Raw genomic sequence first — 89,484 nt, 5'->3', positions numbered from 1 at the left:
CCGGTCCTCAGCGCGAGCGCCCGGGTCCTCAGCGCGAGCGCGTGGCCCGGCGCAGCGCCGACAGCGGATCGGCGTAGCAGACGCTGAGTGAGGTGACGGCCGCGGCATGCTCCTGAACCCGCCCGCCGAATCGGCTGATCCGCAGATCCGCCGGGGCGAGAGTGGTGGCGCGACCGAAGGCCTGCACGACTCGTTCGAGTCCCGGCCGGTAACCGGTGAAGGCCTGTCCACCCAGCACCACCCGATCGGGATTGAACATGTCGCGCACCAGAGCCGCAGTGTTGCCGAGGATTTCGGCCCGCTCGAACAGCATGTCGCGAGCCGGGGCGGAACCCTGTTCGGCGGCACGGTACAGCTCGGCGATCACCGGTTTCCGCGGCGCCTCCCGCTTCGGCACGATGCCGGCGCGGACGGCGCGAGCCAGCACGGCCGCCTCGCCGACCGTGGCCTCCAAGCAGCCCCGCCGGCCGCACGAGCAATCGATGTCGGATCCGGTCGGCAGATGCGCGATCGAACCCGGGCCGTTCGCCGGGGTATAGACGCGATCGTGCAGCGTGACCGCGACACCGACTGTCTCCCGGCCGTAGATGTAGAGGCTGCTGCCGGGCCGGTCCTGGGCGCCGGAACGATCCGGCGCACCGGTGGTGAGCAGCAGTTCGGCCGCGGCCATCGCCTCCACGTGGGCGGCGACCGAAACCGGCAGGTCCAGCACGGTGGCGAAGAGCGGGCCGACCGGCGCCGACTGCCAATCCAGGCGGGGATGATCCACGACGCCGGCGACGGGATCGACCCGTCCGGCCAGCGCCACACCGACCCACAACGGCCGCCGCCGCGGTAATCGGTCCAGGAAGGCCTTGGCGCTGCGCGCGATGATGGTGATGGCCGCCTCCTGCGCGGCCTGCGGGGTGGCGATCTCCAACCCGCCGAGGATGCGGCCGGACAGATCGGCGGCCACGATCCGGGTGAGATTCGCACCGATATGGATGCCCAGCGTGGCGAAGCGGTCGGTATCGACCTCGAACGGCACGCGCGGGCGTCCGACCGCACCGGATGCGGTGAGGTCGGCGCGCTCTCGCAGCAGTCCGGACGAAAGTAGCGCCGACACTTGACGATTCACGGTCGCGATGCTCAAACCAGTTGTCTGAGCGGCGTTGTCGCGGAAGATGGGTCCGCGGGTGGCGGCACGCAGGACAGCGGCCGCCGGGTTGTCGGTGATCCGCAATTCCGGCGGCACCACCGGCCGCGGCACACTGCGTACCGGCCGCGGACGAGAAGGGGAAGACTGTCGTTCGAGGATGGGGCTCGTCATGGGGCGAAGTCCTTGTCGAAAGTCTCGTGAAGAGACGACTACATCGGCAACAAGGCAGCGAGAAGGGCCCGAAAAGGGTCGACAGACGGACGACTGGAGCGGTCTCAGCTGCGCGGCCGGGAACAACACAGTTCCCGCTGCCGCGGCAGCCGCACACCGAGCGCCACGGTCACATAGGTGACCCGTGCGCGGTTCGAACGGCTGGTGGACATGTGTAAAACGGTAACACCCCGATTCCGCGCCGCGCCAGCGAACGGTCACGGCACATATTGCGCTCACACTGATTCGAATGCGGGCCCGCATCGCCGCAGGTGGCGCATTACCTTCGATCGCCCGGATTTCAGCAGGTCCGCCGCTCGGGCGGGCGGCGGATAACCGCACGCCCGGCAGGCGCCGCCGGCGCGGCCGGGCACTCCCGCCCGGGCCCCGCCGTTACGCTCGGAAACCGCAGGTCACAAGCGTGAGGAGGTGGAGATGACAGCCGATCCGGTACCCCTGCGTCAGCAGCACGGGTCCGCTGCCGACCACCCGGCATCCGGGGCGGAGACGACGACGGCCGCCGCCGGCGCCCGCACCATCCGCAAGGCGGATCGGGCCCGGCAGGTGGCCGATGTGCTGCGCCAGCAGATCCACACCGGCCAGTGCTCCGACCCGCTGCCCACCGAATCCGAACTCGCCGCGGAATTCGCCGTCTCCCGCAACGCGGTGCGCGAGGCACTGGCACTGCTGCGCGACGAGGGCCTCATCGGCCGGGTCCCGCGAGTGGGAACCTATGTGGCGCAACGCAAATACGATCACGGACTGGACAGCCTGCGCGGCCTGAAGGAAACGCTGCGCGGGCACGGCGAGGTGCGCAACGAGGTGCGCGCGGCGGTGCGCCTCACGCCACCGCCCGCGGTTGCCAACCGGCTCGGCCTGGAACCCGGCGAATCCGCGGTCTACCTGGAGCGGCTGCGCTACCTGGGTGATCTGCCCCTCAGCCTGGACCACACATATCTGGCCCCGGACATCGGCGAAAAGGTACTCGACTGCGATCTGCGGTCGGAGGACATCTTCGGACTCATCGAACAGATCAGCGGCCAGTCGCTCGGTTCGGCCGATCTGGCGGTGGAGGCCATCACCGCCGACATCCACAGCGCCGCCACCCTGCAGGCTCCCGAGGGCAGCGCACTGCTGCTGCTGGAACGTCTCACCTATCTCGCCGACGGGCGACCGGTGGATCTCGAGTACATACGCATGCGTGGCGATCGGATCACTCTGCGCGACAGCCTGATTCGCACCACGGAAAGCAACGATTGGAGGCTGAGCCGCCATGGCGTCGGTCAATCAGCGGGCTGATGTCCCGGTAACCATCGACGAATCGCTGTGCATCGAGGGGTGCACGCTGTGTGTGGAGATCTGCCCGCTCGATTCGCTGGCGATCAATCCGGACAACGGCAAGGCGTTCATGCACGTCGACGAGTGCTGGTACTGCGGGCCGTGCGCGGCGCGCTGTCCCACCGGCGCCGTCACCGTCAATATGCCGTATCTGCTGCGCTGAATCGCGCAGCGGAATCTTTCAGTGGCCGCCCTCGGCCCGATTTCGAGGAAAAACCATGAAGTACCGTCGTGCCCGCATACTGGCCGCCGCCGCCCTGATCGCCACCCTGGCCGCCGGATGCTCGCTCGAGCAGACCGGATCCGGGGACACCGTCCGGGTGGTCGTCGGCTATCAGTCCAAGACCATCAATACCGTCACCGCCGGAACGCTGCTGCGCGCCAGGGGTTTCCTGGAGAAGCGCCTGAACGACCTGACCGCGAAGGGCGGGCCGAAATATCAGGTCGAATGGCAGGACTACGACACCGGCGCGCCGATCACCGCGCAGATGATCGCGGAGAAGATCGATATCGGTTCGATGGGCGATTACCCCCTGCTGATCAACGGTTCCCGAACCTCCGCCAGTGAGCGTTCGGCCACCGAGTTGGTCTCGATCACCGGTTACCAGCCACGGGGTTCCCTGAATATGGTTGTCACCGCGCCGAATTCGACGGCGACGTCGCTGTCGGATCTGGCGGGCAAGAAGGTGTCCGCGAGCGTCGGCTCCGCCGGTGACGGCACTCTGCGCCAGGCCCTGAGCCGCGCGAACATCGACCCCGCGCACGGTGTGGACGTGCTCAACCAGCAGCCGCAGATCGGCGCGTCCGCATTGGAATCCGGTCAGGTGCAGGCGCTTTCGCAATTCGTGGCTTGGCCCGGCCTGCTCGTTTTCCAGGACAAGGCCAAGCTGCTCTACGATGGCGCCGAGTTGAACGTGCCGACATTCCACGGTGTGGTGGCACGTCGTGATTATTCGAAATCCCATCCCGAGGTGCTCGATGCATTCCTGCAGGCGCAACTTGACGCCACCGATTTCCTGCACGCGAAACCGCTCGAAGCCGCGCAGCTGGTCGCTGACAACTCCGGACTGCCGGCGGAGGTCGTCTACCTCTACAACGGACCCGGGGGAACCTCGTTCGACACGCCCCTGAAGCCGCAGCTCGTCCAGGCGTTCAAGGGGGATGTTCCGTATCTGAAGTCGATCGGCGACTTCGCCGATTTCGATATCGACACATTCGTCGACGATGCCCCGTTGCGGAAGGCCTTCGCCGAACGCGGTGCGAATTACGATGCGGCCGTGGCGAACTTCGCCAATCCCGCGCCGATCACGGGCACCGATCCGAGCACCGGTAAATCGGTCTCCGATGCGGCCCTCGCCGGCGAGATCTGGTTCGACGGCCAGGCTGCCGCACAGCCCGCGGGCAACCCCATCGACCTGCTGCGCGCGGTGAAAGCCGCACGGGCGCAGGGGAAGAAGATCCGCGCCGCCTACGTGCCGGATGCGGAACTCGGCACTCGCTGGTTCGCGGACAAGGCGCAGTGGGTGCGCGAGGGCGATACCTACCTGCCCTTCATCACCCCCGGCGCGGTGCAGCGGTATCAGGCCCGCCACCCCGGTGCGGTCGCGGTGAGTTACGACCAGGCCATCGGTGAGGTGCGGTCGTGAGCGCCACCACCATCCCGGTCGACGCCAGCGCTGCGGACATCACCACGGCACGGGAAACCACTGCGCCCGCGGCGGCCGCCGGACACCACGGCACCGCAGGGTTGTGGGGCTCGCGGCTGGTTCGGGTGGCCTCCATCGTCGTCGCGCTGATCGCCTGGCAAGTGCTGACCGCCAACCATATTCGGCTGTGGGTCCGCTTCGATACGCTGCCGACGGTCACCCAGATCCTGCACCGGCTGCGGGTGCAGGTGCAGACCGACACCTTCTGGCTGGACCTCGGCCAATCATTGATCCGCATTCTCAGCGGCTTCGGGCTGGCCGCGGTGATCGGTGTCGCGACCGGGGTGGCGCCGGGGCGTTCACGCTGGTTCGCCGACATCTTCGGACCGCTGACCGAGTTGGCCCGCCCGATTCCGGCGGTCGCGATCGTGCCGGTGGCCATCCTGCTGTTTCCCACCGACGAGGCCGGCATCGTGTTCATCACCTTCCTCGCCGCCTACTTCCCGATCATGGTAAGCACCCGGCACGCGGTGCGGGCACTGCCGACCATCTGGGAGGAATCGGTGCGCACGCTGGGCGGTAACCGCTGGGACGTCCTGGTGCGGGTGGTGTTGCCGGGCAGCCTGCCGGGCGTGTTCAGCGGGCTGTCGGTCGGGATCGGCGTGGCGTGGATCTGTGTGGTTTCGGCCGAAATGATCTCCGGGCGCCTCGGCGTCGGCTACCGCACCTGGCAGGCATACACGATCGTCGACTATCCCGGTGTGTTCGTCGGCATCATCACCATCGGCGTGCTGGGCTTCGCCACCTCGGCGGCCATCGAATTGCTGGGACGGCGCGCCACCCGCTGGCTGCCACGTGCCGGAGAGGTGACGAAATGAGCTCGACCGCAATGGGCTTGCGACTCGATCAGGTGGACCTTCGCTACGGTGGCGCACCTGTGCTGGACGGGCTGACACTCGATATCCGCGCGGGCGAGATCCTCGTCCTGACCGGACCGTCCGGCTGCGGGAAGTCCACGGTGCTGCGCGCCCTGGCCGGCCTGCTGCCGCCCCGCTCCGGACACGCGCTCGCGGACGGCGACAAGATCACCGGGCCCTCCCGCGATCGGGCGATGGTGTTTCAGGACAATGCGCTGCTGCCCTGGCGCACTGTGCGTTCCAATATCGAACTGGCGTTGAAGCTGCGCGGGGAGCCGCGGGCTACCCGTCGAGCGCAGGCCGAGCGCTGGATCGAGGAGGTCGGGCTCACCGGTTTCGGCGACTATCTGCCCAAGAGCCTGTCGGGCGGTATGCGCCAGCGCGTACAACTCGCGCGCGGGCTGGCCGGGGCGCCGCGCGCGGTACTGATGGACGAGCCGTTCGGTGCTCTGGACACTCCGACGCGAATCACCATGCAACGACTTCTGATTCAAACCTGGCAGACCCATCCCACCACGGTCGTCTTCGTCACCCACGACGTGGACGAGGCGCTGACTATCGGGGACCGGGTCGCGGTGCTCGGCGGCACCGACCGGGCCCTGCATTCGCTGATCGCGGTGCCGAACCCGCGCGGCAAGGACGTCGATCGCAGTGCCGAGCGTGCCGAAATCCTTGCCGCTCTCGATCGTTCGCCGCGGTCGGCCGCTGCCTGAGCCGCCCCGACTATTCACCTCCCTGGAGTGCGCTGATGAAGATTCCCGAGCTGTCCGACACCGTGCGCCTGGACTGCGATGTGCTGGTGATCGGCGGCGGAACCGCCGGCACCATGGCCGCGCTCACCGCCGCGGAGAACGGCGCGAACGTGCTGCTGCTGGAGAAGGCGCACGTGCGTCACTCCGGCGCGCTGGCCATGGGCATGGACGGCGTGAACAACGCCGTCATCCCGGGTAAGGCGGAGCCGGAGAACTACGTCGCCGAGATCACCCGCGCGAACGACGGAATCGTCGACCAGCGCACGGTGTATCAGACCGCGACCCGCGGTTTCGCCATGGTGCAGCGGCTGGAACGCTACGGCGTGAAGTTCGAGAAGGACGCCTACGGCGAGTACGCCGTGCGCCGCGTGCACCGCTCGGGCTCCTATGTGCTGCCGATGCCGGAGGGCAAGGACGTCAAGAAGGCGCTCTACCGCGTCCTGCGGCAACGCAAGATGCGGGAACGGATCCGGATCGAGAACCGGCTCATGCCGGTGCGGGTCCTCACCGACGGCGGTCGCGCGGTCGGTGCGGCCGCGCTCAACACCCGGACCGGGGAGTTCGTGGCGGTCGGCGCGAAGGCGGTGATCCTGGCGACCGGACCGTGCGGCCGGCTCGGGCTGCCGGCGTCGGGTTATCTGTACGGCACCTACGAGAATCCGACCAACGCCGGCGACGGGTACGCGATGGCGTATCACGCCGGCGCGGAGTTGTCGGGTATCGAATGCTTCCAGATCAATCCGCTGATCAAGGACTACAACGGGCCGGCCTGCGCCTATGTCGCGAACCCGTTCGGCGGATATCAGGTGAACGCCGCCGGTGAGCGTTTCGTCGACTCGGACTACTGGTCCGGGCAGATGATGGCGGAGGTGAAGCGGGAGATCGAGTCCGCGCGCGGGCCCATCTATCTGAAGGTCTCGCACCTGCCCGAGGAGACGCTCGACGCGCTCGAGGGCATCCTGCACACCACCGAGCGGCCCACCCGGGGCACCTTCCACGCCAACCGCGGCCACGACTACCGCACCCACGACATCGAGATGCACATCTCCGAAATCGGTTTGTGCAGTGGGCATTCCGCCTCCGGAGTGTGGGTGGACGAACACGCGCGCACCACGGCCCCGGGGTTGTACGCGGCGGGCGATCTCGCGTGCGTACCGCACAACTACATGATCGGCGCGTTCGTCTACGGGGATCTGGCGGGCGAGCACGCGTCGTCGACGCTTACGGAAGTGCCTGCGCCGCAGACTCTTCCGGACGATCAGCTGGCCGCGGCGCACGAGCTGATCTACCGTCCGCTGCGCCATCCCGACGGCCCGCCGCAGCAGCAGGTCGAATACAAGTTGCGTCGTTTCGTCAACGACTACGTCGCACCGCCGAAGACGCAGACCAAACTGTCGCTGGCGGTGGAGACCTTCGAGCGGATGCGGCAGGAGATCGCCGAGATGGGCGCGGACACCCCGCACCAGCTGATGCGGTGCGCCGAGGTCGATTTCATCCGCGACTGCGCCGAGATGGCGGCCCGGTCCTCGCTGACCCGCACCGAATCGCGGTGGGGTCTGTACCACGACCGCGCCGACCTGCCCGAACGCAACGACGAGGAGTGGCGCTACCACCTGAACCTGCGCAAGGGCGCCGACGGCGAGATGGAATTCCTGAAGCGCCCGGTCGCCCCGTATTTCGTGCCGGTGCCGGAATGGGAGGATCTGCCGCGCGCCGAGCTCGAGCCGGTCGCGGTGGCGCAGCCGGAACTGATCGCCGGCCCACCCCGGACCGGAGCATCGGCGACCGGCGCCGCACCCCGTCCCGGAATCACGATCCCCGTCCCCGCCGACGACTCCGCCGCACCCCGGATCGCGCTCCTGCTCGGGCTGGACGGCCCGGCCGTCGCCGAGCTGCGTGACTATCTGGACGACAGCGACCCCCGGGTGCGAGCCACCGCGCTCTCGGTGCTGACCGAGGGCACTCCGGACGGATTCGCCGATGCCCTGATCGCCGCGCTCGGCGACCACGACGCCGGCGTTCGCGCCGCGGCCGTCTCCGGCCTGCGCGAGCTGATCGAAATCCTGCCGCCAGCAGAGCAATTGACCGCACACGCCGAATCGCCCGACCCGCTGGTGCGAGCCGCGGTGGTGGATCTGCTGCGCGCCCAGCGCCGCGGCTCGGCGGACCTGTTCGGCAAGGCCGTGGTGGACAGCGACCACCGCGTGCGCATCGAAGGTGTGCGCGCCCTGGTCTCCCTCGACGACTGGTCGGCCCTCACCGCCGCCGCATTCGACGAGAACCGGGAGGTCCGGGTGGCCGTCGCCCGCGGCCTGGCCGAGGTCGGCGCCGGCGGCGCCGACACGATCCGCGCGCTGGTCGGCGACCGCGATCCCCTGGTCCGCGCCGCCGCCCTCGCCGCCCTGGCGCGACTCGGCGATTCGTCCGATGCGGCGATTCTGACCGCGGCGCTGGAGGATTCGGCATGGCAGGTCCGCGAAGGCGGCGCCCGCGGCTGGGCCGGACTGGGCCCGCACGCCGCGTCCGAGGCGCTGGAATCCGCCCTGACCGACCCTCATCCGGACGTCCGCAAAGCCGCCGTCCTGACCCTCTCGCATTGGCCCGACCACGCGGCCGTCCGAACCGCCCTCCGGGTGGTACTCGCGGATACCGACGCCGACGTCCGCGCCTACGCCCGCCGCACCCTGGAGGCGGCGTGAGGCGGAGGGCAGCGATTCGTCGCGCCGCGCGGGGACTCGGCCTGCCTTCACAGTTCCCTCAGAAAGCCGGTCTACGCTCTGCGCAATTATCGGTCGACTCAGCTGAAGGAAACTGATGGCCAGGATTGCCAGGAACCTTCGCCACACCGCCACGCTGATCGCAGCATCGGTCGGGGTAGGCGCCGCATCCATCCCGTTCACGGCGCACGCGGCTCCGCTACCGAGCTTCCCGGTAGGCGCACCCGAATACACCGTGGATGTGAACACCCCGGCCGCGGCGCCCGGCTACATCTACTACAGCAACGGTGTCAGTGCGGCGGCGCTGGTTCCGGGGGCGGGTAAGGCGCTGTCGGCCGTTCCGGCTACCGCTCCGGCGAATATCGTGGTGGACAAGGCCGGGCATGAGGTCTGGCGCTACGCGCCTCCCACCGGACAGGACGTCTCGAACTTCCGCACCCAGACGTACCAGGGCAAACGGGTGCTGACGTGGTGGCAGGGCGGCACCGTCGGCGGGCACGGCTCGGGTGCCGACTACATCGCCGACGAACACGGCAACGTCATCGAAACCCTCGATGCCGGTGGCGCTCCCAGCGATGTGCACGAATTCCGCCTGACTCCCGACGGCCGAGCGCTGATCACGTCGTACCAGGAGGTGGACGCCGATCTGTCCGCGATCGGCGGCCCGAAGAACGGCAAGATGTACGACACCGTCGCCACGGTGGTCGACGTGGCGAGCAAGCGAGTTCTGTTGCGCTGGAGCGCCGCCGAGCACGTCCCGCTCACCGACACCACCACTCCCGGCAAACTTCCCGGCAGCGACACCTACGACCCGTACCACATGAATTCGATCGCGCTGGATCCCGACGGCGATCTGGTGATCTCGATGCGCGATACCTCCACCGTCTACGACGTCGACGTCCACACCGGTGCGATCAAGTGGCAACTCGGCGGCAGGCATTCGACTTTCGATCTCGGCCCCGGCGTCGAATTCGCGTTCCAGCACGATGCGGAATTCGCCGACCCGAATACTCTGCGCCTGTTCAACAACAACTCCAGCGGCTTCGAGACACTGGGTGTGTCGAGTGTGCAGTGGATCCACCTGGACCTCGACAATCACCGAGCCACATTGGTGCGCAACCAAACCCACCCCGACGGCCTGACCGCCTTCGCGATGGGCGACGCCCAGCCGCTCCCCAACGGCAACACCCTGGTGGGCTGGGGTATGGCACCGCATATTTCGGAATTCACCCCGACCGGCGACATGGTCTACGACGCCCGGTTGCCGCTGGGCACCTACCGAGCCTTCCCCGGCGACTGGGCACCGACCCCGAACTGAGGACGACATCGCCCCTCTCTGCCTAGAATTTCGCATTCCGATCAACCAGAACTAGCTGGTGGTGCCTCCCGGCGACGTGGTGGTGGTGCCGCCCGCCTGGGCGCTCCCGGATGCCAGCGCCTGTAGTAGCGACGGCAGCAGCGCCGCGCTACCGGTACCGGTCGACGGTTCGGTAGGCGTCGTATCGGCGACGGCGACAGCGGCGGGCGTGACCGCGGGTGCGGCAGCCTGGGCTGCGCCCACTCCGGCACCGATTAGCGCGGCAGCGGCAAAGGCAGAGAAGGCAATCGGATGATGCTCACAAAAATTACCCCTCGCTCGCTGTTGTGATGATATGTTTCGATCGCCGCGAGCAAACAAGCCGTTACATCCGCGTCCGAGGAGACTTCATGAGGCAAACCGCATCGAGCTTACGCGTCTTGGGGAATGTGCGGAATGACGGCCGTTGCGACGTCGGTCAGCACCTGGCATGAGTCATTCTTGGACGTTGTGGTGGAAAGTTTCACACCACCGCTTCGAAGGCCGATCAGCATCGAGCAGTAAGTACCGCCCTGCTCCCCTGCCGTCGCCACATCTCGCCCGTCGATCCGGAACGCTCTGAATTGCCGGCCCGGCCGAAAGTTGGCCTCGTAATAACTCATCGTCATATTGGTTACCTGAATATGGACGTCGGGCCCGCGGTCCGGATCCGCATCCTCCCGCGTTCGGAATTCACAACCCTTGTACTGCTCGCCGGCACCGCCAACTCTAGCCGGTATCGGTCGCCCCTCCGGCTGCAACTTCACTGACTCGAGCACGTCACCAGGGATACTGATACACGGATCGAATGCACTGGACAACGTGGTCGGCAATGCCGTACTGGATTGAGAGTTCCCAGCTCCGGTGCCGCACCCGCCGAGCATCAGAGATGCAGCCGATCCGATAACACATACCGATATGCTTAGAGCTTTCCTGCGCGAAGAGTATAGTTTCACAATTCTCCTACTTGGCGGCGCCAGGATTGTCCGGCGCTTGCGCGCCGCCCTTCGCCAAATCGTCCAAGGAGTTGTTGTCATGCACCTGGTCAGCTGAAACGGTGTCGTTGTACTCGAGGTTGTAAGCTTTTATGTACTCATCCACAGAATGCTGGTCCAGCTTTCCGCCATCAGCATTGGTAAAGGTGTTCAGCCTGTCCCTGAATTCTTGTTGGCCATCCTTCTCCACCTGTAGAACCGACGGATACTGGACAGTTTGCGGAGTCGGCTTCGGATTCACACCCTCCATCAATGCCTTATACGCTGGGTCCTCGGCAAAATCCTTGACCGTGCCTACCACTTTTCCACCGGGCACCGGAATCATATCGACGACCTTCTTCACATTGTCGCCGATCTCCTGCTTGTCGTCATGCGATTTCTGCGCCTGGTCGTTCTCGTCGGCGACGTGGCTGTGATCTTGGTAGATCAGCGCGTTTCGCTGTGCGTCGTCGACGATTCCGTCGAGGCTGGCCATTTTCTGGATCGCGTCCTGGGCGCTCACGTCTCCGGCCGTACCACCATGGGTGATCGAGTACAACGTGGCGTTGTCATAGGTTTGGCGGGCCAAATCTATGGTCTCGCGCCCCTCTCGAGTCTGGCTGGCGAGGAATGCCATGCGCTGGGCATCGCGAACCTCCATCGGCGCCGCGGGCTTCGGCGCATGCGGGTCGGAGCCGACCTGCGAGAACGCGTCGATGTTCGAAGCGTCCACGCGCGCAAGAGCATTCGCTAGTTCCGGGTTCTTGTTGAAGTTCTCCACCGTCTGCTGGAACAGCTGTTTTCCGTCTTTGTCGGTGATGAGCTTGTCGCCGTCGTGTGGCGCGAAGACGCTGGGGAGGGCGCTCATCGTCTTGCGGGCCAGATCGCCCTCGGGGCCCTGTTCGTGGGCGTGGTCGGCGGTCCAGCCGTAGAGGTTGGACGCCATTTTTCCTTGGTCGCCCCAGTCGTGGCCGAAGACAACGCTGTTGAACTTCTGCGGGTCGTAATCGCCGTGGGCGAGGTACTTGTCGCCCTGGGCACCGAAGGACAGGTCGTCCGGGATCTTGGCGCCGGTGGTGGCATCGAGTCCGGTCATCAACTGGTAGTCGGCAACGTGGTTGCGAACTCCGGTTCCCAAGAACTGGGAGGCCGCTTTCCGGAGCGCATCCTTGTCGCTGTCCTGGAATCCGGGCGGCATGACGCCGCCCATATTCTTGTCGACATTGTCGACGTAGTTGGCCAAACTGGCGCCCTGGCGCGCGGCTTCCATGCTGAATGTGGTGCCGCCCACCATGTTCGGATCGGATTTGGAGAGCAGATTCGCGAGCCGGGCTTTGTCCATCATGGCCTGACGGTTCGCGCCCGGACTCGGCGTTCCCTCACTGTTGCGTTCTTCCGCGCGGCCGGAGAGCACCTGGCGGATGTCGGACGGCAGGTTGGTGTATGCGCCAGGTGAGGTGAGCTTGCCGTCCGGGCCCGTACCGGTACCCAGATGTTCGTTGGTGATCGCCATCATGCCGTCCGCCAGGGCGCGCTGCTGAGCCGCCGCGACCGTGCTGGCCGGGTGGTCGGGGGTGGCGGTGGCCTGTTCCTGCAGATGGTCGTTCAGCGCCAGCAGGCCGTCCTTACCGGCCGCGTTGAAGAAGTGGCGGTAATAGTCCTGCACCTCGGCGGGGAGCGTCGGCACATCTTTGCCTTCGGACAGGGCCTGGATTTGGTCGGGCGTCAGCACGTAAGTCGGCAGATGGGCGGCAACCTCGTCCAATTTGGCCTGGTCGCCATTCCTGGCCGCGTCGGCAGCTTCTCTACCGTCCTCGTCACCGAGCCGCCCGCCCTGGGTGCCGGCGTCGTTCACGTCGAGATCCGAACCGAACAGGTCACCGGCAGAACGCACCAACTCCGCGGCCTCGGCAATTTTCGTACAGGCGCCGGCGACCGCATCGGAGAACGGGTGGAACGCCGCGTTGATGGCGTCCTGATGCGTGGTGATGACGTCCGCGGCGACGCCGTCCTTCTCACAGACCACCCAGTTGTCCGCAACTCGCAGACCGGCCGCTGTCGCGTCGGCAACCTTGTTCATCAGCACCGTGCGGTGCGAATCGATGTCGGCGGCGCCCGTCTTGATCGCCGTGCAGAGGTCGTCGACATAGGCCCACACTTTGCGCGCCTGGTCGTGATCCTCGCCGATACGGTCATACGCCGCGTTGTAGGCCGCACCTTGCCATGAATTTCCGGCGTCGGTGAAGAACTTCTTCGTATTGTCGATGTTGACCTGGAAGGTGTCGTTGTTCGCGGTGCTGATCGCGGTGGCGAAGTCGGTGAGAGCGGCCGTGTTCCACTTCTCGACGTTCGGCCGCAGCAGCGATGTCGTGCCCGGCGCGACCATCACTGACCTCCCGCGTGGTGGACGTCGAACTTACGCATATCGTCGGCGAAGCTCTCATCGGTTTCCAGATACCACTGGGAGGCGGTCATGATCTTCCCGGCCACCTGCGTGAACTTGCCGGCAACCCGCTGATAGGCGCCGTCGACGAACTGTCCCGCCTGGGTGCACACACCGTCGAGCCCGCTGCCCGGCAGTGCGGCAGCGAGACCGGCTGCCGCCGTTCCGATATCGACCTTCGCGATGTTCGTGGCCGCCAGAGTCACCGTGCCCGCCAACTTCTGCAACTCATCGATATCGGCCTGCAACAGCGCCATTCGATTACCCCCCACCTGATCGAGTTCTCGAGAGCACACTAGCCGATCCGTCCGGAGTCGAGACCGGTCCCACCATCCCGTAACGCGCAAGACAACCGGCGGCTACCGCGGCCGGATGGTTCCACCGACCCGTGCACGCGGCCGAGCGCAGCCGCGGTACGTCACACCGACGTGCGCCGGCGCGACAACCACCTAGGGTGTCTAGCGCTCCGCCCGGAAAACTCTATTGTGAACAATAGTGTTCGTAAATAAGGGGAGACCACGATGAAAGATCTGACCGGCCGGAAGTGCCTGATCACCGGCGCGGCCAGCGGGATCGGCCGGGCGACCGCGGTCGCCGCCGCCGCGGCGCGGATGCGGCTGGTGCTGACCGATATCGATGCCGAGGGGCTGGCCGAGACGGCGGCGCGGATCCGCGCCGGCGGGGGTGAGGTGCTGGAGGCGCAGGTGCTCGACGTCTCCGATTACGAGGCGGTGACCTCGTGGGCGAAGCGGGTGCACGACGAGTACGGCAGCCTCGACGTGGTCATGAATATCGCCGGCATCGCCACCTGGGGCACGGTCGAGAATCTCGAGCACCGCCACTGGAAGTCGATGGTCGATGTGAACCTGATGGGCCCGATCCACATCATCGAGAACTTCGTGCCGCCGATGGTGGCGGCGGGGCGCGGCGGACATCTGGTCAACGTCTCCTCGGCCGCGGGGCTGCTCGCGCTGCCGTGGCATGCGGCCTACAGCGCCGCGAAGTTCGGGCTGCGCGGAGTGTCGGAGGTGCTGCGATTCGACTTGGAGCGCCACGACATCGGCGTGAGCCTGGTGGTGCCCGGCGCGGTGCGCACGCCGCTGGTGGGCACCGTGCAGATCGTCGGCGTGGATCGCGACGATCCGCGGGTGCGGCGGATGGTGAAACTGTTCGAGGGGCATGCGGTGACGCCGGAGAAGGTCGCCGACCGGATCATCGCCGGCGTCCGGCACAACCGCTTCCTGGTGCACACCTCGCCCGATATCCGCGTCGGCTACTGGTTCGCCCGCAAGTTCGCGTGGCCGTACGAACTGGTGACGCGAATTGCCAACCGCGAGTTCAGCAAACTGCTGCCGGCCCCGGCGCGCGGCACTCAGTAGTGCGTCACGCAGACCACGAAACGCCTTTCGTTGTAGACGAATCCGCGATCACCGTCGGAGCAGCTGTTGACGTCGGTGGTGCCGTTCTTGATTTCCACCACGCGCACCCGGCCCGGGGCGGCGGTGGCACAGTCGACGGGAGTGGGGCTGCCGTCGGCGATACTCATGCAAGCGCCGGTGACCCAGTTGAAGTCGAGGCAGAGAGTGTCGGTGGCACCGCCGGGCAGCGTCTCGGCCACCGAGCGGTCGGCATCGGCCGGGCAGTGCGCGCCCGCGACGGCCTTCGCGGTGACCTTGTAGCGCGAATCCGTACCGGCGCAGGCGGTTTTCTGCACCGGCGCGCCGGCGTCGGGCGTGGCGACCACCGCGGCCACACAATCGCCGACGGCCACCGTCTCGCCCGGATGCTTCTGATCGGCACCCTTGTTCAGCACCAGCGGCTCGTCCGACGCCGAGGAGGTGACACCGGTGGCGGTCGGCTGGGCGGGCGCCTCGGCGGCCACGGGCGCGACCGTGGTGGTGGGTGATACCGCTGCCGCGGCACGCGTTTCGTCCGAATGATGCCGGCCGGCGGTGAACGACAGCGCGGCGGCGATCAGACATGCCGCCGACAGCGCGGCGGCAATCACGAAGCCCGTCAGGGTGACACCGGCTTGAACACGTCGGCGCGACACGTACTCGTCCTCCAGAGCGGTAACGCTTCGAACCACCCCGAACGATGATCGAAGAACACTTGCGAATTTGCAGACCTCGCAAATGCATACACCATCCGGGCGTTCACGTCGAGGCGGCGGCGGGGCCCGACGCATCGAAAATAAAAAGGTTTCTTTTTCACTAAATTACTTGATCACGATCGCGCAACAATGCCGCCGTTCGGGTTCCGGAATTACCAAGTCTGGCAATTAGCGTTCGACGCGTTATTGTCAGCTTTCGTCCGGACCGTTCGGCCGGAAGTCTCGTGAGAAGGAATCCTGAATGAAGTTCGGCACGTTCGCCGCAACCTCGATCCTGGCGGTGGCCACGGTCGGGATCACCGCGGGAACCGTGAACGCCAGTCCCCCGGCCGCACCACCGGCCGCCGCCAAAGAGATCACCACCTCCGGAACCGACCGCGGAGTCACCTATCACGCTGTACTCAGCGACTTTTCGCGGGTCCTGACCGCTGTCGTCGAGCACGGGCGATTCGAGGTCGACAAGGACGCGACCGCAGTGGCCCTGAAGTCCGACAACGGCGCCGACCTCGTCACGGTGCCGCTGACGTACCGGATGGCCGGCAGCACGGTCCATGTCGCGCAACACATCAGCGACGACGGGCACAAGGTCGTGCTCGAGCCCAAGGCCACCGCCACCGAGATCGGCGAGATGCAGCCGATCAATTCGATGGCGCGGCTGACCAACGAAATCAATCAGAACGTTGTCGGCCTGGTGGCCGGTGGCGTGCTCGGCGGCCTGATCGGCGCCGTCCTCGGGATGGGCTTCTTCAGCATCATCACCGGGCCGATCGGCATGGTGGTCGGCGCCATCGCGGGCGGATACGCGATGGGCGGCCAGCCTTTCCTGGACGCCGTCAACGCGGTCGTGAGCGGACAGCCCTGATCCGGGCCGGTGTCGCGGGGCGGACCGCGCCGCGCCGCGACACCGGTTTCGGACATCACGGGCGTTCTGCTTGCACCCCCGGCGAATTCGTGGCTCAATCCGAAGGATGGCCGGGGAACCGTATAGATGGGTCGCGACAGCCGAGACCGACATGGTCGAACTGCGCGATCCGGTTTCCGGCCGCGCGGTCGAGATCGTGCGGCCCTCGGACGAGGACCTGCCCGCTCCACTGCTGCGCGAGGTCGAGACGCTGGTCTTCGACTGGGCCAATCTGCTCACCCAGTACGAGGCGTGGTCGGATCTGCACACGCTGTACCGCCGCGAGCCGGACACCGTTCTCTGGGCCCTGAGTTGGCTGCTGGCGCTCTGGGCGGTCGTCGGTGAGACCCGGACCGGCAAACCGGCCGATGCGATCATCCGCGACCTGGATTACCGCGGGGGCTGGCGGGATCTGCGCAACGCCGAGGACGAGCGGGTCTGGACCGGATTGACGCAACGGGTGCGGCTGGGCGGCATCGCCGCGCTCACCGAGGATCCGCGGGCGGTGCGGGCCTATCACGACGCCTGCGTCGAACCGGCCGACATCGGCCCGATTCTGCTGCGGCACACGCTGATTCATCTGGACGCGCTGAGCCAGGATATGGACCGTGCCGGCATGCGAGCGCGCGGGCTCGCCTCCGCGGTGCTCGATCACACCGCTCCCGATCCCGGACCGCGGCGGCGGCTCTGTTTCCGGCCCTCGCGGCCGGGACCGGACGGGTTACGCGACCTCGGCTGAGGCCGGATCGGCGCCGGGATGCAGGCGGCGGAATCGGCTGCCGTGAAAGACCAGCGGTTCGTGCTGTGAGCGCGTCGCCAGGCGGGTGATCTGCACCAGGACGACCTGATGGTCGCCGGCCGACACCTGCGTGTGCACCGTGCCCTCCAGCCAGGCCGCCGCGCCGCCGACGAAGAGGGAACCGCCCTCTCCCCGCTGCACTTCGACATCGCCGAACCGGTCGCCGTTGCGGCTGCTCATTCGCTGCGCCGCCTCGTCCTGGTGGGCGCTGAGCAGACTCAGACCCAATCGCTGGGCGCCGACCAGTTTGGGCCAGGTGGTCGAGCTGTTCTGCACGCAGAAGGACACCAGCGGCGGATCCAGGGATACGGGCACGAAGGTGCTCACCACCAAACCGGCCGGAACACCGTCGAATTCCGCGCAGACCGCGACCACACCGCTCGGAAAATGCGCGAAGGCGCGACGCAAACCCGCACTGTCGGAGGGTATTTCGCTCAGATCAGACATGATTACCCACTTCTCGACTCACTCGCGGACGTCTGTTCAGATGACGCCGTGCAACGGGGGTGCGGTGCCGTTGAGCACCGCACGCCCGATGTGCTGGTACTTCCACCGCACCGGATCGTGCAGCGTATGCGTGCGGGCGTTGCGCCAGAACCGGTCCAAACCCAGATCGGCTGCGGCACTGCGGGTTCCGCTCACCTCGAACAGTGCGGCCGATACCTCGTTCGCGGCGCGGTCGGAGGTGATCTTGGCGGTAGCGACCGCGATCGACGCCTCCGCCGCGAGCGCGGTGGCCGTATCGGTGTCGAGTTCGCCGCTGTTCGTCTGTGCGACAACATGATCCACGGCTCGCCCGGCCACCTCGAAGGTCGCCTCGGCGGCGGCCACGGTGACCGCCAACTCGCCGATGCGCTGGATCACCAGCGGATCCTCACTCGCCCGATCGACCCCGGCCTCGAACCACGGGCGGCTCTCGGTGCGCACGAACTCCGCGGCCGCGTCCAGCGCGCCACGGGCGATGCCCACGTCGATCGCGACGTGCAGCAACTGCGCGAAGGCTCCGTAGCCGGTGGGGGCACGCACCGCCGCCGCCCGTGGGATCAGTTGGTCACCCGTGACCCGCACCGCCTCGAGTGTCACGGTCCCGCTACCCGTCGTGCGCTGGCCGATGCCGTTCCAGTCGTCGACGATCGTCACACCCGTGGTATCGGCGGGCAGGAAGGCGATGTATTCGCCGGGGTCCAGGCCGCTGCGCCCGTCGGGATCGTCCAGACGGGTCAGTACGGCCAGCAGATCCGCGAAAAGCGAACCCGTACAATAGAATTTGGTTCCGTCGATTCTCAACCCGCCTTCGGCGGGACGCAGTGTGGTGCCGATTTCGGCGATGGTCGCGCTGCTGCGCTCGGATTGCGCGTTCGCTATCCGCGCGCCGGCGAGCACCCGGCCGAAATAGCGTTCCCGCTGAGCCCGAGTTCCCGCCAGTCGCAACAGATTCAGATAGACGAAATGGCTGTGCGGAATCTGCGCGATATTCGGGTCCGCCGCCGCCAGCAGCCGGAACACCTCCGCCACCTGGGCGGGCGCCAGATCCGCACCACCGAATTCGGCCGGCACGGTGACGGCCAGCAGCCCACTGGCCGAGAGCTGGTCCAGTTCCCGATGCGGCAACTCGCGGGCACTGTCGCGCCGGGCCGCATCGACCGCGAATTGCGCGGCCAGACGTACCGCCGTCTCGTGAGCCTGGGCGGCGGAGATGATCCGCGCGGCGGCGACGGCAGTCATCGACTCGCCGCCAATTCGGGTTCGCGCTGGGCCTCCAACTCCCGGACCAGCGGCAGCACCTTGGCGCCGAAGTACTCGATCTCCTCCTGGAAGTGCAGGAAGCCCGCGAGGATGAGGTCGACCCCCAGGTCGCGGTAGGCGACGATCCGCTCGGCGATCTGCTCGGGAGTGCCGATCAGCTGGGTGCGGAAGCCGTCGTTGTACTGGACCAGATCTTCGTAGGTGGAATCCGCCCACATGCCCTTGCCGTCGCGCGTGGAAGCGCCGGCCTGCTGCACCGCGTCGCGGAAACCCTCCACGGCGGGCCGGTTGGCCTTCTCGATGATCTCGCGCAGGGTGTCGCGGGCCTCGGCCTCGGTGTCGCGCGCGATGATGAACCCGTTCAGGCCGAACTTGACCTCACGGTTGTGCTCGCGCGCGACCGCACGGACGTCCTCGATCTGTTCGGTGACGCCGTCGAAATCCTTGCCGTTGGAGAAGTACCAGTCGGCATAGCGGCCGCCGTTGCGCCGCGCGGCGGTCGAGTTACCGCCCTGGAAGAGCTCGGGATTCGGCCGCTCCGCCGTGTTGAGCGGCTTGGGCTTCAGTGTCAGGTCTCGAATCCGGTAGAAGTCGCCGGCGTAGTTCACCTCGTCCTCGGTCCACAGCTTGCGGATGACCTCGAGGAATTCGGCGCTGCGCCGGTACCGCTCGTCGTGCTCGAGCCACGGCTCCCCGAGCGCGGTGAACTCCCCGCCGAACCAACCGGATACGACATTGATCGCGAAGCGTCCGCCGGACAGATGGTCGGCGGTGACCCCGAATTTCGCCAGTACCGCCGGATGCCACAGCCCCGGGTGCACGGCCGCGATCACCTTCAGCCGCTCGGTTGCGCCCAGCAGCGCGAGGCTGAACGACGTCGACTCGTGCTGGTATTCCGCGCCGTAGGAGGCTGTGTAGCGCACCTGCGAGAGGGCGTAGTCGAAGCCGTTGTTCTCGGCCGTGCGCGCCAGCTTCTTGTTGTATTCGAAATCCCAGCCGGTGCGCTGATCGATCGTGCTGGTCACCAGCCCGCCGCTGACGTTGGGCACCCAGTAGGCGAACCGGGTCTGCTCGGCGATCTTCTCGGTGGTCATCGACACTCCTGTGATGGGGACATCCGCACCCGGTCGCGCCGACGGCCGGGCTGTTCGGTGCGCGAACCGTGGTCGGTACAACCGTGGTCAGTGCGCCGAGTGCGGCAACCGTGCACCCGACGCACCTCCACTTCAACACCGCCGAACCGCCCGGACGAGGGTTTGAATCCTCAGGATCGGATCAGCCGCTGTGCTCCGATCAACGGCCCGCCGTTACGCCGGAGCGACCGCCGAGCCGTACCGCGAGCGTTCGAACCGGCCCGCCGGCTGGAGTCGCGCCACCAACTCGTCGGCGCCCTCACCGGTGATCTGCTCGAGCAGCGCGTCGGCATCGGCGAGCGAGTTGATCTGCAGCAGGGGTTGTGGCTTGTGCAGCGTGCTCACCAGCACCGAGGCGACGCGCTGGTCGACGGCCGCGGCGGCGAAGAACCGGTTGCCGATCTCGGCCAGCTCCGGATCGCCGAGGAACAGGCGGGTCACCTTGGCGGCGGCATCGGAGCGGGCCAGCAGGAACGCGGTGTACTGCTCCTCGATCCACTCGGCGTCGAAGGGGCCCTCGTGCGCGGAGGCGGCCGCGACGAGCCGCTGCGCCTGAATGAGTCCGCTCTGCGCGCCCTGGCCGGCGATCGGGTCGTAGGCGACCGCGGTGTCCCCGAGCGCTGCCACGACGTGCCCGCCCGCCGTGCGGCCGACACCGTGCCGAACCACCGGCCGCACCGCGCCCTTCAGCCAGGAGTGCGGGTCCTCGGCGATTACCTTGGTGGCCAGCACCTCCGGCAGATCCCAGTCGATGTAGTCGCGGTAGAGCTCGGTCACGATGCGGTGCGCCGACTCGGCGGAATCCGCGGCGGCGAACCGGCTCTCCCATTCACTGCCCGGCCGCGCCCAGCCGAGGAAGGCCCAGCTCGGCCCGGCGTCCTTGTGCAGATACGGACCCCACCACGCCTCGCCCTGCTCGGCGAAGATGGAGAATCCGCTGTGCTGGCCGCCGGAGGTGCTGCGGTGCGCGAAAACCTCGGGGTCGTACCCCAATCCGGTCACGGTGACGGTGAGCAGACTGCGCTGCGGCGCGTCGTAGACGGTCCGTTCGGTGTCGATCGGGAACAGCTCCGCCAAACCCGCCTTACCGGTCGCGACCAGTACCAGATCGTTCGCGGCGGCGATGGCGTCCAGGCGCTCGGGGGTCACCTTCTCGACCACGAAGCGACCACCGGCCTCGACGAACGCTGTCAGTCGCTCGTCGACCTTGAGCCGGGTGTCGACCGCGATGCCGACGAACCCGTCGAAATCACCGTCGAATCCGATCAATTCGGGCCGTTCCGGCCCGGGACCCGCGATGCGCACGCTGAGTCCGGTGTGCTGCGGGGCCCGATTCACATAGGTGTCGAGTCCGAGGGCGGTTTCGGCGGCCTGGGCCTCACCGAAGATGAGCGCGGTTCCGGTGGCGGGGATGTCGTCACGCAGCCCGCGTTGGTCGCGATCGCTGTGGATCGTGACGTCGAACCCGGCTTGCTGCAGTCCGAGAGCGGCGGTGACACCGGCGATGCCGGCGCCGACGATGGCGGCGGTGCGTTTCGAATTCTGGTTCGTCATAGACGAAATACTGCGCTTGCCAGCGGCTTTCGTTGACAGTTGCAATCACCGGGAATCGATGTACCCGCACCGCCGATCGGTCACGTCGCCGTGATGCCCGCCTGCGGTCGCACCTGTTCGTCCGGCAGCGCCGTCGAACCCGGCCCGCCGAGCCGATAGCGGGCGCCGCGATGGTCGGCCGGCAACCGGTCGCCCGCGCCGAACAGCGCGTTGCGCAGCGTGCCCGGGACATACTCCCGCGGATAGGCGCCGCGCTCAGTGAGCACCGGAATCACATGCCGCACAATATCTTCGAATGTTCCCGGGGTAATCGCGTAGGCCAGGTTGTAGCCGTCGATATCGGTCTCGTCGACCCATTCCTGGAGCCGGTCCGCCACCGACGTACCCGATCCGACGAATACGGGCCCCATTCCGCCGATGCCGGCCCAGGCCGCGATATCCCGCACGGTCCATTCCCGGCCGTCGTCGTCGAATTCCTGGAACGCGGCCACGGCGGACAGGATCGCATTGCTGTTCACCTCGCCGATCGGGTCGTCGAGGTCGTACCGGGACAGGTCGATACCCATCCAGCCGGACATGAACACCAGGCCGCCCTCGACGCTGGCATACGAGCGGTATTCGTCGTATTTGCGTTGCGCCGCTTCGTCGGTGGCGTCGGTGATGATGGTGGCGAGCGCGTAGACTCGGGCGGCGTAGCGGTCGCGACCGGCCGCCTCCAGCGCATCGCGGATCCGGGTAACCGTCTGTGCCAGAACCCGTTTCGACGGCGCGGCGACGAAAATCGCCTCGGCGTTCTCGGCGGCGAAGGCCACGCCGCGGGGTGAGGCGCCCGCCTGGTAGATCACCGGGGTCCGCTGCGGCGAGGGCTCCGACAGGTGGATACCCGGCACCGTGAAGTGCTTTCCGGCGTGCCCGATGTGATGCACCTTCGCCGGATCGACGTAGATGCCCTGCGCCCGGTCGCGCACGACCGCGTCGTCCTCCCAGGAACCTTCCCAGAGCTTGTACAGCACCTCGAGATATTCGTCGGCGTGGTTGTAGCGTTCGTCGTGGTCGAGGTGCTCGGACTCACCCATATTGGCGGCGGCCGACGGTAGATATCCGGTGACCACGTTCCAGCCCAACCGGCCGTTGGTCAGATGGTCCAGGGTCGACAGCCGCCGGGCGAACGGGAAGGGATGCTCGAACCCGGTGCCGGTCGTGATGCCGAACCCCAGATGTTCGGTCACCGCCGCCATCGCCGAGACCAGCAGCAGCGGATCGGCGACCGGTACCTGCGCGCCCTGCCGCAACGCGGCGATGTCGTTGCCGCCGTATACGTCGTAGATACCCAGCACGTCGGCGATGAAGATGCCGTCGAAACGGCCGCGTTCCAGCAGTTTCGCCAATTCGGTCCAGTAGCTCAACTCCTTGTAGCGATGCGACTGGTCCTCGGGGTGGCGCCACAGCCCCGGGGACTGGTGCGCCACACAGTTCATATCGAAGGCGTTGAAACGGATGCGCCGGGTCATCGCCGCACCTGGCCCTCGCGGCTACCCGCGCTCCACGCGTACGGGAGTTCGGATCCGTTGAGCAGGTGGTCGCCGATGGCTCGCGCCTTCTGAACCGCGGGATTGTGCACCGAGATGGTGCGGGCGTTGCGCCAATGCCGGTCCAGCCGCAGATCTTCGGAGGTGATCGAGGCGCCACCGACCTCGAACAGCTGAGTGGTGGCGGTCAGGACGGTGTCGATCACACCGAGTTGCGCCTGGGCCGAGGCCAATTCGACCGCGTCCAGCGCGGCCTCGTCCTGTGCTCCGGCGGCCAGCACGCCGTCCAGCAGGTCGGCCACGGCCAGCACACTGGCTCGCGCTCCGAACGCCGCGGCCGACAACTTCCCGATCACGTGCTGTACCAGCGGGTCGTGGCGGGGTAGATCGGCGACCGAATGGCTGTAGCTGCGGGTGCGGTCGGCGACCCAGGCCCGAACGTCGGATTCCGCCCGCTGGGCGATACCGGCCAGCACCGCCAACTGCACCAACTGCAGATACGAGGTGGCGTAGGTACGGCCGGGCGCTCCGTAACCCGGGCCGAGCACTCGCTCTTCGGGGATCCGCACATCGTTGAATTCCGTTGTGCCGCTGGCGGTCAGCCGCTGCCCGAAGCCGTCCCAGTCGTCGCTCTGCCGCACACCGTCGGCATTCGCGTCGACCAGCACCGACACCCGTTCCCCGTCACGGTCTGCCGCGACCAGAATATGGTCGGCGTACAGCGAACCGGTGCTGTAGTACTTGGTGCCGTTCAGCAGCCAGTCGTTGTCGGTGCCACGAGTCAGCCGGGTGCGGTAGCGGTCTACCGCGCCGACGCCCGGTTCGGTGATGGCGTTACCGACCAGCACACCGGAGCCGGCCGCGCGCAGCCAGTGCTCGCGCGCGGGACCGGGCTCGGCCAGCAGCTGATCCTCGACGAACGAGAAGTGCACCCGAAGTGCCTGCGGCAGATTGGATTCCGCGGCGGCGAGGTCGATCAGCAGCCGGAACAGCTGTCGCACGCTGACGCCGAAGCCGCCGTATTCGGCCGGCACCCGGAGCGCCCCGAATCCGGCTTGCCGCAGCCAGTCGACCTCCTCGTAGGCCAGGCGGCGATCGATCTCGCGCGCCACCGCCCCGGCGGCGATGCGGTCGAATACGGGGCCGAAGATGTCGTCGAGGTCGCGATCGGAGATCTGCTGCGGTGCTGTGGAGGCCATACCCGACGATGACCCGGCAGCGCGATTCGCTCACCCATTACACGCAGCGGGAACATAACTATCCGTCACATGCTCAGGAGGGTCGCATCCGCAGTTCGTCGTGGAGGATCCGCGCGGCCGTAGCCATCGCGGCCTCCGCGCCGGGCTGCACCACGGCGGGTACCCGCGATCGGGTCAGCACGGCTACGGCCAGGGTTTGCCCGTCGGCGTGTTCGGCTACGCCCGCCTCGTGCCGCAGATTCAGCAGCGTGCCGGTCTTCGACGACCAGCGGGTGGCGTCGGAGCTGAAATCGGGGGCGAGGCGTTGACGTAACAGGTTGCCCGACAGGAACTCTCGCACTCTCGCGGCGGCGTCGCGGTGGGCCCGCACCGGCCGCCACATTTCGGCGAGCAGATCGACGAACGCTCGCGCGGTGCCGGTGTTCGCATGGCTGATGTCGAGTTGCGTGACCGGATGCCCGCGGCCGGCCGTGGCGGCCTCGATGGCCAGGGCATGGGCGAGGTGGCCGTCGGCCGGGGCGAACTGCTCGGCCGGGGTCCGCACCAGATCGTCGGCCAGATGCCGCACCGCGATGCCCTCGTGGCCCAGGCGGCGCAATTCGGCGGTCACCGCGGCGGGCGGAGTCAGCTCGAACAGCGCGTCGGTGGCCCCGCCGTCGCTGATCGCGATGCTCAGATACATCAGATCCTCGACCGCGACCGTGGCCGGATGGCGAAATCTGCTCAACCCGGTCGGGCCGGCCACCGTGCTGCGGCCGGGCAGCACCCGGATCGGAGCCGCCGGATCGATCTCGCCGCGCATCACCCGTTCCATCGTCGCCAGTACGAGCGGCACCTTCACCAGCGAAGCGATCGGCAATTCCAGTTCGGCGTCGAGGCCCAGCTCGTCGCCGGTGTCGAGATCGCGCACCAGAATCGAGCCGTCCAGTCCGGCGTCGTGCAGTTCCGTGCGCGCGCGGCGCAGTGCGGTCGAAACGCCCATGTTCAGCTCTGCTCGTCGCGTGCGACGTCGTTGTCCGGCACGCCGAGACAGCGGCCGATCGGTTCGGCGCCCAGGGCGCGCACGCGTTCCGCGTCCTCGCGCGATCCGGCCGCGATGTCGTAGCCCCGGGCGAGCTCCACCTCCCCGATCGGCCGCCAGTGCAGGCCCAGTTCGGCGGCCTGGGCTGGCGAGCACAACAGCAGATCGGTGCCGTCGAGCACCTCGGCGACCGCGGTGACCAGCGACGGCGCGACCTCCACCTGGGCCGGGCGCAAGCCGAGCGAATCGCGCAGCCGGGTGATCCGATCGCGGATGTGCGGCACATCGTCCTCCGGCTGTATCCAGACGCCGCGCCGACGTTGCTGCCCCGAAAGGCGCAGTACGCGAAGGGTTTCCAGAAAGATCGGCGCGCTGTGCGGGCCGGTGATGTCGGCCAGGCCCAACGGTACGCGCCAGACGCCGCGATCGGCGGGGACAGCCAGGATCGCCGCACGCACCTCGTGGGTGCGGGTGAGTTCCGCGCGCCGCGCCGGATCGGCCGGCTCCGGTTCGAGCCGAAGTTGCGCAGCGCGGCATTCGGCGATCAGCGCGGCCAGCGGCACCGGCCCGCAGGTGGCGGGCAGCGCCAACCGGAACGGGCGTTGCCGGGCCCGCTCGGCATGTTCCGCCAGAGCCTCGGCGGCCTCGACCAGCCGCCGCGCCGACGGCAACATATCGCGGCCGAACGAGGTCAATGTGGCCGTGCGCGAGGTTCGTTCGAGCAATCGCGCGCCGAAGTGCCGTTCCAGCGCCGCGATCCGGCGACTCGCGACCGACTGCGGGATCTGCGCGGCGGCCGCACCCGCGGTGAAGCTACCGAGCCCGCTCACCGCGACGAACGCCTTGCAGGCGGCGACCATGTCCACGATCGCGCAGTCTATGCCGAAACAGCATGGATACCGCCACAGGTGTCTTGGACAGCATGCGCGAGGGCTGCCACTCTTGCTGCGAGCGCTCACAGCCATCCATCCACAAGGAACGCATATGATGCCCCCTCGCTTCACCCGCTCGGCCGTGCTGGTCGCGGCCGCTGCCACGCTCATCCCGCTGAGCGCCTGCGGTGCCGATCGAAGCGCCGCGCCCGTATCGAGCGCGCCCCTATCGACCGCGGCGCCCACATCGACGGTTCCGCTCGCCGCCGAATCGCTGGCCGAATTCCACGATCTGGAGGCTCGCCTGCACGGCCGGCTCGGCGTCTACGCGCTCGACACCGGCACCGGACGGGTCGTGGAATACCGCTCGGACGAGCGGTTTCCGTATTGCTCGACGTTCAAGGCGCTGGCCGCGGGAGCGCTGCTGAGCACCCTCCCACCCGCCGAACTCGACCGTCGCATCACCTACACCCGGGCCGATCTGGTGCCCAATTCCCCGGTCACCGAACAACATGTCGACCAGGGCCTGACCGTGCGCGAGATCATGGACGCCGCGGTGCGGTTCAGCGACAACACCGCCGGCAATCTGATGTTCGCCGAACTCGGCGGCCCACAGGGGTTGCAGCAGCGGCTGCGCACCATCGGCGATACCACCACGCGGATGGACCGCACCGAGACCACGCTGAACGAGGCCCTGCCCGGCGACGAGCGCGACACCAGTACGCCGCGCGCGCTGGCCGCCGATCTGCGGCACTACGTGCTCGACCCGGCGGTCGCCGCCGATGATCGCGACGTGCTCACCGGACTGCTGCGGGCCAACACCACCGGCGGTGCGCTGATCCGGGCCGGGGTGCCGGCGGGCTGGCAGGTCGGCGACAAGACCGGCGCGGGCGACTACGGAACGCGCAACGATATCGCCGTGGCGTGGCCGCCGGGACGTGCGCCGATCGTGCTGACGATCCTGTCCACCCGCGACCGGCCGGACGCCGAATACGACAATGCGGCGATCACCCGTGCCGCCACGATCGCGATCGCCACCTTGGACGGCACCCCTGTTCCACGCTGATTGTGCCGAATTACCCTGTACTACAAGGTTGTTCGCAAGAACCGGGTACCCCGGGTCGGTGCCGATCGACCCGGGGTACCCGGCGGGATACCGCTCTGCCCTACTTGGCCGGAGCCGGAGCAGGGTTGAACGGCGCATTGACGGTGGTGAAGTACTGGGCGACCGCCAGAATCGCCACCGGTGCGGTGACCAGCAACTGGCCCGCCAGCGTGCCCAGCGCACCGACCGCGATGATGCCGCCGAAGCAGCCGATCACGGCCGCGGGCAGGAAGGCGCCGAACAGTCCGACGATCGCGGCCGCGGCGACGGTCGCACCCGCGATACCGCCGAGCAAGCAGCCCACGGCTCCGCCGGTGATGCCACCGACCAGCGTGCCGATCGTGGCCCCCGCGGTGATGGTGCTGGTCAGGCGGGTCCACGCCGCTACTTCCCGGTCATAGGGCGTCTTCCACGGCGCCTGGTCCTCGAACGGGAGCGCGACCGGCTTGTAGACCGCGTGCTGCAGATCGAACTGCGGCGTCAGGGTGGCGGTGCGACCTGCGATATCGGCCGCGATCGGGAATTCGAAATCGTCGACCCGGAACGTCAATTCGGTTCCGGCGAGAGTGGCCCCACTGGCGGCCTTGATCTTGAAGACACCATTTTCCACGCCCAGCGAACCGGCATCGGTGGATATGATCGTCGACTTCTCGTTCGTCGATGCCCGATAATTGACGACACCCTCGTCGGGTGTGTCGGGCGCGGCATTCACGGTGCCGGCCGTCACGCCGACGGCGGCGGCCACCGTGGCCGCGACCACGGCAAAGTTCCTCATCTTCACTGCTTTTCCTCATCACTCATTGCATTCGGCCGGATCGGCTTTATCCAGTTTGTGGTGAATGCGAAAAAGCGACGAGGTTAATAACCAGGTCGATTCGAATAGCGCCAAAGGGAAAATAAATCGAATCTCACAAATTAAAAAAGAACCCCCGCACTCGAAAGTGCGGGGGTCCTTCAATTCGACCACTGAATAATTACCGGCTCAGGGGTGGGGCCGGCAACCGCTTCATTTGGCCGGGGCCTTGAACGGCTCGTTGATGGTGGAGAAGTACTGGATCACGGCGGCGATGGCGACCGGAGCGGTCACGAAGATCTGGCCGGCGAGCACGCCCAGGAAGCCGACGGCGGCGGCACCGGCGACACAGCCGCCGAGCGGGCCGAGGCCGAACAGGGTGGCCAGCGCGCCGGTGGCGACGACACCGAGGGCAGCGCCCGCGATGCAGCCGATGACCGCACCGCCGATACCACCGGCCGCGGTGCCGATGGCAGCGCCGGTAGCGATGGTGTCCTTGAGACGAGTGAAGGCGGCGACCTCGCGCTCATACGGGGTCTTCCACGGCGCGCTGTCCTCGAACGGGAGCGCGACCGGCTTGTAGACCGCATGCTGCAGATCGAACTGCGGAGTCAGCGTCGCGGTACGACCGGAGATGTCGGCGGCGATCGGGAACTCGAAATCGTCGACCCGGAACGTCAATTGCGTTCCGGCCACGGTGGTCCCATCGGCGGCCTTGATCTTGAATACGCCGTCCTCGACATCCATCGACCCGGCATCGGTCGAAATGACGGCCGCGTTCTCGGTGGACCTCGCCTGGTAGTTCACCACACCGTCGTCGGCGGCCGGAGCGGCCTGAACCGTCCCCGCCAGCGCACCCAACGTCGTCGCGACCAGCGCCGTGAGCACGGCGAATTTCCTCATCTTCACTGCTTGATTCCTCGACTTTCCGACTGCCGGCACGCGGCAGCACAGGTTGCCGTGTCCGGCACAGACACACGGCATCGGTGGAGTTTGCGGGCGTTCGATGCGGATGGGCCAGATTAAGAACCAGCCCGATTACAACCGGTGACACACATCCGGCCGTCGGCCATCATGTCCGAAATGAGCCTTTCGTTCCACTGGTTTCTTCCCACCTATGGCGATTCCCGCAATCTGGTCGCGGGCGGTCACGGCACCTCGATGTCGGGCGACCGTCCGGCGTCGCTGCGTTATCTGAATCAGATCGCGGGTGCCGCGGAGGAGAACGGCTTCGAGGCGGTGCTGACGCCGACGGGGGCATGGTGTGAGGACGCCTGGCTGACGACGGCGATGCTGGTGGAGACCACCGAAACCCTCAAATTCCTGGTCGCGTTCCGCCCCGGGGTGGTGAGTCCCACGCTCGCCGCGCAAATGGCCGGAACCTTCCAGCGGCATTCGCGGGGACGTCTGCTCCTCAACGTCGTGACCGGCGGCGAACCGCACGAACAGCAGGCCTACGGCGACTTCCTGGACAAGGAACAGCGGTACGAGCGCACCGGCGAATTCCTGCACATCGTGCGGGAGCTGTGGGCGTCCGAGGCTCCGGTGACGTTCGAGGGCAAGCACCTGCGGGTGCGCAACGCGCAACTGAACAATCGGCCCGATCCGATTCCGCCGGTGTTCTTCGGTGGCTCCTCGACCGCCGCCGGACCGGTGGCCGCCAGCTATGCCGACACCTATCTCACCTGGGGCGAGCCGCTGTTCGCGGTGAGCAAGAAGCTGGAGTGGATCCGCCGCCTCGCGGTCGATCAGGGGCGGATTCTCGACTACGGCCTGCGCATCCACGTCATCTCCCGCGACACCTCCGAACAGGCCTGGGCCGAGGCGGACCGGTTGCTGTCGGCGGTCGATCCGGCGGATATCGAACGGGTGCAGGCGAATCTGGCACAGAGCGAATCCGAGGGCCAGCGGCGCATGCTGGAACTGCACGGCGGCAACACCGATCGGCTCGAGATCGCGCCCAACCTGTGGGCGGGTGTCGGACTGGTGCGCGGCGGCGCGGGAACGGCACTGGTCGGCTCGCACGAAGAGGTGGCCGAGCGGCTGATCGAATACTCCCGCCTCGGCATCACGCAGTTCATTCTCTCCGGTTATCCGCATGTGGAGGAGGCGTACTGGTTCGGTGAGGGAGTCCTGCCGATCCTGCAGCGTCGCGGACTGTGGCAGCCGCCCGCCCATCGCGAAAACCGCGTCACCACAACGCCGTTCGCCACCGCGGCGGCGAGCAGCAGCTGACCGGCCGCGCAGTCCGGCGTACGCACCGCCGCGGTGCGGACAGCACCGGTTCGGACCGCCCGCCCATATTCGCTAACTCACAGCTACACTCGGCTTCGAGCGATCAGGACCCAGTAAATGACCTAACCGATGTCTCGGAGAGGGTGTCGATCATGGCCGTTTATGACGTAAGCAACCGTGCGGCAATAGTCAGCGGCGGCGGTTCCGGGATCGGACGTGCGGTCGCGCACGAACTCGCGCGCAGCGGCGCCGCGGTCCTGGTGTTCGATCTCGACGAGGACAACGCGAATACGGTGGTCGAGGAAATTCGCGGGGCGGGCGGACAGGCGGCCGCCTTCGCCGGCGACGCCTCCGATCCGGAGACCGTCCAGCGCAGCGTCGCGGCGGCCGCTGAACTCGGACCGCTGCGGATCGCGGTCAACAATGCCGGCATCAGCGGGGAGAGCGCGCTGATCGGCGACTATTCGCTGGAGGGCTGGCGCAAGGTCTTGTCGGTGAACCTCGACGGCGTGTTCTACGCACTGCGCGAACAGCTTCCGGCGGTCGCGGCCGCCGGCGGCGGCGCCATCGTGAATATGGCGTCGATCCTCGGCAGCGTGGGATTCGCAAATTCCTCGGCGTACGTCACGGCCAAACACGGCCTGCTCGGCCTCACCCAGAACGCGGCCCTGGAATACGCGGCCCAGGGCGTGCGGGTCACCGCCGTGGGACCCGGCTTCATCCACACTCCGCTGCTCGGCGCCAACCTCGACGAGGAAACACAGGCCTTCCTGGCCCAGAAACACGCTCTGGGCAGGCTCGGTACACCCGAGGAGGTCGCGGGGCTGGTCGCATTCCTGGCCAGCGATGCGGCCACGTTCATCACCGGGAGCTACCACCTGGTCGACGGCGGCTACACCGCGCAGTAGCCGGATCGCCGCAGGCCCGCGCTATTTCGCCTTGGCTTCCTTCGTGGCGGCCTTCATCTGCTTCTTGAAGGCCCGCACCTCGAGCAGTGATTCGTTGTCGACGATATCGGCGGCGGAGCGGCGCGAATTCGGCTCCGAGTAGGCGCCGGCCGCCTTCTCCCACCCGGCCGGGCGCACACCGAGTTGTTTGCCCAGCAACGCCAGGAAAATGCGTGCCTTCTGGTCCCCGTAGCCGGGCAGCTCCTTCAGCCGGCGCAGCACTTCCTTGCCGTCGGGATCGTCGCGGGTCCAGATCTCGGAGGTGGTGCCGTCGTAGTGTTCGACGACGTATCGGGCCAGTTCCTGGGTGCGCCGGGCCATCGACCGGCCGTAGCGGTGAATGGCGGGCGGGGTCGCGCCCAATTCCTCGAATTCCTCCGGATCGGCCTCGGCGATCCGGTGGATATCGAAACCGTTCATGCGGTCGGCGATCTTCTTCGGACCGCGGAAAGCGTGTTCGAGGGGAAACTGCTGATCCAGCAGCATCCCGGTCAAGAGGGCGAAGTCGTCCTCCGACAACAGCTTGTCCGCCTCCGGTTCCTGCGCGAGGCACACTTTGCGGCTCACCATGTATCGATCATGGCAGACGGCCGGATATCCGCCTACCGACCGACGTGACCGGACTCACATGCCTACCCACCCGTAGCTTTTCTGCGCGCGTAGGGTGAATCTTCATGCCCGACACTTTGGCAACACCCACGGTGGAAGATATGGCGCCCACACACAGCTCCTCGGCAGACAATTCCTCGGCCTCGGGGCTGAGGCCGGACCGTTTCGATCGCGCGGGCCGGGACCAACTCATCGACGTCAACGATCTGCAGGCTGCACTTCCCGGAATTCGCGGACTACGCCGCTGGGCGCACGACGCCCTGGCCGTCGCTCCGGGCGAAAGTGCGGTCGACATCGGCTCCGGCACCGGCTCGGAGGTGCTGGTCTTCGCCGACGCGGTCGGCCCGACCGGTGACGCGGTCGGCGTCGAACCCGATCCGAATCTGCTGGCCGGGGCGGAACGCCGTGCCGCCCAGCACAATTCGCCGGCTCGCTTCGTACCCGGCGATGCCTACGGACTGCCGTTCGGCGGCGACACCTTCGATGTCGCGCTGTGCGAGCGGGTCTTTCAGCATTTGACCGCCCCGGCGCGCGCCGCGCGGGAGATCGCCCGGGTATTGAAACCGGGCGGCCGCGTCGTCGTCATGGACAGCGACTGGGGCACCGCCATCGTGCACCCCGGCGACCGGCGGGTCGTGCACGAGGTGATCGAAACCCTCATCACCAACACCACCAACCCGTTCTCGGGACGGCGGCTGCCGGGCCTGCTCGCCGGGGCCGGACTGGTCGTCGACGATATCGGCTCGCATGCGCTGGTCCAGGACGCGAGCGCCGGCGCGGGTGCGCTGGTGGCCCGCATCGCCGAGATGGCGGAGGCACGAGGGGCGATCACCGAGGCGCAGCGGCGGGAGTTGCTGGCGGAACTGGAAGCCGGCGCGCGCACGGGTGACATCCACCTCTCGGTGACGATGTTCGCGGTACTGGCGCACAAGCCGCAGTAACCGGTTCCGACCGGACAACCGCGAGGCGAAGACCGGTTCGCGGTCCCCGAACAGGGGCCCGCGAACCGGTCTTTCGAATCCGTGGCGGGTCGCGCCGACCCTACTTCTCCAGCAGCTTCTCGGTCGCCGCGAGCAGGACGCAGGTCGCCAGACCGTCCATCGCCTTCTCCAGGTCAGCGAGCGACGGGAAACTGGGGGCGATGCGAATGTTCTTGTCCTCCGGGTCTTTTCCGTAGGGGAACGCCGAACCGGCGGGCGTCAGGGCGATGCCGGCCTCCTTGGCCAGGGCCACCACGCGCGCGGCCGTGCCCTCGACCACATCCAGGCTGATGAAGTAGCCGCCCTTGGGCTCGGTCCAGGAGGCGACCTTCGAGGCGCCCAGGCGATCCTCCAGAATGCGCAGCACCAGTTTGAATTTCGGCTCCAGCACCGCACGGTGGGCCTGCATATGCCGGCGCACACCCTCGGCATCACCGAAGAAGCGCAGGTGACGCAGCTGGTTCACCTTGTCCGGGCCGATGCTCTTCTTGGCGGCATACTTCAGGTACCAAGTGAGGTTCTCGGTGGACGAGCCGAAGAAACTGACTCCGGAACCGGCGAAGGTGATCTTCGAGGTGGAGGCGAACACGAAGGGCCGGTTGGGGTTTCCGGCCGCGGCGGCCATTCCGAGCACGTCGAACACCGGGGCGGCGGTATCGGTCAGCGGGTGCACCGCGTAGGCGTTGTCCCAGAACAGACGGAAGTCCGGCGCCGCGGTGGGCATCGAAACGAGTTCGCGCACAACCTCTTCGGAGAAGTTCACGCCGGTCGGGTTGGAATAGTTGGGGACCGCCCACAGACCCTTGATCAGCGGGTCGGCGGCGACCAGTTCCGCGATGGCGTGCACGTCCGGGCCGTCGTGGTTGATGGCGATCGGAATCATTTCCACGCCCAGCGATTCGGTGATCCCGAAGTGGCGATCGTATCCCGGGCTCGGGCACAGGAATTTGATCGGCTCGTCGGCCCAGCGGCGCTGCGAGTCGGCCGTACCGTGCAGCATCGCGAACACGATCATGTCGTGCATCAGCTCCAGGCTGGCGTTGTTGCCGGCGAGCAGGTTCTCGACCGGAATGCCCAGCAGTTCACCGAAGATCGCGCGCAGCTCCGGCAGTCCGTGCAGGCCGCCGTAGTTGCGGCAGTCGGTGCCGGTGCCGTCGCGGTAGTCGTCGGCGCCCGGCAGGGCGAGCAGGCCGGTGGAGAGGTCGAGTTGCTCCGGCGAGGGCTTACCCCTCGTCAGATCCAGCGTGAGCTTCTCGGTCTGGAGCTTCGCGTAGTTCGCGGTCTGCGTCTCGTGTTCGGATACGAGTTCCGCATGGCTCATCAAACCGATCTGCGTTTGCCGGGGCATCCTGAGCAGCCTTTCAAGCAGCGAGGTAACAGGTTGACGGATCGTGCGCTTCTGGCGCCGACCCAGCCGACCACGTTACTCGCCGGATGCGCCCCGTGGCAGATAAGAATATTTCCCCCGGGAAAGAAAGGGGACCCCGCGCACCCGGCAGAGCCCGTTGACCCTTGCTGCCTTCCGGCCCTGGGGGAGTTCACAGGATGCGCGCCGCGCGGGATCCGTCGGCCAGTGTAGTCACAACTGTCCACTCGAGTGGAATCCGGGCGGAGTCGATACGATCACCTGCGACATTTTTCGAGGGGGCTTCCGCGCCAGGACCGGAGGAAAGACGTGACAGGCAGTAATCCACCGCACGGTGGGCCCGAGTATCCGGGGCAAGGCAATCCGCCCAACGAAACCGTGCACTGGTGGTCGACGCCGGCGGCTCCGGAGCAGCCGCTCACCGGTACCGATCCGACCGTCATGGGTGGGCGTCCCGGGCCGGTGACCGGCACGGATCCGACCGTTCTGGGGGCGGGTTTCGACGCCTATCACGGCGGCGCCCCACAGCAGCCCTACGCACCGCAGCCACCACCGTCCGTGCCGAGTTATCCACAGCAGCAGTTCCCGCCGCCTTATGCGCAACAGCCGGCCTATCCACAGCCGCCCAAGAAGAACAACACACCGTGGATCGTCGGCGGTGTGGTCGGCCTGGTCGTGGTGATCGGCATCGTGATCGGCGTGATCGCGCTCACCGGCGGTGGCGGGGGCGGAAGTAAGGGACCGCTCGGCGACAAAAAGGGTGTCGACGGCAACTATTCGATGGCCAATGTCAGCGACGCCTGCTCGCTGATCGATGCCACGGTGCTGCGCAAGTGGGCGCCCACACCCAAGGACGCGCCCGAGCACACCGAACGCGCACCCGACTCCAGCTTCGGTGGTGGCAACCTGACCTGCCGCGCCCGGTACGACGGCGCCGGCAAGTACGGCACCGACGGTTCCGATATCGACCTCGAGGCCGACTTCCAGAGCAAGTACAGCGATCCGCAGTTCAACAGCTGGAAGAACTACGACACCAAGACCACCGGCAGCGGCCGTACCTCCGGCGATATCGCGGGCATCGGCAGCCAGGCCTACTACGCCGCCTACCAGCAGAACTACTCGAGCTTCGTGACCCTCGACTACACCTGCGCGGCCCTGGACTCCAACGTCTCGGTGAAGGTGGAACTGCGGATCCAGGCCGAGGGCAGCATCGACAGCGCCGACGTCGGCACCACCTGCAAGGACCAATTGAAGAAGGCCCTCGCCGGCCTGCACAAATAGCCCGGTTTGCCGTTCCGGGGGGTCCACCCGGTATATTGCTCTGCGGAGGATTCGCCTAGTGGCCTATGGCGCTCGCCTGGAACGCGGGTTGGGTTAACGCCCTCAGGGGTTCAAATCCCCTATCCTCCGCCGCGAAACGCCCGCTACCCCAGTGGTAGCGGGCGTTTCTGTTCGTCCGTCGTACTTCTCGTCAGCGGCCGTCCGGGCGGGGACGCAGGACGACCACGGGGATTTCGCGTTCGGTCCACGCTTGATAGGTGTCGAAGTCGGCATAGGCGTCGACGAGCAACGGCCACAGGCGGGCCCGTTCCTGCGGGTCTGCGGTGACGGCGTGAACCGGACGGCGGTCCCGCCCGATCTGGATGTGCGTGTCGGGCTCGGCGCGCAGATTGAGATACCACTGCGGATGTCTGGGAAGGCCGCCCTGCGAGGCGACGATGACCGTGTTCGGACCGTCGGTGATGTAGAGCAGCGGCGTCGTGTAGACCACACCCGACTTCCGGCCGCGATGTTCGAGCAGCAGGGTCGGCACCGGTTTGCGGAAGCCGGCCCCGATGCGCCACTTACCGCCGACGCGGCCGCCGGTGCGCCGATAGGTCCACACCTGCGCACGGCCCACGATCTTGAAGATCTTGGGCAGCAGCGGGGAATCGAGTTGTTTCGGACGGGGCGGCGTCGTGGCTGGCATGGTCTTCCTTCTCTCCGGTACTTCCGGTCGACCATACAGTTGGTTACATATGTATGGTCAAGAGACCGAGTGCTGCCCTCTCGGCAGGATCGGTACCGTCGACGCTTCGAGGAAGGGATTGGGCATTCGGTGCGCACGCATGGCTGGGCGGGGGCGACGCCCGCGGATGACGAGGAAGCCGTCGCGCGGATTCTCGCCGCCGCCCGCACCGCGATCGACCGGTCCGGCAGCGATTTCAGCATCGCCGAGGTCGCCCGGGACCTCGGCGTCACCCGTCAGACCGTGTACCGCTACTTTCCCAGTGCCGAGAGCCTGCTGACCGCGACCGCCGTCGCGCAGACCGGGCAGTTCCTCGACGTTCTGGCCGAACATCTGAGCGGGATCCGCGACCCCGCCACGGCGGTCGTCGAGGGCATCGCTTACACCCTCGAGCGGCTGCCGCACGAGCGGTACCTCAACCTACTGCTCACTTCGGGGCGGGCCGGGGCCTTCTCCGCCGGCGTAACCTCCGACACCGCACTGGCATTCGGACGATCGATCCTGCAACGCTTCGCCGTCGACTGGACCGCGGCCGGATTGTCCGGCGCCGATCTGGACGAACTCGTCGAACATATGCTTCGCATCGTGCAATCGTTCGTCGTCGATCCGGGCCGTCCGCCTCGGCGTGGCCCGGAACTGCGCCGCTACCTCACGGCGTGGGTCGCGCCGGCCATCGCCGCGAGATCACCGCTGCAGTGACGCGTATCACTTGCAGGAGGTGTCACACGGCGGATCCGGCGAGCGTCTCGTGTGTGCCGGAGTCGAGACAGCACGGACAGGAGCCCCCATGAGCGAGCGCATCGACGGCGCCACCGAAGCGTTCGTCACCCATCGCAATCTGCTGTTCACGGTTGCCTACGAGATGCTCGGTTCGGCCGCCGACGCCGAGGACGTCCTGCAGGAGACCTGGTTGCGCTGGGTGGACGTGGACCTCGACGACGTCCGTGATCAGCGCGCCTACCTGGTCCGGATCGTCACCCGCCAGGCGCTGACCCGGCTCCGCACACTCGGCCGCCGCAAGGAGTCCTACGTCGGTCCGTGGCTGCCGGAACCGCTGCTGACCGCGCCCGATGTGGCCGAGGACGTCGAACTGGCCGACAGCGTATCGATGGCGATGCTCCTGGTGCTGGAAACGCTCGCACCGACGGAACGAGCGGTATTCGTGCTGCGCGAGGTGTTCGACCTGAGCTACGACGAGATCGCCGCGGCCGTCGACAAGACGCCCGCCGCGGTACGCCAGATCGCCCATCGCGCACGGGCTCACGTCGCCGCGCGCCGACCCCGCGGCGTGGTGTCCGCCGACGAATCCCGCCGCGCCGTCGAAGCCTTCCAGCAAGCCATCGAAACCGGCGACCTGCAGCATCTGGTCGACATGCTGGCTCCCGACGTGGTGCTGCTCGGCGACGGCGGCGGTGTGGTCCAGGCGGTCCTGCGGCCGATCGCGGGCGCCGACCGGGTCGCCCGCGCCCTGCGTACCGGTCTGCCCCGACTGCGCACCGAGGCAACGGTCGAAGCGGTCCAGATCAACGGCTGCCCCGCACTGATCGTCCGGATCGACGGACGAATCGACGACGTGGTGGCAATGCGCCTGGACGACGGCCTGATCACCGGCCTCTACGTGGTCCGCAACCCGGAGAAACTCTCCCGCGTCGAACGGCAGACCACCGTCAGCCGCTGAACGACGAGGCCCACAACCACTGCGCCACAACAATATTCGATGCCGCTGTAGGCGTGCCGGATAGTCTGGGCCGGTGAATTCGCTGGAGCAACCCGCCTCGATCCTCGCCCTGGCCGATCTGGCCACACCGATGGCCGTCCGCGTGGCCGCGACGCTGCGGCTGGTGGACCATGCGGGCGGCACGGGCGCGACCGCCGACGAACTGGCGGCTCGCACCGGCACCTCCGCTCCCGCGCTCCGTCGACTGCTCGACCATCTGGTCACCGTCGGCGTCTTCGACGACGAAGCGACGTCCGGCCGCTACCGGCCCACCAGCCTCGGCAACCAGATGAGCGCGGACTCCCCCGACCCGTTCGCGCTGCTGCTGCTCGATATCGGCAGCGCGGGCGGGCGCGCCGAACTGGCCTTCGTGGAACTGCTGAGCACGATCACTTCCGGCCTGCCCGCCTATCCGCGCAGGTACGGACGTGATTTCTGGGCCGATCTGGAAGCCGAGCCCGCGCTGCGCACGTCCTTCGACGCCCAGATGAATTGCCGCTTCGGGGTTTACGCGGACCAGATCGCGGCGCGGTTCGACTGGAGTCGCTTCCCCGACTTTCTCGACGTCGGCGGGGGCGACGGCACCCTACTGACGGCGATCCTCCGCGCGCATCCCGGCGTGCGCGGACGAGTGCTGGACCTGGCGCCCACGGCCGCCGCTGCCACCGAGCGATTCACGGCGTCCGGACTGAGGCACCGAGCGTCCGCCGTTGCGGGCAGCTTCTTCGATCCGCTCCCCACCGGGGCCGATGCCTACCTTCTGTCCGACATCCTGCACGACTGGGACGACGAACTCGCCGCAGCCATCCTCGCCGAATGCGCCCGCGCCGCAGGGGCTTACGGGGCGGTTGTGGTGATCGAGCCGATTCGGGGGCGGGGGGCCGATACGGCGATCGACCTGTTCATGTCGATGTGCTTCGGCGGGCGGGAGCGGACGGTGACCGAGTTGGGGGCGCTGGGTGAGACATGCGGTCTGATGCTGCGTGCCGTGAGACCGGTGGCGGACGGGCGGACCGCACTGGAGTTCCGGAGTCGATGACACTGCGACGCGGCCGGCGAATCCGCGAGCTATTTGTCGGCGCTTCGGTTTATGATCGAACACATGTTCGAACATTGGCCGGAGAAGGGGGAGTTCGCGCTGCATCGGGTGGTGGTTCCGCCGATGCCGGTGCTGGTGGACGTGGCTGCCGCTATCCCCACGTATCCACGGATGGCCGATCACGAAGCGGTGGCGGGGCAGGTGCGGGCGGGCGGGCTCGAGATCACCGGGCGAATTCCGGGGCGATTGCACGTCTGGGCGCGGGCGGCGGACGGAACGTGGCTGGGGCTGGTGGAATTCGAGTTGCGCACCGGGAACGGACGCAGTCGCCTGCCGGTGACCCAGTGGTGTCCGGCACATGCGTTGATCATGCGCGGCGGATGCGGGCCGCCCGATTAGCGGCCCGCCACATCGCTACGCGGAGCGGCGATTTCCGGCCGCCGCGGGCTCGGCGACCGGGACCAGACCGGTGAGTGCCGCGGGCAGCGGGGCTCGGTGCAGAACTCCGAGGCGCTGGGTGGCGCGGGTGAGGGCCACGTAGAGTTCGGCCGCGCCACGCGGCCCGTCGGCGAGGATGTGCTCCGGTTCGACGACGAGTACGGCATCGAACTCGAGGCCCTTCGTTTCCGATGCCGGAACCGTGCCGGGCACGCCGGGCGGACCGATCACGACGGCGGTGCCCTCGCGACCCTCCTCGTCACGAACGAAATCCGCGATGGCGGAGGCCAATTCGCTCTCGTCGACCCGGCGCGACCACGGCGGTACGCCACACGCACGCACCGACTCGGGTGGCCGCACATCCGGCGCGAATTCGGCGAGCACCGCCGCCGCGACCGCCATGATCTCGGCCGGCGTACGGTAGTTCACCGTCAGGGAGCGATAGCGCCACCGGCCGGGAACATAGGGCTCGAGCATGGCGTCCCACGAAGTCGCGCCGGCGGTCGAACGACGCTGGGCGAGGTCGCCGACCACGGTGAAGGAGCGGCCCGGACACCGCCGCATCAGCACCCGCCAATCCATCTCGGAGAGCTCCTGCGCCTCGTCGACCACGATATGGCGATAGGTCCAATCCCGGTCGGCGGCGGCGCGTTCGGCCAGATCACGGGTATCGCGATCGGCGAATCGGTCGGCGAGGTCCTCGGCGTAGAGCAGGTCGGTGGCGAAGAGGTGGTCCTCGTCGTCCATCGAATCCTCGCGGCCCGTCATGAGCTCCAAAACGCCTGCGGCATATCGGGCTTCGGCCGCACGTTCGCGTTCCGCGGTGTGCTCCGCCGGCTTCTCCCGGCCCAGCAGATCGACCAGTTCGTCGAGCAGCGGTACGTCCGACACCGTCCACGCCGCGCCGTCGGCACGCCGGAGGGCCGGGTCGGCGCCTGCCGCTCGCAACCGCTCGGGCGACGAATACAGCTCGGCGAGCAGCGTTTCCGGGGTGAGCACGGGCCAGAGCTGGTCGAGCGCGGCAGCGAACTGCTCACTCTCGGCGAGTTCGGCGACGAGGTCGGCCCGCAGGTTCTCCCACGCCTCCCGGTCGTCGCGGGTGATCCAGCCCTTGCCGATCCGCGCAATCGCGCGCTCGGTGATCACGTAGGTGACGATCTCGCGGAACACCGCACGCGCCTCGTTGTGCGGCAGACCGCTCGTGCGCGCCTCCTCGCGCGCCCATTCCGCGGTCGCCGCATCGATACGCGCGGTGACATCGGTCAATTCGATGGTCAGCGGTTCCGCCGGCAAGCACTGCCGGTCCGCGACCGCGGCGGCGAGCACATCCAGCATGCGCAGCGAACCCTTGATGCGCACCGCATCCGGAGTGTCCTCGGTGGTCACGTGCAGGCCCGGCACCAGATCGCCCGTGGTGGTGAAGACGACGTTGGTTTCGCCGAGCGACGGCAGCACCCGGTCGATATGACGCAGAAAGGCCGGATTGGGTCCGACCACGAGAACGCCGTGGCGCTCCATCTGCTCGCGCTGGGTGTAGAGCAGATAGGCGACACGATGCAGCGCCACCACCGTCTTGCCGGTACCGGGTCCGCCCTCGATCACCAGCACGCCGGGATGATCGAGCCGGATGATCTCGTCCTGTTCGGCCTGGATGGTGGCCACGATGTCGCGCATGCCCTCGCCACGAGGCGCGTCGACGGCCGCGAGCAGCGCCGCATCCCCGCGTTCCCCGGCGCCCGGACGGCCGAAGATCTCGTCGGTGTAGTCGACGACGCGGCGGCCGCGGGAATGGAACTGCCGGCGCCGCCGCATCCGCTCCGGGCTGGCGGCGGTGGCGGTGTAGAAGGCCCGTGCCGCCGGAGCCCGCCAGTCCAGCAGCAACGGCTCGAAGTCGTTGCTCCGGTCGAACAGCCCGATCCGGCCGATATAGGACCGCTCGCCGGAATCGCTGTCCAATCGGCCGAAACACAGGCCGTTGTCGGCCACGTCCAAGCGCTTCACCTCACGCGCCAGCGTGCGCACCTCCACATCGCGGTCCACCAGCGCACCGCCGTTGCCGCGCAACGCCGCGCTGTAGCGGCCCTTCGCCTCGCCGCGCTCGCCGTCGAGGCGTGCGTAGAGCCCGGACACGTAGTCCTGTTCAGCCCGCAACTCGTCCTGATACCCCGGTTCCGACATGTGTCCCTCATTCCCTGGCTCGACATGGTTCATGTGGACACCCGTGTCCGTCTCGGCCGCTGCGCTTCTCCTCCCGTTTTCGCAGGTACACGGCCTCGGCGGGCCATTGTGCGGCACGACCGGGGCCTTGCCGCAAGCCCCCCACTCCGCTATATATTGAATATGGAAAGAGGTGCACCAACCTCTTCCGCGATCAGTCGGCGGTCAGCCGCGCACCGACCTCACGGACCGCGCCACGCAAGCGGCGGGCGTAATCGTCCACATCCACCACCTGGGGATCGGCGTGGACCGACAGGGTCACCGTCGTTCCGAGTCCGTGCAGGCCGTGGGTCAGATGCATCACCGCGCCGAGGGCGGGGAAACCGGCGGTGAAGCGGACCGCGCCGCCGGCGATCGACAGATCCGCCTCGCCGCGGTGGACGCTGGAGACCACGGTGTGGCCCGAGATTCGGTCGGGAACCAGATCCAAGGGATAGCCGGCGATATCGCGACGGAGAACCGGGGCCGGGATCGCGTCGGTGACGCGGTCACGCGCGCACTGCAGCGGATGGGTGGCGCGGATCCGTCGTTCGGCCAGCGCCCCGGCGATGCGGCGCGCCCGCAGCCGCAGGTCCGGTTCCGCGACGCACAGATCGACACCGAGGTCGCGATAGTTGTTGTGCGGGACAGCTTTTCGATCGGTCACCACAGGCAGGGCCATCGAGACCTGCGCACCCAACGGGTCGGCGGATTCGCCGTGGGCGGCGAGATATCGACTCATCGCGACGGAGATCGCGGTCAGCGCGACGACCGTGACCGTATAGCCGGGAACGTGCAGGCTCTCCCCCGCGATCACGCGGACGGCCCGATGCTCCGGCGCCGGCGGGCGGTTCAGCCGGGTCGGCGCGAAATTCGTTGCCGCGGGGGGAATCTCACCCGCCTCGGCGAGGCTGTTCAATTCCTTGTCCGCATGTGCCGCGACGAATCCGCGCCGCACCGTGCGGGCCACGCCGGGCAGGAATGAAAGAAGCGCTAGGGCTTCGACCGCAAGAGTTTCCACAGATGACGCGAACCGGGCTCGCGCCCGGCGGCCGTGATGCCGATCGACCATCGCGCCGGTGGACGATCCGACGCGATCCGAACCGTCACCCGGTTCGGCGACCCTGCGAGCTGCCGCGTCCAAGCCTCGCAACAACTCGCGCGCGATATGCGCGGCCCGTTTTCCGTCCGCCAGCGCATGCGAAAGCTGCAGCACCACAACGAGTGCGGGCCCCGATCCGCCCGGCGCGTCCGGGACGCCGCGATACAGATGGATCCGCCAGGTGTATCGCCGCGCCGGTACCGAGTGCGCCAGAATCTCCCCCAGCGAGGCTTCCACAGTCGTCCACAGCGGCTCCTCGGACGTGTGGACGACGACCTGCGCCTCGTCGAAATCCGCAGGCTCCCAGGCCGGATAAGCGAAACGGTGCTCCCGGATACGGACGTTCAACTCCGGGATTTCGGCGCTGCGCGCGATCACCGCCGCCCGCAGCGCGTCGGCGGACCATCCGGCGTCGTCGAAGCAGTAGAGCAGGAACAGGTCGTTGCAGGCCCGGCGCGACAGCCAGAACCTGGTGGCATCCTGCGGGGTCAGTAGATCCACCCGCCGACGATATCCACAACCGTCCACATATCCCGCACCGACCGAGATCCATCGACACGGTATTTCGGTGGCGGGGAAGATCAACCGGCTGGGCCCGCGATCGGCCGCACCGACCGGCACAACAAGGCCCCGAGTCGCATCGACTCGGGGCCCATCACCTGATCGCCCGGGGTCAGGCGGGACGTAACTTCCCGTCGGTCACGCCCGAGACGAACGCATCCCACTCGCCGGGTGTGAAAGCCAGAATCGGCCCGCTGCCGCAGTCTTTGGTATCGCGAACCCCGACATTGCCGTCACTCAGAAAAGCGACCTCGACACAGTTTCCGTCGGGGCCGCTGTATTTACTCTTGCGCCACACCGCACCGGCCGAATCAACCTTCACCTCAACCTCTCCTTTACCACCGTAGATAACGCGACAATCATGCTTCCCTCGTCGCCGGACCCGGGTTTCTCGAGACTCGACGGCTCCACGATGCGCCTGGTCATAGCGCACGAACTACTCGATGAACGGAATGGGCCACGAGGTACACACCGCCATGGTGCGCGCTCGCGTTGACCCCGGGAGAGCACCCTAGCAGCACCCACAATCCATGTCCCGCGTCTTTTCACTTTCAACCACTCGAATTGCGATAAATAATTCCCGTTCACTAATAGCGGGGGAATTGCCAAATGACAGGAGAATGATCCGCTAAACAAAACCGGGCCGCGAAATTCGCTCGGGCACGGCTGCACTACGCCCCGGATAAACCGTGCGGTTGCTCGGTATGGATCATGGAGGAGTGGTGGAACGAGATCGCGACGATGCCGGACACGCCCGAAATGCCCGTCCTCGAGACCGGTTCGGGCGACCACTACCGCCCGGTAGCGTCGGCGTCGCCCGGATTCCGGATGATCTCGACCTCCCACCGGACGAAACCCTGGACTATGCCCAGCGCCTCCTGAACGAGGGACTGGCCTTCAACGCACACGAGGTGCTGGAGGCCGCATGGAAGAACGGACCGTTCGCGGAAAGGATGCTGTGGCAGGGGCTGGCGCAGTACGCCGTCGGCATCACCCACATCCAGCGCGGCAATCCGAAGGGTGCTCGCACCCTGCTCGAGCGGGCGATCGGCCGGTTGTCGGCCGCGCCGTCCCCGCCGTACGGCATCGATTCGACCGGGCTCGTCGCACATGCCGAGGGTCTGCTGGCGGATCTGGATGCCGGCCGCGACATTCCGGAGGACGCGCTGTGCCCCCGGCTGCGCGGATGATCCCGCATACCGCCGGGGCGGGTCGCTTCGCCCCCAGCCCCTCCGGTGACCTGCACCTGGGCAATCTCCGCACCGCCCTGCTGGCGTGGTTGTTCGCCCGCAGCACCGCACGCAATTTCCGGCTGCGGATCGAGGACCTGGACCGGGTGCGGCCGGGTGCGGAGCGGCGTCAGCTGGAGGATTTGGCCGCGATCGGGCTGGACTGGGACGGCGAGGTGGTCCGGCAATCGGATCGCACCCCGCAGTATGCGGCGGCGATCGAGCGGCTCGGCGTGGCCGGCATGACCTACGAGTGTTACTGCACGCGAAGGGAGATTCAGAAGGCCGTCTCCGCACCGCACGGCCCGATGGGCGCCTATCCGGGGACCTGCCGCGACCTGAGCGAGGCGCAGCGGGCGGCCAAGCGCGCCGAGGGTCGCCCCGCCGCACTGCGCCTGCGCTCGCAGACCACGGAATTCGAGATCGTCGACGAAATCCACGGCCGGTATCGCGGGCTGGTCGACGATTTCGTGCTGCGTCGCGGCGACGGAACGGCGGCCTACAACCTCGCGGTTGTGGTGGACGATGCGGCCCAGGGCTTCGACCAGGTCGTTCGCGGTGACGATCTGCTGCCCTCGACACCGCGGCAGGCCTACCTGGCCACGGTCCTCGGACTCGCCGTACCCTCCTACGCGCACGTCCCGCTGGTGCTCAACACCGAGGGCGCGCGGCTGGCCAAGCGCGACGGTGCCGTAACCCTGCGCGACAGAACCGCTCTCGGTGAGACGCCGCGTCAGGTTTTCACCTTGCTCGCGGCCTCGCTCGGCCTGCGGGGTGAGACACCGCGCGCGCTACTGGATCAGTTCACTCCGGCGACGGTGCCGCGCGAACCGTGGATTCTGGACCCCGAACATCCGGATCCGCTGCGCCACAGCTGATCCGGCTACAGTGCGTCCGGCGATCCGGACGCACTGCTGCTCCCGACCGGCTCCTACCAGTTCGCCGCCGCGATGTTGACGATCACCCACACGATGGTGAGCACGATGCCGACGGCGCCGACCCAGATCCCGCCGAGCGCCATACCGCGGCCCTGGCCGCCGCGCTCCTTGATCTGGTTCAGCGCGATCACACCCAGGATGATCCCGACGATCGATCCGATACAGGTGCACAGCCCCAGGATCGACGCGATCAGCGAACCGATCGCCAGGCCGTTGGTGCCCTGTTGCGGCGCCGCGTAGCCGTAGGGCTGATACGGCGTCGCGGCCGGATAGCCGTAACCGGGCTGACCGTAGGGCTGCTGCTGCGGATAGCTCGGATAGGACTGCTGCTGTTGCGGCGGCGGGGTCGGCTGCTGGTACGGAGACGACTGCTGATGCGGGGCCGAGGAGTATCCCGCCTGCGGATTGGGCGGCGGGGTGGGCTGCTGCGGCGGGGTCGGCGGAACCGACTGGTGGCCGCCCGAATCGGACGAGACACCTTCGCCGCCGTACTGTTTCCACCATTCGTCGGAATCGCCGGGATTCGTCATCGGTCCAGCCTATTCCACCGGGCCGGGTTGCCGGTATCGTGCACAGGTCGTGAGTGAGACACAAGAAACGACACCGACCGGGGAGTCTGGACGCCCCGCGGTCGAACACGCAGCATTCGCGCAGGCCGCGGGGGGTCCCTTCACGTTGATCGTGACCTTGTTCACGGCGACGCTGATGATTTCCAACATCTGCGCGACCAAGGGCGTGCAGTTCTTCACCGGCCACGAGGTGTCCCTCGGACCCATCGAAATCCTGCCGATCACCACCGACGGAGCATTTTTCCTGTTCCCCCTCGCCTATGTGATCGGCGACGTGCTGAGCGAGGTGTACGGCTTCAAGGCCGCCCGCCGCACCATCTACTACGGCTTCGGCATGCTGATTCTGATGGTGGTCTGCTTCTGGATCGCGATCGGTCTACCGGCGGCCGGGTTCTACGACAATCAGGACGCGTTCCGCACCGTCGCCGGGACCACGCCGCAACTCGTCGCGGCCGGGCTCGCCGGTTATGTGGTGGGCCAGTTCCTGAACTCGATGACGCTGGTGCTGATCAAGGAGCGCACCAAGGAGAAGCATCTGTGGGCGCGGCTGCTGGGCTCGACCGTCGCCGGTGAATTCGGTGACACGCTGGTGTTCTGCTCGATCGCGGCGACGGCCATCGGGATCAACACGTGGGGCGCGTTCATCAACTACGTGATCGTCGGCTTCGTGTGGAAGACGCTGTGCGAGGTGCTGATCATGCCGATCAGCTACCGCTGCATCGCCTATCTGAAGAAGCACGAACCCAGCTACGCACCGCTGGACAAGCCGGCGCTCTACAGCTGACGCGGAACCGGGCGCGAGGCGGGGCCGTTTCGTTCAGTCGAAGCGGATCCGGCCCTGCCACCGTCCCAGGAACTCCGCCTTGAAGTCGTCGTAGTAGCCGCCCTCGATGCTCGCGCGGATATCGTCCACGAGCCGAATCGTGAAGCGCTCGTTGTGAATCGTGCACAGCGTCGCGGCGAGCATCTCCTTCGCCTTGAACAGGTGATGGATGTAGGCACGGGTGTAGTGAGCGCAGGTGTAGCAGTCGCAGGTGTCGTCGATCGGGGTGAAATCGCGGCGGAACCGGCTGGTGTTGATGTTGAATCTGCCGGCCGCCACATAGATCGCGGCATTGCGCGCGACGCGGGACGGATTGACGCAGTCGAAGGTGTCGGCGCCGTTCTCGATCGCCACGAAGAAGTCCTCGGGTTCGCTGATACCCAGCAGATGCCGCGGTTTCTCCGCCGGCAGTTCGTCGCAGCACCAGCCCACGATGGTGCCGAGATTGGCCTTCTCCAGCGCGCCGCCGATGCCGTAACCGTCGAAACCCGTTCCGCCGCTTCCCAGCATCGCGTCCAGATCGCGGCAGGCCTTGCGGCGCAGGTCTTCGTACTGCGCACCCTGGATCACCGCGAACAGCGCCTGATACGGCCGGTGCGCGCGTTCGGCGGTGAGCCGCTCGTGTTCGTCGATGCAGCGCTGCGCCCACTCGTGCGTGCGGCGCAGCGATTTCTCCTGATAGCCACGGGTGTTGAACAGCGTGGTCAGTTCGTCGAAGGCGAACATGATGTCGGCGCCGAGGCGGTGCTGGATCCCCATCGACACCTCGGGGGTGAACCGATGGCTCGATCCGTCCAGATGGGAGCGGAAGGTGACGCCGTCGTCGTCGACCACGGCCAGCCGCTCCTTACCCTTCGCGATCACCTCGTCGCTCTGCACGCCGACGGCCTCCATGGCCAGCACCTTCTTGAAGCCGACGCCGAGCGACATCACCTGGAAGCCGCCGCTGTCGGTGAAGGTGGGGCCCGGCCAGTTCATGAACCGGCTCAGGCCGCCCGCCTCGTCGACGATGTCGGATCCCGGCTGCAGATACAGGTGGTAGGCGTTGGCGAGCAGGGCCTGCGCGCCGATCTCGGCCATCGCCTCCGGGAGTACCGCCTTGACCGTGGCCTTGGTGCCGACCGGGATGAACGCCGGAGTGGCGATCTGCCCGTGGGGCGTGGTGATCACACCGGTGCGGCCGTGCCGCCCTGGCAGCGACGTACCGACGGTGAAGGAGAACTGGTCGGGATCGGACACGCCGCTATCCTGCCAGGCCGGTGACCACGGCCCTTACACCACGTCCAGCGTCTCCTCGTCGACCAGATCCTGATCGACCGCCGCGCCGGTGAACTGCGCGTTGTAGAGGCGGAAGTAGGCGCCGCGGACGGCCAGCAGCCGCTCGTGGGTGCCCTGCTCGACGATGTGGCCACCCTCCATCACCACGATCAGATCGGCATCGCGGATCGTCGAAAGACGGTGCGCGATAACGAAACTGGTGCGGTCACGGCGCAGCGCGGCCATCGCCTGCTGCACCAGCAACTCGGTGCGGGTATCGACCGAACTGGTGGCCTCGTCGAGGATCAGGATGGTCGGCTTGGCCAGGAAGGCGCGGGCGATGGTGATCAGCTGCTTCTCACCGGCGCTGACTCCGGAGCCCTCCTCGTCGATCACCGTGTCGTAACCCAGCGGCAGCGAATGGACGAAGCGGTCCACGTAGGCGGCGCGGGCGGCCGCGAGGATCTCCTCTTCGCTCGCCTCCGGGTTGCCGTAGGCGATGTTCTCCCGGATCGTGCCGCCGAACAACCAGGTGTCCTGCAGCACCATGCCGATCCGCGAGCGCAGCCGGTCGCGGCCGATGCCGGTGATGTCGACCCCGTCGATGGTGATCGCGCCGGAATCCAGCTCGTAGAACCGCTCGAGCAGATTGACCAGCGTCGTCTTACCGGCACCCGTCGGGCCCACGATGGCGACCACGTGGCCGGGCTCGGCGACCAGCGAGAGATCGTCGATCACCGGCTTGTCGGGCTCGTAGCGGAACGACACCGCGTCGAATTCGACCCGGCCGCGATCGATCGGGCGCGGATCCTCCTCGCGCGGATCAGGAACCTGCTCGTCGGCATCGAGGATTTCGAAGATCCGCTCGGCCGACGCGACGCCCGACTGCAGCAGATTGATCATCGAACCGATCTGGGTGAGCGGCTGGCTGAACTGGCGCGAGTACTGGATGAAGGCCTGCACCTCACCCAGCGACAGGCTGCCCGAGGCCACGCGCAGACCACCGACCACGGCGATCAGCACGTAATTCAGGTTTCCGATGAACATCATCACCGGCATGATCAGCCCGGAGATGAACTGCGCCTTGAAGCTGGCCTGATAGAGCTTGTCGTTGCGCTTGTCGAATTCCTCGCCGACCTCGCGGATGCGGCCGAACGCCGTGACCACCTCGTGGCCGGTGAAGGCCTCCTCGACCTGCGCGTTGACCAGGCCGGTGTACTTCCACTGATCGACGAAATGCGGTTTCGACCGCTTCGCGATCTGGGCCGTGACGACCACGGCGGCCGGGACCGTGAGCAGCGCGATCACCGCCAGCAGCGGCGAGATCCAGAACATCATGATCAGGATGCCGATCACCGACAGCACCGACATGACCAGCTGGCTCATGGTCTGCTGCAGGCTCTGCGCCACATTGTCGACGTCGTTGGTCACGCGGGAGAGCACATCGCCGCGGGCGTTGGTGTCGAAATAGCTCAGCGGCAGCCGGTGGATCTTGTCCTCTACTTCGCTGCGCAGCCGCTGCACCGCGCGGTTGATCACCGTGGCCAGCAGATACGCCTGCAACCAGTTGAACAGCGCGGCCAGCACGTAGAGCACCAGAACCAGGGTCAGCACCTGACCCACCGCGCCGAAGTCGACGCCGTGGCCGGGGTTGATGTTCATCGAGGACATCATGTCCGCGAGCCGGTCCTGGCCCTGCGCACGCAGGGACGCCACCGCCTGATCCTTGGTCAGCCCCGCCGGCAACTGCTTGCTGACGACGCCGTCGAAGATGAGGTTGGTCGCCTTACCGAGGATCTGCGGCCCCAGGGTGTTCATGACGACCGAGGCGACGGCCAGCACCAGGATGGCCACGACGGCCGTCCGGTCCGGAGCCAGGCGGCGCAACAACCGCTTCAACGTCGGGCCGAACGATCTCGCTTTCTGCCCGGGAGCACCCGGCATCGGCGCCCCGGGCCTCATCGCGCCGCCTCCTGTGTCTTGCGGCTCATCGCGCCGCCTCTTCCGGACTGAACTGCGATTCCACGATCTCCCGGTACTCCTCGCATTCGCGCAACAGCTGTTCGTGGGTGCCGAGGCCGACCATGGCACCGTCCTCGAGGACGACGATCTGGTCGGCGTCGCGGATGGTCGACACGCGCTGGGCCACGGTGATCACCGCGGATTCGCGCGTCTCCGGCCGCAGCGCGTCGCGCACCCGGGCGTCGGTAGCGACGTCGAGTGCGGAGAAGCAGTCGTCGAACAGATAGATCTTGGGCTTCTTCACCAGGGCGCGCGCGATGGCGAGCCGCTGCCGCTGGCCGCCCGAGACGGTGGTGCCACCCTGGGCGACCGGGGTCCGCAACCCTTCGGGCATGGCCCGCACGAAATCGGCGGCCTGCGCGATTTCCAGTGCGTGCCACAGCTGTTCGTCGGTCGCCTCGGGATCGCCGTAACGCAGGTTCTCCGCGATGGTCCCGGAAAACAGATAGGCCTTCTGCGGCACCAGCCCGATCTGCGAGCGCAGCAGATCCATATCCACCTGCCGCACATCGGTGCCGCCGACCCGCACCACGCCGGAGGTGACGTCGATCAGCCGCGGAATCAGATTGATCAGCGTGGTTTTACCGGATCCCGTGGAACCGACGATCGCGGTGGTCTGCCCGGGCGAGACCCGGAAGCTGATATCGCGCAGCACCGGTTCCGCGGCGCCCGGAAACGCGAATTCGGCGCCGGCCAGCTCGACCGTTCCCGGATCGGCGACGAAGGTCTGCGGCTGTGCCGGCGGCAGCACCGAGGAGTCGGTTTCCAGGACCTCGGCGATGCGTTCGGCCGAGACCGCCGCACGCGGGGCGATCATCGCCAGGAAGGAGGCCATCATGACCGCCATCAGGATCTGCATGATGTAGGACAGCAGCGCGGTCAGCGAACCGATCTGCATACTGCCGGAGTCGATGGCATGCCCGCCGAACCAGATCACCGCGACCGTGGTCACGTTGCTGATCAGCATCACGGCCGGGAACATCAGCGCGGCCAACCGGCCCACGAACAGCGAGGCCGAGGTCAGCTCGTCGTTGGCCACGCCGAAGCGCTGCGATTCGTAGCGCTCGCGCACGAACGCCCGCACCACGCGGATACCTGTGATCTGCTCGCGCAGCACTCGGTTCACCGAGTCGATGCGCTCCTGCACGCGCCGGAATCCGGGCACCATCCGGGAGATGATCAGCGCCATCGTCAGGCCGAGCACCGGCACCGCGACCAGCAGGATCCAGGATAGTCCGAGGTCCTGGCGCAGCGCCATCACGATGCCGCCGATGCACATGATCGGCGCCATCACCAGGATGGTCACGCTCATCACGACCAGCAGCTGCACCTGCTGCACATCATTGGTGTTGCGGGTGATCAGCGACGGCGCGCCGAAGATGCCCACCTCACGGGCGGAGAAGGTGCCCACCCGGTGCAGCAGCGCCGCGCGCATTTCCCGCCCCGCACCCATCGCGGCCTGTGCGCCCAGATAGACCGAACTCGCCGAGGCGATGATCTGCACGCCCGACACCAGCAGCATCCACAGACCGGTGGTCCAGATGTAGCCGATATCACCCTTGGTGACGCCGTTGTCGATGATGTCGGCGTTCAGGCTGGGCAGATAGAGCATCGCGATGACGGAGATGAGCTGCAACACAACAACCCCCACCAACTGGGTGCGGTAGGGGGCGAGAAAGGCGCGCAGCAACCTGATCAACATGATGGGTGCAGGCTACCGTCATTCCGGGGCGGTGGCGGCAAGATTTTTCGCTCGGCGAAAGCCGGCCCGCACACTCGCGAAACCGGCTCGACCGGCACAGTCCTCATCTCCGGGCTAGGCGTCGACGCCGGGCGGGACGGGCGCGGGCCGCCGCGTCCAGGCACCGGGATCGGACACCAGGTTCGCGATGAAATCCGGCAGTTCGTCGGTGGCGATATCCGCGATCGAGACCTGTTCCAGCACCGCGCGGATATTGACCCGCAGCGCGATCCACACCCGCTGCAGTGGTTCGGCAACCCCCGAATACACCACGTCCTCGGGACGCTGCCCGCGCACCGAGGCGAGCGGCCCCTCGACCGCGCGGATCACGTCGGCGATGCTGATCTCACCGGCCGCACGGGCCAGCCGGTACCCGCCGTCGGGGCCGCGCCGGCTGACCACCAGATCGGCCCGGCGCAGTTGCGCCGCAATGGATTCCAGAATCTTCGGGGAAATGTCCTGTGCCGTGGCGATCGTCTCCGCCTTCACCGAATTCGGTTGCGCGCGAGCGATTTCCAACAGGATGCGGACCGCGTAGTCGATCCTCGCCGAGATGTGCACTAGCGCTGTCCACCCGGTCCGTTCAGCACACCGAGAGCGGCCTCGATCAAAACCCGCTCGATCACCTCGTCACCCGCATCGGGCACGAGCTCGTTCGACCACAGCGCCGTGCCCAGCACCTCCAGGGCGGCACTGGCACGCAATTGCGCCTCGTGCGAGGGGTCGGGTCCGGCCAGCCAGACACACAGTCGCCGGTGCATATCGAACATGTCCGGATGCCGATCTCCGATCGCGTTGAGGATGGCCACGGTGTCGCGCACGCACATCGCGCCCGCGGTGCGATGTCGTAACAGGGTCCGGAGCTGGCGATTCAGCACCGCCCGAGCGCCCGCCGGGCTGTACGGCACACCGTCGAGTTCGTCGACCACGAGCTTCATGTCGTCGAAGATCGGTTCGATGATCGCGAGCAGCAGATCGAGCTTCGACGCGTAGTGATAGTAGAGCGACGCCTTTGTGATTCCCACCGCATCCGCGACCTCGCGCAGGCTCGTCTGCTCGAAACCCTTGTTCGAAAAAAGCCGGATCGCCGCCTCACGAATCGCGTCTTTGGTGCTCTGACCTGCGACAACGATTCCTGAGGTACTTCGGGCGCTCATGCGATGATCCTCTCATCAACCGATCGAAGCGGAGGGCACGCCCCGAAAATCGAGGTTGTTCCTCCGCTTAGCGATTGGGTAGTCTACCTACCGCACGGTAGGCAGAAAGCGTCGATGGAGGCGGATCGCAGTGCGGCGTCCGCAGTAGTGCTGTCTACGGGGCCTGAACTCAGCACCGCAAATCAGCTATCGCTAGGAGATACCGCGTGTCCGTGTACCTCTATCGGTGGGGGAAGTTCGCCTTCCGCCGAAAATGGATCGTGCTACCGGTCTGGTTGCTGATCTTCGTGATCGTGGGCGCCGTCGGCGTCGGGCTGAAGAAGCAGAGCCAGGACGACTTCAACATGCCCGATCTGCCCTCGCAGAAGGCCACCGACATCCTGGACAGGGAATTTCCTGGACAATCGGCAGCCTTCAAATTCGACGCGGTGACCGGCACTTATGTCGCCGCGGCAACCCACGGCAAGCTCACCGATCCGGACAATCACAAGGCGCTCAGCGCGCTTGTCGAGAAGATCAACAACCTCGACATCGTCGACAAGTCCAAGATCAATGCGCAGGACCCCGACCCGCAACGTCGGGGCGTGCTGACCGATCCGGTCGCCGCGACGACGGCGATCGGCTGCACCTCCGGTGATCGCACCGACCCGAACTTCGTCGCGAAATGTGGTCTGGCGCCGCTGAACGTGCTCGGCAAGAACAACAATGCCGATACCGTCGCCTACTTCAGCGTGCCGTTCAAGATAAAGTCGTTCTCCGATATCACCAAGGCCGATCGGGACCAGGCCTACAAGGTCGCCGATGAAGCGCGCGCGGCCGGACTGGATGTGGAAATCAGCGGCACCATCGCCACCGAGCAGGCGCCGCCGGGTGGACAGTCGGAAATGATCGGTTACGCCGTCGCCTTCATCGTGATGATGATCGCCTTCGGCGCGCTGATCGCGGCGTTCGTGCCGATTCTGACCGGCATCGTGGGTGTCGGCATGGCGTCCTCGCTGATCATGGCCGGCACCTCGATCGCCAACATCCCGAACTTCACCACCGTGCTGGCGGCGATGATCGGTATCGCGCTGTCGATCGACTACGCGCTGTTCATCGTCTCGCGCTACAAACATGAACTCGCCGTGCAGGATTCGCCGGAAGAGGCTGCGGGCGTCGCCATCGGCACCGCCGGTTCCGCGGTGGTCTTCGCCGGTATGACGGTCATCATCGCGCTGTGTGGCCTCAGCATCGTCGGCGTCAGCTTCCTCACCTGGATGGGTCTGGGTGGCGCGCTGGCCGCGCTGTTCGCGATCCTGGTCGCGCTGACCCTGCTGCCCGCGATGATGGGCGCCTTCGGCCGCTTCCTGTTCAAGCCGAAGCTGCCGCTGGTCGCGCGCACCGATACCGAGGACGACAACGCCGTCACCAACGGCAAGCGTTTCGCCCAACTGATCGCCAAGGCGCCGTGGGTGACCCTCGGCGCGAGCGTGATCGTGCTCGGCCTGCTCGCCGCACCCGCGGTGAATCTGAGCCTCGGCCTCCCCGGCGAGGACAGCCAGCCCAAGACCACCACGGTTCGTAAGGCCTACGACCTGCGTACCGAAGGGTTCGGCGAGGGCAGCAACGGCACCCTGCTGGTGGTCGCGGATCTGACCAAGGTCAAGCCGGAGCAGCGTCAGGAGGCCGTCATGGCCCTGCACGACAAGCTGGCCGGCTACCAGGGCATGGACTTCGTGACCATGCCGTCGACGAACAAGCTCACGCCGCAGAAGACTCCGGACTATGTGAACAGCACCGGCGCCCAGTTGACCGCGGTGCCCGATCACGGCCCGAACAACTCCGAAACCCAGGACCTGGTGAAACATGCCCGGGACGCGGAGTCGGACCTGCAAGCGAAATATGGCATGGAGTACGGCATCACCGGCTCGACCGCGATCTACGCCGATGTGTCCAACGCCCTGCTCGGCAAGATCGTCCCGTACATGACGATCGTGGCGATCGCGGCGTTCATCCTGCTGGCGCTCGTGTTCCGCTCGGTTCTGGTGCCGCTGACCGCCGCATTGGGATTCCTGTTGTCGATGGCGGCCACCTTCGGCGCCACGGTGCTGATCTTCCAGCAGGACAAACTCGGCCTGATCGGCGATCAGCATCCGATAGTGAGCTTCCTGCCGATCATGTTGATCGGCTTGGTATTCGGTCTCGCGATGGACTACCAGGTGTTCCTGGTGACGCGGATGCGAGAGGAATACGTGCATGGCAAATCCCCGAAGGAGGCCATGGTATCCGGTTATCACCACGGTGCTCGCGTGGTCACCTCCGCGGCCATCATCATGATCTCGGTCTTCGGCGGATTCATGTTGGAGTCCGATGTGACCGCCAAGTCGATGGGCTTCGCGCTGGCGGCCGGCGTGCTGTTCGACGCCTTCCTGGTCCGGATGGTGCTGATCCCGTCGCTGCTGGTGCTGCTGGGCGAATGGGCCTGGTGGATGCCGAAGTGGCTGGACCGGATCCTGCCCGATATCGATGTCGAGGGCACCAAGCTGCGCGAGCTGCAGCAGCGTGACCGCGACACCGCGGCGGCGGAGAAGGAGCCGGTCCCGGTCGGCTGATCCGCGAACCACGGCACGAGCCCTCATCCGAACAGGGATGGGGGCTCGTGCCGTATCCGGTCCGGGGGATCTCGGACCGCACAGATCTTGATCTTGCAGCAACGACACAGCAGACTCGAACCTAATGCTCTCCAGCTCGGCCACTCGGCGGACCGACGGTACCGGCGAGTGTGTCGGCAACCGCACAGCTCGATCAGCGACCGGCCCCGGTTCGCAGTCAGCGCCAATCGAGGCCCGCGACCACTAGGAGCGCCTCGTGTCCGTGTATCTGTATCGGTGGGGAAGGTTCGCCTTTCGGCACAAGTGGATCGTGCTCCCGGTCTGGCTGATCCTGTTCCTGATCATCGGCAGTCTCGGCACGCAGTTGAAGAAGCCGATGAACGACGACTTCACGATCCCGAATCTGCCGTCGGAACGCGCCACCGAGATCATGGACAAACACTTCCCGGGGATGTCGCAGGCGTTCAGTTTCGAGGCGGTCACCGGCACCTATGTCTTCGGGGCGGCACCGGGGCAGAAACTCACCGACGCATCCCAGCGCGCGGCCGTCGGTGGTGTGGTTTCGAAGCTGAACGATCTGAACATCGTCGATCACAAGACCCCGCTGGTGGATCCGATCACCGCCACCGAACAGATGGGCTGCTTCGCGACCGATCGCAGTTCGCCGGAATTCGTCTCGCGCTGCAGTGCCGCGCCGGTCAACGTGTTGAACAAGGAGAACCCCGATACCGTTGCGGTGCTGACCGTTCCGTTCACGATCCAGAAGTTCACCGATATCACCGCCGCCGATCGCGCGGCCGCCTACGCGGTCGGTGACGAGGCGCGGGCCGCCGGACTTCAGGTGGAGATGAGCGGGTCGCTGGCGATGGAACAACAACAGCCCAGTGGTCGGGCCGAGATGATCGGCATGGCCGTGGCGCTGGTGGTGATGGTGGTGGCCTTCGGCGCGATCGTGGCCGCCTTCGTGCCGATCATCACCGCGATCGTCGGACTCGGACTGGCGACGTCGGTGATCTTCCTCGGCACATCGTTCATGTCGGTACCGAGCTTCACCACCTTCCTGGCCTCGATGATCGGCATCGCGCTCTCGATCGACTACGCGCTGTTCATCGTCTCGCGCTACAAACACGAACGCGCGGTGCAGAATTCGCCGGAGATCGCCGCGGGCACGGCCCTGGGGACGGCCGGTTCGGCGGTCGTGTTCGCGGGCGCGACGGTGATTATCGCGCTCGTCGCCCTGGCCATCGTCAACATCCGCTTCCTGACCTTCATGGGGCTGGGCGGGGCGATCGCGGCGGCGTTCGCGGTGCTCACCGCCATCACCCTGATGCCGGCACTGCTCGGCGCCTTCGGCAAGTATCTGTTCGAGCCGAAGCTGCCGGTGATCGCGCAACACGATCCCGAGGACGATTCGGTGGTCACCAACGGTATGCGGGTGGCGCGGGTGATCGGGCAGATGCCGTGGCTGACGCTGATCGCGAGCATCATCGTGCTGGGTCTGCTGGCCGCGCCCGCGCTGAGCTTGAATCTGGGCCTGCCCGGTGAGGACAGCCAGCCCAGGACCACCACCATTCGCAAGGCCTACGACCTGCGCACCGAGGGATTCGGTGCCGGCAGTAACGGCAAGCTGCAAGTCGTCGCCGATCTGTCGCAGGTGCCCGCCGATCAGCGGCAGGCGGCGCTGACCGCGCTACACGACGAACTGGCCGCGTATCCGGGTATGGACTATGTGACCCGACCGCAGCTGAGCAGGGACGGCGGCGGCGCGTTGATGACCGCGGTACCCGCCACCGGGCCCAACGATCAGGCCACCAAGGATCTGGTGCGCAACGCGCGCAATGCCGAAGCCGCACTGCACGACAGATACGGCATCGACTACGGAATCACCGGCACCACAGCCATTTACGCCGATGTCGACCATGCGCTGCTCAGCAAGATCCTGCCCTATCTGGCCATCGTGGCGGGTGCGGCATTCCTGTTGCTGATCGCGGTGTTCCGTTCGCTGCTGGTGCCTTTCACCGCCGCACTGGGATTCCTGCTCTCCATGGCGGCGACGTTCGGCGCCACCGTGCTGATCTTCCAGAAGGGCGCCCTCGGCCTCATTTCCGAACCCCGGCCGATCGTGAGCTTCCTGCCGATCATGTTGATCGGCTTGGTCTTCGGCCTCGCCATGGACTACCAGGTCTTCCTCGTCACCCGCATGCGCGAGGAATACGTGCACGGGAAACCACCCACCGAGGCGATGATCTCCGGCTACCACCACGGCGCACGCGTGGTGACCTCGGCCGCCGTCATCATGATCTCGGTCTTCGGTTCGTTCCTGCTGGAATCGGATGCGACCGCCAAATCGATGGGTTTCGCGCTCGCCGCGGGCGTCCTGTTCGACGCCTTCCTGGTGCGGATGGTCCTGATCCCGTCGCTGCTGGTGCTGATGGGTAAGGCGGCCTGGTGGATTCCGGGATGGCTCAGCCGGATCGTGCCGGATATCGACGTGGAGGGTGCGCGGTTGCACGAGCTCCACGTCGACAATCCGGACGAGCCCAGGAGTCCGGTGAAGGTCGGCTGAGCCGACGCTGGCACCGGATGGTTCAGCCCAGCTGGGCGGCGACCTCGCCGGCGACCAATTCCACGTGGTCGAGGTCGGACAGATCCAAGACCTGCAGGTAGAGGCGGGTGATGCCGGTGGTCTCGCGGTAGCGGCCGATCTTGTCGACCACCTCGGCCGGGGTGCCTGCCAGGCCGTTGGTGCGCAGTTCGTCCACCTCGCGGCCGATCGCCGCGGCGCGGCGGGCGATCTCGGCCTCGTCGCGGCCCACGCACAGCACCTGGGCGGCCGAGCGGACGATCTCACCGGGATCGCGGCCGATGTCGCGCGCGGCCGCGGCAACCCGATCGAATTGCGCCGCAGCCGTTTCCGCATCCGTGAACGGCAGATTGAACTCGTGGGCGTACCGCGCGGCCAGGGCCGGTGTGCGCTTCTTGCCCGCGCCACCGATGATCACGGGCGGGCCGGGCTGCTGCACCGGCTTCGGCAGTGCCGGACTGCCCTGCAGCACATAGTGTTTGCCCGTGAAATCGAAGGTCTCGCCCACCGGGGTCTGCCACAGGCCGGTGATGACGGCCAGTTGCTCGGCGTAGCGGTCGAAGCGCTCGCCGAGCTCTGGCAGATCGATGCCGTAGGCGCGATGCTCATCGGCGAACCACCCCGAACCGAGTCCGAGTTCGACCCGGCCGCCCGACATCTGGTCGACCTGCGCGACCGAGATCGCCAGCACCGACGGATGCCGGAATGTCGCGGCGGTGACCAATGTGCCCAGGCGGATCCGGGAGGTCTCGCGCGCGAGCCCGGCCAGCGTGATCCACGCGTCGGTGGGCCCGGGCAGGCCGGAGACCCCGCCCATCTTCAGATAGTGATCCGACCGGAAGAATGCGTCGAACCCCGTCTCCTCGGTCACCTTCGCAACCCGGAGCAGATCGTCGTAGGTAGCCCCTTGCTGGGGCTCGGTGAAGATTCGTAGTTCCACGAGCACCAACGTACCGGGCCGCGACATGCCGATTCACCGGCACGCCCGGGCTCCGGAGCCTGCCCACGCTCGGCCTCCAGCCACGAGACCGCCGGCTGCGCCACCCGTCGGAACCTTCCGAACCGCCCGGCGAGAGGACCGGACACGTCGTGGCACGGCCCTCTCGCGTGGCGGTCGGCCGCGCATGTCAGCCGGTGACGCCCAGGTCCGGCAACTGCGCGGCGGCGGTGACGGCCTCGGACAGCAGATCGGCGGCGGCCTCCAGTTGCGCCGGTTCGTGTTCGGAGGTCAGGAAGAAGCGCAGTCGTTCCTGACCCGCCGGTACCGCCGGAGAGGAGATCGCGCCCGCGTAGACGCCGTTCTGCAGCAGTGTGGTGGCGACGTAGCCGGCGCGCAGTTCACCGGGGACGATGACCGGGCAGATCGGGGTGCCTTCGGAGATGCCGAGGTCGATGCCGCGCTCGCCGAGCAGGGTGCGGAAGTGCTCGGCGTTGGACCACAGCCGGCGCAGTCGCTGCGGTTCCGCCTCGAGGACGTCGAGTGCGGCCAGCGCGGCGCCGATGGTCGAGGGCGCCGGGCCGCCGGTCAGCATGGCCACACCCGGTGCGGCGGCCTTCATCGCGGCGATCAGGTCCGCGTCGGCGGCGATGAAACCGCCGCAGCTGCCCAACGCCTTCGACAGGGTGCCCATCCAGATGTCGACATCGTCGCCTGCCATGCCGTAGTGCTCGCGGATGCCGTGGCCGCGTTCGCCGAAGACGCCGAGCGAATGCGCCTCGTCGACCATGACCGCGCAGTCGAATTCCCTTGCGATGGAGGCTATTTCGCTCACCCGGCCGACCGTGCCGTCCATGCTGTAATGCCCTTCGACCACGACCAGCGCCCGATCGAAGTTCCCGCGCGACATGCGCAACACCGAACGCAGCGACTCCGGATCGTTGTGGCGGAAGTTGAGCCGCCGCGCTCCCGACCACTGCACCCCGGAGACCACGCTGCCGTGGATGAGCGAATCGCAGATCGCGACGTCGTCTGCGCCCAGCAGGAAGCCGATCACCCCGGCATTGGTGAGATAACCACTGGTGGTGACCATCGCGTCGCCGACGTCGTACATCGCCGCCAGGCGCTGTTCGAGTTCGGCGTAGATCGGGATCTCCCCGGCGACGATGCGGCTGGCCGAGGCGGACGCGCCGTAGGTGTCCAGCGCGTCCTTGGCGGCCTGCACCACCTTCGGATGGTTGCCCAGGCCGAGATAGTTGTAGGCGCTGAAATTCACCAGATCCCGGCCCTGCCACCGGATGACGGTGTCGTTCGGGCTCTCCCGCACGAGGAACATCGGATTCGGCGTGCCGCTGTGCTCGTGCACTGCCGCGATCGCCGCGCGTTTCTGCACCATCGCCGCGACCTCGGGGTGGTCGGCGAATTGGCGTCCGGGACCCCGGCGCGGGCGGGCCGGTTTACTGTGGCCGCCGGTGAACGCACCGCGCGAGCTACCGGACGTCGCAGCGGTGGGTGCGGCCGCCGGGGAGGCACCAGATGCCGTTCCGGACAACAACTTCCGCGCCAGATCCCGCGCCGACTCACTCATCCCGCATCCTTTCCCGGCGCAGCAGGCAGCTGCGGCCTTCTCATCCCGCCGCCCCCTGCACGATCGCCTCGGCCACCCGCGCACCCGCCTGTTCGAGGCTGAACGAGCGGCCCATCTTCATCGACATCAGTTCCACGCCCAGCGATTTCGTCACCAGGGCGCCGAATTCGACCGCCATCAACGAGTCCAATCCGAGTTCGGGCACCGGAACCGTCAGGTCGATCGAATCCGCCGAAACGCCCATGACCTGCGCGAGTTGCTCGGCCAGCATGAAGGCGACCACCTCGTTGCGCTTACCCTCGTCGAGTTCGGCGAGCTGAACGCGCAGCCGCGCGGCGGCCGAATCATCCTGTGCCGCAGCGGCGATCAGCTCCTTGGTGCGTCCGGTCTGGGCGAAGAACGGCGCGGTGGCGTTCACCTTGGCCCAGTCGACCGGAATGATCGAGACCTGCGTGACGCCCAATCGCAGCGCCTGCTCCAGATATTCGGTCCCCTCGTCCATGGTGATCGAATCGAAGCCGGTGTTGCGCAGATACCGCGCGATGTGTTCGTCGTCGGCCATACCGCCGCCGGACATATGCCCCCAGCCGACGACCAGGGCGGTACCGCCCGCGCGGACCACCGTATCCCCGATGGCCTGGAGCGCGATATTGGCCGCGGTATAGGCGTATTGGCCGACACCGCCGAACATCGCACTGCCGGAGGACCACAGCGCGAACTGGTCCAGTCGCGCCCCGGCCGCCTGGATGCCGGCGACGAGTGCGCGCGCACCGTCGGCCTTCGCGCGGAACACCTTGGCCAGACTCTCGGCATCCATGACGGTGATGCGCTTGTCGTCGATGGCGCCGGCTGTGTGGAACACCCCGCGCAGCGGATGTTCGGGCCGGTGGGCGCGAGCGACGACCGCCGCGACGGCATCGGCATCGGTGATGTCGACCCGCTCGACGGTGACCTCGATGCCCTGCGCCTCCCAGGCGGCGAGCTGCGCGACGGCGGCCTCGGTGGTGGCACCGCCGCGGCCGAGCAGGGTCAGCCGGCGGGCGCCGTGGCCCACCAGCCACCGTCCGGTGGCCAGGCCGAAGGCGCCGAAACCACCGGTGATCAGGTATTGCGCCGCCGGGTCGATCTCGATGTCCGGCAGCTGCGGGCGGACCAGCGGTGCTTCCTCGGTCAGATCCAGCGCGACCCGGCCGATCCGGGTCGAGCGGGCCACCTCCTCGAAGGCCTGGGCCACCTCCGCCGTGCCGTACTTCTGGAACGGCAGCGGCCGATAGGTGCCGTCGTCGAAGCTGGCGTTGACCTTGCGGCCCAGCTCCATCACCTCGGTGTGCCGCAACCGCAGCATCCGGTCCAGATCGAAGGAAAAGTAGGAGACATTCTTGTCGAACGCCGACAGATCCAGCATGCCGCCGGTGTAGATGTCGGCCTTGCCGATCTCCACGATGCGGCCGAATTCGGCGATCACCGCGAAGTTCTGGCGCAGGATCTCACCGGGCGCCGAGCTGATGATCACGTCCACACCGCGTCCGCCGGTAAGGGCGAGTACCTCGTCGACGAAGTTCAGCGACCGCGAGCCGACCACGTGATCGGCGCCCTCGGCCAGGACATAGGCGCGTCGCTGTTCGCTGCTCGCGGTGCCGATCACGGTGGCGCCGTGCAACTTCGCGATCTGTACCGCCGCGCTGCCGACACCGCCCGCCGCACCGTGCACCAGCACGGTCTCACCGGCACGGATCCGTGCCAGTTCGAGCAACGAGTACTCGGCGGTGGTGAACGCGGTAACGCTGCTGCACCGGCCGGCATCGGTGTCGGGATGCACGTGGGTGAGCGAATCGGTCGACGTGGTGTGATAGCGCGCGACCATGCCCTTGGAGGTCAGGCTCACCGCGTCGCCGACCGCGTAGTCGGTGACGCCGGGGCCGACCCGGACCACCTCGCCGCCACCTTCCATACCCGGCACCAAGCCGAAGAAGGTCTTCGACAGTTCGCGTTCGCCGAGGACGCCGATCACCTTCAGCGCGTCCTTGTAGTTGAGGCCCACCGCACGCATCCGGACCTCGACCTCACCCGGGCCGGGTTCGCGCCGATCGCAGCGCCGCCAGCCCAGCCGCGCGAAGGTGCGCGAACGAGGTAGTTCCAGTTCGAAATTGGCCTCGGGATCGGTGAGCGGTTCGGCGGTGTCGAGGGCGTCGAGCCGCTCCGGCAGCGTCCGGGTCACGACCGTGGTCCAGCGCAGGCCGTTGCGCAGGACAGCCTCGTCGACCAGGTCGTACTGGAAGCCGCCGGGGATCGCCAGTTCGGCGGACAGGTCCGCGACCGTTGTGTCGGCATCGATATCCACCAGTCGCCACCGCAGCCGGGACTGCTCGTTGAGCAGCACCCGACGTGCACCGGCGATGGCCGCCTGGCTGGGGTCCGGTGCCGTCACATCCGCGGGGTGGGCATACGCGTGGGCGCTGACCACGGTCACGTATATCGATCCGTCGCCGGTAAGCGGAATTTCGATCTCGTGCTCGGTGACCCGTTCCTCGAGGTAACCGTCCAGCGTCACCGCGATCCGGCGCAGCGTCCACAGCGCCGCCACATCACCGTCGGGCGAATGTCCGGGGACCACGCATACGTGCAGCCGTTGCACACCCTCGGTGCCGAAGATGTCGCGAAGCCGTTGTGCCAGTTCCGGTTCCAGCTCGGCGTCGCTGGGATCGAGGCGGAGGACTTCCGATCCGGCACCGCCCGCGACGGCATCGCGCACCCGCTCGATCCGCGAGTCGATGTTCTCGCCGTAGCCGAGGACCAGGGTGTACAGGCCGTCGTTGCCGGGAAGCGCGGATGTGTCGACCGGATCGCGCAGCTCCCACCGTTCCTCGTAGAACATGTCGGTCATGCGCTGCAGCGGGCCGCGGCCGGGGGTCAGGGAACCGAATTCCATCCCCCTGATCTGCATGACCACGGTGCGCTCGGCATCGAGCAGATCGATATCGGCCAGCGGCCGGTCGCCCTCGGTGAACCGGGCCACGGCCGTGACCTCCTCCGGCAGGGGCGCGAGGCGGCGGACGGTGCGCACGCCGACCGGCACCATCGCGCCCTCCTGGGCACCACCGCGGCCGGCGAGCAGGGCGGCCACACTCTGCAGCGCCGCATCGACGATCGCGGGATGCGCGAGATACCTCTCGCCCTGGCCGATGGCGCCGTCGAGTCGCGCGACCACGGTGTCCGGCGAGATGCGGATCGAAGTGGCGCGCTGGAAGGCCGGCCCGTATTCCAGTCCGCGCGCGGCCAATCCGGCGTAGAACTCGGCGGGCTCGACCGCGAGCATCTGCTCGGTATCGGGCACGTCCGCGGTGATCGGCGCGTAGCTGCCTTCGACCAGGCGGCCCATCGCGTGAACGGTCCAGATGGTCCCGGCCGCACCCCGGGAGCGGATGGTGAAGCGCCCGGTCGAATCCTCCACGTGGAGTTCGACGATCGGCGCCTCGCCCTCCTCGACGACCAGGGGCGCGACGAACCGCACGCCCTCCACGGCGACCTGATCCGATTCTGTGCGGACCGCGGCGGCGCTCAGCGCGGCATCCAGATATCCCGCGCCCGGCAGGATCCGGGTGCCGCCCACGACGTGATCGGCCAGCCAGGGCAGCGCGGCGAGCGACAGTTCCACCCGCCAGGCGTTGGAGTCGTCGGGATTCTGATCACCGAGCATCGGATGCGCGTCGGGCGTGCCGTGCCGCAGCAGCCGGAATTCGGGCAGTTCGTTGCGCAGCCGGGTGCGCTGCCACGGATAGCGCGGCAGATCGATATGCGGCGTCGGGTCCGGCACGCCCGCGAACAGCGCGTCGATGTCGAGAACTCCGGCCGCGTACAGACCCGACAGGGTCTGGCGCAGGCTGTCCGCGTCCTGCTGTTTGCGGTGCAGGGTGGCCACCGTCGTACCGGTTTCGCCTGCGCCGATGAGGATTTCGCGAATGTTGGCGCCGAGTACCGGATGCGGACCGACCTCGACGAACACCCGGTTGCCGGCCCGGACCAGCGCGGTGACGGCATCGGCGAACCGCACCGGTTGCCGGACGTTGGCACACCAGTACTCGGCATTCCAGTCGGCCGCGGTGACCTGTTCGCCGGTGACCGTGGAGTACAGCGGGATACGCGGTTCGGCGACGGTGAGCCCGGCCAGCACCGCGCGCAGTTCATCCAGGATCGGGTCCATCAGATGACTGTGGTACGGCACCTCGACCTGCAGCCGGCGTGCGAAAATGCCGTCGGCGATGAGCTTTTCGGCGATCTCGTCGAGACGGTCGACCGCACCGGCCAGCGTGACGGCCGAGGGTGAGTTGATCGCCGCGATATCGACCGAACTGTCGGCGGCGATGACCTCGCGAGCGGCCTCGGCCGGCAATCCGATCGCCAGCATGCCACCCGTCCCGGCCGTCGTGGCCTGCAACCGGGCGCGGTGATAGCTGACCAGCAGCGCGTCGTGGAGCGACAACATTCCGGTCACATAGGCGGCCGATACCTCGCCGACGCTGTGGCCGACGACGACGGCGGGTTCGATTCCGTACTCCCGCAACGCCGCGTACAGCGCGACCTGCACCAGGAAGTTCGCCGGTTGCGCGATGGCGGTCGAGGTGACCCGCGACTCCTCCTCGGGCCGCAGCAACTCCTCGACGACGGACCAGCCGGCGATGTCGGTGAACACGGCATCGATGCGGCGCGCCTCGTCGGCGAACGGGCCTTCGGAACTGAGCAGCTCGCGTGCCATGCCCCACCACTGCGGACCCATACCGGTGAAGACGTACACCGGCTCGGCGGTGCGCTTGGCGACGGTGCGACCGACCCGGCCCTCCCCGCTCGCCAGATCCACCAGGCCGCGGACCAGTTCGGTGTCGTCGCCGAAAGTGATCGCGGCGCGATGGTTGTGGTGGTGGCGGCGCCGCCACGCGGCTTCTGCCAGCCGGCCGGGATCGGCGCCCTCGGCGATCAGTTCGGCGACGCCGCGAGCCAATTGCCGAACCGCGGTCTCGCTCCGCGCGGAGAGCGGCAGGACGCCGAAATGCTGTGGCGCCCGGTCGTTTTCGGACCCGCCCCGGTACTCCTGCAGAATCGCGTGCGCATTGGTGCCGCCGTATCCGAAACCGTTGACGGCCACCGTCATCCGCTCGACCTCGGGGCCGACCGGTTCGGCCTCGGTCTGCAGGCGGATTCCCAGTTCCTCGAACGGGATATCGGGATTCGGGGTGTCCAGCCAGCCCTGCGGCGCGATGGTGCGATGCGTGATGGCCAGCGCCGATTTGATGACACTCGCGATACCCGACGCGGCCTCGGTGTGCCCCAGCGTCGCCTTCACCGAGCCGACACCGACCGGACCGGGCCGCCCGGTGGCAGTGCCGTAGGCCCGGCCGATGGCTCGCAGTTCCAGCGGGTCGCCCACCGGCGTTCCGGTGCCGTGCGCCTCGACGTAGGTGACCTCGTGCGCCGGAACTCCGGAACGCTCGATCACGGTCTTGGCCAGTGCTTCCTGGGAATCCGCGTTCGGGACGGTGATGGCCGTGGTGCGGCCGTCCTGATTCGATCCGGTGGCCTTGACGACCGCGTAGATGCGGTCGCCGTCGCGTTCGGCATCGGCCAGCTTCTTCAGCACCACGATGCCGGCGCCCTCACCGCGGCCGTAACCGTCGGCGGCGGCGTCGAACGGTTTGCTGCGGCCGTCGGCGGCGAGGAATCCGCCCTTGCACATGGAGACGAACGGCTCCGGCTGCGCCATCACGGTCACACCGCCGGCGAGGGCGTATTCGCAGTCCCCGCTCTCGATGGCCTGGCAGGCCAGATGCAGCGCGACCAGCGACGAGGAACAGGCGGTGTCGACGGTAACCGCCGGACCGGTGAGGTTGAGCGCGTAGGCGATCCGGTTGGAGAGCATCGTGTACGACGCGCCGGCGGCGGTGTGCATGTCGACATGCGGCAGCGCCGGTCCGCCGACCGATACCGCCAGCTGATCGAGGGTGAAGGCGCCGATGTAGACGCCGAGCCCCGAGCCCGCGCTGCGTCCCGCGACGCCCGCGTCGTCGAGCGCCTCCCACACCACTTCCAGGACGAGTCGCTGCTGCGGGTCCATGGCGGCGGCCTCGCGCGGGGAGATGCCGAAGAAGTCGGGATCGAACTCCCACGGATCGCCGGTCATGAAGGCGGCGCGCTTGGTGTACATACGGCCCGGGGTGCGGCGGTCGGCGTCGTAATAGCGCCGCCAGTCCCAGCGGTCGGCGGGGATCTCGGTGACCCCGTCCCGTTTGTTGATCACGAAGTCCCAGAAAGACTCCGGCGAATCGATGCCGCCGGCATACCGGCATCCGATTCCGACGATGGCAATGTCAGACACAGCGACTCCTCGGCCGACTCGGAAATACTTCTCGCTCCCCCGGAGCGGTTCGGGCGATCGGCTTGGTCCGCGTTCGCCGGAAACCGGCGACCCCTCCGCGGCGGCCTTCGCCCCGCCGATCAGAGCGGACGCGGTCGGCGAATGATGATGTTCAATTCCGGCCCCGTCCGGCCCAGCCGGACGGACCCGGTGCGTTCGTTACCCAGGGCCTCGTAGTACCCGACGTTCTCGTCCTTGCAGATTCCGCACAGGAGTACGCCCTGCCGGTCGGCCTTGTCGGTGAACGACGCGTACAACGCCCGGCCGATGCCGCGGCGCTGCATTTCCGGATCGGTGCCGAGGTAAACGTGGAAGAAGTGGGGTTCGGGCGGCGCCGCCCGATCCATGGTGCGATCGACCTCGGTTCCCCGTCCCACGGCGGTGCCCATTCCCGCGAGAAACAGCGGGCCGGCGAGGAATTCGCGCAGCCCGCCGGGCCGGTAACCGTCCGGGTACCAGAGCAGGACGCCGACGATCCGGCCGTCCAGCTCCGCGACCTCGGCGCCGCCGGCCGGCAGGAAGCGATGCGTGATCATCGTCCGCAACATGCGCGGCGACCGACGGTGCCGGACAGCTTCGTCCGGAAAGACGTATTCCTCGATCGGATCGTCGTGGGCGAAGGCCGCGGCCAGTACCCGCACCATTCCGGTGATGTCGTCGCGCGTCGCGGTCCGCACGACCGGACTCTCCGGTTTGTTCAAAGCTGTTGTCCCTCACATGATCTGCGCACTGCCCGACTACGTCGGCGGGACGTCCGGCAAGCAACTGGACGCTAGATTACCTCAGCCCGCCACACTTCCTACTAGTCGGTAATGTGCAGTAGAACACGTGGGTACGACACGACGCTATGACTATCCACAGTCCTCGACACCGGGCTATCGCCGGGCAGCTGATGTGAAACACGTCCTTCCGCAAGGAAATACACGGCGGGGTCGACAGTTCACACCGCGCACGGTGACCGATCCCCGCACGAACCTCGGTCGCACAGCGATATACCGGCAAACCATCGCGGCGACCGCCCGCGCGGCCGCACTCGCCTCGCGATTTACCGGTGGCGGTAAATCGGGACATCCGGCCCCGCGGCAATCTGGACAATCGGGAGGACGGCGAGTTCGCCGTCACCGCTACGAATCTGGGCCTCGACCGCGATCGCCGCGTGGAGGTCGAAAGGAACCGGAAACTTGAATACACGGATTCTGGCCGCCGGCATCGTTTCGGGCGCGGTGTGCGCCGCGGTCGCCGCCATCGCTCCCTCGGCATCCGCCCAGCCGTTTCCCGCCGGGGTGGCGTGCTCGGAGACGACATGCACCAACGACACGGACGACACCTACCTGATCGAGGCATGGCAGCACTGCCGGGTCGTCGGCGGGACCGCGGAGACCGAAACCCCGTTCAACATGGTCGTGCGAGCGCACGAGAAGGTGCCGGTGAAAGGTGTGGAGTGCCCGCCGCTGGTGATCGAGCGGCCCGACACCATCGGCGGTACGGGCACCACGGTGCTGCGGACCGAGCCGACCCGGATCAGCTTCTTCAAGGCCGTCCACCACGATCCGGACGCGCCGAAGGTTCGCACCGGTTCGGCCGGGTGATTGCGGCACGGTGATGACAAAGAAGCCCCCACCCGAAAATCCGGGTGGGGGCTGTGGCGGTGGCGGAGGGATTTGAACCCTCGGTGGGGGGTTACCCCACACACGCTTTCGAGGCGTGCTCCTTAGGCCGCTCGGACACGCCACCGCAGGTGACTTTACCGGACGGGCGGAGCGAATCCGAAATCGGGTGGTCAGGGGCGCTGAGTGCGGAAGAAGGCGTCCAGCACGGCCGCGCATTCGGCCTCGAGTACACCCCCGCGAACTTCGGGACGATGGTTGAGGCGACGGTCACGCACCACATCCCACAGCGAGCCGACCGCACCGGTCTTGGGTTCCCACGCGCCGAAGACCACGCGGCGGACCCGGGCCAAGACCAGGGCCCCGGCACACATCGTGCAGGGTTCCAACGTCACGGCCAGCGTTGTGCCCTCCAGCCGCCAACCGTCACCGTGGACCTGTGCCGCGCGGCGCAGCGCCAGGATCTCGGCATGCGCGGTCGGGTCCCCGAGCGCCTCTCGCGCATTGCCGGCACGAGCCAGCTCCCGACCGTCCGCGTCGAAGACGACCGCGCCGACCGGGACGTCTCGCGGATCGGTCTCCGCCGCCGCGGCGAGGGCGGCCCGGACGAGGTCCTCGTCTGCGCGCGGTGACGCCGGGCTCAACGGTGCAGCTTGTCCAGGACCGCGGAGAACTCGTCGGCGAAGCCCAGCCGCTGTGCGACCATGCCCAGCTGCTCGTCCGGATAGAGATCGGTTTCGGCGAGGATGACGCTGAGCACGGGCTCGGGCAGGCCGAGGTCCGCCAGCACGCCCAGATCGCCTTCCTCCCACGGATCGATCTCGTCCAGTTCGTCCGGATCGATATCGGGGACTTCGACATTCAGCGCGTCGAGCACCTCGACGGCGATGTCGTAATCGATCGCGGCGGTGGCGTCCGAGATCAGCAACCGGCTACCGGTCGGCCCCGGCCGCAGGACGATGAAGAATTCGTCGTCGACGTCCAGCAGTCCGAACACCGCACCGGTACTGCGCAGCGCGCGCAGTTCGTTCTCGGCCGCGGACAGACTCGACAGTGCCGCGGCACTGAGCGGGCTGCAGCGCCACGTGCTGTCTTCGCGGACGACCGCCACGGCGAACCCTTCCACATCGTCGTAATCGTCCGACGCGGCCCTGTTCGTGCTCGAGCGCTGTGCCATGGCCGCAACGGTAGTCGGCTTCGGCGGAAATGTTGAAGTCGTATGCGAATCTGATCCGATGACGGGCGATCGGAATTCCTCGGTGTGCGTACTGGGTACGGGTTTGATCGGTGGTTCGCTGCTGCGCGCGGCGACCGCGGCCGGCTACCGGGCCTGGGGTTACAACCGGTCGGCCCCGGGTGCGCAGGCCGCCCGGGCCGACGGATTCGACGTCGAATCCGACATCGCGGCGGTGCTGTCCCGGGCCGCCGCCGACGATGCGCTGATCGTGCTGGCGGTGCCGATGCCGGCCATCGATACGGTTCTCGCGGATGTGAAGACGTTCGCGCCCGACTGCACGCTCACCGATGTGGTGAGCGTGAAGGAACCGGTGCGCGTCGAGGTGCACCGGCAGGAACTGGGCGCGTACTACGTCGGCGGGCATCCGATGGCGGGGACGGCCGAATCCGGCTGGGCCGCATCGTCTCCCGACCTGTTTCGCGACGCGGCCTGGGCGGTCGGCGTGGATCCGGGCACCCGCGCCGAGCCGTGGAACCGTGTCGCGCGGCTGGCGCTGGACTGCGGTGCGATCGTGGTGCCGGTCCTGGCGGACGAACACGACCGTGCGGTGGCACGGATCTCGCATCTGCCGCACGTGCTGGCCGAGGCGCTGGCGGTCGCGGGGGCCGCGGGCGGCGATCTGGCACTGGGCCTGGCCGCCGGATCGTTTCGCGACGGCACCCGGGTCGCGGCGACCGCACCCGATTTGGTACGCGCGATCTGCGAACCGAACGCGGCCGCGCTCACCGAGGCGATCGACGACGCGCTGCGCCTGCTCGCGGCCGCGCGCGACAGCCTGCGTGACGAGGGCACCCTCGGCGAACTGATCGACGCGGGCTACAGCGAACGCGACCGCTACGACACCCTGCGCCGCTGGGACATCACCGATATCCGCCCGGGCGATCAGGATTGGCTGGAACGGTTGCGCGATGCGGGACGGCAGGGCGGGGTGATCCGCTCGCTGGACTGAGCCCCGCGCGGCGTCAGACCCGCTCGGCCAGGCCCGGATAGTCGAGGACGAATCCGTCGTCGTCGACGGTGACGGTCGCGCTCGACACCGGCGAGAGCACGTGGATCCCGTCGGCGCCGCTGCTGTAGGTGAGGATCGCCTCCTGCACGAGCAGATCCGGAACCCGCACGTAGACCACCGGAACCTGCACGTCCTCGGTGGCATGCGCCAGCCCGAAACGGCGAATCGGCAGGGTGTTGAAGAACGGGCTCAGCACCACATCCACATCCAGCGCGCCACCGAACATGGACCGCACGTGGGTGCCGCCGGCATCGACGAGCCAGTAGTTCTCCTCGTCCCGGGCGATCGAGGCATGGCGTTCGCCCGAGGCGACCGTACTGCGCAGCGACAGCCGCTTGGTGCGTCCCACCTCGTCGGTGACGAGGTCGTAGGACGCGCTGAACGCGGGATGTTCACCGCAGCCGCCGGCGATGATGCGCCCGGACGCGCGGATCCGGTTGCCGGTGAGGACCACGCGCACCGATTCCATCCGTGATCCGTCGTGCGCGCGCCAGGTGAGCACCGCCGGCCAGCGGGGCGCTGCGGCCTCGCTCGCCTGGGCGGTCTCGGAATTGCCCTGGGCTGGCTTACTCACCCCTCTACCGTATGTGACAACCGGGCCTGCGGTGTGGTCGCGGCACGCGAGTTGTTCACCTGCGCTACACCAGCGATTCGCGCCACGCGGTGTGCAGAGCGGCGAAACGTCCGGTCGATGCGATCAGATCCGCGGGCGTCCCGTCCTCGACGATGCGCCCGGAATCCATCACCAGCACCCGGTCGGCGATGGCGACGGTCGACAGGCGATGCGCGATGATCACCGCGGTGCGCCCGCGCAGCACGGTCTCGAGCGCCCGCTGTACCTGCCGCTCACCCGGGATGTCCAGGCTCGAGGTGGCCTCGTCCAGCACGATCACCGCGGGATCGGCCAAAAAGACGCGCGCGAAGGCGACGAGCTGGCGCTGGCCGGCCGACAATCGCCCGCCGCGCTTGCGCACATCGGTGTCGAATCCGTCCGGCAGCGACATCACGAAGTCGTACAACCCGACCGCGCGGGCCGCCGCGAACACCTCGGCATCGGTGGCCTCGGGTCTGCCGAGCCGGATGTTGTCGGCGACCGAACCGGAGAACAGGTACGACTCCTGCGTCACCATCGCGACCGCGCGGCGCAGATCCGCGTCGGCGATCGTGCGCAGATCGATACCGTCCAGCGACACCGTGCCCGACGAGGGATCGTAGAACCGCGCGATCAGCTTGGCCAGGGTCGACTTGCCGGCACCGGTGGCACCGACCAGCGCGACGACCTGGCCGGCCGCGACGGTGAGCGAGAAGCGTGGCAGCACCGACCGCACCGGCCGATCCGCGGTGCCGGACACGTCGTCCCGGCTCGGGTAGCCGAAGACGACATCGCTCAGGCGCAGTTCACCTCGCGCACGCGCGAGTGGATGCGGGGCATCGGGTTCGGCCACGCTCGGCCGCTCCTCCAGCACGCCCGAGATCCGCTCCAGCGCGGCCGCCGCGGACTGATAGGAGTTGAACACCTGGGCCAATTCGTCCAACGGACCGTAGAACTGCCGCAGGTACAGCAGGAAGGCCGCGAGCACACCGATTTCGGTGTGGCCGTGAATCACTCGCCACGCACCGACGACCAGGATGACGACGTTGGTCACATTGCTGATCAACCGCACCAGGCCGATGTAGGCCGCCATCCCGTGCAGCGCACTGATATTGGCCGAGCGGTACTCGGCATCGGAGTCGACCAGAATGGCCTCGTTGCGCTCCTCGCGCCGAAAGGCCTGCACCGCACGGATTCCGCCCATGGTCTCGACGAAATGCACGACCACCTTCGCGATCGCGCCTCGGGTGCGGCGGTAGCCGGCGCGCTGACGCCGCTGTGCCCAGCGGGTCACGAAGACCAGCGGGACGAAACCGAGCAGCACCACCGCGGCGAGCGGAATATCCAGCCACAGCAGAATTCCCGCGATCGTCACCACCGACAGCACGGCGCTCAGCGCGTCGTTGAGCGCGCGCTCGAGCAGATCCTCGAGCGATTCCAGATCGCTGGTGAGCCGCGCGACGATCTTGCCGGAGGTGTAGTTCTCGTGGAAATCGATCGAGAGCCGCTGCACGTGCGTGAAGACCCGTAGCCGCAGATCGAACAGCACCTGCTGGCTCAACCTGCCGGAGACGCGGAGGAAGAGGAAGGTCGTCACGCCACCGAGCGCGGTGCAGCCGAGGATGCCGCCCACGGCCAGCGCCAGCGGCAACCAGTCGCCGTCGAGCGCGCGTGCGACACCGGTGTCGACTCCGTGTGCGACGAACAGCGGCGTCGCCACCAGGGCGGCATTGTCGATCACGATCAACACCAGCGCGGCGGCCGCCCACCGGCGGTAGGGGCGGATCAGCGACCACAGCAGGCGGCGCGACCGTGCCGCCAGGGCGAGGTTGACCGCCTCGGTCTGCTCCCCTTCCTCGGCGGCCACGCCCCGCCAGTCGGCCTCGGAATCGGCGTCGACGCGGAGGGCCACGGCGCCGGCAGCCTCGTCGTGGGCCGCGGCTTCCGGGCGGCCGCTGTTCGTGCCCGCCCGGTCAGTGTTCGTGCGCGAAGCTGCGTCCTCGTTCGGGTTCTCCGGCATCGAGATCACCTCCCATCAATTCCCGGTAGCGCGAACAGGTTTCGAGTAGTCGTTCATGAGGTCCGTCGGCGATGATGCGGCCCCCGTCGAGGACGGCGACCCGATCCGCCCAGGCCGCGGTCGACGGGCGGTGGGCCACCAGCAGCACGGTGGCACCGGCCAGCGCCTCTCGCAGTCGCTTCTGGACCTGTTCTTCGGTGCTCACATCCAGAGCGGAGAGCGGGTCGTCCAGAACCACGACGTGCCCGCCGGCATGTTTCTGCCGGTCCAGGACGGCTCGCGCCAGCGCCAGCCGCTGCCGTTGACCGCCGGAAAGGCTCAGGCCCTGTTCCCCGATCCGGGTGCGCAGACCCCACGGCAATTCGTCGACGAACTGCGCGGCGCAGGCCACGTTCAGTGCGGCGCGGATCCGGTCCTCGCCGGCGTCGGGGTAGCCGAGGGTGATGTTCTCGCGCACGCTGGCCGAGAACAGCACCGGATCCTCGAAGGCCACCGAGACCTGTGACCGCAGATCCGACAGTCGCAGCGAGCGCACGTCGATACCGTCGATGGTCACCGCACCGGCCGCGACGTCGAACAGTCGCGGCACCAGGCCCAGCAACGCCGACTTACCACTGCCGGTGGCGCCGACCACCGCGACGGTCTCCCCGGGACGCACGTGCAGCGAAATATCGTGCAGCAGATCACGTTCGGCGTCCGGGAAGCGGAAACGCACCCGCTCGAACCGCAATTCACCACGCAGCGGCTGCGGCGCGGGCACGGGATGCTCGGGATCGGTGATCTCGACGGGGGTGTCGATCACCTCCCAGAACCGTTGCGCCGCGGTGCGGGCGTGGTTCATCTCGGCCAGCAGGAAGCCGAAGCCCATGATCGGCCACTGCAGATAGGTGGTCAGGGTGATGCCGGCGACCAGGGCGCCGACCGTCATCGCCTGTTCGGTGAGCAGATATCCGCCGATGGCGAGTGCGGCCGCGATGCCCAACGCGGACAGCGTGTTCAGCGCGGTCCACAACCGCGCCGCCAACCGCACTTTGGCCAGCTCGAGGGTTTGCAGTTCGCGCGCCTCGGCCCGGAACCGGCGGCCGAACCACGGGCCGCGGCCGAACGCCTTGAGGACGCGAATGCCCTGTGCGGATTCCTCGACCGTGGTGGCGAGATGGCCGGACTGGTCCTGCGCGCGACGGGACGCGCGACCGTAGCCCTGTTCGAATTGCAGTGCGAGCAGGACGAGCGGAACCGCGATGAGCAGTTCGATCAACCCGATCTGCCAGCTCAAGACGAACAGCAGCGCCACACCCACGCCGAGCGTCGCACTCAGCGACAGCAGCGACGGCGCGACGAAGGCGAAAAAGCGCCGCAGGGTGGACATGTCGGTGATCGCCCGCGAGGTGAGCTGCCCGGACTCCATCCCGTCGTGCACGCCGACCGACAGCACCTGCAATCGCTGGAAAAGCTTGCCGCGCAACGACACCTCGAGCCGGCTCGCGGGCGCCGCGATGATCCACCGCCGCCACCACGAGGTGACCGTGCTGAGCACCGCCAGCCCTACCACCAGGCCGATCGGCACCCAGATGCCGCCGAAATCCCGCTGCGCGACCGGCCCGTCGACGATCCGCGCGGTGACGAACGGCAACGCGATATCGCACAGCATGCCGAGCCCCGACAGCACGGCGCTCCCGAACAGCGCCGCCCGATAGGGCCGGATCTCCGGCCACAGACGCCGCAATGAACCCGCACCCGTCACTCGGGTGGTGTAATTTTCGTCGACCGTTCCGGTTCTGTCGTCCTCCGAATCGGATACGGTCTCCGTCGTAGCGACGGACACAACAATCCCCCTTCGCCAGGTCGTCTTTCGCCGAATCGCTCACTACCGCACCGCCCCGGCCCCCGACCGAGCGCGCGTACGACCTTCCAGATTGCCAGCGCCGCCCCCGGCCGCCAACCGATTTTCGGCCGCTGGGCCGCCCGACCACTCCCAACCGCACAGCTGTGAACCGACATACTGGGCTCGCCCCTACTGCACCTTCGGCAACTGTGCACGTGACCCCGCCGGAGCGAAGCGGAGGCCGAAAATACAGCCAGTGCCTCACCGGATGGTCCGCCTCTCATTTCCCCACGCGCCCGTGCACATCCGAAGAACACCACCCACTGATTGCTGACGCCCTCGACCTGCTCGAGTAACCTCCACACCCGGGCCCTTCGCGACCGCGCCGGTGCCCGACGGGGATTCGGGCGAAAGGACCACCGGCTGTGAACAACACGCGGATGGTCGGGTTGTTCGCCGGAATCGGGGGTTTGGAGCTCGGGCTCAACGCACACGGTTGGCGTACCGAGCTGCTCTGCGAGATCGACCCGGGCGCACGCGCCGTCCTCTCCGCCCGCTTCCCCGATGTCGAGACCCACGCCGATGTCACCCGCCTGCGCGGACTGCCCGCCGGGACAGAGCTGGTCGCCGCCGGATTTCCCTGTCAGGACCTGTCGCAGGCGGGACGGACGGCCGGTATCACCGGCGAGCGCTCCGGTCTGGTCGACGAGGTGTTCCGGCTGGTCCGGCGCAAACGCGGCCCACGCTGGCTGCTGATCGAGAACGTCCCGTTCATGTTGCAGCTGGGGCGTGGACAGGCGATGCGGCACATCACGGCCGCGTTGGAGGAGCTGGGCTACACCTGGGCCTACCGGGTGGTCGACGCGCGCGCCTTCGGGCTGCCACAGCGGCGGCAGCGGGTGCTGATGCTGGCGTCGCGGTCGGAGGATCCGCGGCCGGTGCTGTTCGGAACCGATGCGGGGCCACGCACGATCGGCGATCCGGAGGTGGATCCGTGCGGCTTCTACTGGACCGAGGGGGTGCGCGGGCTGGGCTGGGCGGTGAATGCGGTGCCGACGCTGAAAGGCGGGTCCGGGCTCGGGATCGCCAGTCCGCCCGCGGTCCGGTTGCCGGCCGGTGAGATCGTCACTCCCGGAATCACCGATGCCGAACGGCTGCAAGGGTTTTCCCACGATTGGACCGCGCCCGCGCTCTCCGCCGCCGGGGTCCGCCCCGGACATCGGTGGAAACTGGTCGGCAATGCGGTGAGTGTGCGGATGGCGTCGTGGATCGGCTCCCGCTTGGCCGCGCCCTCCGACGGCGTGGTCGCGGAGTACACGCCGCTGACCGCGCATCGCTGGCCGACGGCGGCCTGGGGCCATGCGGGCACGGCCTATCGGGTCCCGGTCTCGACGTGGCCGGCGCACGAGCCGTACGAGGATCTGCGCTGGTTCCTCGACGACGCCCGCCTGCTGTCGGCCCGCGCGACCGCCGGTTTCCTGCGCCGCGCCGCCCGCGGCACGCTGCGCTTCCCGCCCGGTTTCCTCGCCGATGTGGAGAACCACCTGATCCGCATGGGAGGCCTGCCGCTGGAGGCGGCGTGAGGTGTCGAATAGGTCACCGAATCCGACCCCGGGAACACCGGCACGCCGGTGGACGCTGTAAGGGTTGTGCATGAGTTCCGGCCGTCCCGTCACCGACGCGGTGACCAGTGCCCGGATGGCTCGGCAGCGGCGGGCGGGTACCGCCCCGGAGACCGCGTTGCGCACCGAACTGCATCGGCGAGGTCTGCGCTACTTCGTGGACCGCGCCCCACTTCCGGGTTTGCGCCGCCGCGCCGACCTGGTTTTCCCGCGCCGCAAGGTGGCGGTGTACGTGGACGGGTGTTTCTGGCACTGCTGCCCCGAACACGCCACCTACCCGAAGAACAACGCCGAGTGGTGGGCCGAGAAATTGGCCGGCAACGTGGCCCGCGACCGCGATACCGATGCGCGGCTCGCCGCCGCGGGCTGGCTGGTGGTTCGGGTCTGGGAACACGAGGATTCGATGGCCGCCGCGGATCGGGTGCAGTCGGCTTTGTCGGATCGATAGACCATGATGGAAGTGCAGCCGACATTGCAGCGGAATTCGGCATATTCCGGACGTGGGCGATGACGTGAAACGAGGGCAATGACGCCGAGCGAGCCGCATGATCGTGCGGCGGACCAATCCGGTGCGGTCGCCGTACTGGAGCGAGACCACGCACCCGCGCGCGTGCGGTTCCGCCTGGTCCGCTTACTGATCGCGGCCGCTATCGCCGTCGCGGGGGTCTGCTATTCGTCGTGGGTCCTGGAATTCGTCCTGCCGATCCATCTGAATCCGATCAGGTCGTTCCTGAGCGAATTGGACGCCGAGGGCCGTCCCTTTCGCTGGGTGTTCGATCTGGGCGACACCATCGCCGGTTCGCTCACCTTGATTTCCGCGATTACGGCGATGTTCGTCTTCTCGCGGCGGCGTTTGTCGACCGTCGGCTGGGTGGCGCTGGGCTGTTTCGGCGCGTCCACGATCGCCGATGCGCAATGGCCGTTGCACACCTGCTCGGCGCCGTGCCCGCCGTCGGACAGCGGCATGTTTCCGCAATTGCACCAGATTCACGCGCTGACCAGCACGCTCGCGGTCACGTCGATATTCGTGGCGATGATCGCCTTCAGCGTCGCCGCCTTCCGCTATCGGCGCTGGCCGATTCTGCGGCATTCCGGATTGTGGATCCTCATCATCGGCTCGACCGCTACGGCCTGGATGCTGATCGCCGACAATCTGCCGGGCAATTACGCACTGGGCATCGCCCAGCGCATCCAGGTCGGATCCATGTCGCTGTGGCTGATCGCGCTCGCGGTGCAGATCTGGGTCGCGCAGCGCGTGATCAACGGCGACGGGCGGAAGCGCGCACGGGCTCGTCGTTCCGCAGCATGACCAGTGAGCGGGGCGCCGATTCCGCCACCGCGCCCGCGATCGCCATGGCCGCGAAGGTGGCCAGTATGACGCCCATTACCAGTACCTCGACAACTGTGTTCATATACCCACGGTGACAGCGGCGACTGGCATGCATTTGTGCGGAACATGGGTAAAACCTGAGAATGCCGGCTAGCCGACCGAGACGGTGACGGTGTGCGTCGTGGTGCGTGCCGGAAGCGCCCCGGTATCGACGCGCAGGATTTCGCCGGTGTCCTGGCGGCCGTCCGGCAAGATCTTCGGTTTCAGGCCGAAGGGCGGCTCGCTACCGGTGCTTCCCCCCAATCCGAAATCACTGTCGTCGGAGATATAGAGCGTGCGGCCGCCGTCGGTGGTGGCGACGCCCTCGATTTTGTCGTGGCCGAAGAATGCGCCGGCCGGATTCAGCCCCGCGACCAATCCGGCGAGATCCAGGTTCGACTTCTTCGCGACCGGGGTGATACCCGCCTTGCCGAGCGCGGCGATCCCCTCGGCGGTCGATACCTTGCCGACGTAGGTTTCCAGCGGTTTGTCGCCGACCAGCAGGCCGAGATTCGGGTCGTATCGGGTGCCGGGAACGGCGGCTCGCGGTCCGATATCGGTGGCGCCGTTCAGATCGATCGTCCACAGTTTCTTGTTCGCCTTCGGCGCGAGTTCGCCGTCGCGTTCGTCCACCAGAAAGGTGTGGTCGTCGAGTGCGGTGATTTCGGAGACGGCCAGTTTGCGCTTCGGATCCTCGAGCGGGTACACGAATTCGGCTGCGGCGCGGGTCTGCAAGTCGACCGTGACGATTCGGGTCATCGGCACCTCCCGCGCGGAATCCAATCCCGGTGTCTGCAAACCGCTTTGAATCACACCGACCAATCGGCGCCCGTCCGGCGTGACAGTCAGGCCTTCCATGCCTTGATTCGGCGTCCGCAGCGACAATTCGCGCGGCAACCCGGAACCGGGTGCGAGGCGGTCGATTTCGGTGCCGGACGCGTCGAAGTGCACGAGGAACGGACCGTATTCGTCGGAGACCCAGAAGGTGCCGTCGGGCAGCGCGACCAATCCTTCCGGGTCCAGGCCGTGGTCGATGGGCGGCAAGGGGTGGCCGTCGAGATCGCGCATGGTCTCCCCGGTCGACGCCGCGGTGTCGACGAGTCCGTTGAAGCCGACGCCCGCACGGTTCTTCAGGTCGATGGAGGATTCCAGCACCGCACGCGTTCCGGTCAACCGGAATTTTCCGATCTTCGGCACGAAACTCGGGATGGGAACGAGCTTTTCGTTCTTGCCGGGGCCATCGACGTTCGGGCCGCGGTCGGTGAGTCCGTAGAACTCGTCGGCCGACCCCGGCACCGGCGTCCACGCGGACCCGAATCCGCTGCCCTGCACCGTGGTTCCACCGAACTCGCCGAGCGGCGCGATATCGGTGGTGTAGAGGTGAACCGCATCGGAGGTGGTCACCGTGAATGTGTCCTCACCCTGGTATCCGGGCTCCGGCGTGTAGCGCAGGGAACCGTCGGCGGTGCGGTCCAGGCGGCCGTGGGCCGGGGTGCCGAAGGCGACCGCCGCACCGCCGCCGGTGCGGGCGGACAGATCGTCGAGCGACACGGTCAGCGGCCGGTCCCGGTCGGTGTGCCATTGCGGTTCGCCATCGCCGGACGAACAGGCGGCGGCCGCGCAGAGTACGACGCCGGCGAGGGCGAATCGGAGCATGTGACTGGTTCCCACCGGTGATACCTATCCTGCCGAGTCGACGATCAGCTGTCGGGCACCTGAACAGTTATCCGACGGCAATCGAGTTCGCCCAGCGCGCGTTCCCAGCGCTGGGTAGGGTCACCCAGGTGACCAGCGAAGCGCCGGAATCAGCCGTTCCCGTCGACCTGCTCGAAGCCGTGCATTCGGCGACCGAGTCGCTGGTCGGTGCGGTGGAAGCCTTGCACGACAGCGATATCGCCGAACCGTCACTGCTGCCGGGCTGGACGCGCGGCCACCTGCTGGCCCACCTCTCCCGCAATGCCGACGGCCTGGTGAACCTGCTGCTGTGGGCCCGCACCGGCATCGAAACCCCGCAGTACGCAAGCCAACTGCTGCGCGATTCCGATATCGAGGCCGGTGCGCCGCGCCCGCTCGCCGAGCAGCTGAGCGATCTGCGCGCCTCCGCCGATCGCTTCCTCGGCCTGGCTCGGGCCATGCCGCCGGAACGCTGGCAGTACCGGGTGCGGGCTCGCACGGGTAAGGAGCTGGCCGCCGCGGTGGTGCCGTGGTTGCGCCTGCGCGAGATCGAGATTCACCGCGTCGATCTGAACATCGGCTACCGGCCCGCGGACTGGCCGGCCGCCTTCGTGGCCCGGATGCTGCCGGAGGTGTCCGCCGGATTCGACCACGCGGCCTCCGCACATCGCCCCGCCGATGCCAAGCCGATGACCTCCGACCCGGATCAGCCACCGCCGCCGAGTTTCACCCTCGTCGCCACCGACACCGATTTCACCGCCAAGGTGGGCCCCGACCCTTCCGACACCATCTCCGGGCCGGCAGCGGAGCTGCTGGCGTGGTTGATCGGCCGCAGCGAGGGCGTGGGGCTCACCGGACATCTGCCGAATCTGCCCGCGTGGTTGTGAGGCGCCGGGTTCAGCGGTCCGTCCGTCCCGGCACCTCGAGCCGTTCGGCGAGGAAATCCAGGACGCGGTGCAGCGCGGCCTGAGTCGGTTCGCCCGGTTCGTCGATGAGATGTTCGGTGAGTACCGAATGCGCGCTCAGCACGCCCTCCGGATTGGCGGCGGCATCGTCGAGTTCGATGGCGATGAAGGCGTCGCCGAGTTCCCGGCGCAGGAATTCGAAACGTTGCGCGGGTGAGCGCCGGTCACCGCGGAATCGCAGCCCCATCACCGAAAGACCCTCGCCGCAACGCTGTTTGACGCGCTCCAGATCGTCGGGTGAGAGGTCGACCGAGCATTTCTGCCGGGTGGTGAACCCCAGCGGCAGGCCGGGCTGTGAGAGCACGGGTGCGACCAATCGGTCGTCCACAGCCATCCCCAGCGCGAAACCTCCGGTGAAACACATTCCGACGGCACCGACTCCCGGTCCGCCGCACCGCCGATGCTCATCGGCGGCCAGCGCCCGCAGCCACCGCACCACCGGGGACGTGCGGCCGGTCGCCAGCACCACGAACTCCCGGCTGACACAGATCGGCCCGAACTGGCCGGCGACATTCGCCAGCGCGGCAAGAGTGCCATGCGCGGCCGGATCCGGGTCCCGCCCCGGATTGCCGTACAGATGCGGCACCACCGCCGTACAGCCGATGCGCGCTACCCGCCGGGCGAAGTCGAAGACGTCCGGCGAGATGCCGGGAAATTCCGCCATGACGATCACCGCGGGCCCGCTGCCCTGCCGAAAGATCGTGCGGGACTTGCCCTCATGGGTGAAGGTCGCGTGTTCGAAATCGTGAAGATCGTCGTCTGCCATGGCCGGCCCTTTCTCGTTCGGGCCTTCACCCTCGGCCGACCACCCCCGCCGGGTCTTGAAAAAATGTTCCCCAGGCCCGGTATCGGTGCTGCCCGATCGGCGTGTGCGGTTCCCGTGCCAGCGTGTTCGGCGTGCGACCGGCGAAACTCGCGATCTCCCGGGACATATGGGCCTGATCGCTGTAACCGCAGGAGGCCGCGACATCGGCGGCCGGCCGGCCCGCCACCAGCCCCTCGACCGCATGCCGGAACCGAACCAGCATCGCGGCGCGTTTGGGCGTGAGTCCGATCTGCGATTCGAACCTCGTCCACAGCCGTTTGCGACTCCAGCCGCAGGATTCGGCCAGTTCGGCGACCCGGACCTGCCCGCGGTCCGCGACGATACGGTTCCACCCGGCCACGACTCCCGCATCCGGTGTGCGCTCGGGCCGGAAGTGTTGCGTCAGAAACGTTCTCGTGAGCGCGAACCGCTCCTCCCAATTCGCCGCCTCCGCGAGCTGCGCACGCAACCGCTCCGCCGAGGCGCCCCACACCTCGTCCAGACCCACGGCAGCACCCAACTCACCCGGCCCGACCCCGAGCACCGAATACGCCCGCAGCGGAGACATCCGCACCTCGACGCACGCCGCACGTTCGGCCCGAATCGCCATCAACCCCCCGGAGAAACCCGCCACCATCCCACCGCTCGCCCGACTCGCCTCCGTCGTCTCGACGACCAGCCCACCCCCGCCGAAGTCGACCGCCACGGTCACCGCCGGAATCACCGCCACCCGAAGCTCCAACCCGGCACCGGCACGATCGCGATACCCGAGCATCGCAAGCCCGTCCGCGGCCTCGCGCGGGCGCACGATCTCCCACGCGCGATCTCCCACCCGGCCAGGGTAGATCGGATCCGCAACGAGAGACGAAGAAGGCCCCGCCGTAATGCGACGGGGCCTTCCTTCTGCGCGCCCGGAGAGACTCGAACTCCCAACCTTCTGATCCGTAGTCAGATGCTCTATCCGTTGAGCTACGGGCGCAGGTCCTGTTCAGTTGTGTGCCCGGTTACCCGGGCGTGGCGGAGGCGAGAGGATTTGAACCTCCGGTCCCCGTGAAGGGACAACTCATTAGCAGTGAGTCCCATTCGGCCGCTCTGGCACGCCTCCTGGAGCCTTCTTTCGAGGGCGCCGGTCCTTTCGAACCGCCGAGAGGCAAGAGTACAGAGCAACCGGTCAGGACGCAAAACGGCTGGTCAACGCAGGTGGCTGTCGAACCAATCGAAGATTCTGGTCTGCGCGTCGATCAACTGCCGCTTTTCCTCCTCGGGAAGCTGCTCGAAGTCGGCCATATCGAAGCCGGGATGGTCCGGGCGGTGATGCAGACCCGGATAGCTCACGACCAGCGTGGCCACCGAAGCTCGCGCCGCAGCATCACGGAGGCGTTCGACGTGGGCGGCCGGGTTGACCGGATCGTCGTTGCCGTAGAGGCCGAGCCAGGGAGCCTGCAGCTGCGGTGCGGCGTCGACCAGTGCCACCGCCTCCGTGGTCAGCGGCTCCACGATGCCGGGTGCCGCGACGCTCACGGCGGCCCCGATGGGCCGGTTCGTGGCGACCAGCAGTGCGGCGGTGCCGGCGTTGTCGAAGCCGAGTACGCCCACGGTGTCGGGGAAGACTCCCCGGCCGACCAGCCAGTCGAAGCAAGCGTCGAAGTCGGCGAAGAGATCCGCACCGAACACCTGCTCGATCTCGGCGCCCCCCGCGACGGCGGTGGCGACCGCACCCGGCCCGTCGGACACCCGTGCGCCGACGGCGGCCAGATCGCGGTCGTTGACCGATCCGGCGCCTTCACCGCGCCCCTCCGGACAGGCGAAACGGTGGAACAGATTGGGCGCCACCATGATCCAGCCTTCACCGGCCAGCGATTTCATCATTTCCAGCAATACATCGGCAAACTGACGGGACTCGTGGAGTACGACGATGCCTCCGCGCGCGTAACCCTCCGGCTCGATCACCGTGATGGGCACCCGACCTCCGGCCGCCGGGCCCGGAGCGCCGTCGACCACCTGCCCGCTGTCGCGCAATGGTGCTTCATCTCGATAGATGCCCGACATGAAACCAGGGTAGTTCGCATCCGTTACATTCGGGAGAAGTTGCACGGAAGTACCCATTCCTCGGAAAATTTTCCGACATACCGCCCAGCCGGTTCGGACCGGCCGACGGACCGCCGGGGCCTCCCGGACAACCGCGGCGAGCCGCCGCGACGTGCGAGGAATTAAGGTGTTGGGGTGAGTGCTCGTATTCGTCCGGACCTGGAGTCCATTCCGGCCTACGCTCCGGGTCGCAGTCATCCGGGCGCCGTGAAACTGGCCAGCAACGAAACCACCCAGGGGCCGCTCCCGAGCGTGGCCAAGGTGATCGCCGAGGCGGCCGAACTCATCAACCGGTACCCGGACAACTCCTCCGGCGAACTTCGAGCAGCCCTCGCCGAGTTCCACGACGTCGCGGTCGAGAATGTCGCGATCGGCTGCGGCAGCGTCGCGCTGTGCCAGGAACTGGTCCAGATCACGTGCGCCTCCCCCGCCGACGAGGTGGTGTTCGCCTGGCGCTCCTTCGAGGCGTATCCGATCGTCACGCAGGTCGGCAATGCGACGGCCGTGCCGGTACCGCTGAACGACGAATTCGCGCACGATCTGGATGCGATGGCGGCGGCGATCACCGAGCGGACCCGGCTCGTCTTCGTGTGCAATCCGAACAACCCGACCGGAACGGCGTACGGCCGTGCCGAATTGACCCGCTTCCTCGACGCGGTTCCCGACGACGTACTGGTGGCGCTCGACGAGGCGTACTTCGAATATCTGCGCCTGCCCGCCGACGATCGGGCCGACGGCGTCCAGATCGGCCGAGGGCGCTCGAATATCGTTGTGCTGCGCACCTTTTCGAAGGCATACGGGCTGGCGGGGCTGCGGGTCGGCTACGCCGTCGGCGATCCGGAACTGATCACCGCGCTGATGAAGGTGCACATCCCGTTCAGCGTGAATCGGCTGGCACAGGCCGCGGCCATCGCCTGCCTGCAGGCGCGGCACGAACTGCTCGACCGCACCGATCATGTGGTGGCCGAGCGGGAACGTATGCGCGAGACGCTGCTGGCGGCCGGATACCGAGTACCGCCGAGCCAGGCCAACTTCGTCTGGCTGCCGCTGGGCGAGCACAGCGCGGAGTTCGGCGCGGCCAGCGCCGAAGCCGGAGTTCTGGTGCGGCCCTACGGTGCCGACGGGGTGCGGATCACCGCGGGCGATCCGCACGAGAACGATCGGTTCCTGAGTTTCGCCACCGCACCGGACACCGTCGCGCGCTTCGCCGGCTGAACCCGCGCGGCGGTCAGCGCACGCCGAGGGCTGCCGCCAGGGTGGGCCAAGCCCTCGGCAGCTCGTCTTTCCAGTACGGCCAGGAATGCGTCCCCACCGGGCGTAGATCGACGTCGGCCGGGATCTGCATGCGCTCCAGCCGATCCGCGAGCGCCATCGTGCAGGCGTTGGCGCCGGCCTCGAGCGGGCCACCGAATCCGATCGTCGAGACCGCTTCCGGATTGCCCGGAACGTCGTAGGGTCCCGGCACGCCGGAACCGGCGGACAGGAAGATCGCCTTACCGCGCAGGGTGTCGGCGTGCATCATCACGTCGTGGGCGAGCCAATCGGGATCGTCCTGTTTGCCGAACATGTTGTCCGGGTCGCCGCCGTAGGTGCGCACCACGGCCCGCGCCTGCGCCTGCCCGAAATCCGAACCCATCGCGTAGCAACCACTGTGGGCGGCGACAGCGAGATACGCCTGCGGGTTGCGTATCGCCAGCATCATCGCCGCCTCCGCCCCCATCGAGACGCCCTCCACGGCATCGCGGCCGTTGCCTTCGAAGGTCGCGTCGATCAACGGCGGCAGTTCCCGAGTGAGAAAGGTCTCCCATTTGTTGGTGCCGAGCACCGGATCCGGATGCTGCCAATCCGTGTAGTACCCCGCCGGGCCGCCGATCGTGAGGACCACGTTGACGTCCTTGTCGGCGAAGAACTGCACCGCGCCACCGCGCTCGGTCCAGTTGTTGTACTGGTTGCTCGCGCTGCGCCCGTCGAGCAGGTAGACGGTCGGGCGCGGATGGCTGCGATCGGCCGGTAGCAGCACCTGCACCTGCACCGTGCGTCCCATGGCCGGGGAGTCCACGAAAACCCGCAGCCAGCGATCGTTGATCGGTTCGATGTGGTCGATCGACGCGGTGGCCGGACGGGGATCGTCCAGCGCCGGAGGCGGCCCCTCGGCGGAACCCGAATCGGCCGGGGGCGCGGGCGCGGCGGCAATCGACGGCGCTCCCCAGATCGCCCCACTCATCAGGAGTGCGGCGATGGTAGCGCCGGACAGCCGACGCCGTATCCGGCGACGAACCATGGCCGTCATCCTGCCAGAGGTCGTGCGAGGCGTCGAAAACCCACGACGGCCCGATCTCCGGCGAGTCTTCCGACGCTCCGCACCGATTCGGCATCCCCGCACCCGCGCCAGTAGGCTGAGACACCGTTCCGGCGCGCCCGGAACGAGGTGGGTTGCCCGAGCGGCCTAAGGGAACGGTCTTGAAAACCGTCGTGGTTCACGCCACCGTGGGTTCAAATCCCACACCCACCGCAGGTGGAGGGTTGTTTTTCGGTTCGCGGGTCGCGTCCTGCACGGGTTCGGCCCGCAGTCGGCCCGCAGCGGCTTCGGCGCCCGCATCCATCCCAGCGGCAACGGTGTCCAGGTCGTCGGGGAACAGGTGGCCGTAGAGGTCGAGTGTCAGAGTCGCGGTCTTGTGCCCGAGCATGCGCTGCACGACCTTGATGTTGGCGCCGGCACTGATAGCCAGCGACGCCGCAGTGTGACGTAGTCCATGCGGAACGATCCCGTCGAGGCCAGTCGCCTTGACGGCCCGGTCGAACGCCCACCGGAATTCGCTGGACGTCAGATAGTCGCCTTTCCGGCCAGGGAACACCAACGAGTGGGGCGCGAGACCATCCACTACTGCGGCAAGTTCCCTCTCAAGGAACTTCGGGACCGGCACCTCGCGGGTGGTGTGGTTCTTCGTGTCGGTTTCGACCACACCTTCTCCGGTCACACCGGATGCCGATCGGGAGATGCGGATCCGTCGGCGCGACATGTCGATGTCGCTTGCCCGCAACGCGGTAGCTTCGCCGAAGCGAATGCCGGTGTAGGCAAGGGTGAATATCAACGGCTGGAAGCGGCCAGCGGCCAACGCGAGCCTCATGACTTCCAGGTGGGACAGGTATCGCCGCTCCGCCGACGGCATCGAGGGCAGCTCGACGTCCTCCGCGGGGTTCGTCGGCAATCGCTTTGCCTTGATCGCAAACCGCAGCACCCGGTCGAGTATTTGATACGACTGAATCACCCTCGACGCGGAAAGGCCCCTGCCTTCGAAGCGGCTGCTGCCGGCGGCCGACAACCAGACAACCCATTCTTGGATGTCCTCGAACTCGATATCCCGAAGCGCTACGGATCCCCACTGCGGCAGAACGACGGTGTCGAGCAGTGACCTGTACCCGGCGACCGTCTTCGGCTTCCGGCCCTTCTTCGTGGCGAACCACTTCTCTGCTACCACCCTGAAGAGGACACCGCTGCGATCAGGGTCGACCCAGGTTCCGGTGACCACTTTGGTCGTCACGTCGCCGTCGAGGAATCGCTGCGCCTCGACTTTGGTGCTGAACAGCCGTTCGCGCTCGACCCCGTTGGGATCGACGTAGCGGGCGCGCCAACGCTTGCCTTTGCCGTGCTGTTTGGACTTCGCCCGTTTGCGGGATTTCTCGCCGGTGGCGGGGTCCGTCTCGGTGACCCACTTGTACCAGCGGTCCTCCACTCCTGCCCGGGGATTGCGGCGTGCCGTCACTAAGCCGCACCTCCCCTGGCGCTGGTGGCCTCCTGCTCGGCGATCCACGCGAGGATCACGCTCTGGCGCCAGACGCGGCGCCGGCCGAGTTTGAAGCTGGTCGGGCCTGCGCCGATGTGCGCCCAGTAGCGCCATGTCGCAGCCGGAATGCCGGTCAGTTGTTCACAGTCCTTGGCCTGTAGATACTTCTCACTTTCCATATTCGGCGGCTCCTTCCGGGAGGTGGTCACGCGCGGCGTTGATGGTGCGCGTGACCGCGGTGCGGCTCAGTTCGACGTGGTCGGCGATCCGGGCATGCGGCCATTTGCGCTCGAAGCGCAGCCGCAGGATCGTCGCGACCTTCTCCGGATCGCGGCGGCCGGCGGGATCGGCGCTGCAGATCTCTTCGGCAATGTCGGCCCACCGGTCCCGCGCACCGGCTGGTGCGTTGGCGGCTGCCGGGGTCGCTTCGATCTGCCGGATCTGGTGCGCAGTCGGTAACGCGACCGGCATGCCTCCGTTCTCGTGGCGCTCGTCTGAGGCCGGGGTGACACGTTCTGCACAAGCGCTACGCCCCACGCTTTCTGGGCTGCGCACCGCCCGCGCAGCGTCGGTGCGCAGGTTCGGAGCGTGGTGTTCGCGGATGATCATGTGTGCGAGGGCCGCGCCCATACCCAGGACTCCGACCGGCAGGCAGGCCACCAGAACGGTTACCGGCCACGGCGCCACGGCGACGCCGGCGGCGCGCATGAGGTGGTATGCCACCTGTCCGACGGCGCCGAGTACCAGGCTTCCGAATGCCGAATACTTGGCGTAGCTGCGGGTTCGGTCCGATCGGATCCGTCCCGACAGCCAGACATACAGCGCGTAGGAGGCGTACGCCTCCATGCCGATCGGCAGAGTGATCGCGGTATTGAGCGTGAACTGGTCCCAGATTCCCGGCAGCGGTCGGACCGGACCGAACCCGGTGAGCTGTCCAAGTCCGACCCAACCGGACCAGATCGCGACGAACGCCGGCAGCGCCAGCAATAGCACCGGCCACGCTCGCGGCACACTGCGCACCGGCTTCGTCTCGGCTGGTGCGTTGTGGTGCGTAGGGCTGTCGCTGCGCACCGACACCTGTTCGGCGTGGCTGGTGTCGTGCGCACTGGCGGTCACCCGGCCCGGGATGTAGAGAGTGTGGGAGCCGATTTCCAGCGGCGCGAATTGCGGCTCTGAGGAGATATCGAGCGTCACTGTATGCCCCCGTTCCGCTGGAGCGGCCCGTCCGCACCGTGGCGCAGGTAGTCCTCCTGGATGAGCATGATCTGGATGATCGAATCCAGATAGCGCCATTCGATTCGCGTGATCTCGCTGTCGGGGCGGATGCCGCGGTGCGTGCTGCAGAAGAATTCGACGAACTCGGCCGGCGTCCAGTCGCAGAACCCCTCAGCGGCGACTTCAGCTGCGGTGATGGCGTCGAGCGGTTCCTGGTGCACCGAGACGATTTCGACGTCGGTGATGCGGTCGAGCGGCTCGCCGGGTTTGCGGCCTTGTACCTTGCGGCACAGCGTGACTCGGTCACCCGGGCACAGCATCTTCCAGCCGGCTCGGCGGGTGACGGTCTTGGTGCGGTTGCGGACCTGGGTCTCTGTGAGTGCGACGGACATCAG

Annotated in this window: 78 protein-coding genes, 5 tRNA genes and 1 other RNA gene (2 of these 84 running past the window's edge); 33 read left to right on the top strand and 51 right to left on the bottom strand. The window is 67.5% G+C overall.

Annotated features, from left to right (window positions below; genetic code table 11):
- Nucleotides 1-28 precede the first annotated feature (28 nt).
- Nucleotides 29-1,309: an ROK family protein gene (locus tag NE2_RS04365; RefSeq protein WP_063024047.1), complete on the bottom strand. Its 1,281-nt coding sequence runs from the start codon at nt 1,307-1,309 to the stop codon at nt 29-31.
- 474 nt (nt 1,310-1,783) lie between these two features.
- Between NE2_RS04365 and NE2_RS04360 the strand changes: the two genes are divergently transcribed.
- From NE2_RS04360 to NE2_RS04330, 7 genes are all read left to right on the top strand, one after another.
- Entirely contained in the window at nt 1,784-2,647 is an 864-nt protein-coding gene (locus NE2_RS04360) for a GntR family transcriptional regulator (RefSeq protein WP_084493793.1), read from the top strand.
- A complete protein-coding gene (locus NE2_RS04355; RefSeq protein WP_030516520.1) occupies nt 2,622-2,849 on the top strand; it encodes a 4Fe-4S dicluster domain-containing protein in 228 nt (75 codons plus the stop codon). The genes NE2_RS04360 and NE2_RS04355 overlap by 26 nt, the downstream gene beginning before the upstream one ends.
- Nucleotides 2,850-2,904: 55 nt before the next feature.
- Entirely contained in the window at nt 2,905-4,332 is a 1,428-nt protein-coding gene (locus tag NE2_RS04350; protein ID WP_063024045.1) for an ABC transporter substrate-binding protein, read from the top strand.
- Nucleotides 4,329-5,210, top strand: coding sequence for an ABC transporter permease (locus NE2_RS04345; protein WP_063024043.1), 882 nt, complete (start codon nt 4,329-4,331; stop codon nt 5,208-5,210). Before NE2_RS04350 ends, NE2_RS04345 begins: the two co-directional genes overlap by 4 nt.
- Nucleotides 5,207-5,962: an ABC transporter ATP-binding protein gene (locus NE2_RS04340; RefSeq protein WP_063024036.1), complete on the top strand. Its 756-nt coding sequence runs from the start codon at nt 5,207-5,209 to the stop codon at nt 5,960-5,962. Before NE2_RS04345 ends, NE2_RS04340 begins: the two co-directional genes overlap by 4 nt.
- Nucleotides 5,963-5,997: 35 nt before the next feature.
- Nucleotides 5,998-8,700, top strand: coding sequence for a fumarate reductase/succinate dehydrogenase flavoprotein subunit (locus NE2_RS04335; RefSeq protein WP_063024034.1), 2,703 nt, complete (start codon nt 5,998-6,000; stop codon nt 8,698-8,700).
- A 115-nt stretch (nt 8,701-8,815) separates the two neighbouring features.
- Nucleotides 8,816-10,036 carry an arylsulfotransferase family protein gene (locus tag NE2_RS04330; protein ID WP_063024032.1) on the top strand — a complete coding sequence of 407 codons (1,221 nt, stop codon included), beginning with the start codon at nt 8,816-8,818 and terminating at the stop codon, nt 10,034-10,036.
- Between the two features lie 51 nt (nt 10,037-10,087).
- Here the strand turns inward: NE2_RS04330 and NE2_RS04325 are convergent, their stop codons facing one another.
- The 4 genes from NE2_RS04325 to NE2_RS04310 form a co-directional block, all read right to left on the bottom strand.
- The gene (locus tag NE2_RS04325; protein WP_063024030.1) at nt 10,088-10,279 is read right to left on the bottom strand and encodes a hypothetical protein; all 192 of its coding nucleotides are present in this window, start codon (nt 10,277-10,279) and stop codon (nt 10,088-10,090) included.
- Between the two features lie 167 nt (nt 10,280-10,446).
- Nucleotides 10,447-10,938: a DUF3558 family protein gene (locus tag NE2_RS34715; protein WP_233429663.1), complete on the bottom strand. Its 492-nt coding sequence runs from the start codon at nt 10,936-10,938 to the stop codon at nt 10,447-10,449.
- Nucleotides 10,939-11,017: 79 nt separating this feature from the next.
- A complete protein-coding gene (locus tag NE2_RS04315; protein WP_063024026.1) occupies nt 11,018-13,414 on the bottom strand; it encodes a TPR repeat domain-containing protein in 2,397 nt (798 codons plus the stop codon).
- On the bottom strand, nt 13,414-13,728 hold the full coding sequence (locus NE2_RS04310; RefSeq protein WP_063024024.1) for a hypothetical protein: 315 nt from the start codon (nt 13,726-13,728) through the stop codon (nt 13,414-13,416). Before NE2_RS04310 ends, NE2_RS04315 begins: the two co-directional genes overlap by 1 nt.
- 264 nt (nt 13,729-13,992) lie before the next feature.
- Between NE2_RS04310 and NE2_RS04305 the strand changes: the two genes are divergently transcribed.
- Entirely contained in the window at nt 13,993-14,850 is an 858-nt protein-coding gene (locus NE2_RS04305) for an SDR family oxidoreductase (RefSeq protein ID WP_063024022.1), read from the top strand.
- On the opposite strand, the gene NE2_RS04300 is transcribed toward NE2_RS04305, so the two are convergent.
- Nucleotides 14,844-15,524, bottom strand: coding sequence for a hypothetical protein (locus tag NE2_RS04300; protein WP_063024020.1), 681 nt, complete (start codon nt 15,522-15,524; stop codon nt 14,844-14,846). The genes NE2_RS04305 and NE2_RS04300 overlap by 7 nt on opposite strands.
- Nucleotides 15,525-15,825: 301 nt before the next feature.
- Between NE2_RS04300 and NE2_RS04295 the strand changes: the two genes are divergently transcribed.
- Together NE2_RS04295 and NE2_RS04290 are read left to right on the top strand one after the other, a co-directional pair.
- Nucleotides 15,826-16,446: a DUF8020 domain-containing protein gene (locus tag NE2_RS04295; protein ID WP_030516537.1), complete on the top strand. Its 621-nt coding sequence runs from the start codon at nt 15,826-15,828 to the stop codon at nt 16,444-16,446.
- A 106-nt stretch (nt 16,447-16,552) separates the two neighbouring features.
- Nucleotides 16,553-17,224 carry a hypothetical protein gene (locus NE2_RS04290; RefSeq protein ID WP_051756529.1) on the top strand — a complete coding sequence of 224 codons (672 nt, stop codon included), beginning with the start codon at nt 16,553-16,555 and terminating at the stop codon, nt 17,222-17,224.
- Here the strand turns inward: NE2_RS04290 and NE2_RS04285 are convergent.
- The 8 genes from NE2_RS04285 to NE2_RS04250 form a co-directional block, all read right to left on the bottom strand.
- Nucleotides 17,207-17,731, bottom strand: coding sequence for a flavin reductase family protein (locus NE2_RS04285; RefSeq protein WP_063024018.1), 525 nt, complete (start codon nt 17,729-17,731; stop codon nt 17,207-17,209). The two genes, NE2_RS04290 and NE2_RS04285, sit on opposite strands and share 18 nt — an antisense overlap.
- A gap of 36 nt (nt 17,732-17,767) precedes the next feature.
- Entirely contained in the window at nt 17,768-19,009 is a 1,242-nt protein-coding gene (locus NE2_RS04280; RefSeq protein ID WP_063024016.1) for an SfnB family sulfur acquisition oxidoreductase, read from the bottom strand.
- A complete protein-coding gene (sfnG, locus tag NE2_RS04275) occupies nt 19,006-20,124 on the bottom strand; it encodes a dimethylsulfone monooxygenase SfnG (protein ID WP_030516541.1) in 1,119 nt (372 codons plus the stop codon). The genes NE2_RS04280 and sfnG overlap by 4 nt, the downstream gene beginning before the upstream one ends.
- 213 nt (nt 20,125-20,337) lie before the next feature.
- The gene (locus NE2_RS04270) at nt 20,338-21,717 is read right to left on the bottom strand and encodes a styrene monooxygenase/indole monooxygenase family protein (RefSeq protein ID WP_063024013.1); all 1,380 of its coding nucleotides are present in this window, start codon (nt 21,715-21,717) and stop codon (nt 20,338-20,340) included.
- An 80-nt stretch (nt 21,718-21,797) separates the two neighbouring features.
- Nucleotides 21,798-23,228 (bottom strand): LLM class flavin-dependent oxidoreductase, encoded by a 1,431-nt coding sequence (locus NE2_RS04265; protein WP_063024011.1) that lies wholly within the window; start codon nt 23,226-23,228, stop codon nt 21,798-21,800.
- Entirely contained in the window at nt 23,225-24,445 is a 1,221-nt protein-coding gene (locus NE2_RS04260) for an acyl-CoA dehydrogenase family protein (RefSeq protein WP_063024009.1), read from the bottom strand. Before NE2_RS04260 ends, NE2_RS04265 begins: the two co-directional genes overlap by 4 nt.
- A 73-nt stretch (nt 24,446-24,518) precedes the next feature.
- Complete coding sequence (locus tag NE2_RS04255) at nt 24,519-25,427, bottom strand: serine hydrolase (protein WP_063024007.1); 909 nt, start codon at nt 25,425-25,427, stop codon at nt 24,519-24,521.
- Between the two features lie 2 nt (nt 25,428-25,429).
- The gene (locus tag NE2_RS04250) at nt 25,430-26,326 is read right to left on the bottom strand and encodes a LysR family transcriptional regulator (protein WP_233429662.1); all 897 of its coding nucleotides are present in this window, start codon (nt 26,324-26,326) and stop codon (nt 25,430-25,432) included.
- A 124-nt stretch (nt 26,327-26,450) separates the two neighbouring features.
- Here NE2_RS04250 and bla point away from each other — a divergent pair, with 124 nt between their 5' ends.
- Nucleotides 26,451-27,404, top strand: coding sequence for a class A beta-lactamase (bla, locus tag NE2_RS04245; protein ID WP_063909260.1), 954 nt, complete (start codon nt 26,451-26,453; stop codon nt 27,402-27,404).
- Nucleotides 27,405-27,504: 100 nt separating this feature from the next.
- Here bla and NE2_RS04240 read toward each other — a convergent pair whose 3' ends face one another.
- Together NE2_RS04240 and NE2_RS04235 are read right to left on the bottom strand one after the other, a co-directional pair.
- A complete protein-coding gene (locus NE2_RS04240; RefSeq protein ID WP_106958354.1) occupies nt 27,505-28,218 on the bottom strand; it encodes a DUF8020 domain-containing protein in 714 nt (237 codons plus the stop codon).
- A gap of 231 nt (nt 28,219-28,449) precedes the next feature.
- Nucleotides 28,450-29,145 (bottom strand): DUF8020 domain-containing protein, encoded by a 696-nt coding sequence (locus NE2_RS04235; protein ID WP_030516548.1) that lies wholly within the window; start codon nt 29,143-29,145, stop codon nt 28,450-28,452.
- A gap of 174 nt (nt 29,146-29,319) precedes the next feature.
- Here NE2_RS04235 and NE2_RS04230 point away from each other — a divergent pair, with 174 nt between their 5' ends.
- Together NE2_RS04230 and NE2_RS04225 are read left to right on the top strand one after the other, a co-directional pair.
- Nucleotides 29,320-30,471 (top strand): LLM class flavin-dependent oxidoreductase, encoded by a 1,152-nt coding sequence (locus NE2_RS04230; RefSeq protein ID WP_063024089.1) that lies wholly within the window; start codon nt 29,320-29,322, stop codon nt 30,469-30,471.
- A gap of 152 nt (nt 30,472-30,623) precedes the next feature.
- Nucleotides 30,624-31,379, top strand: coding sequence for an SDR family NAD(P)-dependent oxidoreductase (locus NE2_RS04225; protein WP_063024088.1), 756 nt, complete (start codon nt 30,624-30,626; stop codon nt 31,377-31,379).
- A 21-nt stretch (nt 31,380-31,400) separates the two neighbouring features.
- Here NE2_RS04225 and NE2_RS04220 read toward each other — a convergent pair whose 3' ends face one another.
- Nucleotides 31,401-31,988 carry an HhH-GPD-type base excision DNA repair protein gene (locus NE2_RS04220; protein WP_063024001.1) on the bottom strand — a complete coding sequence of 196 codons (588 nt, stop codon included), beginning with the start codon at nt 31,986-31,988 and terminating at the stop codon, nt 31,401-31,403.
- Nucleotides 31,989-32,128: 140 nt separating this feature from the next.
- On the opposite strand from NE2_RS04220, the gene NE2_RS04215 reads away from it, so the two are divergent.
- On the top strand, nt 32,129-32,968 hold the full coding sequence (locus NE2_RS04215; RefSeq protein ID WP_063023999.1) for a methyltransferase domain-containing protein: 840 nt from the start codon (nt 32,129-32,131) through the stop codon (nt 32,966-32,968).
- Nucleotides 32,969-33,068: 100 nt separating this feature from the next.
- Here the strand turns inward: NE2_RS04215 and NE2_RS04210 are convergent, their stop codons facing one another.
- Both NE2_RS04210 and ffs read right to left on the bottom strand, forming a co-directional pair.
- On the bottom strand, nt 33,069-34,355 hold the full coding sequence (locus tag NE2_RS04210) for an aspartate aminotransferase type Ic (protein ID WP_063023997.1): 1,287 nt from the start codon (nt 34,353-34,355) through the stop codon (nt 33,069-33,071).
- Nucleotides 34,356-34,480: 125 nt separating this feature from the next.
- Nucleotides 34,481-34,575: signal recognition particle sRNA small type (ffs, locus tag NE2_RS04205), an RNA gene on the bottom strand.
- 107 nt (nt 34,576-34,682) lie between these two features.
- On the opposite strand from ffs, the gene NE2_RS04200 reads away from it, so the two are divergent.
- Nucleotides 34,683-35,654: a hypothetical protein gene (locus NE2_RS04200; protein ID WP_146165138.1), complete on the top strand. Its 972-nt coding sequence runs from the start codon at nt 34,683-34,685 to the stop codon at nt 35,652-35,654.
- A 44-nt stretch (nt 35,655-35,698) separates the two neighbouring features.
- A tRNA-Ser gene (locus NE2_RS04195) sits at nt 35,699-35,783 on the top strand.
- Nucleotides 35,784-35,844: 61 nt separating this feature from the next.
- Here the strand turns inward: NE2_RS04195 and NE2_RS04190 are convergent.
- Nucleotides 35,845-36,342: a nitroreductase family deazaflavin-dependent oxidoreductase gene (locus NE2_RS04190; protein WP_063023994.1), complete on the bottom strand. Its 498-nt coding sequence runs from the start codon at nt 36,340-36,342 to the stop codon at nt 35,845-35,847.
- Nucleotides 36,343-36,471: 129 nt separating this feature from the next.
- Here NE2_RS04190 and NE2_RS04185 point away from each other — a divergent pair, with 129 nt between their 5' ends.
- The 4 genes from NE2_RS04185 to NE2_RS04170 all read left to right on the top strand — a co-directional run bounded on the left by NE2_RS04185 (nt 36,472) and on the right by NE2_RS04170 (nt 39,536).
- Complete coding sequence (locus NE2_RS04185) at nt 36,472-37,080, top strand: TetR/AcrR family transcriptional regulator (protein ID WP_063023993.1); 609 nt, start codon at nt 36,472-36,474, stop codon at nt 37,078-37,080.
- A gap of 88 nt (nt 37,081-37,168) precedes the next feature.
- Nucleotides 37,169-38,059 carry an RNA polymerase sigma-70 factor gene (locus NE2_RS04180; RefSeq protein ID WP_063023990.1) on the top strand — a complete coding sequence of 297 codons (891 nt, stop codon included), beginning with the start codon at nt 37,169-37,171 and terminating at the stop codon, nt 38,057-38,059.
- 73 nt (nt 38,060-38,132) lie between these two features.
- On the top strand, nt 38,133-39,137 hold the full coding sequence (locus NE2_RS04175) for a methyltransferase (RefSeq protein ID WP_218018552.1): 1,005 nt from the start codon (nt 38,133-38,135) through the stop codon (nt 39,135-39,137).
- A 63-nt stretch (nt 39,138-39,200) separates the two neighbouring features.
- Nucleotides 39,201-39,536 (top strand): hypothetical protein, encoded by a 336-nt coding sequence (locus NE2_RS04170; protein WP_233429659.1) that lies wholly within the window; start codon nt 39,201-39,203, stop codon nt 39,534-39,536.
- A gap of 15 nt (nt 39,537-39,551) precedes the next feature.
- On the opposite strand, the gene helR is transcribed toward NE2_RS04170, so the two are convergent.
- From helR to NE2_RS04155, 3 genes are all read right to left on the bottom strand, one after another.
- Nucleotides 39,552-41,753 carry an RNA polymerase recycling motor ATPase HelR gene (gene helR, locus NE2_RS04165; protein ID WP_174553910.1) on the bottom strand — a complete coding sequence of 734 codons (2,202 nt, stop codon included), beginning with the start codon at nt 41,751-41,753 and terminating at the stop codon, nt 39,552-39,554.
- Nucleotides 41,754-41,946: 193 nt separating this feature from the next.
- A complete protein-coding gene (locus tag NE2_RS04160; protein WP_146165137.1) occupies nt 41,947-43,374 on the bottom strand; it encodes a WS/DGAT/MGAT family O-acyltransferase in 1,428 nt (475 codons plus the stop codon).
- Between the two features lie 172 nt (nt 43,375-43,546).
- Nucleotides 43,547-43,756 carry a DUF397 domain-containing protein gene (locus NE2_RS04155; protein WP_063023986.1) on the bottom strand — a complete coding sequence of 70 codons (210 nt, stop codon included), beginning with the start codon at nt 43,754-43,756 and terminating at the stop codon, nt 43,547-43,549.
- Between the two features lie 397 nt (nt 43,757-44,153).
- Here NE2_RS04155 and NE2_RS04150 point away from each other — a divergent pair, with 397 nt between their 5' ends.
- Nucleotides 44,154-44,624, top strand: a complete 471-nt coding sequence (locus NE2_RS04150) for a DUF309 domain-containing protein (RefSeq protein WP_106958339.1) — start codon at nt 44,154-44,156, stop codon at nt 44,622-44,624.
- Entirely contained in the window at nt 44,621-45,541 is a 921-nt protein-coding gene (gene gluQRS / locus NE2_RS04145; RefSeq protein ID WP_063023984.1) for a tRNA glutamyl-Q(34) synthetase GluQRS, read from the top strand. The genes NE2_RS04150 and gluQRS overlap by 4 nt, the downstream gene beginning before the upstream one ends.
- Before the next feature lie 53 nt (nt 45,542-45,594).
- On the opposite strand, the gene NE2_RS04140 is transcribed toward gluQRS, so the two are convergent.
- Nucleotides 45,595-46,131, bottom strand: coding sequence for a DUF4190 domain-containing protein (locus tag NE2_RS04140; RefSeq protein ID WP_036497165.1), 537 nt, complete (start codon nt 46,129-46,131; stop codon nt 45,595-45,597).
- Nucleotides 46,132-46,180: 49 nt separating this feature from the next.
- Here NE2_RS04140 and NE2_RS04135 point away from each other — a divergent pair, with 49 nt between their 5' ends.
- Nucleotides 46,181-46,954 carry a queuosine precursor transporter gene (locus NE2_RS04135; RefSeq protein WP_030516876.1) on the top strand — a complete coding sequence of 258 codons (774 nt, stop codon included), beginning with the start codon at nt 46,181-46,183 and terminating at the stop codon, nt 46,952-46,954.
- Between the two features lie 33 nt (nt 46,955-46,987).
- Here NE2_RS04135 and tgt read toward each other — a convergent pair whose 3' ends face one another.
- The 5 genes from tgt to NE2_RS04110 all read right to left on the bottom strand — a co-directional run bounded on the left by tgt (nt 46,988) and on the right by NE2_RS04110 (nt 53,170).
- The gene (gene tgt, locus NE2_RS04130) at nt 46,988-48,232 is read right to left on the bottom strand and encodes a tRNA guanosine(34) transglycosylase Tgt (RefSeq protein ID WP_063023982.1); all 1,245 of its coding nucleotides are present in this window, start codon (nt 48,230-48,232) and stop codon (nt 46,988-46,990) included.
- A 33-nt stretch (nt 48,233-48,265) separates the two neighbouring features.
- A complete protein-coding gene (locus NE2_RS04125; protein WP_063023980.1) occupies nt 48,266-50,212 on the bottom strand; it encodes an ABC transporter ATP-binding protein in 1,947 nt (648 codons plus the stop codon).
- Nucleotides 50,213-50,237: 25 nt separating this feature from the next.
- On the bottom strand, nt 50,238-51,974 hold the full coding sequence (locus NE2_RS04120) for an ABC transporter ATP-binding protein (RefSeq protein WP_063010879.1): 1,737 nt from the start codon (nt 51,972-51,974) through the stop codon (nt 50,238-50,240).
- Nucleotides 51,975-52,088: 114 nt separating this feature from the next.
- Complete coding sequence (locus NE2_RS04115) at nt 52,089-52,574, bottom strand: RrF2 family transcriptional regulator (RefSeq protein ID WP_063010877.1); 486 nt, start codon at nt 52,572-52,574, stop codon at nt 52,089-52,091.
- Nucleotides 52,574-53,170 (bottom strand): TetR/AcrR family transcriptional regulator, encoded by a 597-nt coding sequence (locus NE2_RS04110; RefSeq protein WP_063023978.1) that lies wholly within the window; start codon nt 53,168-53,170, stop codon nt 52,574-52,576. Before NE2_RS04110 ends, NE2_RS04115 begins: the two co-directional genes overlap by 1 nt.
- A gap of 206 nt (nt 53,171-53,376) precedes the next feature.
- Between NE2_RS04110 and NE2_RS04105 the strand changes: the two genes are divergently transcribed.
- Nucleotides 53,377-55,761, top strand: a complete 2,385-nt coding sequence (locus NE2_RS04105; RefSeq protein ID WP_063023976.1) for an MMPL family transporter — start codon at nt 53,377-53,379, stop codon at nt 55,759-55,761.
- 256 nt (nt 55,762-56,017) lie between these two features.
- Nucleotides 56,018-58,327 (top strand): MMPL family transporter, encoded by a 2,310-nt coding sequence (locus NE2_RS04100; protein WP_063023974.1) that lies wholly within the window; start codon nt 56,018-56,020, stop codon nt 58,325-58,327.
- Between the two features lie 22 nt (nt 58,328-58,349).
- On the opposite strand, the gene NE2_RS04095 is transcribed toward NE2_RS04100, so the two are convergent.
- From NE2_RS04095 to NE2_RS04080, 4 genes are all read right to left on the bottom strand, one after another.
- The gene (locus NE2_RS04095) at nt 58,350-59,285 is read right to left on the bottom strand and encodes an LLM class F420-dependent oxidoreductase (RefSeq protein WP_063024078.1); all 936 of its coding nucleotides are present in this window, start codon (nt 59,283-59,285) and stop codon (nt 58,350-58,352) included.
- A gap of 187 nt (nt 59,286-59,472) precedes the next feature.
- The gene (locus tag NE2_RS04090; protein ID WP_063023972.1) at nt 59,473-60,870 is read right to left on the bottom strand and encodes an aminotransferase class I/II-fold pyridoxal phosphate-dependent enzyme; all 1,398 of its coding nucleotides are present in this window, start codon (nt 60,868-60,870) and stop codon (nt 59,473-59,475) included.
- Between the two features lie 40 nt (nt 60,871-60,910).
- Entirely contained in the window at nt 60,911-67,237 is a 6,327-nt protein-coding gene (locus NE2_RS04085) for a type I polyketide synthase (protein ID WP_063023971.1), read from the bottom strand.
- Between the two features lie 119 nt (nt 67,238-67,356).
- On the bottom strand, nt 67,357-67,953 hold the full coding sequence (locus tag NE2_RS04080; RefSeq protein WP_233429658.1) for a GNAT family N-acetyltransferase: 597 nt from the start codon (nt 67,951-67,953) through the stop codon (nt 67,357-67,359).
- A gap of 504 nt (nt 67,954-68,457) precedes the next feature.
- Here NE2_RS04080 and NE2_RS04070 point away from each other — a divergent pair.
- On the top strand, nt 68,458-68,865 hold the full coding sequence (locus NE2_RS04070) for a hypothetical protein (protein ID WP_146165136.1): 408 nt from the start codon (nt 68,458-68,460) through the stop codon (nt 68,863-68,865).
- A gap of 54 nt (nt 68,866-68,919) precedes the next feature.
- On the opposite strand, the gene NE2_RS04065 is transcribed toward NE2_RS04070, so the two are convergent.
- From NE2_RS04065 to NE2_RS04055, 3 genes are all read right to left on the bottom strand, one after another.
- A tRNA-Ser gene (locus NE2_RS04065) sits at nt 68,920-69,010 on the bottom strand.
- A gap of 46 nt (nt 69,011-69,056) precedes the next feature.
- The gene (locus tag NE2_RS04060) at nt 69,057-69,527 is read right to left on the bottom strand and encodes a nucleoside deaminase (protein WP_063010857.1); all 471 of its coding nucleotides are present in this window, start codon (nt 69,525-69,527) and stop codon (nt 69,057-69,059) included.
- The gene (locus NE2_RS04055) at nt 69,524-70,060 is read right to left on the bottom strand and encodes a tRNA adenosine deaminase-associated protein (protein ID WP_030516861.1); all 537 of its coding nucleotides are present in this window, start codon (nt 70,058-70,060) and stop codon (nt 69,524-69,526) included. The genes NE2_RS04060 and NE2_RS04055 overlap by 4 nt, the downstream gene beginning before the upstream one ends.
- A gap of 58 nt (nt 70,061-70,118) precedes the next feature.
- Between NE2_RS04055 and NE2_RS04050 the strand changes: the two genes are divergently transcribed.
- Nucleotides 70,119-71,069, top strand: coding sequence for a prephenate dehydrogenase (locus tag NE2_RS04050; RefSeq protein ID WP_030516860.1), 951 nt, complete (start codon nt 70,119-70,121; stop codon nt 71,067-71,069).
- Nucleotides 71,070-71,082: 13 nt separating this feature from the next.
- On the opposite strand, the gene NE2_RS04045 is transcribed toward NE2_RS04050, so the two are convergent.
- The 3 genes from NE2_RS04045 to NE2_RS04035 form a co-directional block, all read right to left on the bottom strand.
- Nucleotides 71,083-71,703, bottom strand: coding sequence for a putative glycolipid-binding domain-containing protein (locus NE2_RS04045; RefSeq protein ID WP_030516859.1), 621 nt, complete (start codon nt 71,701-71,703; stop codon nt 71,083-71,085).
- Between the two features lie 64 nt (nt 71,704-71,767).
- On the bottom strand, nt 71,768-73,741 hold the full coding sequence (locus NE2_RS04040; RefSeq protein WP_084493787.1) for an ABC transporter ATP-binding protein: 1,974 nt from the start codon (nt 73,739-73,741) through the stop codon (nt 71,768-71,770).
- On the bottom strand, nt 73,695-75,485 hold the full coding sequence (locus NE2_RS04035) for an ABC transporter ATP-binding protein (RefSeq protein WP_063024074.1): 1,791 nt from the start codon (nt 75,483-75,485) through the stop codon (nt 73,695-73,697). The genes NE2_RS04040 and NE2_RS04035 overlap by 47 nt, the downstream gene beginning before the upstream one ends.
- Nucleotides 75,486-76,006: 521 nt before the next feature.
- Between NE2_RS04035 and NE2_RS04030 the strand changes: the two genes are divergently transcribed.
- The 3 genes from NE2_RS04030 to NE2_RS04020 all read left to right on the top strand — a co-directional run bounded on the left by NE2_RS04030 (nt 76,007) and on the right by NE2_RS04020 (nt 78,497).
- Nucleotides 76,007-77,149 (top strand): DNA cytosine methyltransferase, encoded by a 1,143-nt coding sequence (locus NE2_RS04030; RefSeq protein WP_063024072.1) that lies wholly within the window; start codon nt 76,007-76,009, stop codon nt 77,147-77,149.
- A 70-nt stretch (nt 77,150-77,219) separates the two neighbouring features.
- A complete protein-coding gene (locus NE2_RS04025) occupies nt 77,220-77,636 on the top strand; it encodes a very short patch repair endonuclease (protein ID WP_063023962.1) in 417 nt (138 codons plus the stop codon).
- Between the two features lie 78 nt (nt 77,637-77,714).
- Nucleotides 77,715-78,497, top strand: coding sequence for a DUF998 domain-containing protein (locus tag NE2_RS04020; protein ID WP_084493779.1), 783 nt, complete (start codon nt 77,715-77,717; stop codon nt 78,495-78,497).
- 171 nt (nt 78,498-78,668) lie between these two features.
- Here NE2_RS04020 and NE2_RS04015 read toward each other — a convergent pair whose 3' ends face one another.
- Nucleotides 78,669-80,228, bottom strand: a complete 1,560-nt coding sequence (locus tag NE2_RS04015) for an esterase-like activity of phytase family protein (protein WP_307617110.1) — start codon at nt 80,226-80,228, stop codon at nt 78,669-78,671.
- A 113-nt stretch (nt 80,229-80,341) separates the two neighbouring features.
- Between NE2_RS04015 and NE2_RS04010 the strand changes: the two genes are divergently transcribed.
- A complete protein-coding gene (locus tag NE2_RS04010) occupies nt 80,342-81,118 on the top strand; it encodes a maleylpyruvate isomerase family mycothiol-dependent enzyme (protein ID WP_063023960.1) in 777 nt (258 codons plus the stop codon).
- A 10-nt stretch (nt 81,119-81,128) separates the two neighbouring features.
- Here NE2_RS04010 and NE2_RS04005 read toward each other — a convergent pair whose 3' ends face one another.
- The 5 genes from NE2_RS04005 to NE2_RS34710 all read right to left on the bottom strand — a co-directional run bounded on the left by NE2_RS04005 (nt 81,129) and on the right by NE2_RS34710 (nt 84,050).
- Nucleotides 81,129-81,962, bottom strand: a complete 834-nt coding sequence (locus NE2_RS04005) for a dienelactone hydrolase family protein (protein ID WP_063023958.1) — start codon at nt 81,960-81,962, stop codon at nt 81,129-81,131.
- Between the two features lie 25 nt (nt 81,963-81,987).
- On the bottom strand, nt 81,988-82,833 hold the full coding sequence (locus tag NE2_RS04000; RefSeq protein WP_233429657.1) for a helix-turn-helix domain-containing protein: 846 nt from the start codon (nt 82,831-82,833) through the stop codon (nt 81,988-81,990).
- Nucleotides 82,834-82,907: 74 nt separating this feature from the next.
- A tRNA-Arg gene (locus NE2_RS03995) sits at nt 82,908-82,980 on the bottom strand.
- A gap of 36 nt (nt 82,981-83,016) precedes the next feature.
- Nucleotides 83,017-83,106 (bottom strand) — tRNA-Ser (locus NE2_RS03990).
- 86 nt (nt 83,107-83,192) lie between these two features.
- Nucleotides 83,193-84,050, bottom strand: a complete 858-nt coding sequence (locus tag NE2_RS34710) for a dienelactone hydrolase family protein (RefSeq protein ID WP_063023956.1) — start codon at nt 84,048-84,050, stop codon at nt 83,193-83,195.
- Nucleotides 84,051-84,224: 174 nt separating this feature from the next.
- On the opposite strand from NE2_RS34710, the gene hisC reads away from it, so the two are divergent.
- Nucleotides 84,225-85,304: a histidinol-phosphate transaminase gene (gene hisC / locus NE2_RS03980; protein ID WP_063023954.1), complete on the top strand. Its 1,080-nt coding sequence runs from the start codon at nt 84,225-84,227 to the stop codon at nt 85,302-85,304.
- A gap of 13 nt (nt 85,305-85,317) precedes the next feature.
- On the opposite strand, the gene NE2_RS03975 is transcribed toward hisC, so the two are convergent.
- Nucleotides 85,318-86,313, bottom strand: a complete 996-nt coding sequence (locus NE2_RS03975; protein WP_233429656.1) for an alpha/beta hydrolase — start codon at nt 86,311-86,313, stop codon at nt 85,318-85,320.
- 203 nt (nt 86,314-86,516) lie between these two features.
- Here NE2_RS03975 and NE2_RS03970 point away from each other — a divergent pair.
- Nucleotides 86,517-86,601: transfer RNA gene (locus NE2_RS03970), tRNA-Ser, on the top strand.
- Here NE2_RS03970 and NE2_RS03965 read toward each other — a convergent pair.
- Entirely contained in the window at nt 86,567-87,853 is a 1,287-nt protein-coding gene (locus NE2_RS03965) for a tyrosine-type recombinase/integrase (RefSeq protein ID WP_167356700.1), read from the bottom strand. The two genes, NE2_RS03970 and NE2_RS03965, sit on opposite strands and share 35 nt — an antisense overlap.
- Nucleotides 87,853-88,053: a helix-turn-helix transcriptional regulator gene (locus NE2_RS03960; RefSeq protein WP_063023950.1), complete on the bottom strand. Its 201-nt coding sequence runs from the start codon at nt 88,051-88,053 to the stop codon at nt 87,853-87,855. The genes NE2_RS03965 and NE2_RS03960 overlap by 1 nt, the downstream gene beginning before the upstream one ends.
- Complete coding sequence (locus NE2_RS36655; protein WP_218018551.1) at nt 88,043-89,068, bottom strand: sigma-70 RNA polymerase sigma factor region 4 domain-containing protein; 1,026 nt, start codon at nt 89,066-89,068, stop codon at nt 88,043-88,045. Before NE2_RS36655 ends, NE2_RS03960 begins: the two co-directional genes overlap by 11 nt.
- A protein-coding gene (locus NE2_RS36550) for an ASCH domain-containing protein (protein ID WP_174553909.1) crosses the window boundary here: on the bottom strand, nt 89,065-89,484 show its 3' portion. The gene runs 9 nt beyond the window's last position; the window shows 420 of its 429 coding nt (coding positions 10-429); its start codon lies off the right edge, out of view; the stop codon is at nt 89,065-89,067. The genes NE2_RS36655 and NE2_RS36550 overlap by 4 nt, the downstream gene beginning before the upstream one ends.
- A protein-coding gene (locus NE2_RS35445; RefSeq protein WP_146165135.1) for a hypothetical protein crosses the window boundary here: on the bottom strand, nt 89,481-89,484 show its 3' portion. Its footprint extends 191 nt past the window's final position; only the last 4 of its 195 coding nucleotides appear in the window; the start codon falls outside the window, past its right edge; its stop codon occupies nt 89,481-89,483. Before NE2_RS35445 ends, NE2_RS36550 begins: the two co-directional genes overlap by 13 nt.

The organism is Nocardia elegans NBRC 108235, from assembly GCF_001612845.1.
GTDB lineage: Bacteria > Actinomycetota > Actinomycetes > Mycobacteriales > Mycobacteriaceae > Nocardia > Nocardia nova.
The sequence above is the reverse complement of the archived record's forward strand: the minus strand, read 5'-3'. Positions and strand labels throughout refer to the sequence as shown.

Coding starts and splice junctions, on each gene's coding strand:
- NE2_RS04110 (WP_063023978.1), bottom strand. CDS start 53,170: ATGAGCGCCCGAAGTACCTCAGGAATCGTTGTCGCAGGTCAGAGCACC.
- NE2_RS04290 (WP_051756529.1), top strand. CDS start 16,553: ATGGCCGGGGAACCGTATAGATGGGTCGCGACAGCCGAGACCGACATG.
- NE2_RS04040 (WP_084493787.1), bottom strand. CDS start 73,741: ATGCCGGAGAACCCGAACGAGGACGCAGCTTCGCGCACGAACACTGAC.
- NE2_RS04140 (WP_036497165.1), bottom strand. CDS start 46,131: ATGACGAATCCCGGCGATTCCGACGAATGGTGGAAACAGTACGGCGGC.
- NE2_RS04335 (WP_063024034.1), top strand. CDS start 5,998: ATGAAGATTCCCGAGCTGTCCGACACCGTGCGCCTGGACTGCGATGTG.
- NE2_RS04240 (WP_106958354.1), bottom strand. CDS start 28,218: ATGAGGAACTTTGCCGTGGTCGCGGCCACGGTGGCCGCCGCCGTCGGC.
- NE2_RS04280 (WP_063024016.1), bottom strand. CDS start 19,009: ATGACTGCCGTCGCCGCCGCGCGGATCATCTCCGCCGCCCAGGCTCAC.
- NE2_RS04270 (WP_063024013.1), bottom strand. CDS start 21,717: ATGACGAACCAGAATTCGAAACGCACCGCCGCCATCGTCGGCGCCGGC.
- NE2_RS04125 (WP_063023980.1), bottom strand. CDS start 50,212: ATGAGGCCCGGGGCGCCGATGCCGGGTGCTCCCGGGCAGAAAGCGAGA.
- helR (WP_174553910.1), bottom strand. CDS start 41,753: ATGTCGGAACCGGGGTATCAGGACGAGTTGCGGGCTGAACAGGACTAC.
- bla (WP_063909260.1), top strand. CDS start 26,451: ATGATGCCCCCTCGCTTCACCCGCTCGGCCGTGCTGGTCGCGGCCGCT.
- NE2_RS34715 (WP_233429663.1), bottom strand. CDS start 10,938: ATGCTCGGCGGGTGCGGCACCGGAGCTGGGAACTCTCAATCCAGTACG.
- NE2_RS04220 (WP_063024001.1), bottom strand. CDS start 31,988: ATGGTGAGCCGCAAAGTGTGCCTCGCGCAGGAACCGGAGGCGGACAAG.
- NE2_RS04120 (WP_063010879.1), bottom strand. CDS start 51,974: ATGTTGATCAGGTTGCTGCGCGCCTTTCTCGCCCCCTACCGCACCCAG.
- NE2_RS04315 (WP_063024026.1), bottom strand. CDS start 13,414: ATGGTCGCGCCGGGCACGACATCGCTGCTGCGGCCGAACGTCGAGAAG.
- NE2_RS03960 (WP_063023950.1), bottom strand. CDS start 88,053: ATGGAAAGTGAGAAGTATCTACAGGCCAAGGACTGTGAACAACTGACC.
- NE2_RS04305 (WP_063024022.1), top strand. CDS start 13,993: ATGAAAGATCTGACCGGCCGGAAGTGCCTGATCACCGGCGCGGCCAGC.
- NE2_RS04025 (WP_063023962.1), top strand. CDS start 77,220: ATGAGTTCCGGCCGTCCCGTCACCGACGCGGTGACCAGTGCCCGGATG.
- NE2_RS04020 (WP_084493779.1), top strand. CDS start 77,715: ATGACGCCGAGCGAGCCGCATGATCGTGCGGCGGACCAATCCGGTGCG.
- NE2_RS04210 (WP_063023997.1), bottom strand. CDS start 34,355: ATGCCCCGGCAAACGCAGATCGGTTTGATGAGCCATGCGGAACTCGTA.
- NE2_RS34710 (WP_063023956.1), bottom strand. CDS start 84,050: ATGTCGGGCATCTATCGAGATGAAGCACCATTGCGCGACAGCGGGCAG.
- sfnG (WP_030516541.1), bottom strand. CDS start 20,124: ATGACCACCGAGAAGATCGCCGAGCAGACCCGGTTCGCCTACTGGGTG.
- NE2_RS04050 (WP_030516860.1), top strand. CDS start 70,119: ATGACGGGCGATCGGAATTCCTCGGTGTGCGTACTGGGTACGGGTTTG.
- NE2_RS04355 (WP_030516520.1), top strand. CDS start 2,622: ATGGCGTCGGTCAATCAGCGGGCTGATGTCCCGGTAACCATCGACGAA.
- gluQRS (WP_063023984.1), top strand. CDS start 44,621: ATGATCCCGCATACCGCCGGGGCGGGTCGCTTCGCCCCCAGCCCCTCC.
- NE2_RS04230 (WP_063024089.1), top strand. CDS start 29,320: ATGAGCCTTTCGTTCCACTGGTTTCTTCCCACCTATGGCGATTCCCGC.
- NE2_RS04330 (WP_063024032.1), top strand. CDS start 8,816: ATGGCCAGGATTGCCAGGAACCTTCGCCACACCGCCACGCTGATCGCA.
- NE2_RS04340 (WP_063024036.1), top strand. CDS start 5,207: ATGAGCTCGACCGCAATGGGCTTGCGACTCGATCAGGTGGACCTTCGC.
- NE2_RS04225 (WP_063024088.1), top strand. CDS start 30,624: ATGGCCGTTTATGACGTAAGCAACCGTGCGGCAATAGTCAGCGGCGGC.
- NE2_RS04265 (WP_063024011.1), bottom strand. CDS start 23,228: ATGACCCGGCGCATCCGTTTCAACGCCTTCGATATGAACTGTGTGGCG.
- NE2_RS04365 (WP_063024047.1), bottom strand. CDS start 1,309: ATGACGAGCCCCATCCTCGAACGACAGTCTTCCCCTTCTCGTCCGCGG.
- NE2_RS04180 (WP_063023990.1), top strand. CDS start 37,169: ATGAGCGAGCGCATCGACGGCGCCACCGAAGCGTTCGTCACCCATCGC.
- NE2_RS04260 (WP_063024009.1), bottom strand. CDS start 24,445: ATGGCCTCCACAGCACCGCAGCAGATCTCCGATCGCGACCTCGACGAC.
- NE2_RS04190 (WP_063023994.1), bottom strand. CDS start 36,342: ATGCCAGCCACGACGCCGCCCCGTCCGAAACAACTCGATTCCCCGCTG.
- NE2_RS04350 (WP_063024045.1), top strand. CDS start 2,905: ATGAAGTACCGTCGTGCCCGCATACTGGCCGCCGCCGCCCTGATCGCC.
- NE2_RS04170 (WP_233429659.1), top strand. CDS start 39,201: ATGTTCGAACATTGGCCGGAGAAGGGGGAGTTCGCGCTGCATCGGGTG.
- NE2_RS04360 (WP_084493793.1), top strand. CDS start 1,784: ATGACAGCCGATCCGGTACCCCTGCGTCAGCAGCACGGGTCCGCTGCC.
- NE2_RS04285 (WP_063024018.1), bottom strand. CDS start 17,731: ATGTCTGATCTGAGCGAAATACCCTCCGACAGTGCGGGTTTGCGTCGC.
- NE2_RS03975 (WP_233429656.1), bottom strand. CDS start 86,313: ATGAGTGGGGCGATCTGGGGAGCGCCGTCGATTGCCGCCGCGCCCGCG.
- NE2_RS04030 (WP_063024072.1), top strand. CDS start 76,007: ATGGTCGGGTTGTTCGCCGGAATCGGGGGTTTGGAGCTCGGGCTCAAC.
- NE2_RS04090 (WP_063023972.1), bottom strand. CDS start 60,870: ATGAGTGAGTCGGCGCGGGATCTGGCGCGGAAGTTGTTGTCCGGAACG.
- NE2_RS04055 (WP_030516861.1), bottom strand. CDS start 70,060: ATGGCACAGCGCTCGAGCACGAACAGGGCCGCGTCGGACGATTACGAC.
- NE2_RS04310 (WP_063024024.1), bottom strand. CDS start 13,728: ATGGCGCTGTTGCAGGCCGATATCGATGAGTTGCAGAAGTTGGCGGGC.
- NE2_RS04250 (WP_233429662.1), bottom strand. CDS start 26,326: ATGGTCGCCGCCTGCAAGGCGTTCGTCGCGGTGAGCGGGCTCGGTAGC.
- NE2_RS04215 (WP_063023999.1), top strand. CDS start 32,129: ATGGCGCCCACACACAGCTCCTCGGCAGACAATTCCTCGGCCTCGGGG.
- NE2_RS04295 (WP_030516537.1), top strand. CDS start 15,826: ATGAAGTTCGGCACGTTCGCCGCAACCTCGATCCTGGCGGTGGCCACG.
- NE2_RS04255 (WP_063024007.1), bottom strand. CDS start 25,427: ATGGGCGTTTCGACCGCACTGCGCCGCGCGCGCACGGAACTGCACGAC.
- NE2_RS04005 (WP_063023958.1), bottom strand. CDS start 81,962: ATGGCAGACGACGATCTTCACGATTTCGAACACGCGACCTTCACCCAT.